The 115,343-nt window shown below is 62.4% G+C and carries 103 protein-coding genes and 3 tRNA genes; 64 read left to right on the top strand and 42 right to left on the bottom strand.

Going from position 1 to position 115,343, the window contains the following annotated elements; translation table 11 throughout:
- Positions 1 to 266: 266 nt before the first annotated feature.
- From rplI to ACMT3I_RS11275, 6 genes are all read right to left on the bottom strand, one after another.
- A complete protein-coding gene (gene rplI, locus ACMT3I_RS11300; RefSeq protein ID WP_414804588.1) occupies positions 267 to 716 on the bottom strand; it encodes a 50S ribosomal protein L9 in 450 nt (149 codons plus the stop codon).
- Positions 717 to 727: 11 nt separating this feature from the next.
- On the bottom strand, positions 728 to 991 hold the full coding sequence (rpsR, locus tag ACMT3I_RS11295; RefSeq protein ID WP_035835236.1) for a 30S ribosomal protein S18: 264 nt from the start codon (positions 989 to 991) through the stop codon (positions 728 to 730).
- Between the two features lie 50 nt (positions 992 to 1,041).
- Positions 1,042 to 1,542: a single-stranded DNA-binding protein gene (locus tag ACMT3I_RS11290; protein WP_414804587.1), complete on the bottom strand. Its 501-nt coding sequence runs from the start codon at positions 1,540 to 1,542 to the stop codon at positions 1,042 to 1,044.
- A 3-nt stretch (positions 1,543 to 1,545) separates the two neighbouring features.
- Positions 1,546 to 1,977: a 30S ribosomal protein S6 gene (gene rpsF / locus ACMT3I_RS11285; RefSeq protein WP_414804586.1), complete on the bottom strand. Its 432-nt coding sequence runs from the start codon at positions 1,975 to 1,977 to the stop codon at positions 1,546 to 1,548.
- A 339-nt stretch (positions 1,978 to 2,316) separates the two neighbouring features.
- Entirely contained in the window at positions 2,317 to 3,300 is a 984-nt protein-coding gene (locus ACMT3I_RS11280; RefSeq protein ID WP_414804585.1) for a hypothetical protein, read from the bottom strand.
- Between the two features lie 288 nt (positions 3,301 to 3,588).
- A complete protein-coding gene (locus tag ACMT3I_RS11275; RefSeq protein WP_414804584.1) occupies positions 3,589 to 5,028 on the bottom strand; it encodes a CCA tRNA nucleotidyltransferase in 1,440 nt (479 codons plus the stop codon).
- Positions 5,029 to 5,110: 82 nt separating this feature from the next.
- Here ACMT3I_RS11275 and ACMT3I_RS11270 point away from each other — a divergent pair, with 82 nt between their 5' ends.
- The 6 genes from ACMT3I_RS11270 to ACMT3I_RS11245 all read left to right on the top strand — a co-directional run bounded on the left by ACMT3I_RS11270 (position 5,111) and on the right by ACMT3I_RS11245 (position 13,255).
- Positions 5,111 to 7,579: a DUF6049 family protein gene (locus tag ACMT3I_RS11270; RefSeq protein ID WP_414804583.1), complete on the top strand. Its 2,469-nt coding sequence runs from the start codon at positions 5,111 to 5,113 to the stop codon at positions 7,577 to 7,579.
- On the top strand, positions 7,572 to 9,191 hold the full coding sequence (gene murJ / locus ACMT3I_RS11265) for a murein biosynthesis integral membrane protein MurJ (protein WP_414804582.1): 1,620 nt from the start codon (positions 7,572 to 7,574) through the stop codon (positions 9,189 to 9,191). Before ACMT3I_RS11270 ends, murJ begins: the two co-directional genes overlap by 8 nt.
- A gap of 148 nt (positions 9,192 to 9,339) precedes the next feature.
- On the top strand, positions 9,340 to 10,314 hold the full coding sequence (trxB, locus tag ACMT3I_RS11260; protein ID WP_414804581.1) for a thioredoxin-disulfide reductase: 975 nt from the start codon (positions 9,340 to 9,342) through the stop codon (positions 10,312 to 10,314).
- 10 nt (positions 10,315 to 10,324) lie between these two features.
- Positions 10,325 to 10,648, top strand: coding sequence for a thioredoxin (gene trxA / locus ACMT3I_RS11255; RefSeq protein ID WP_414804580.1), 324 nt, complete (start codon positions 10,325 to 10,327; stop codon positions 10,646 to 10,648).
- 137 nt (positions 10,649 to 10,785) lie between these two features.
- Complete coding sequence (locus ACMT3I_RS11250) at positions 10,786 to 12,138, top strand: PLP-dependent aminotransferase family protein (RefSeq protein ID WP_414804579.1); 1,353 nt, start codon at positions 10,786 to 10,788, stop codon at positions 12,136 to 12,138.
- A 40-nt stretch (positions 12,139 to 12,178) separates the two neighbouring features.
- The gene (locus ACMT3I_RS11245; RefSeq protein WP_414804578.1) at positions 12,179 to 13,255 is read left to right on the top strand and encodes a D-alanine--D-alanine ligase family protein; all 1,077 of its coding nucleotides are present in this window, start codon (positions 12,179 to 12,181) and stop codon (positions 13,253 to 13,255) included.
- Positions 13,256 to 17,511: 4,256 nt separating this feature from the next.
- Here the strand turns inward: ACMT3I_RS11245 and ACMT3I_RS11240 are convergent.
- The 8 genes from ACMT3I_RS11240 to rpmH form a co-directional block, all read right to left on the bottom strand.
- Positions 17,512 to 18,603 carry a ParB/RepB/Spo0J family partition protein gene (locus ACMT3I_RS11240; protein ID WP_414804577.1) on the bottom strand — a complete coding sequence of 364 codons (1,092 nt, stop codon included), beginning with the start codon at positions 18,601 to 18,603 and terminating at the stop codon, positions 17,512 to 17,514.
- Positions 18,603 to 19,559 (bottom strand): ParA family protein, encoded by a 957-nt coding sequence (locus tag ACMT3I_RS11235; RefSeq protein ID WP_414804824.1) that lies wholly within the window; start codon positions 19,557 to 19,559, stop codon positions 18,603 to 18,605. The genes ACMT3I_RS11240 and ACMT3I_RS11235 overlap by 1 nt, the downstream gene beginning before the upstream one ends.
- 156 nt (positions 19,560 to 19,715) lie before the next feature.
- Positions 19,716 to 20,345, bottom strand: a complete 630-nt coding sequence (rsmG, locus tag ACMT3I_RS11230; protein WP_414804576.1) for a 16S rRNA (guanine(527)-N(7))-methyltransferase RsmG — start codon at positions 20,343 to 20,345, stop codon at positions 19,716 to 19,718.
- A gap of 14 nt (positions 20,346 to 20,359) precedes the next feature.
- Complete coding sequence (locus ACMT3I_RS11225) at positions 20,360 to 20,848, bottom strand: protein jag (protein WP_414804823.1); 489 nt, start codon at positions 20,846 to 20,848, stop codon at positions 20,360 to 20,362.
- A 114-nt stretch (positions 20,849 to 20,962) separates the two neighbouring features.
- On the bottom strand, positions 20,963 to 21,934 hold the full coding sequence (gene yidC / locus ACMT3I_RS11220; protein WP_414804575.1) for a membrane protein insertase YidC: 972 nt from the start codon (positions 21,932 to 21,934) through the stop codon (positions 20,963 to 20,965).
- Between the two features lie 8 nt (positions 21,935 to 21,942).
- A complete protein-coding gene (yidD, locus tag ACMT3I_RS11215; protein WP_414804574.1) occupies positions 21,943 to 22,254 on the bottom strand; it encodes a membrane protein insertion efficiency factor YidD in 312 nt (103 codons plus the stop codon).
- A complete protein-coding gene (gene rnpA / locus ACMT3I_RS11210) occupies positions 22,251 to 22,607 on the bottom strand; it encodes a ribonuclease P protein component (protein ID WP_414804573.1) in 357 nt (118 codons plus the stop codon). Before rnpA ends, yidD begins: the two co-directional genes overlap by 4 nt.
- 8 nt (positions 22,608 to 22,615) lie before the next feature.
- On the bottom strand, positions 22,616 to 22,753 hold the full coding sequence (gene rpmH / locus ACMT3I_RS11205; protein ID WP_010204566.1) for a 50S ribosomal protein L34: 138 nt from the start codon (positions 22,751 to 22,753) through the stop codon (positions 22,616 to 22,618).
- Positions 22,754 to 23,084: 331 nt separating this feature from the next.
- Between rpmH and dnaA the strand changes: the two genes are divergently transcribed.
- From dnaA to ACMT3I_RS11155, 10 genes are all read left to right on the top strand, one after another.
- Positions 23,085 to 24,503 (top strand): chromosomal replication initiator protein DnaA, encoded by a 1,419-nt coding sequence (gene dnaA / locus ACMT3I_RS11200; protein WP_414804572.1) that lies wholly within the window; start codon positions 23,085 to 23,087, stop codon positions 24,501 to 24,503.
- Between the two features lie 362 nt (positions 24,504 to 24,865).
- On the top strand, positions 24,866 to 26,014 hold the full coding sequence (gene dnaN / locus ACMT3I_RS11195; protein ID WP_414804571.1) for a DNA polymerase III subunit beta: 1,149 nt from the start codon (positions 24,866 to 24,868) through the stop codon (positions 26,012 to 26,014).
- A 30-nt stretch (positions 26,015 to 26,044) separates the two neighbouring features.
- Positions 26,045 to 26,932, top strand: coding sequence for a phosphogluconate dehydrogenase (NAD(+)-dependent, decarboxylating) (gnd, locus tag ACMT3I_RS11190; protein WP_414804570.1), 888 nt, complete (start codon positions 26,045 to 26,047; stop codon positions 26,930 to 26,932).
- A 22-nt stretch (positions 26,933 to 26,954) separates the two neighbouring features.
- Positions 26,955 to 28,115 (top strand): DNA replication/repair protein RecF, encoded by a 1,161-nt coding sequence (gene recF, locus ACMT3I_RS11185; protein WP_414804569.1) that lies wholly within the window; start codon positions 26,955 to 26,957, stop codon positions 28,113 to 28,115.
- A 142-nt stretch (positions 28,116 to 28,257) separates the two neighbouring features.
- Positions 28,258 to 28,713, top strand: a complete 456-nt coding sequence (locus tag ACMT3I_RS11180; RefSeq protein WP_414804822.1) for a DUF721 domain-containing protein — start codon at positions 28,258 to 28,260, stop codon at positions 28,711 to 28,713.
- Between the two features lie 122 nt (positions 28,714 to 28,835).
- The gene (gene gyrB / locus ACMT3I_RS11175) at positions 28,836 to 30,815 is read left to right on the top strand and encodes a DNA topoisomerase (ATP-hydrolyzing) subunit B (RefSeq protein ID WP_414804568.1); all 1,980 of its coding nucleotides are present in this window, start codon (positions 28,836 to 28,838) and stop codon (positions 30,813 to 30,815) included.
- 124 nt (positions 30,816 to 30,939) lie between these two features.
- Positions 30,940 to 33,432 (top strand): DNA gyrase subunit A, encoded by a 2,493-nt coding sequence (gene gyrA / locus ACMT3I_RS11170; protein WP_414804821.1) that lies wholly within the window; start codon positions 30,940 to 30,942, stop codon positions 33,430 to 33,432.
- On the top strand, positions 33,425 to 33,829 hold the full coding sequence (locus ACMT3I_RS11165) for a DUF3566 domain-containing protein (protein WP_414804567.1): 405 nt from the start codon (positions 33,425 to 33,427) through the stop codon (positions 33,827 to 33,829). Before gyrA ends, ACMT3I_RS11165 begins: the two co-directional genes overlap by 8 nt.
- Before the next feature lie 67 nt (positions 33,830 to 33,896).
- Positions 33,897 to 33,970: transfer RNA gene (locus ACMT3I_RS11160), tRNA-Ile, on the top strand.
- Between the two features lie 39 nt (positions 33,971 to 34,009).
- Positions 34,010 to 34,082 (top strand) — tRNA-Ala (locus tag ACMT3I_RS11155).
- 605 nt (positions 34,083 to 34,687) lie between these two features.
- Here ACMT3I_RS11155 and ACMT3I_RS11150 read toward each other — a convergent pair.
- A complete protein-coding gene (locus ACMT3I_RS11150; protein WP_414804566.1) occupies positions 34,688 to 35,230 on the bottom strand; it encodes a hypothetical protein in 543 nt (180 codons plus the stop codon).
- A gap of 176 nt (positions 35,231 to 35,406) precedes the next feature.
- On the opposite strand from ACMT3I_RS11150, the gene ACMT3I_RS11145 reads away from it, so the two are divergent.
- Complete coding sequence (locus tag ACMT3I_RS11145; protein ID WP_414804565.1) at positions 35,407 to 35,946, top strand: peptidylprolyl isomerase; 540 nt, start codon at positions 35,407 to 35,409, stop codon at positions 35,944 to 35,946.
- 12 nt (positions 35,947 to 35,958) lie between these two features.
- A complete protein-coding gene (locus tag ACMT3I_RS11140; protein ID WP_414804564.1) occupies positions 35,959 to 36,807 on the top strand; it encodes a rhomboid family intramembrane serine protease in 849 nt (282 codons plus the stop codon).
- A gap of 121 nt (positions 36,808 to 36,928) precedes the next feature.
- On the opposite strand, the gene ACMT3I_RS11135 is transcribed toward ACMT3I_RS11140, so the two are convergent.
- On the bottom strand, positions 36,929 to 37,174 hold the full coding sequence (locus tag ACMT3I_RS11135; RefSeq protein WP_414804563.1) for a cell division protein CrgA: 246 nt from the start codon (positions 37,172 to 37,174) through the stop codon (positions 36,929 to 36,931).
- 133 nt (positions 37,175 to 37,307) lie between these two features.
- Here ACMT3I_RS11135 and ACMT3I_RS11130 point away from each other — a divergent pair, with 133 nt between their 5' ends.
- From ACMT3I_RS11130 to ACMT3I_RS11120, 3 genes are read left to right on the top strand one after another with little or no spacing between them, the layout of a single operon-like run.
- Positions 37,308 to 38,123 (top strand): class E sortase, encoded by an 816-nt coding sequence (locus ACMT3I_RS11130; protein ID WP_414804562.1) that lies wholly within the window; start codon positions 37,308 to 37,310, stop codon positions 38,121 to 38,123.
- A gap of 9 nt (positions 38,124 to 38,132) precedes the next feature.
- Entirely contained in the window at positions 38,133 to 38,294 is a 162-nt protein-coding gene (locus tag ACMT3I_RS11125; protein ID WP_414804561.1) for a hypothetical protein, read from the top strand.
- A complete protein-coding gene (locus ACMT3I_RS11120) occupies positions 38,291 to 38,932 on the top strand; it encodes an anthranilate synthase component II (protein WP_414804560.1) in 642 nt (213 codons plus the stop codon). The genes ACMT3I_RS11125 and ACMT3I_RS11120 overlap by 4 nt, the downstream gene beginning before the upstream one ends.
- Positions 38,933 to 38,951: 19 nt before the next feature.
- Here the strand turns inward: ACMT3I_RS11120 and pknB are convergent, their stop codons facing one another.
- The 7 genes from pknB to ACMT3I_RS11085 form a co-directional block, all read right to left on the bottom strand.
- Positions 38,952 to 40,649, bottom strand: coding sequence for a Stk1 family PASTA domain-containing Ser/Thr kinase (pknB, locus tag ACMT3I_RS11115; protein ID WP_414804559.1), 1,698 nt, complete (start codon positions 40,647 to 40,649; stop codon positions 38,952 to 38,954).
- Positions 40,650 to 40,734: 85 nt separating this feature from the next.
- Positions 40,735 to 42,444, bottom strand: coding sequence for a serine/threonine-protein kinase (locus tag ACMT3I_RS11110; protein WP_414804558.1), 1,710 nt, complete (start codon positions 42,442 to 42,444; stop codon positions 40,735 to 40,737).
- A complete protein-coding gene (locus tag ACMT3I_RS11105) occupies positions 42,441 to 43,892 on the bottom strand; it encodes a peptidoglycan D,D-transpeptidase FtsI family protein (RefSeq protein ID WP_414804820.1) in 1,452 nt (483 codons plus the stop codon). Before ACMT3I_RS11105 ends, ACMT3I_RS11110 begins: the two co-directional genes overlap by 4 nt.
- Positions 43,892 to 45,298, bottom strand: coding sequence for an FtsW/RodA/SpoVE family cell cycle protein (locus ACMT3I_RS11100; RefSeq protein WP_414804819.1), 1,407 nt, complete (start codon positions 45,296 to 45,298; stop codon positions 43,892 to 43,894). The genes ACMT3I_RS11105 and ACMT3I_RS11100 overlap by 1 nt, the downstream gene beginning before the upstream one ends.
- Positions 45,282 to 46,511, bottom strand: coding sequence for a PP2C family protein-serine/threonine phosphatase (locus tag ACMT3I_RS11095; protein ID WP_414804557.1), 1,230 nt, complete (start codon positions 46,509 to 46,511; stop codon positions 45,282 to 45,284). Before ACMT3I_RS11095 ends, ACMT3I_RS11100 begins: the two co-directional genes overlap by 17 nt.
- Positions 46,512 to 46,515: 4 nt before the next feature.
- On the bottom strand, positions 46,516 to 47,118 hold the full coding sequence (locus ACMT3I_RS11090) for an FHA domain-containing protein (RefSeq protein WP_414804556.1): 603 nt from the start codon (positions 47,116 to 47,118) through the stop codon (positions 46,516 to 46,518).
- On the bottom strand, positions 47,115 to 47,864 hold the full coding sequence (locus ACMT3I_RS11085) for an FhaA domain-containing protein (RefSeq protein WP_414804555.1): 750 nt from the start codon (positions 47,862 to 47,864) through the stop codon (positions 47,115 to 47,117). Before ACMT3I_RS11085 ends, ACMT3I_RS11090 begins: the two co-directional genes overlap by 4 nt.
- 239 nt (positions 47,865 to 48,103) lie before the next feature.
- Between ACMT3I_RS11085 and ACMT3I_RS11080 the strand changes: the two genes are divergently transcribed.
- Positions 48,104 to 48,187: transfer RNA gene (locus tag ACMT3I_RS11080), tRNA-Leu, on the top strand.
- A gap of 852 nt (positions 48,188 to 49,039) precedes the next feature.
- On the opposite strand, the gene ACMT3I_RS11075 is transcribed toward ACMT3I_RS11080, so the two are convergent.
- On the bottom strand, positions 49,040 to 50,521 hold the full coding sequence (locus ACMT3I_RS11075) for a SulP family inorganic anion transporter (protein WP_414804554.1): 1,482 nt from the start codon (positions 50,519 to 50,521) through the stop codon (positions 49,040 to 49,042).
- A 10-nt stretch (positions 50,522 to 50,531) separates the two neighbouring features.
- Positions 50,532 to 51,182: a ScbR family autoregulator-binding transcription factor gene (locus ACMT3I_RS11070; RefSeq protein ID WP_414804553.1), complete on the bottom strand. Its 651-nt coding sequence runs from the start codon at positions 51,180 to 51,182 to the stop codon at positions 50,532 to 50,534.
- Positions 51,183 to 51,601: 419 nt separating this feature from the next.
- On the opposite strand from ACMT3I_RS11070, the gene ACMT3I_RS11065 reads away from it, so the two are divergent.
- Positions 51,602 to 52,012 (top strand): NUDIX hydrolase, encoded by a 411-nt coding sequence (locus tag ACMT3I_RS11065; protein ID WP_414804552.1) that lies wholly within the window; start codon positions 51,602 to 51,604, stop codon positions 52,010 to 52,012.
- On the opposite strand, the gene ACMT3I_RS11060 is transcribed toward ACMT3I_RS11065, so the two are convergent.
- Positions 51,996 to 53,003: a LacI family DNA-binding transcriptional regulator gene (locus ACMT3I_RS11060; RefSeq protein ID WP_414804551.1), complete on the bottom strand. Its 1,008-nt coding sequence runs from the start codon at positions 53,001 to 53,003 to the stop codon at positions 51,996 to 51,998. The two genes, ACMT3I_RS11065 and ACMT3I_RS11060, sit on opposite strands and share 17 nt — an antisense overlap.
- A 273-nt stretch (positions 53,004 to 53,276) precedes the next feature.
- Between ACMT3I_RS11060 and araB the strand changes: the two genes are divergently transcribed.
- From araB to ACMT3I_RS11020, 8 genes are all read left to right on the top strand, one after another.
- Entirely contained in the window at positions 53,277 to 54,983 is a 1,707-nt protein-coding gene (araB, locus tag ACMT3I_RS11055; protein ID WP_414804818.1) for a ribulokinase, read from the top strand.
- Positions 54,980 to 55,690, top strand: coding sequence for an L-ribulose-5-phosphate 4-epimerase (locus tag ACMT3I_RS11050; RefSeq protein ID WP_414804550.1), 711 nt, complete (start codon positions 54,980 to 54,982; stop codon positions 55,688 to 55,690). The genes araB and ACMT3I_RS11050 overlap by 4 nt, the downstream gene beginning before the upstream one ends.
- The gene (gene araA, locus ACMT3I_RS11045) at positions 55,690 to 57,207 is read left to right on the top strand and encodes an L-arabinose isomerase (RefSeq protein WP_414804549.1); all 1,518 of its coding nucleotides are present in this window, start codon (positions 55,690 to 55,692) and stop codon (positions 57,205 to 57,207) included. Before ACMT3I_RS11050 ends, araA begins: the two co-directional genes overlap by 1 nt.
- 188 nt (positions 57,208 to 57,395) lie before the next feature.
- Positions 57,396 to 58,409: a LacI family DNA-binding transcriptional regulator gene (locus ACMT3I_RS11040; protein WP_414804548.1), complete on the top strand. Its 1,014-nt coding sequence runs from the start codon at positions 57,396 to 57,398 to the stop codon at positions 58,407 to 58,409.
- A gap of 308 nt (positions 58,410 to 58,717) precedes the next feature.
- Positions 58,718 to 60,052, top strand: coding sequence for an ABC transporter substrate-binding protein (locus ACMT3I_RS11035; RefSeq protein ID WP_414804547.1), 1,335 nt, complete (start codon positions 58,718 to 58,720; stop codon positions 60,050 to 60,052).
- An 83-nt stretch (positions 60,053 to 60,135) separates the two neighbouring features.
- Complete coding sequence (locus tag ACMT3I_RS11030) at positions 60,136 to 61,086, top strand: carbohydrate ABC transporter permease (protein ID WP_414804546.1); 951 nt, start codon at positions 60,136 to 60,138, stop codon at positions 61,084 to 61,086.
- Entirely contained in the window at positions 61,086 to 62,042 is a 957-nt protein-coding gene (locus ACMT3I_RS11025) for a carbohydrate ABC transporter permease (RefSeq protein ID WP_414804545.1), read from the top strand. Before ACMT3I_RS11030 ends, ACMT3I_RS11025 begins: the two co-directional genes overlap by 1 nt.
- A 53-nt stretch (positions 62,043 to 62,095) precedes the next feature.
- Positions 62,096 to 63,607 carry an alpha-N-arabinofuranosidase gene (locus tag ACMT3I_RS11020; protein WP_414804544.1) on the top strand — a complete coding sequence of 504 codons (1,512 nt, stop codon included), beginning with the start codon at positions 62,096 to 62,098 and terminating at the stop codon, positions 63,605 to 63,607.
- Between the two features lie 109 nt (positions 63,608 to 63,716).
- Here the strand turns inward: ACMT3I_RS11020 and ACMT3I_RS11015 are convergent, their stop codons facing one another.
- Positions 63,717 to 64,730: a DUF2804 domain-containing protein gene (locus ACMT3I_RS11015; RefSeq protein WP_414804543.1), complete on the bottom strand. Its 1,014-nt coding sequence runs from the start codon at positions 64,728 to 64,730 to the stop codon at positions 63,717 to 63,719.
- Positions 64,731 to 64,826: 96 nt separating this feature from the next.
- Between ACMT3I_RS11015 and ACMT3I_RS11010 the strand changes: the two genes are divergently transcribed.
- The 4 genes from ACMT3I_RS11010 to ACMT3I_RS10995 are packed head-to-tail and all read left to right on the top strand — an operon-like array spanning position 64,827 to position 68,631.
- A complete protein-coding gene (locus ACMT3I_RS11010) occupies positions 64,827 to 65,993 on the top strand; it encodes an ROK family protein (protein WP_414804542.1) in 1,167 nt (388 codons plus the stop codon).
- 7 nt (positions 65,994 to 66,000) lie between these two features.
- Positions 66,001 to 67,275: a 6-phospho-beta-glucosidase gene (locus ACMT3I_RS11005; protein ID WP_414804541.1), complete on the top strand. Its 1,275-nt coding sequence runs from the start codon at positions 66,001 to 66,003 to the stop codon at positions 67,273 to 67,275.
- 29 nt (positions 67,276 to 67,304) lie between these two features.
- Positions 67,305 to 68,279 carry an N-acetylglucosamine kinase gene (locus tag ACMT3I_RS11000; protein ID WP_414804540.1) on the top strand — a complete coding sequence of 325 codons (975 nt, stop codon included), beginning with the start codon at positions 67,305 to 67,307 and terminating at the stop codon, positions 68,277 to 68,279.
- Between the two features lie 43 nt (positions 68,280 to 68,322).
- A complete protein-coding gene (locus tag ACMT3I_RS10995) occupies positions 68,323 to 68,631 on the top strand; it encodes a hypothetical protein (protein WP_414804539.1) in 309 nt (102 codons plus the stop codon).
- Positions 68,632 to 68,716: 85 nt separating this feature from the next.
- Here the strand turns inward: ACMT3I_RS10995 and ACMT3I_RS10990 are convergent, their stop codons facing one another.
- From ACMT3I_RS10990 to ACMT3I_RS10980, 3 genes are all read right to left on the bottom strand, one after another.
- Positions 68,717 to 69,385 carry an HAD hydrolase-like protein gene (locus tag ACMT3I_RS10990; RefSeq protein WP_414804538.1) on the bottom strand — a complete coding sequence of 223 codons (669 nt, stop codon included), beginning with the start codon at positions 69,383 to 69,385 and terminating at the stop codon, positions 68,717 to 68,719.
- Between the two features lie 79 nt (positions 69,386 to 69,464).
- Complete coding sequence (gene nucS / locus ACMT3I_RS10985) at positions 69,465 to 70,160, bottom strand: endonuclease NucS (protein ID WP_414804537.1); 696 nt, start codon at positions 70,158 to 70,160, stop codon at positions 69,465 to 69,467.
- 59 nt (positions 70,161 to 70,219) lie between these two features.
- On the bottom strand, positions 70,220 to 71,524 hold the full coding sequence (locus ACMT3I_RS10980; RefSeq protein ID WP_414804536.1) for an MFS transporter: 1,305 nt from the start codon (positions 71,522 to 71,524) through the stop codon (positions 70,220 to 70,222).
- 105 nt (positions 71,525 to 71,629) lie between these two features.
- On the opposite strand from ACMT3I_RS10980, the gene ACMT3I_RS10975 reads away from it, so the two are divergent.
- Positions 71,630 to 72,706, top strand: a complete 1,077-nt coding sequence (locus ACMT3I_RS10975) for a LacI family DNA-binding transcriptional regulator (RefSeq protein WP_414804535.1) — start codon at positions 71,630 to 71,632, stop codon at positions 72,704 to 72,706.
- Between the two features lie 90 nt (positions 72,707 to 72,796).
- Here the strand turns inward: ACMT3I_RS10975 and ACMT3I_RS10970 are convergent, their stop codons facing one another.
- Both ACMT3I_RS10970 and ACMT3I_RS10965 read right to left on the bottom strand, forming a co-directional pair.
- Complete coding sequence (locus ACMT3I_RS10970) at positions 72,797 to 74,128, bottom strand: MATE family efflux transporter (protein ID WP_414804817.1); 1,332 nt, start codon at positions 74,126 to 74,128, stop codon at positions 72,797 to 72,799.
- A 61-nt stretch (positions 74,129 to 74,189) separates the two neighbouring features.
- Complete coding sequence (locus ACMT3I_RS10965; protein WP_414804534.1) at positions 74,190 to 74,585, bottom strand: YccF domain-containing protein; 396 nt, start codon at positions 74,583 to 74,585, stop codon at positions 74,190 to 74,192.
- 97 nt (positions 74,586 to 74,682) lie between these two features.
- Here ACMT3I_RS10965 and ACMT3I_RS10960 point away from each other — a divergent pair, with 97 nt between their 5' ends.
- Together ACMT3I_RS10960 and ACMT3I_RS10955 are read left to right on the top strand one after the other, a co-directional pair.
- Positions 74,683 to 76,647 carry a M13 family metallopeptidase gene (locus ACMT3I_RS10960; protein WP_414804533.1) on the top strand — a complete coding sequence of 655 codons (1,965 nt, stop codon included), beginning with the start codon at positions 74,683 to 74,685 and terminating at the stop codon, positions 76,645 to 76,647.
- A gap of 127 nt (positions 76,648 to 76,774) precedes the next feature.
- On the top strand, positions 76,775 to 77,689 hold the full coding sequence (locus tag ACMT3I_RS10955; protein ID WP_414804532.1) for a serine hydrolase: 915 nt from the start codon (positions 76,775 to 76,777) through the stop codon (positions 77,687 to 77,689).
- On the opposite strand, the gene ACMT3I_RS10950 is transcribed toward ACMT3I_RS10955, so the two are convergent.
- Entirely contained in the window at positions 77,686 to 78,384 is a 699-nt protein-coding gene (locus ACMT3I_RS10950) for a TetR/AcrR family transcriptional regulator (protein ID WP_414804531.1), read from the bottom strand. The genes ACMT3I_RS10955 and ACMT3I_RS10950 overlap by 4 nt on opposite strands.
- A 244-nt stretch (positions 78,385 to 78,628) precedes the next feature.
- Here ACMT3I_RS10950 and ACMT3I_RS10945 point away from each other — a divergent pair, with 244 nt between their 5' ends.
- The 5 genes from ACMT3I_RS10945 (at position 78,629) to ACMT3I_RS10925 (ending at position 85,572) form a co-directional block, all read left to right on the top strand.
- The gene (locus tag ACMT3I_RS10945) at positions 78,629 to 80,287 is read left to right on the top strand and encodes an amidohydrolase (RefSeq protein WP_414804530.1); all 1,659 of its coding nucleotides are present in this window, start codon (positions 78,629 to 78,631) and stop codon (positions 80,285 to 80,287) included.
- 48 nt (positions 80,288 to 80,335) lie between these two features.
- A complete protein-coding gene (locus ACMT3I_RS10940) occupies positions 80,336 to 81,997 on the top strand; it encodes an ABC transporter substrate-binding protein (RefSeq protein ID WP_414804529.1) in 1,662 nt (553 codons plus the stop codon).
- A gap of 94 nt (positions 81,998 to 82,091) precedes the next feature.
- Positions 82,092 to 83,042, top strand: a complete 951-nt coding sequence (locus ACMT3I_RS10935; RefSeq protein ID WP_414804528.1) for an ABC transporter permease — start codon at positions 82,092 to 82,094, stop codon at positions 83,040 to 83,042.
- Positions 83,039 to 83,899, top strand: a complete 861-nt coding sequence (locus ACMT3I_RS10930; protein WP_414804527.1) for an ABC transporter permease — start codon at positions 83,039 to 83,041, stop codon at positions 83,897 to 83,899. The genes ACMT3I_RS10935 and ACMT3I_RS10930 overlap by 4 nt, the downstream gene beginning before the upstream one ends.
- A complete protein-coding gene (locus tag ACMT3I_RS10925) occupies positions 83,896 to 85,572 on the top strand; it encodes a dipeptide ABC transporter ATP-binding protein (RefSeq protein ID WP_414804526.1) in 1,677 nt (558 codons plus the stop codon). The genes ACMT3I_RS10930 and ACMT3I_RS10925 overlap by 4 nt, the downstream gene beginning before the upstream one ends.
- Here the strand turns inward: ACMT3I_RS10925 and ACMT3I_RS10920 are convergent.
- Together ACMT3I_RS10920 and ACMT3I_RS10915 are read right to left on the bottom strand one after the other, a co-directional pair.
- Positions 85,544 to 86,590, bottom strand: coding sequence for a zinc-dependent alcohol dehydrogenase family protein (locus ACMT3I_RS10920; RefSeq protein WP_414804525.1), 1,047 nt, complete (start codon positions 86,588 to 86,590; stop codon positions 85,544 to 85,546). The genes ACMT3I_RS10925 and ACMT3I_RS10920 overlap by 29 nt on opposite strands.
- Before the next feature lie 106 nt (positions 86,591 to 86,696).
- Positions 86,697 to 88,379 carry a DUF222 domain-containing protein gene (locus tag ACMT3I_RS10915; RefSeq protein WP_414804524.1) on the bottom strand — a complete coding sequence of 561 codons (1,683 nt, stop codon included), beginning with the start codon at positions 88,377 to 88,379 and terminating at the stop codon, positions 86,697 to 86,699.
- Between the two features lie 148 nt (positions 88,380 to 88,527).
- Here ACMT3I_RS10915 and ACMT3I_RS10910 point away from each other — a divergent pair, with 148 nt between their 5' ends.
- From ACMT3I_RS10910 to ACMT3I_RS10890, 5 genes are all read left to right on the top strand, one after another.
- Positions 88,528 to 88,986, top strand: a complete 459-nt coding sequence (locus ACMT3I_RS10910; RefSeq protein WP_414804523.1) for a Fur family transcriptional regulator — start codon at positions 88,528 to 88,530, stop codon at positions 88,984 to 88,986.
- 186 nt (positions 88,987 to 89,172) lie between these two features.
- Positions 89,173 to 90,336, top strand: coding sequence for a FecCD family ABC transporter permease (locus tag ACMT3I_RS10905; RefSeq protein WP_414804522.1), 1,164 nt, complete (start codon positions 89,173 to 89,175; stop codon positions 90,334 to 90,336).
- A gap of 26 nt (positions 90,337 to 90,362) precedes the next feature.
- Positions 90,363 to 91,403, top strand: coding sequence for an ABC transporter substrate-binding protein (locus ACMT3I_RS10900; protein WP_414804521.1), 1,041 nt, complete (start codon positions 90,363 to 90,365; stop codon positions 91,401 to 91,403).
- Positions 91,400 to 92,194: an ABC transporter ATP-binding protein gene (locus ACMT3I_RS10895; protein WP_414804520.1), complete on the top strand. Its 795-nt coding sequence runs from the start codon at positions 91,400 to 91,402 to the stop codon at positions 92,192 to 92,194. The genes ACMT3I_RS10900 and ACMT3I_RS10895 overlap by 4 nt, the downstream gene beginning before the upstream one ends.
- Positions 92,191 to 92,406 carry a hypothetical protein gene (locus tag ACMT3I_RS10890; protein ID WP_414804519.1) on the top strand — a complete coding sequence of 72 codons (216 nt, stop codon included), beginning with the start codon at positions 92,191 to 92,193 and terminating at the stop codon, positions 92,404 to 92,406. The genes ACMT3I_RS10895 and ACMT3I_RS10890 overlap by 4 nt, the downstream gene beginning before the upstream one ends.
- A gap of 2 nt (positions 92,407 to 92,408) precedes the next feature.
- Here the strand turns inward: ACMT3I_RS10890 and ACMT3I_RS10885 are convergent, their stop codons facing one another.
- Positions 92,409 to 93,062 carry a GNAT family N-acetyltransferase gene (locus ACMT3I_RS10885; RefSeq protein ID WP_414804518.1) on the bottom strand — a complete coding sequence of 218 codons (654 nt, stop codon included), beginning with the start codon at positions 93,060 to 93,062 and terminating at the stop codon, positions 92,409 to 92,411.
- Positions 93,059 to 94,522 carry a glutamyl-tRNA reductase gene (locus ACMT3I_RS10880; RefSeq protein ID WP_414804517.1) on the bottom strand — a complete coding sequence of 488 codons (1,464 nt, stop codon included), beginning with the start codon at positions 94,520 to 94,522 and terminating at the stop codon, positions 93,059 to 93,061. Before ACMT3I_RS10880 ends, ACMT3I_RS10885 begins: the two co-directional genes overlap by 4 nt.
- Positions 94,523 to 94,583: 61 nt before the next feature.
- On the opposite strand from ACMT3I_RS10880, the gene hemE reads away from it, so the two are divergent.
- From hemE to ACMT3I_RS10820, 12 genes are all read left to right on the top strand, one after another.
- Positions 94,584 to 95,750, top strand: coding sequence for a uroporphyrinogen decarboxylase (gene hemE / locus ACMT3I_RS10875; protein ID WP_414804516.1), 1,167 nt, complete (start codon positions 94,584 to 94,586; stop codon positions 95,748 to 95,750).
- Positions 95,747 to 97,288: a protoporphyrinogen/coproporphyrinogen oxidase gene (locus ACMT3I_RS10870; RefSeq protein WP_414804515.1), complete on the top strand. Its 1,542-nt coding sequence runs from the start codon at positions 95,747 to 95,749 to the stop codon at positions 97,286 to 97,288. Before hemE ends, ACMT3I_RS10870 begins: the two co-directional genes overlap by 4 nt.
- Before the next feature lie 128 nt (positions 97,289 to 97,416).
- Entirely contained in the window at positions 97,417 to 97,923 is a 507-nt protein-coding gene (locus ACMT3I_RS10865; protein ID WP_414804514.1) for a hypothetical protein, read from the top strand.
- A 53-nt stretch (positions 97,924 to 97,976) separates the two neighbouring features.
- Positions 97,977 to 98,393: a phage holin family protein gene (locus ACMT3I_RS10860; protein ID WP_414804513.1), complete on the top strand. Its 417-nt coding sequence runs from the start codon at positions 97,977 to 97,979 to the stop codon at positions 98,391 to 98,393.
- A complete protein-coding gene (locus ACMT3I_RS10855; protein WP_414804512.1) occupies positions 98,383 to 98,790 on the top strand; it encodes a DUF3618 domain-containing protein in 408 nt (135 codons plus the stop codon). The genes ACMT3I_RS10860 and ACMT3I_RS10855 overlap by 11 nt, the downstream gene beginning before the upstream one ends.
- Before the next feature lie 88 nt (positions 98,791 to 98,878).
- A complete protein-coding gene (hemQ, locus tag ACMT3I_RS10850; protein ID WP_414804511.1) occupies positions 98,879 to 99,637 on the top strand; it encodes a hydrogen peroxide-dependent heme synthase in 759 nt (252 codons plus the stop codon).
- Positions 99,637 to 100,752 carry a ferrochelatase gene (locus ACMT3I_RS10845; protein ID WP_414804510.1) on the top strand — a complete coding sequence of 372 codons (1,116 nt, stop codon included), beginning with the start codon at positions 99,637 to 99,639 and terminating at the stop codon, positions 100,750 to 100,752. The genes hemQ and ACMT3I_RS10845 overlap by 1 nt, the downstream gene beginning before the upstream one ends.
- Positions 100,749 to 101,711, top strand: coding sequence for a hydroxymethylbilane synthase (gene hemC / locus ACMT3I_RS10840; protein ID WP_414804509.1), 963 nt, complete (start codon positions 100,749 to 100,751; stop codon positions 101,709 to 101,711). Before ACMT3I_RS10845 ends, hemC begins: the two co-directional genes overlap by 4 nt.
- Positions 101,708 to 102,487 carry a uroporphyrinogen-III synthase gene (locus ACMT3I_RS10835; RefSeq protein ID WP_414804508.1) on the top strand — a complete coding sequence of 260 codons (780 nt, stop codon included), beginning with the start codon at positions 101,708 to 101,710 and terminating at the stop codon, positions 102,485 to 102,487. The genes hemC and ACMT3I_RS10835 overlap by 4 nt, the downstream gene beginning before the upstream one ends.
- Positions 102,488 to 102,503: 16 nt before the next feature.
- Positions 102,504 to 103,493, top strand: a complete 990-nt coding sequence (gene hemB, locus ACMT3I_RS10830) for a porphobilinogen synthase (protein WP_414804507.1) — start codon at positions 102,504 to 102,506, stop codon at positions 103,491 to 103,493.
- Complete coding sequence (hemL, locus tag ACMT3I_RS10825) at positions 103,490 to 104,812, top strand: glutamate-1-semialdehyde 2,1-aminomutase (RefSeq protein WP_414804506.1); 1,323 nt, start codon at positions 103,490 to 103,492, stop codon at positions 104,810 to 104,812. Before hemB ends, hemL begins: the two co-directional genes overlap by 4 nt.
- A 93-nt stretch (positions 104,813 to 104,905) precedes the next feature.
- Positions 104,906 to 105,358, top strand: coding sequence for a hypothetical protein (locus ACMT3I_RS10820; RefSeq protein WP_414804505.1), 453 nt, complete (start codon positions 104,906 to 104,908; stop codon positions 105,356 to 105,358).
- A gap of 19 nt (positions 105,359 to 105,377) precedes the next feature.
- On the opposite strand, the gene ACMT3I_RS10815 is transcribed toward ACMT3I_RS10820, so the two are convergent.
- Positions 105,378 to 106,394, bottom strand: a complete 1,017-nt coding sequence (locus ACMT3I_RS10815; protein WP_414804504.1) for an MDR family oxidoreductase — start codon at positions 106,392 to 106,394, stop codon at positions 105,378 to 105,380.
- 376 nt (positions 106,395 to 106,770) lie between these two features.
- Between ACMT3I_RS10815 and ACMT3I_RS10810 the strand changes: the two genes are divergently transcribed.
- Positions 106,771 to 107,850, top strand: a complete 1,080-nt coding sequence (locus ACMT3I_RS10810; protein WP_414804503.1) for a S1C family serine protease — start codon at positions 106,771 to 106,773, stop codon at positions 107,848 to 107,850.
- Positions 107,851 to 107,865: 15 nt separating this feature from the next.
- Here the strand turns inward: ACMT3I_RS10810 and ACMT3I_RS10805 are convergent, their stop codons facing one another.
- From ACMT3I_RS10805 to ACMT3I_RS10795, 3 genes are read right to left on the bottom strand one after another with little or no spacing between them, the layout of a single operon-like run.
- A complete protein-coding gene (locus ACMT3I_RS10805) occupies positions 107,866 to 108,696 on the bottom strand; it encodes an ABC transporter permease (RefSeq protein WP_414804502.1) in 831 nt (276 codons plus the stop codon).
- Positions 108,693 to 109,595, bottom strand: coding sequence for an ABC transporter ATP-binding protein (locus ACMT3I_RS10800; protein ID WP_414804501.1), 903 nt, complete (start codon positions 109,593 to 109,595; stop codon positions 108,693 to 108,695). Before ACMT3I_RS10800 ends, ACMT3I_RS10805 begins: the two co-directional genes overlap by 4 nt.
- 29 nt (positions 109,596 to 109,624) lie before the next feature.
- Entirely contained in the window at positions 109,625 to 110,875 is a 1,251-nt protein-coding gene (locus tag ACMT3I_RS10795) for a cysteine desulfurase-like protein (RefSeq protein ID WP_414804500.1), read from the bottom strand.
- Between the two features lie 54 nt (positions 110,876 to 110,929).
- On the opposite strand from ACMT3I_RS10795, the gene ACMT3I_RS10790 reads away from it, so the two are divergent.
- Positions 110,930 to 112,348 (top strand): LssY C-terminal domain-containing protein, encoded by a 1,419-nt coding sequence (locus tag ACMT3I_RS10790; protein WP_414804499.1) that lies wholly within the window; start codon positions 110,930 to 110,932, stop codon positions 112,346 to 112,348.
- Positions 112,349 to 112,432: 84 nt separating this feature from the next.
- Here the strand turns inward: ACMT3I_RS10790 and ACMT3I_RS10785 are convergent, their stop codons facing one another.
- Positions 112,433 to 113,353, bottom strand: coding sequence for a rhodanese-related sulfurtransferase (locus tag ACMT3I_RS10785; RefSeq protein WP_414804498.1), 921 nt, complete (start codon positions 113,351 to 113,353; stop codon positions 112,433 to 112,435).
- A gap of 84 nt (positions 113,354 to 113,437) precedes the next feature.
- On the opposite strand from ACMT3I_RS10785, the gene ACMT3I_RS10780 reads away from it, so the two are divergent.
- Both ACMT3I_RS10780 and ACMT3I_RS10775 read left to right on the top strand, forming a co-directional pair.
- Complete coding sequence (locus ACMT3I_RS10780; RefSeq protein ID WP_414804497.1) at positions 113,438 to 113,986, top strand: YbhB/YbcL family Raf kinase inhibitor-like protein; 549 nt, start codon at positions 113,438 to 113,440, stop codon at positions 113,984 to 113,986.
- 122 nt (positions 113,987 to 114,108) lie between these two features.
- A complete protein-coding gene (locus ACMT3I_RS10775; RefSeq protein WP_414804496.1) occupies positions 114,109 to 115,116 on the top strand; it encodes an alpha/beta hydrolase in 1,008 nt (335 codons plus the stop codon).
- The last annotated feature ends 227 nt before the right edge of the window (positions 115,117 to 115,343 follow it).

Here is a 115,343-nt window from a genome sequence, read left to right as displayed (position 1 = left end):
TGAGTTGTGCACAACCTGTGCACTCACCTGTGGATAGAAAAGTTTCTTTTGAACATTTATGCGGCTTGATCAGCATATTTAAGTTTCCACAGCTGTGTGGAAAAAGAAACTTCAAGACTGTGTTGAGTGTTGCCGCCCTGCGGTGATACCTGTGTACAAACCTGTGCACGAAGTGGCATTTTCAGGCCTTTAAAGAGGTGTAGCGGCGGGGGCCTTTGAGGGGCACCCTTTGCAGGGCCAGCCGCTACACCACTCATGCAACCGCCTTACTTGGCGGAAACCACCTGAAGGGTGATCGTTGCACTGAGCTCGTCACGGAGGCGAACAGTCGCCTCGTGCTCGCCGATGAGCTTGATCGGGCTGAGCTCGATCTTGCGCTTGTCAATCGTTCCGAGGCCGGCTGCAGCTACTGCGTCAGCGACATCGGTGGTCTTGACGGAGCCGAAGAGGCGTCCGCCAGCACCGGTCTTGACGACCAGCTTGACCTTGGTGTTCTCGAGGGCAGCCTTGAGCGCCTGCGCCTCTTCGAGGGTTGCGTGTTCGCGAGCCGCGCGAGCGGCCTTGATCTGTTCGATCTGCTTCTCGCCACCGCGGGTCCAGGTCACAGCAAAGCCCTGGGGAACCAGGAAGTTGCGTGCGTAACCGTTCTTGACGTCAACGACGTCACCAGGTGCGCCGAGGCCAGAGACCTCGTGCGTCAGAATGAGTTTCGACATGTCAGGGCTCCTTACCGGCCTGAGCCAGCGTAGGGCAGCAAGGCCATTTCGCGAGCGTTCTTTACGGCACGGGCGATGAGGCGCTGCTCCTGGACGGAGACGCCAGTGATGCGACGGGCGCGGATCTTTCCACGCTCGGAGATGAACTTGCGGAGGGTGGGGACATCCTTGTAATCGATGACACCGACCCGGATCGACTTCGCGGGAGCGGCGTTCTTGCCACCCTTGGCTCCGCGGAGTGGCTTGCGGCGGTCGCCGCTGCTCTTTCCAGCCATGATTTCCTTTGCTTTCTTAAGTGTTTTTTCAGCCAGCGGCTAAGCGCGGCTTAGAAGGGGGTCTCGTCGCTGAAGTTGCCAGGGGTATTCCAGACATCTCCGCCGGTTGCGGCGGGTGCGCTGGCTGCCCATGGCTCGTCGCCGCCACCAGCGGCAGGGGCGCCGCCTCGTGGACCTGACGATGACGACTGCGCGCGAGTGAGCGAAGCGGTTGCGTAGCGCAGGCTGGGGCCGATCTCATCGATCTCGAGCTCCATGCTTGTGCGCTTCTCACCTTCCTTCGTCTCGTACGAACGCTGCTTGAGACGCCCGGTAGCGATAACGCGGGAACCCTTGGTCAGTGAACCGGCAACGTGCTCAGCGAATTCACGCCAAACGCTCGCGCGCAGGAACAGTGCCTCGCCATCTTTCCACTCGTTTGCTGCGCGATCGAAATTGCGCGGAGTGGATGCGATGGTGAAGTTAGCAACTGCCAGCCCGTTCTGCGTGTAACGCAGCTCCGGATCGCTGGTGAGGTTGCCCACCACGGTAATTACGGTCTCGCCAGCCATGGGCTACTTGTCGCTTGCCTTGTCGGCGGCGGCAGGCTCGGCGTCTGCCGAAGCAGGCTTTGCAGCTGCAGCGGCAACCTTAGGGTTGGCAGCCTTGCGGGCGGCCTTCTCTTCGGCGAGCTTCGCGGCGACTGCAACCTGTGCAATGGCTTCTTCAGCACGCAGCACCTTGGTGCGCATGACTGCTTCAGAAAGCTTCAGCTGGCGGTCGAGCTCGACCGTAGCGTCAGAATTTGCGGTGAAATCGACGACGGCGTAGATGCCCTCTGACTTCTTGTTGATCTCGTATGCGAGACGGCGGCGACCCCAAACGTCAACCTTGTCAATGGTTCCGCCATCGTTACGAATAACGTTGAGGAACTTGTCAAGGCTGGGAGCTACGGTGCGCTCATCGATCTCGGGATCGAGGATAACCATCAACTCGTACTGATGCATGACTAACCCACCTCCTTCGGACTAAAACGGCTGCAGACTTTCTGCAACAGGAGGGTTGTGCATGTGCCGTAAGCGGAGGCCGGGGATTCCGGCACGCAGACAACCTGCCAAGCGTAGCCGATGAAGCTGGATGCCGCCACTCAGGTTCTGCCTGCGCACGTTCTGGCGTTGCACCGTCGATGGTGCAGATTCGCCGAGAGTCGCCATTCCGACCGAGAGTCGCCATTCCGAACGAGAGTCGCCGTTGCAGCAGCGACTCTCGGCGCAAACGGCGACTCTCGACAGCGCGAGACACTCGTCTCGGCACTCGGCCCCGCGAAACCCCAGACGGCAGCGCATCTAACGCGGGCGAAGTCCGGCGCGCAGAAGGACAGCTCGAAGCTCTTCCTTGCGCAGCGCTGTGCCCCACACCCACCGGACGAAGCTGTGATTGGTATTCGCCCGCAAGCGGTCCTCCCGAACCTTCTCCGCGACGACCACCTCGGCTGCAGTCCGTCCTTTGAGGAACTCGGTGCGCGTGTACTTCACCTCCCCATCGAATTCACCAATCAGCCGCAGGGTGCGAACACCCTGCTTCTGCAGCCACCGAAAGTCCACAATGTCTTCAGCACCCTCCGGGCTGACAAAGTGAACCTGAAGCTCAGGCGCGGGGAAGCCGCACAAATAGATCTGTCCGCGGCTGAGAGACTCTCCCGGTGAAGCCGAGCGATTGTCGCTGAACTCGATGGCCAGGCGCGCGGATCGGGCGCCACGACTCGCCCCCAAACTCATAACGCGCTCAAGCAGAACTTCGCGCTCGGCCCCTGGCCTCAGCGTTCTGTTCAACAGCTCCAGCTCAGGTTTTGTGCCGGCATCGAGAGAAGCGACCGCAGACAGAAAGGATGTCGAGCGTGCAAGGTCGACGAGAGTTCGGGCCAGTGAGGTGACGAGCATCCCGTCAATCTCAACGATGTCGGCATCGACGAGGCGGTCATGGTGAATCGTGACCCCGTTTTTTGAGTGCAGCCCGCCGCGTCCGGCCGCCAGCAGATGAACCGCCTGCGGCCACTGCCCGATGATCGGCAAACCCCAGATCACCGCTGCAGAGTAGTGGGAGAAAATCGGCAACGAGGCGCGGGTGGCGGCAACGGCGCGCATCCGAAGCAAATAGTGGTCCCGATCATTCACGGAGGCCCAGCCACCGCCACCGACAAACACCCCGCGGCGCACCTTGACGGCCTCACCGGATGCGACAGCTCGACTGAGCGAGCGGCCGTCCTTACCGACCATGGCGAGGTCGCGCGTGAATTGGAACGGGCGCCATCCTGGACTCTCTGCTGTCATTGCCCAAGACTTCGGCAGACGGCGAGCAGATGCGCCGACCCAACTCGATCGGTGCAGAACTCGTGGCGCGCTGTCCCCTGGGGGAGTCGGCCTAGCTCGATATGCGGGCGCGTGTCCCAGGCGTGATGACGCGAGTGTCGCCGTTCCGACCCACAGTCGCCGCTACAACAGCGACACTCGGCGCAAACGGCGACTCTCGCGAGAACCGATCATTCAGGCTGGAAAATGCACCGTTGGCTCGCCCATTTCAGGCGGCAAACGGCGACTCTCGACGCAGTGCGGGTCGGGTCAGCTCGATGCGGCGTCGCGCGCAGCCCACCAGGCCAGCAGGCGCTTCGTGGCTTCCTCTTCGCCGAGGGGACCGTCGTCGAGGCGCTGCTCCAGAAGGTAACGGTAGGCCTCGCCGACCTCTGGTCCGGGTCGCACGCCCAGGATGGCCATGATCTGTTCGCCGTCGAGGTCGGGGCGCACTGACGCCATCTCCTCCTGCTCGGCGAGCTCGGCGATCCGCTGCTCGAGGTCGTCGTAGGCAAAGCCCAATCGATCGGCCTTGCGTTTGTTGCGCGTGGTGACATCCGCTCGCGTCAGGATGTGTAACCGCTCAAGCTGGTCACCGGCATCCCGCACATAACGACGCACGGCCGAATCCGTCCAGGCGCCCTCGGTGTAACCGAAGAAACGCAGGTGCAGTTCGATGAGCCGCGTGACAGCATTGATCGTCTCGTTGTCGAAGCGCAGCGCCTTCAGGCGACGCTTCGCCAGCTTGGAGCCCACCACATCGTGGTGATAGAAACTGACGACGCCACCCGGCTCAAGCTTGCGCGTCGCGGGTTTTCCGATGTCGTGGAAGAGGGCGGCCACACGCAGGATGAGGTCGGGGCTGTCCAACTTGCCGCGTGACTTCTCGTAATCGATGGCCTGCTCGAGCACGGTGAGGCTGTGCTGGTAGACGTCCTTGTGGTGGTGGTGCTCATCAACCTCGAGGCGCAGCGCGGGAATCTCGGGCAGCACGATGTCGGCCAGGCCTGACTCGACGAGCAGCTCGATGCCCGCACGCGGGGAGTCGGATTTCAACAGTTTCGAGATCTCTTCGTTGACACGCTCAATCGAGATGTTGCGGATGCGATCGGCCATGGCGTCCATCGCGACAGCAGTGTCGAGATCAAGCGTGAAACCCAGTTGAGAGGTGAAGCGGGCCGCGCGCATCATGCGCAGTGGGTCGTCGCCGAACGAGACCTCCGGGGTCGTCGGGGTGCGCAGGGTCTTCGCGATCAAGTCATCGATTCCGCCTGACGGATCGACGAGAGTCATTTCGGGCAGGCGCAGCGCGAGAGCGTTGACCGTGAAGTCACGACGAATCAGGTCGTCTTCCAGGCTGGTGCCGAAGACGACATCGGGCTTACGGGTCTCGCCGTCGTAACTGTCCGCGCGATAAGTCGTGATTTCAACCGTCTCGCCGGCGATCTTCGCACCGATGGTTCCGAATGCCCGGCCGATGTCCCAGTGCGCATCAGAGATGGGCTTGACGATCGCCAGGATCTGATCGGGGGTGGCATCCGTCGTGAAATCGAGGTCGTTGATCGGCCTGTCGAGGAACGCATCCCTGACGGGACCCCCAACGAGCGCCAACTCATGGCCGGCATCCGAAAATGCGTTCGCCAGACGGGAAACGGTGGGGGAGGCAGCCAGGTCGCCCAGTCGCGCGAGGGCTGCCGCGACGCTCTGCATGATCCCCATGTTAGTTGCTGCGCGGCACGGCTGGCGGCCGTGCGCAGGCTTCTCACTGGGTACACACCATAGAATCTCCTGCATGGTGGACGAGTCAATTCCTGCGCGTCGGCCTGCACTCTCTTTGTTTGCACGCCGCCGCGCCCGACCCTCGTCGCCCCCTCGTTCAGTGAAGTCGGCCGGCCTGAAGCTGGCCGCAATGCTGTCTCTCGCCTTAGTTACTCCGGCGCTCGGTCTGATTCCGAGTTCGGCAGCGACAGACCTTGCGGCAACGGCCACCAGTGGAGTGGCGACGACAACGGGCGACGGACCGATCACTCTCGACCTCGCCCCGGCAAGTTCACCCATCGTGCGGCCGGGCCAGGACCTCCAGGTCATCGCCACGGTCACCAATGCGGGAGCGGAGGCAATTGCCGCGGGAAGCGTCGATGTCTATCTCGCCAGCCGCGCACTGACAACACAGTCAGCCCTCGACGCCTGGCTCGATGCCGACAGCTCAGACTCCGTGAGCGACTTGCTCGTCAGCACACCCCTCACCTCGAGCATCCTGCCCGGAAACACGGCGACGCTGGCGATCACTGTGCCGACAGCCGAGCTCGGGCTCACCGAACTGAACGCCTGGGGGGCGCGCGGAATAGCCGCCAAGCTCACCGGTGACTCCACCACAACCGCAGAGGGCCGAAGCACCTTCGTCTGGTACCCGGCTGAGTCGGTTACACCGATTGACTTCTCCATCGTGATGCCCATCACCACTCCGGCCGGCAGCGTTGGAATCATCCCGGCAACCGCCCTGGAGACCTATACCGGTCCCAACGGCCTGCTCACCCGCCAGCTCGACGGCGTGATCAACACCTCGGTAACCCTGGGCATCGACCCCATGATCATTGCGTCGATCCGCATCCTCGGCAGTGAGGCTCCGGCATCCGCTCTCGCCTGGCTCGACCGCCTCGCACACGCGACGAACGAAACATTCCCGCTCAGCTATGCGGATGCCGACATCGCGCTCGAGGCGCAGACCAGCGGCTCCCTGCACGGCCCGCTCTCCTTCGCCCAGGCGCTCGATCCCGCAGCATTCGTCACGCCACCTCCGGCTATTTCGCCTGAATCAGACTCGCCGATTTCCACCCCTCAGAGCCTCGGCGCGCGAGGACTGGGCAGCCAGAGCCAGCTGCCATCATCGCTGCTCGCCGAGTCATCGGCGACACCCACCCCTACGCCGACTCCCGCACCGACCGAACCGGCAACCGACGAACCAACGCTCCCTACAACTGAAGACCTGTTGGCGTGGAGCTACAGCTCCACAAGTATCGGTTGGCCCGCTGCGGACAGCGTTTCTACTGCTGATCTGCCTGTTTTCGCGGCCAGCGGCCTCACCACCACGATTCTGTCCGAGTCACAGGTGACACGCCCCGACTCGTCAACAACGCCATCCCCGACCGTAACCACCGAAGGTGGTGTCGGCATTGTTGCAGCCGATGCCCTCTCCGCGGCGATCAATCGCGCCGTCATGGCAACGACAGACGAAGACTGGCACGCTGGCATTGCAGAGGCGGCGTCGCAGTTGGCCGTCGCCGCGGCCAACCAGTCGGGAAGCACGCAGAGCATCGTCGCAGCGCTCGACCGTGGCTGGCCTCCCACGGCGACCAGGCTGAACCAGACAATCACTACCCTTACGTCCATGCCGTGGCAGGCATCCGTTTCGCTCATGCAGGCCAGCACCGCCGCGGTTGGCTCGGATGCCACTTTCAAGAGCAAGTCAGAGGATGAGACCCGTGTCGAGCTGGGGTCACGCCTGAACGCCAGCGAAGTCACCCTCACCGATTTCTCCACAGCGATCGCTGACCCGTTGGCACTGACGGCACCGGAGCGACTGTCGCTGCTGGCCCTGTTTGCCACGTCATGGATCGATGACCAGAGCGCCTGGGTCGATGCCGTCGGCGTCAACCTGACCGCCGCCCAGAGTGTACTCAACTCGGTCGTCGTGACAACCAAGGGGCCGATCAATGTCTTCGCGTCACAGGTTGACATCCCGATCACGCTGACCAATGAATTCGATCAAAACGTCACTGTGCGCCTGAACCTGCAGCCGACGAACGCGCGCCTGGTCGTCGGTGACGATGTCGAAGAAACGATCGAGGCAAATTCGGCCCGCACAATCAGGATTCCGGTCAGCGCCAAGGTCGGAAACGGCGCGGTTACCCTGCGCGCCACCGTCTACTCACCGACCGGCGTGCAGGTGGGCGAGCCCGCGCTGATCGACGTCAATGTGCAGGCGGAGTGGGAGGGCGTCGGTGCAATCATCTTCGCCGTCGCCGTCATCCTGTTCTTCGGTTTTGGCGTGTGGCGCAACATCTCCGGCCGCCGCAAGCGTCACGATTCGCCGGATGATGCCTCGGATGCCACGGATGCCCTCGCGACAGACGCGCCTGAACCTGCCAAGACGGTTACGGCCGATGCTCCCTCACGCGCTGACGACTCGACGACCAGCAAGGACACCCCGGTGACTGATGACCCAACAACCTCCAACCCAACGGGCGACACGCGTGAGTAAGCCAAGCAGCATCGGTCGGGCGAGTGTCTTCCTGGCGTCAGGCACAATCGTCTCCCGCGTCCTCGGGTTCATCAAGGTCATCGTGCTTGCCGGTGCGATCGGTCTCGTCGGCGCTGGTGCCGATACGTTCGCCGTCGCCAACCAACTGCCGAACCAGGTCTATGTGATCATCGCCGGCGGAGTGCTGAGCGCCGTGTTGGTTCCGCAAATCGTGCGTTCTGCCCTGCACAAGGATGGGGGAGCGGGATATATCAATAAGTTGATGACAGTCGCGCTCGTCATCCTGGGTGTGACGACGGTAATTGCCACGTTGCTCGCACCGGCCCTCACCAGGCTGGTGGCGTCCCCTGAGCTTTCAGAAGACAAGCTGTCGCTCGCGATCGCATTCGCGTACTGGTGCCTGCCCCAGATCTTCTTCTACGGGCTCTACACGGTGCTTGGCGAGGTGCTGAACGCACGCAAGTCGTTCGGGCCGTCGACCTGGGTACCTGTCCTTAATAACGTAGTTTCCATCGCCGGCATCATTGTTTTTGTCGTCCTCTTCGGGGCAGACCCCGACGGCCTCAATGGCGCAACCTCGTACAGCCCCGCAATGATTGCGGTCTTGGCCGGGAGCGCGACGCTGGGTGTCGCCGTTCAAGCCCTTGCGCTGTTCTTCTTCTGGAAGCGCATCGGGCTCAAGTACCGCCCGGACTTCGCGTGGCGCGGCGTCGGACTCGGCACTGCGGGAAAGATGGCGAGCTGGACGTTCGGCATGCTCATCCTCACCACCATTGCCGGCGTCGTCGAAACACGAATCGTGACACGCGCCTCCGGTGATGACGCTTCGGCCGCCGTACTCGGTACCGCCTGGCTGATTTTCATGCTGCCCCACTCGGTGATCACCGTCTCTGTCGCCACCGCATACTTCACGCGCATGAGCGAACATGCATCACTCGGCAAGATCTCTCTCGTTCGCGACGATGCCTCGTCGGCCATCCGGGGAACCAGCCTGCTCATCGTGCTCGCATCTGCTGTGATCGCCGTATGTGCCTATCCGTTCGCTCGGGTGTTCGTGCAGTCGTTCAACCAGGTGCAGAGCGTCGGAAACGTGATCCTGGCGTACATCCTCGGACTCGTGGCCTTCTGCGTGCTGTTTGTGATCCAGCGCACGTTCTATGCGCTCGGCGACACCAAAACACCGTTCTACTTCACCCTGTTCCAGGTGACCCTGGTGATCATCGGTGTCATCGGCTGCTCATTCCTCCCTCTCGAATGGATCGCTGCAGGCATTGCACTGGTTGTGACGATTGCGGGGATCGCGCAGGCAATCCTCGCCGCGTTCCTGCTCCGCGGCAGGATCGGGCGGATCGATGGCAAGCGCATCCTGCGCAGCCTCACCAAGTACTTCGCCGCCGCCATCATCCCCGTCGCCCTCGGGATCTGGCTCCTCATCTTGCTGGGTGGAACCGTCGCAGGTGGCTTCGCCGTCTCGGGTCGACTCGAGGCGATCGCCTCGATGGTGATCATCGGCTCTGTGATGGCCGTTTTGTACTTCGGCCTCCTGGTTCTGATGCGTACGGACGAGCTCAAGGGCTTCACAGGCCCGCTGCTGGCCCGCATCCGCCGCTAGACCCATCCGGACTGACGTCGGCTCCGAACAACCTGTGAGGGCAATCTGGTGCCCAGTCAGCGCGGAATACCATCCGATTAGGATGTGTTGTACCGGGCAGTGGGATGAGCAGACGCTCATCTCGCCCACGATTTCAAGGAGAGTGCGCGTGCGCCAAGTCATCATCATCGGCTCCGGGCCTGCGGGTTACACGGCGGCGATTTACGCTGCGCGTGCCAACCTCAAGCCTCTGGTGATCGCCAGCTCGGTTGAAGCCGGCGGTGAGCTGATGAACACCACGGATGTCGAGAACTTCCCCGGTTTCCCGGAAGGCGTTCAGGGCCCAGAGCTCATGACAAAGATGCAGGAACAGGCTGAGCGGTTCGGCACTGAAGTTGTCTACGACGATGTCACGCACGTCGACCTCGACGGCCCCGTCAAGTCGGTCACACTGGGTTCCGGCGAGAAGCACGAAGCTCTCGCCGTCATCTTCGCGACGGGTTCCGCATACCGCAAGCTCGGCCTTGACGACGAAGAGCGTCTGTCTGGCCGCGGTGTCTCGTGGTGCGCTACCTGCGACGGTTTCTTCTTCAAGGAGAAGGTCATCGCTGTCGTCGGTGGAGGAGACTCCGCCATGGAAGAGGCGACATTCCTCACGCGCTTCGCCAGCAAGGTTTATGTGATTCACCGCAAGGACACCCTTCGCGCGTCGAAGATCATGCAGGATCGTGCATTCGCAAACGAGAAGATCGAGTTCATCTGGAACGCTGAAGTCGCCGGCATCACCGGTGAAGAAGCTGTTGAGGGCCTCCTGCTCCGCGACACAGTTTCGGGCGAAGAAACCGCACTTGAGATCGGTGGACTGTTCGTGGCGATCGGAAACGACCCGCGCACCCACCTCGTGCACGGCAAGCTCGACCTGACCAGCGACGGCACGATCGCCGTTGACGGCCGCTCGTCCAAGACCAGCCTGGCCGGCGTCTTCGCCGCTGGCGATGTCATCGACCCGCACTACCGTCAGGCCGTCACCGCCGCAGCCTCTGGAACCGTCGCTGCACTGGATGCCGAGCACTATCTGGCATCCCTCCCTCAAGACCTGCTGGCCTCGGCCAGTGACTCAGAACTCGCAACTGTTACCAACTAAGGAGATTTACATGACCGCTCGTGCCGTCACCGACGCAACTTTCGACCAGGAAGTCATCAACAACGAGAAGACAGTATTGGTCGACTTCTGGGCCGAGTGGTGTGGCCCCTGCCGCGCCGTCAGCCCCATCCTTGACCAGATTGCCACCGAGCACGCCGACAAGATTGACATCGTCAAGCTGAACGTCGACGACAACCCGGCACTGGCCGCAAAGTACCAGATCACCTCCATCCCCGCGATGAAGGTGTTCCAGAAGGGCGAGGTCGTCAAGACCGTTATCGGCGCAAAGCCGAAGCCTGCTCTCGAAGCCGACCTGGCCGCCTACCTCGTGTAGCCGACCGGTTCTTAGGAAACCCCGTCCGGCGCAAGCCGGGCGGGGTTTTTTGCACCCCAATCGGCCCAGCCGACTACGGGGGACAGGCAGCATGCCGACAAGGAATAGCATTGAACCCTCACCAGAACGGAAGTGAAGTGACAGAACAGGGCGCCCCTCAGGCCGGAACCAACCTCGACCAGGCCGGAACCAACCTCGACCCGTGGTATCACCACTACGCCGAACGAGCCGGGGGCCTGCGTGCCTCAGAGGTACGAGCGCTGTTCGCAGTTGCCTCGCGCCCCGAGGTGGTCTCGCTTGCCGGTGGCATGCCATACGTCGCGGCCCTCCCACAGGATCTCGTCATCAACGCGATGGATCGCGTCATGGTCGAGCAGGGTGCCGTTGCGCTCCAATATGGCTCTGGTCAGGGAGTTCCTGCTCTTCGCGAGCAAATTCTTGAGGTCATGGCGCTCGAGGGAATCCGAGCGAACGCCGATGACATCGTCGTGACCACGGGCTCACAGCATGCGCTGGAACTCGTGAGCAAGCTCTTCCTCGACCCCGGAGACGTCGTACTCTCGGAGGGGCCGAGCTACGTCACCGCGATGGTGATCTTCAAGTCATACCAGGCCGAGGTCGAGCACGTCCCCATGGACGAGCACGGCCTCATCCCCGAAGCACTTCGTGAGCGCATCGCCAGCCTCAAGGCTGCGGGCAAGACGATGAAGTTCCTCTATACGATCCCCAGCTTCCACAACCCGGCCGGCGTGACGCTCAGCTGGGAGAGGCGTCTGGAGATCCTCGAGATCGCCAAGGCGAACGACATCCTGGTGCTCGAAGACAACCCGTACGGGCTGCTCTATTTCGACCAGCCGGCACCGGATGCCATGCGCTCGGTCGAGCAGGACGGCGTCGTGTACCTTGGCACCTTCTCCAAGACCCTCGCGCCCGGATTCCGGGTCGGTTGGGCGCTGGCACCCCACGCCATCCGAGAGAAACTGGTGCTCGCGAACGAAGCGGCGGTGCTGTCTCCCAGCTCGTTCAGCCAGTTGGTTATCTCTGAGTATCTTTCCACTGCTGATTGGAAGGGTCAGATCAATACCTTCCGCGGCGTGTACCACGAGCGCAAGAACGCCATGCTTTCTGCACTCGATGAGTATCTTCCCGAGCTCAGCTGGACTAACCCCAACGGCGGTTTCTACGTCTGGGTCACCCTGCCTGAACAGCTCGATTCAAAGGCTATGCTGCCGCGCGCGGTCAAGGAACTCGTGGCGTATACGCCAGGTACCGCCTTCTTCGCCGATGGAGACGGGCGCCAGAACATGCGCCTCTCGTTCTGTTATCCCACTCCAGAGAACATTCGCGTCGGCATCCGTCGTCTGGCGACTGTGATTCGTGGTGAGCTGGATCTGCTCGACACCTTCGCCGGAACTTTCACCGATACCGGTGTGCTCAGTTCGATCGAAGATCGCCGTCGCTTCAGCGCCCCGCCGCCCAACATCTCCTAACCGGTCCCTGACCCTTTCAGAGCAAGGAATAACCCTGAATATGAGCGAGTTCACAGCTCTCAACATTGTTGTACTGGCCGGCGGAATCTCCCACGAGCGCGATATTTCAATGCGCTCGGGTCGCCGTGTCTCCGATGCCCTGACCGGACTCGGACACCGCGTGACAATCGTCGATCCCGACGCGTCGCTGCTCGGTTATCTGGCCACAGAGCGACCGGACGTCATTTGGCCTGCCCTCCATGGAGCCAGCGGCGAGGATGGCGCATTGCGCAGCCTGCTCGCGACCACCGGCATCCCGTTCGTCGGCTCAGAGGGAGCAGACGCGCACCTTGCCTGGGCGAAGCCCACTGCAAAAGAGCTCGTTCGTCGCGCAGGATTCGCCACACCGAATTGGATCGCTCTCTCCAAGGAGACGTTCCGGGATTTGGGTGCGGTCAATGTGCTGGCGAATGTAGTTGCCGCTCTTGGCTCCGAACTCGTCGTCAAGCCAGCCGAGGGTGGCTCGGCCCAGGGCGTAACTATCGTCGAGACGGCAGCGGCCCTGCCACGCGCGATGGTGGATGCCTTCACCTACTCAGACACCGCACTCATCGAACAGCGCGTGGTGGGCACTGAGGTGGCCGTAGCGGTCATTGACACGGGGGAGGGGCCCATCGCCCTGCCGGCCGTCGAGATCGTCCCGCTCAGTGGCGTCTACAGCTTCGAGGCGCGATACAATGCCGGGGAGACGCAGTTCTACGCTCCGGCCCGCATTTCGCCCGCGGTCGCCGAACAGGTCGCACAGACCGCTGTTGCAATCCACAGCCTGCTTGGCTTGCGGCACATCTCACGAGTCGATCTCATCGTTGATGGAGAAGGCACTCCGTGGTTCCTCGAAGCGAACGTGCTTCCGGGCCTCACTGAGACATCGTTGGTTCCCCTCGCGATCGAGGCCTCCAGCCAGACCCTGGGTGACGTGTACTCGGCGTTGGCCTTCGCTGCGATTAACGGTGGTGACACAGAGGAACGCCGCACGGCCGGATTCGCCGCAGATATCGCCGACGACGTGCAGGTCAAGCCGTCCGGGCGTGCCGAGCCTGTGGAGCCGGTCGGGCCGGTCGGGCCGACGGAAAGCTAGTCTCGGCGCCCCACTTTCTTCGCTAGCTTTCTTCACCACCTTTCTTCACCAGGCGCTCTTCACCAGACACTCCTCGCTCGCCAGGCCTCCGGCTCGGCAAGCGGGGAGTGTCTGCGTTGGGCCTTCCGGTCCGAATCTCTGGACTTCTTCTTCACCTGGTCGGTGCCTGTGTCAGTTCGTGCTGAGGCAAGAGGACTCCCTCCGTTGAACATCGCGGTTGCCCCGTGGACCCCAGCCAGGTACTGGAGTCATCGGGCTTCGCGGGACTCCTTTGTTTCACGTGAAACATTGTCGTGCGAGAAACCTGGCTTCGCCTGGATCGATCCTAAGCAGTGCGCCACAGGGCTACACACTGCATTGACTGCGCAAGTCGCAGGAGAAGCGCGCCTGACGCGCCTCCCCGGCCGCATGCAGCGGATGAGCGACGAGACGCGCAGCGGGCAGCGCCACGCCACGGGGCTCGGGGCTTCGAGGCTTCGGCGCTGCGGACTCTTGCTGCATACGGATGCGAGCCGCTTGCATGATCTCGGCTCGCGCCGGGGGGGGTGCATGCACTGCCTCGAGGCCGGCGCGGCGATCGAACGAGGTCCTCGATCTCCGCCGGGATGCTTCGGCTCTACTTTCGCAACTCGTGCGCTGTAGTTGAGCTGGTGTGCCCCGTAGTTGAGCTGGTCGGTGAACGCCCTGCCCGATGGAACTCGTGAGCCTGAGTGCACAGGCGCTGCGCTTGATACCGCGACGGAGCCAACCATGAGCGAAATCGGCGCCGCCGCCCCTCAATACGGAACGATCGATAGGCCAATCGACGACGTTGCGCCGACGCCCGATACCTTCACCCTCGACTGGTGCTTCGGTGGTTGAGGGTTGTCCTGTACTCCTGTCCTCCAGTCGCCGGGGGAGTGCGTGCGAAAGCGGGTCCGAGCGGATGCTTGGTGATGCACCTCGCACGACCAGCCCCTGCAGCCTCATATTCACACCTGCACTAACGCTGATTGAAAAGCCGATGCTGATCCCGCCCGGACTCCAGTGCAGCCCGCGGCCGAACCGGACCCACCTTCGCCGTCGATGCCTAACCCTCGTCGCACGGTCGAGTCCGCTGCCGTCTTTCAGTGCACGCGTTGCACGCATTGCCGAAAGCCGCCTCGTGCCGGACACAGGGGAGTGGTGATGTTTCACGTGAAACGTCCCGAGCGCGTTCCGCCGAGCTGGGTATTGGCCACGCCAAACAGCGCGGTCCCGCGTGCGCTGATCGATGGAATGTGAGTGCAGCAAGTGACCGAATCAATGTCTGCAGGCAAACGAATAGGGATGTCCTCTCCTTGGAGCCGAGGCTCCCCCGCCCAGCTCCACCGTGATTCATTGCTCGGGCCTCGCCTCAGAATTCGAGAGCGCACCCACACCCGCGCCGCCGTCACTCGCATCAGCGCCGGAACGTATGAGCACGCTCTCTTCCTGCCTGGCCGGGTGGCTGGGTGCTTGGCTGGCTAGCTGGCTGGCCCACCTGCCGCGTCCCTCGCTCTCAACTCTCGGATTCGTCATCGCTCAGATTGGTCATCGCTCAGATTGGTCATGTCCCGGATTGGTCACCTCTCCTGGTTGATCACCCCGCCGACGGGCCGCCTGAGCGGTCGTTGTCTGACTGGGCGACCCAAGGTCCTGCCCTACGTCTTGGTGGCTTCGCTAGCCGCCTTTTCGCCTGCCGCTCCAGACACCTAATGTGCGCCTTCCCTGTCCCCGAATCCCGTTCGTCACATTGTTCGCCCTCATGCCTTCAAGCAGGGAGTGGATGGCCACAGGAGTCGACGTGCTCGAGCACGGCCACTGAGATGCACCTCGGAAACCTTCCCCCCACTGATAGACGTGGACGAAAGAAAACGCGACGTTTCACGTGAAACACTGTGCACTTCTGTCCACGCTGTTGCGGCACTTGCTGACCTAGAAACCAAAGAGCTGGCATTTCATATCGGGATGCCCGAGTCGGCCAGGTGCCGCCGGCACGGTGCCCATTCACCACCCCATCACTGACCGAAGGAGCGCCTGCGGGCGCTGAGACATCCAGGCTTTCAGGCGTTCAGGCAACCTGGCCTCTTGGCCTCCTGCCTTCGGATATCCAGGCGTCCAGGCGTCCATGCGTCCAGGCATCCATATAGCCCGCCGCGAGTCCGAGCGCAACGGATCACTCCTCCAGCCGTCGGACCCCTAAATCGACGAATCGCAGGGCGCAATTCGATGTTGAACCACCACCGCCATCCATGTGGGCTACGCGTCAATGGGTGCAATCGATGCACCCATTGCGCCAGTTCCGATCGCCGCCAAGCGCCGGTATACGCAGCTAGATGGGGCAGCAGAGTGGGCAGATCGGAGTGCCGAGTGGTCATCAGCAGAGACAAATTCTGGCCCGCAGCGCAACCAGGTCCAGCAGGTGCCGGCGCCTGAGAGGGCGATGGTTTCACGTGAAACATCAGTCGAATGCCCGCCAGAACGATCATTCATCTTTGCGTATAGCGGCCGCTAATGGCGCCAAACGATGAAGGACCGTTCGGGGGAGCGGACGTCCGGGACCCCATTTCGAGCTCCATCAACGCCCACAGCGCTCAAAGAGTTCCGCGAACTAGAAGACGTCAGACGCACTCGTGGAGCCCTGCTCGGAGCCCCCTGGAGCGTGAATGCCCCGGTTCCCAGCGCAGCGATCGGCGTCAAAATTTGCGGTGGGGGAGTGACCGAACTGCGCGCGCTGCGGGGTGACCGGGCCGGCTTTACGCGTGTTGGCAACGCCGCTACGGCGAGCTTCACCACGGCTAAAGGAGCCACGCGATCAATCCAAATCGACGCCATTCGACGCGTGCAACTCGTGCCACCTACAACACGTCCGCGCTCAAAAACGCGAAGATCTGTACCGCCAGAACCCTTTCGGCCGCTCGGATTCTCGTGCCAACCTCATAAATTGCAGATGAATGTTGACGCCAAATGACCAGCCGAACCGCACCAAAAACTGCACGGTTTCACGTGAAACATCACATCTAAATGCGCTCGAAAGCCTTCCGACTCGGCACTCAATTGGGCACATTCCGGAGCTCCTGGCGCTGCAAAAAGGGCAGATTCATCTTCCGCAACCACCTCCGGTTGAGGCCATCTCAGCGCCAAATAGGAAAAGAATTGTTCATCTGGAGCAGCTCGGCGCCCCCCAATAACTTGGCCCGATAACGTTGGAAATCGATACAGAGGAGGTGAACGACGAGACCGTTCGAAGGCGATCAGGTTGAGACCACCGCAACGGTAGGGCCGAGACCCCCGATCCGGCTGCAACCAATTCATCGAATCTGTGCCCGCCACGTCAGTCGAATGACGAAGAATTAGGCTCGCGACGTCGCACGTTAAATGTCAAAACGTGGTGGAGGTGGCGGGGGCGCAAGCGAAACGGCCTCCGCGAATCGGGACAGACCTGCAAGTCGAAGCGCCTATGACCACGAGAATTCACCGGCCCCGAGAGCGAAGATGCCGTTACGAATAGGTCCAACAATGACCAATGAGACTGCCAGAGGCGCGCACATTCCGACGGCTGAAACCCAGTCCGCGCCGCGACCAACTGTTCTCCAACCATCGGGGGAGGGGTGCATATGGCCGAATTAAGCTCCATGAGCGTCCCGTTCGACTACACCACGAAATGCAAGAAGATCCGAACGCGATTAGTTTCACGTGAAACTTTGCCGAAAACATCAATTTCGATTCGCTGAGAAGCATCCTAAGCCCGATTACCGTTCTCCGGATTTTCCATTTTCGAGCCGATTTTCGTGCAAAATCAGTCCGTTTGGGGCAAGCGGGGAGAATTTGAGTCAAATTGCCGAGTGACGCCAATCATGAAAACGCGCGGCGCCCGGCGGCTGCCGAGATACCACGATGATGCCCAAGACTTGGAATGGTCGGCACCTACGACGTAAAACGCAGAGGCCACATGCATGCCGCGCGACGCCCCGCATCGATCGCGGCTCAGCCCGAACACACGGTCAGTTGCAACATGTCGCGAGACAAACATGTAGCCGGCAGAACCAGAGCTGGCCAGAGCATGAACATGAGCGCGCACACTCTCACCGAACCACGCGTCGGACCGGCGACCTTCAAACTGGTCTGCAGGCAGCTTCGCCGCCCGACAGACAATCCCTGTCGGCCTTAACCGACTGAAGCCCACCGCAACGGTGGGCTTCAGTACTTGAATTAGACGTCTCTCTACGCGCCCCCAAGCGCCACAGACAGCGGCACTACTTGTTGGCGTTGAAGTCCAACTGGCCGAGTTCGGTGAGAATACGATTCAGGTCGCCCATGGTCGCGAAATCCACTGTGATCTGGCCTTTTCGTGCACCAAGTTTGATCTTCACGCGGGTGTCGAGGCGGTCACCGAGGCTGTCGGCGAGCTCATCGAGCTGACCCTGGCGCTTTCCGGGGGCTGCCTTGGCCACAGGCGCCTTCGGAGCCGCAGTCGCTGCAGCTTCAGCAGCGCGCACCGAGAGATCTTCGTTCACAATCTTGTCGGCCAGGCGCAGCATGCCCTCTGGATCGCCGACCGAGAGGATGGCGCGGGCGTGACCGGCGCTCAAAACCCCGGAGGCAACGCGCAGCTGCACGGCAGACGGAAGCTTCAGAAGACGAATCGTGTTGGTGATCTGCGGGCGCGAACGACCGATTTTCAGCGCCAGTTCGTCCTGGGTGATACCGAAGTCAGAAAGAAGCTGCTGGTAGGCGGATGCCTCTTCAAGCGGGTTGAGCTGTGCGCGGTGCAGGTTCTCGAGGAGCGCATCGCGCAGCATGTCGACATCCGCTGTATCCCGAACGACGGCCGGAATCGTCGACAGTCCGACCTGACGGGTCGCGCGGAGGCGACGCTCACCCATGACGAGCTCGAATTTGCCGTGCAGAGACGGGTGTGGACGCACGACGATCGGCTGCAGCACACCGATTTCACGGATGCTGTGAACCAACTCGGCCAGATCGGACTCGTCGAAGACGGTTCGAGGCTGCTGGGCGTTCGGAATGATGTCGCGGGGATCGAGGTGTGCGAGCCAGGCACCGGGAACATCGAGCAGGTCTTCCTGCTCAGCGCCCAGAGTGTTCACCATCGATGATGGCGGCAGAGGAGCAGCCGTCGCCCCACGGGGTGCTGGCGCGGTTACCGACGCCACAGAAGGCACGGATCGACGGCCATTCGAGGCCGGGGGAGTGGCCTTGGTAGTAGTTGAGGCACTTCCGGCTTCGGACCGAGGAAAGAATACGTCGACGGGACGGGCCGGCTTGACCTCGTCCTGCATGGGGATGAGCGCACCAATCCCGCGCCCGAGGCCAGTCCGCTTTGCCATTAGAGCTGTACTCCTGTCCGTGGTGCGCCACGACGAGCAATTTCGGCTGCCGCTTCGAGGTAGGAGAGGGATCCTGCCGAGTTGAGGTCGTAGCTCACGACGCTCTGCCCATAGCTGGGAGCCTCAGAAACGCGCACGGAACGCGGAATCAGGGTGTCGAGCACCTGGTTCGGGAAGTGGTCCCGCACATCCTGAGCTACCTGGTTCGCCAGATTGGTTCGGCCGTCATACATGGTCAGCAGAATAGTCGAAACGCGCAGCTCGGGGTTGAGGTGCTTCTCAATCAGCTCAATATTCTTGAGCAACTGACTCAGGCCCTCGAGCGCGTAGTACTCGCACTGGATGGGGATCAGCACCTCGCGCGCAGCGACGAAAGCGTTGATCGTCAGCAGGCCAAGCGACGGCGGGCAGTCGATGAACACGTAGTGGTACGGGTCATCCATCTCGCGGAGGTACACGTCGAGTGCACGGCGAAGACGCTGTTCGCGCGCCACGAGTGAGACCAGTTCGATCTCGGCGCCGGCCAGGTGAATCGTGGCGGGAACGCAGTAGAGCGCGCCGAATTCAGGACTCTTCTGCACAACATCGGCGAGAGGAACGTCGTTCACGATCACGTCGTAGACGCTCGCTGTGTCTGAACGGTGCTCAACACCAAGCGCGGTCGACGCGTTGCCCTGTGGGTCAAGGTCGATGACGAGAACGCGAGCACCCTGACGGGCAAGTGCAGCGGCCAGGTTGACGGCCGTCGTCGTCTTGCCGACGCCACCCTTCTGGTTCGAGACCGTCATGACACGGGTCGTTGAGGGTTTGGGCAGCTGCTCAGACGCGATTGCCTGGCGCCTGCGCGTCAATTCCGCAATCTCCCTGGCAAGGGGAGTGGATCCGTCGAATCCAGATTCTGTCTGGAGGTGCTGGTCTTCACCAGGATGCTTCACGTGAAACCTTTGCGTCTGGATGCGGATGTGGTGGGTCGACTCCATGGAGTGCACTCATATCGGGTGCAAGTATGAAGCGTCACCGTACTTCTGGGGGATAAAACTGAACTGCTCGTACTACGTCAGAAGAGAACCCGGCACCCAGTGCCGCAGTACCGAAAATTCGAAACGTGCAGACTAATCCACTGTAGCCCTAATGACCCGTGTGACGTCCTGCAGCACACCCTCGCCGAGGGTAAGAAGCTCGACACCCACCAGGTGGTACTTGCGGATTGCCTTTGCCGCAGCCTCAATCTCGGCCGGAGCGTTAGCACCCTTCATCAGGATGAGCTCCCCACCGTATTTGAGCAGCGGAACGGTCAGGGGGATCAGCGTCTTGAACGCACTCACGGCGCGGGCGGTGACCTGGTCGAGGGGCGCATCAAGCTTGATCTCTTCAGCGCGGGCACGCTTCACGACAACATTGGTCAGTCCCAGTGCCGACACCTGGTCATTCAGCCACGCGACGCGGCGCTCCATCGGCTCGATCAGGATGAACGACACGTCGGGGCGAGCGATTGCCAGCACGAGACCCGGCAGGCCTGCGCCCGAGCCCACGTCGCCGACAAGCCCCGGACGAAGCAGCGGCGCCATGATTGCACAGTTCAGGATGTGACGCGACCACAGCCGGGGGAGTTCAAGCGGCCCGATGAGCCCCAGTTCCTCGCCCTGCGCGGCCAGGTTGGCCGTGAATGCACGCGCAACGTCAATCTGAGCGCCGAAGATCTCGGCTGCGACTGCTGGTTCTACTTCTAATGTCTCGTTCAATGTTTCACGTGAAACTAGGACGCGGTGATAACCGTGTGGCGATCGCGGCCTTCGCCGCGCGATTCTGAAACGAAGCCGCGGCCCGAGACGAGGTCGTGCACGAGCTTGCGCTCGTACGAGGACATCGCCGGGAGCGATGCTTCGGTCGCTCCGGCTTCGATGCGCTCGACCGCTCGGTTGACGAGCGAGGCAAGCTCGGCCTGGCGTGCGTCACGAGATCCACCGATGTCGAGGATCAGGCGTGAGAAGCCGCCGGTCTTGTTCTGCACAGCCAGGCGCGTCAGCTCCTGCAGGGCGTTCACGGTGTCCGGCTTGGACAGCAAACGCAGATTTGCGGCATCCACGGCGTTGACCGACAGGTACGCGCGTCCATTACGAGCATCGATGTCGATGTCACCGTCAAGGTCGCAGATGTCGAGAAACTCCTCGATGTAGTCAGCGGCGATGTCACCCTCCTGCTCGAGCTGGTCGAGGGTGGGGGAGTCGGTTGCTGATGAAACCACCGTGTCGGAGGACGACTCCGAAACGAGCCCTGCAGAGAAGCCCGGGGCGACGACGGTGTCTACTTCGGTTGCGGTGTCAGTGGCGGTGCTATCGGTCACGATGGTTTCCCGTCTCTACTTCTTGGGTCCGGTTTGCTTCTTCGCACGGTTCTTGCTGACCGGCTGCTGACGCTGGGTGGTCTTGGGTGCTTCATCCACAACGATGATGTCGCCATCGGTTGCGATCAGCTTTCCCTTGCGGGCAAGGCGCTCTTCACGGGCCTTGGCCGCTTCACTGCCGGGGGTCGGCATGTTGCGGATGACCAGGAACTGCTGGCACATCGTCCAGATGTTCGTGGTGAGCCAGTAGAACATCACGCCGAGCGGGAAGGCCACACCAGAGAAGGCGAAGACCAGGGGGAGCAGGTACAACATAATGCGCTGCTGCTTGAACATGGGGCTCGCCTTGGTCTCAGGCGACATGTTCTTGGAGACGATCTGAAGCTGCGTGATGAACTGGGACGCGGTCATCAGGACGACCATGGTGGCCGCGAGGACCATCACCGAAGCGTTGAACGGCTGGCCGGCCGTCATGAGTGTCCACTGGGAAGCGAACGAATCGTGCAGCGGGGCGCCGAGGAACGTGGCGTTGCCGAAGCTCTCTGCGAGCGTGTCGTTGAGGGGGCCGACGCCGGCTTTGGCGTGCTGGGCATCGTTGAGTACAGAGAAGAGCGCGAAGAAGATCGGCATCTGCAGCAGGAGCGGGAGGCAGGAGCTCAGCGGGTTCGTTCCCGTGCGCTTGTACAGCTCCATGGTCTCGCGCGACATGGCCTCGCGAGAGAACTGATCCTTCTTGCCCTTGTACTTGTCCTGGATTTTCTTCAGCTGAGGGGCGACCTCGAGCATCTTGCGCTGGCTCTTGATCTGCTTGACGAAGATCGGGATGAGAGCGGCGCGAACCACCAGAACCAGTCCGACAATTGACAGGACCCAGGTGACACCGGCGGCTGAATCAAGGCCGGCGGTGGTGAACAGCCAGTGGAAGGCGACGAGCAGCAGTTCCACGGCCCATTTCAGCGGCCAGAGGATTGTACCGATGAGGTCCATACGTGGGGTCAGCCCTTTCCATGGCTTGGTGCAATAACAAAACCAAATCGCGTCACGGTGTAGCGACGCTTGCGCTTCTGGGGAACATCATCGATCCCGCCCTCTGCCCACGGATGGCACCTGGCCAGCCGACGGGCAGCCAAGGCAGAGCCAATCACAAGTCCGTGTTCTTGAACGGCTCCCAGAGCGTAGGCCGAACAAGAGGGGTAATACCGGCACACATCGCCGTACAGAGGAGAAATCACCGCGCGATACGCGCGAAGAACCAGGATTCCCGCATTGCGGGGCAGCAAGATGATGCTTGCCACAACCCGGTTCATGATTTCTTTCTGCTCAGACCGATGCTCCCTGCATTCAGAGCATCTGAGATCTCTGAATGCAGGGTAGCCCACGGAACCCCCTCGGAACCTGGCAACGCCCTGATGACGATGTCAGTTCCCGGCGGAACGAATGGCAGTAATTGAAAGCTCGCTGCTTTCATCCGACGTCGAACAACGTTGCGCACTACTGCGCCACCGATGTTCTTGGCCACGATGAAGCCGAATCGCGCAGGATTCCCGTCAGGGTTCTTCCTGAGATACGCGACGGTGTGGGGTCCGACTACTCGGTATCCCCGCCGAACGACAGCTTTATAGTCGTTCCCGCTCGTAATGCGATTCGATTTAGCGAGCACCAGCGCGCTTAGGCGGAGAGTTCGGTGCGTCCCTTACGACGACGTGCACCGAGGATTGCGCGGCCGGCACGGGTGCGCATGCGCAGACGGAAGCCGTGCACCTTGGCGCGACGACGGTTGTTCGGCTGGAAGGTTCTCTTGCTCATAGTTCAATCTCCACGTGTTTGATCTCTGCAGGCCAAAACGGGCGGCCGGAAAGAATTGGGGGTAGCCCTTGGGCTCAGGTCAACTGATTAAAACTACGGCTTTGTGAACCGTTGGTCAAACTCGCACAACCCAAACGACCGATTCTCCACAATAATGTCGCTATCACTGGCAATGACACGCGGTTAAAATTCGGGTGAATTTGGAGTGGCTAGGACTCATTGGTTACCGTGAACACCTAGTTATCCACAGGTAGGTGAATAAAAGCCTGAGAATTGGGCCTTTTTCCCCACAGGCGGTGGATAACTCTGTGAATAAGAAGGTGCAGGAAGCATGGCAGACGGCGAAATTCCGATCACTGAGACATGGCAGGCGGTCCTGACCACGCTCGAATCGGACGACAGCATCACTCCGATGCTGTATGGGTTCCTGAATCTGGTCGAGCCCAAGGGCATCGCAGCCGGCACCTTCTATCTGGAAGTACCCAACGAATTCACTGCGAGCATGCTCAACCAGCGGATGCGGGTGCCACTTCTCACGGCAATGACACAGCTGGACGAGTCAACAGCGGTCTCCAGTTTCTACGTCGTGGTGAATCCCGAACTGGAGCAGGACGCGCAGCGTCCGATCCAGGACGAGACGGCGATTCCCGACGTTGAGACGCCGGCAGCGCACCAGTCGGTGTTCGAGACAACTCAGACCGAACGTCCGCTGGATACTCGCCTGAATCCGAAGTACAACTTCGACAACTTCGTCATTGGCCAGTCAAACCGCTTTGCTCACGCGGCAGCGGTGGCAGTGGCCGAAGCGCCCGCGAAGGCGTACAACCCGCTCTTCGTCTATGGGTCGTCCGGCCTCGGCAAGACCCACCTGCTCCATGCGACAGGTCACTACGCCATGAGCCTGTACCCGGGCATCCGGGTTCGCTACGTCAGTAGCGAGGAATTCACCAACGACTTCATCAACTCGATCGCGAACAACCGTGGTTCCCTGTTCCAGCAGCGCTACCGCAACGTCGACATCTTGATGATCGACGACATCCAGTTCTTGCAGGGCAAGGCTGAGACCCAGGAAGCCTTCTTCCACACCTTCAACACACTGCACGACCACAACAAGCAGGTGGTCATCACGAGCGACCTGCCACCGAAGGCACTTACCGGCTTCGAAGACCGGATGCGCTCCCGCTTCGAGTGGGGCCTCATCACCGACGTGCAGGCTCCCGACCTCGAAACCCGCATCGCCATTCTTCGGAAGAAGGCGCAGAGCGAGAAGTTGCAGGTTCCTGACGACATCCTTGAGTTCATGGCGACCAAGGTGTCATCGAACATCCGCGAGCTCGAGGGCACCCTCATCAGGGTGACGGCGTTTGCCAGCCTCAACCGCACGCCGGTCGACATGAATCTGGTGCAGACGGTCCTCAAGGACCTCATCACGCTTGACGAAGACAACGTCATTGCGCCAGTCGACATCATCACCAACACCGCTGACTACTTCAAGCTCACTGTTGACGACCTCTACGGATCTTCCCGATCGCAGGCCGTCGCGACGGCTCGTCAGATCGCGATGTATCTGTGTCGTGAGCTCACCAACCTGTCACTGCCAAAAATCGGGCAGCTGTTCGGTAACCGCGATCACACCACGGTCATGTACGCCAACAAGAAGATCAGTGAGCTGATGAAAGAGCGTCGCTCGATCTACAACCAGGTGACTGAGCTCACAAACCGCATCAAGCAGAACCACCGGTACAAGTAGTTAAAAAATTTTGGATATTCACACTGTGGATAACTCTGTGGAAAGTCGTTGAATAACTTGCCATTGCCTGTAGAAACAACGATCTACCTGTGTACAACGTGAATTACAAAAATCTTCGCCTCAGAGCTGATCGATTAACGCTCACAGTCCGCCAACAGCCTCGGACCCCCTGAATCCCAATGATTTCGGACGGTTCGAAGAGTTATCCACAGTTTCCACACCGGTTAAGACCATTAACTATTAATTCTTGTTAGCCATCACCCGATAACCTTCACGGCCGGGCTGCCCCCGACCGGGGCCGGCTGACAAAGACGACTAGCATTGAGGCCACATCCATTGCCTCTATCGACAGGAGCGAATCCGTGAGATTTCAGGCCAACAGGGACGTCTTCAGTGAAGCCGTCTCTTTTGCGGTCAAGTTGCTTCCCCAGCGCACCACGCTGCCCATTTTGAGTGGGGTGCTGATCGAAGCGACAGAAACCGGCTTGATCTTGTCGTCTTTCGACTACGAGGTTTCAGCACAGACCGAGATCGCCGCTGATGTTGAAGAAACAGGCAAGGTTCTCGTGTCCGGCCGTCTGCTGGCCGAAATCGCCAGCCGGATGCCCAACGCACCTGTGCGCTTCGTCACCGACGAATCACGCATCACCGTCAGTTGTGGATCGGCCAGCTTCACACTGCTGTCGATGCCGGTTGAGGAATACCCGAGCATCCCGCAGGTGAGCACGCAGTCGGGACTCGTCCCGGCAGAAGACTTCGCCAATGCAGTCGCCCAGGTCGCCGTTGCCGCGTCACGCGACGACGTCACCCCGGTCATCACCGGTGTGCAGCTCGAAGTTTCAGAAAACAGCCTCGGACTCGTCGCCACCGACCGTTACCGAGTCGCCGTCCGTGAAATCAACTGGGACTCAGGCAGCAACGACAACACCGAGACGATGACGGCACTCGTGCCGGCTCGCACTCTGCAGGAAGTCGGCAAGACATTCGGCCACAGTGGGACGATCTCTGTCGCGATCACGAACACTGACGACCGCGAATTGATCGCCTTCACCGCCGACAAAAAGACGGTTACCTCGCTTCTGATCAAGGGCAATTTCCCGCCAGTCCGCCGACTGTTCCCCGAAACTGTCGACAACTACGCGGTGATGAACACCGCAGAGCTGATCGAGGCCACCCGCCGCGTACAGCTCGTGCTCGAACGCGAAGCAGCGCTTCGTTTCTCGTTCACCTCAGACGGACTCACACTCGAGGCGATCGGATCCGAGCAGGCGCAGGCCTCCGAAACGATCGACGCAATTCTTACCGGAACAGACACTGTCGTCTCTCTGAAACCACAGTTCCTGCTTGATGGATTGGGCGCGGTTCACTCCGAATTCGTGCGCATCTCGTTCACTAAGACCGAGAACCCCAACAAGCCGGGCCCTGTGCTCATCACGAGCCAGACATCTCGCGAGAGTGCGGGCGCCGACAGCTACAAGTACTTGCTGCAACCCAACCTCCTGCTGCGCTAGCGCACCACACCACCGGCACAAAGGAGCTTCATGCACATCGGTATCATCGGCCTCGGAAAAATGGGCGCGAACATGCGCACACGCCTGCGCAATGCAGGACTGACGGTCACCGGATACGACCGAAACCAGGATGTGGCTGACGTCGCCTCCGTTGACGAATTGATCGCAGCGATTCCATCGCCGCGACTGGTCTGGATCATGGTTCCGGCCGGAGCCATCACTGACTCTGTCGTGAACGAACTGGCTGAGAAGCTGGAAGAGGGCGACCTCGTCATTGACGGCGGCAACTCACGCTTCACCGAGGACTTCAAGCACGTTGAACTGCTTGCACCCAAGGGAATCAACTACATCGACGCCGGTGTTTCCGGTGGAGTCTGGGGCGTCACCAACGGCTACGGCCTGATGGTCGGCGGTAGCCAGGAGCAGGTCGAGCGCGCAATGCCCGTCTTCGACGCGCTGCGTCCTGAAGGCCCTCGCGAAGAAGGCTTCGTGCACGCAGGAGAAGTCGGCGCAGGCCACTACGCCAAGATGGTGCACAACGGCATCGAGTACGCCATGATGCAGGCATACGCCGAGGGCTACGAACTGCTCGAAAAGCGCAGCGACCTCATCAAGGACGTCCCCGGAATCTTCTCTGCCTGGCAGCGTGGAACCGTCGTGCGCTCCTGGCTGCTTGAGCTCATGGTTCTTGCCCTTAAGGAAGACCCGACGCTGGCCAACATCGAAGGCTACGTTGAAGACTCAGGTGAGGGACGCTGGACGATCGAAGAAGCCATCGACAACGCTGTTCCCGTTCCCACGATCGCTGCGTCGATCTTCGCGCGATTCGTTTCGCGCCAGGACGACTCTCCTGCCATGAAGGCTGTTGCTGCTCTCCGCAACCAGTTCGGCGGGCACGCGGTCAAGAAGGCAGACTGACACATCGTGTCTCTGATGAACCGTGCGAGTTAGTCACCTCTCCCTGGCGGATTTTCGTAATTACACGACCGCAGAGGTACCGTTTGCGGCCGGCCCCAATCTGGTGGTCGGCCGCAACGGCCAGGGTAAAACCAATCTGGTCGAAGCGCTCGGGTATCTGAGTACCCTGGGCTCGCATCGCGTTTCCAGCGACAAAGCGATGATCAGGGCTGGCGCTGAATCCGCAGTGATCAGGGCCAGGCTCGAATACAACGGCCGCGAGATCCTGGCCGAGGTTCAGATCAATCGCACCGGATTGAACCGTGCTCAGATCAACCGTTCAGCTATCAAGACGCGCGAACTTCCTCGATACTTCTCGAGCGTGTTGTTCGCACCTGAAGACCTGTCTCTGGTGCGCGGAGATCCGTCAGGACGCCGCCGTTTCCTCGACCAGTTGTTGGTGCTGCGCACGCCGCGGATCGCCGGAGTGCTTGCGGATTACGATCGAGTCCTCAAGCAGCGCAACACGCTGCTGAAGTCAGCCAGAGCAACGGGTGTCAAGGGAAAATCCCTGTCCACACTTGATATCTGGGATGAGCGACTCGTTGATCTCGGGTCTCAAATCATCGACGAACGCGCCGAACTCGTGCGTTTGTTGAGCGAGCCACTCCGTGCTGCGTACGAATCGGTCGCCGGCGAAGACCACGGCCCGAAGCTCGTCTCCTCGCTCAGTATCCTGGGTGCAGACGAGGACGATGAGGCACCCGAAGCGTCGGCACTCGCACCCGCGGCGATTCCGACAGCCGAGTTGTTCAGGACCGCACTTGCCTCATTGCGAGGCAAGGAGCTCGACCGGGGGATGACGCTGGCCGGCCCACACCGCGACGACCTCGTCTTCATGCTCAATTCGCTGCCGGCCAAGGGATATGCCAGCCACGGCGAATCCTGGTCGTTCGCACTCGCACTGAAACTGGCATCCGCTGAATTGCTTCGTCGGGATTCAATGAGCGGTGACCCTGTGCTCATCCTCGACGATGTCTTCGCCGAGCTCGACCAGACCAGGCGAGCACGACTAGCTGCTGCCGTCGGCGGTTTCGAACAGGTCTTGATCACGGCCGCCGTCTACGACGATGTTCCCGAAGCCCTGGCTGCGCACACCATCCATATCAAGGCCGGGCAGATCGTGGACGATCATCGTGTCTGACAACGACAACAAGCCACTGAATGCCAGTGATTCTGGATCTGGAGAGCCAGCGATCACCGGCGGTGACGCAGTCACAGCTGATGCAGATGACGCTGAATCTGCCGAGCCAGAAGTCGCAGGCACTGAGGCGTCACGCGTCTATCTGCGCTTCAAAGATGTCTTCGGTGACCCCAACGCCCGCCGGTCCCGCGCCAGGAAACGGCCTAAAACGGAGAACGCATCAAGCGTCCCGTTCGGCAAAGGCAGGGATCCACACGGGCTCGGCGACACCATCGCCTCGCTCACTATGCAGCTCGGCTGGAACTCGCCACTGGCGCAATCGTCGCTTCTGGATTCGTGGACCGAAATCGCAGGGGCCGAGACCGCGAAGCATTCAACTCCCGTCGGAATCGAAGACGGTGTATTGACTGTCCAGTGCGAATCAACAGCATGGGCGACACAGCTGCGGATGATGCGAGTCGACATCATGACGCACATCGCGACGCGATATCCGGACGCCGGGATTACATCAATCCGTTTTCAGGGACCCAACGCCCCTTCCTGGAAAAAGGGCCCCAGATCAATTCCAGGGCGGGGCCCGCGCGATACCTACGGGTAGCCGGGCAAAATCGGTCACCCTCGCAACGAAAGCGCGTCAGATCGGCGTTTATGGAGTGCTCTGGTCCCCATGTTTGGTAGACTTGAAAGGTCGCTTCAGCGGCAGAGGGAGTCCAATTTCATATGACAGTAGAGCCGAAGAATCCCGAGTCCAGGCACGAGTACGGCGCAGACGAAATTCAGGTTCTTGAGGGCCTAGAAGCCGTTCGCAAGCGACCGGGAATGTACATCGGTTCCACAGGACCGCGCGGTTTGCATCACTTGGTGTATGAGATTGTCGACAACTCAGTCGACGAGGCCCTCGCCGGGTACTGCGACACCATCGACATTCGTATTCTTGCCGACGGCGCGATTCGCGTCGAAGACAATGGTCGCGGTATCCCCGTTGACATCCACAAGGCAGAGGGCCGCTCGACGGTTGAGGTCGTTTTGACCGTGCTGCACGCCGGTGGAAAGTTCGGCGGCGGCGGTTATGCGGTCTCCGGTGGTCTGCACGGTGTCGGTAGCTCCGTGGTGAACGCACTGTCGACCCGGCTCGAGGTCGAGGTTCGTCGTCAGGGACACGTCTGGCGCCAGAGTTTCTCCCACGGTGTGCCGAACGCTCCGCTCGAAAAGGGCGAAGAGTCGGATGCCACGGGCACCACGATCACGTTCTGGCCGAGCCCGGACACCTTCGAAACCGTCGATTTCGACTACGAAACGCTGCGCGCCCGCTTCCAGCAGATGGCGTTCCTGAACAAGGGACTGCGCCTCACGCTCACCGACGAGCGCCCAGACCAGGCAGACGAAGAAGGCAACCCGGTCTCGAACTCGTTCATGTACGAGCAGGGACTCGTCGACTACGTCGAGTATCTCAACCGTGCCCGTAAGGCCGACCTCGTCAACGACGAGATCATTTCGTTCGAATCTGAAGACACCGAACGCAAGATCGCACTCGAGGTCGCCATGCAGTGGACGACGGCATACACCGAGAGCGTTCACACCTACGCGAACACCATCAACACCCACGAGGGTGGCACGCACGAAGAAGGTTTCCGTGCAGCGCTCACCACGCTGGTGAACAAATACGCGCGTGAAAAGGGCATCCTGAAAGAAAAGGATGACAACCTCTCCGGCGATGACGTGCGCGAGGGTTTGACCGCCGTCATCTCAATCAAGCTGGCTGAACCCCAGTTCGAAGGCCAGACCAAGACCAAGCTGGGCAACACCGAGGCCAAGGCATTCGTGCAGCGTGTCGCCGGTGACCAGCTCGCTGACTGGTTCGGCCGCAACCCCATCCAGGCCAAAGAGATCATCCGCAAGGCGCTGCAGGCAGCGACGGCCCGGATGGCAGCCCGCAAGGCTCGCGAGACCGCGCGCCGTAAGGGCCTGCTCGAGGGCGGCGGAATGCCGGGCAAGCTCAAGGACTGCCAGAGCAAAGACCCCGCGCTCTCTGAGATCTTCATCGTCGAGGGTGACTCGGCAGGCGGCTCGGCAGTTCAGGGACGAAACCCGGAGACCCAGGCAATCCTGCCGCTCCGCGGCAAGATCCTGAACGTCGAGAAGGCGCGCCTCGATCGTGCTTTGGCCAACGCCGAAGTGCAGGCAATGATTACCGCATTCGGTGCGGGTCTCGGTGAAGACTTCAACCCTGAAAAGGTGAGATATCACAAGATCGTGCTGATGGCCGATGCTGATGTCGACGGCCAGCACATCACGACACTGCTGCTCACACTGCTGTTCCGCTACATGCGCCCGCTGATCGACATGGGCTACGTGTACCTGGCACAGCCACCGCTGTTCAGGCTCAAGTGGTCGAACGCCCCGCACCAGTACGTGTACTCAGACCGGGAGCGCGACGCGCTGCTGGCCGATGGAGCTGCTGCAGGCAAGCGCATCCCCAAGGACAACGGCATCCAGCGTTACAAGGGTCTCGGCGAGATGGACTACAAGGAGCTGTGGGAAACCACGATGGCGCCCGAGTCCCGCACTCTGCTGCAGGTCACCCTTGACGACGCAGCAGCCGCAGATGAAATTTTCTCCACCCTGATGGGCGAAGACGTCGAATCCCGCCGTAACTTCATCCAAAAGAACGCGAAGGACGTGCGTTTCCTTGACATCTAACGACACCCCCACCGATAACTCGGGCGCTGAGAACACCGGCGCAGCGGCTTCGGCTTCAGACGAGACCACCACGGCTGAGGCGTCTGACGCAGCAGCCGCGGCTCACCTCGTCACTCACGGCAAGATCGACCAGGTCGACCTTCAGCTGGAGATGCAGCGGTCGTACCTCGACTACGCGATGAGCGTCATCGTCGGTCGCGCCCTGCCCGACGTACGTGACGGTCTCAAGCCGGTGCACCGCCGTGTGATCTACGCCATGTTCGATGGCGGCTACCGCCCAGACAAGGCGTTCTCCAAGTGCGCCCGCGTCGTCGGCGACGTGATGGGACAGTTCCACCCGCACGGTGACTCCTCGATCTACGACGCGCTGGTTCGCCTGGTTCAGCCGTGGAGCCTGCGTTACCCGCTCGCCCTCGGCCAGGGAAACTTCGGTTCCCCGGGCAACGACGGCGCTGCAGCACCGCGATACACCGAGACCAAGATGGCGCCACTTGCCCTTGAGATGGTGCGCGACATCGACGAAGACACCGTCGACTTCCAGGACAACTACGACGGACGCACGCTCGAGCCGACGGTTCTGCCTGCACGATTCCCGAACCTGCTGGTCAACGGCTCGGTCGGTATCGCTGTCGGTATGGCTACCAACATCCCGCCGCACAACCTGCGCGAGGTCGCCGCCGGAGCGCTCTGGTACCTCGAAAACCCCGACGCATCGCGCGAGGAATTGCTCGAAGCGCTCATCCAGCGCATCAAGGGACCCGACTTCCCGACCGGCGCGCAGATCCTGGGCACCAAGGGTATTCAGGATGCGTACCGTACCGGCCGCGGATCGATCACGATGCGTGCCGTCGTCAGCATCGAAGAGCTCCAGGGCCGTACCTGCCTGGTCATCACCGAGCTTCCGTACCAGGTCAACCCTGACAACCTGGCGATCAAGATCGCCGACCTCGTCAAGGACGCCAAGGTCACCGGCATCGCCGACATCCGCGACGAGACATCAGGTCGTACCGGCCAGCGCCTCGTCATCGTGCTCAAGCGTGATGCAGTGGCCAAGGTTGTACTGAACAACCTCTACAAGCACACCCCGCTGCAGGAGAACTTCGGCGCCAACATGCTGGCGATCGTAGACGGCATCCCGCGCACGCTGCCCCTCGACGGATTCATCTCCGCCTGGGTCACGCACCAGATCGACGTCATCGTGCGCCGCACCCAGTTCCGCCTGAACAAGGCAGAGGCTGATGCCCACATCCTGCGTGGTTACCTCAAGGCGCTCGACGCGCTCGACGAGGTCATTGCTCTCATCCGTCGTTCAGCCACGGTGGATGACGCCCGCGAGGGCCTGATGGAGCTGCTCGATGTCGACAAGCTGCAGGCGGATGCCATTCTCGCCATGCAGCTGCGTCGTCTGGCCGCCCTGGAACGCCAGAAGATCATCGATCAGGCCGCAGAGCTCGAGCGTCAGATCGCCGAATACAAGGCGATCCTGGCCAGCCCGGAGCGTCAGCGCACGATCGTCAGCGAAGAGCTCACCGAGATCACCGACAAGTACGGCGACGACCGTCGTACGGAGATCATGTTCGGCTTCGACGGCGACATGTCGATCGAAGACCTCATTCCTGAAGAAGAGATGGTCGTCACCGTCACACGCGGCGGCTACATCAAGCGCACCCGCAGCGACAATTACCGCAATCAGCACCGCGGTGGCAAGGGCGTCAAGGGCGCCCAGCTGCGTGCTGACGACGTCGTTGAGCACTTCTTCGTCACGACAACTCACCACTGGCTGCTGTTCTTCACGAACACCGGTCGCGTATATCGCGCCAAGGCTTACGAAGTGCAGGAGGCCGGCCGCGATGCCAAGGGCCAGCACGTCGCCAACCTGCTCGCTCTGCAGCCGGGTGAAGAGATCGCACAGATCCTCGACATCCGTGACTACGAAGTCGCCCAGTACCTGACGCTTGCGACCCGCGAGGGCCTGATCAAGAAGACTGCACTGAGCGAGTACGACACGAACCGCACAGGCGGCATCATCGCCATCAAGCTGCGCGAGGGCGACGAACTCGTCTCTGCGCTGCTCGTCGACGAAGACTCCGACCTGCTGCTCGTGTCGCGCAAGGGTATGTCGATCCGCTTCACCGCTACGGATGACTCACTGCGCCCCATGGGTCGCAGTACCTCTGGTGTCATCGGTATGCACTTCCGAGGCGACGACACCCTGCTTGACGCGTCAGTGGTCTCCGATGACGGATTCGTCTTCATCGTGACAGAGGGCGGCTATGCCAAGCGCACAGCCGCTGACCAGTACCGCCTGCAGAACCGTGGCGGACTGGGCATCAAGGTGGCGAAATTGAGTGAGGATCGGGGCGACCTGGTCGGTGCACTCATCGTCGATGAAGAGGACGAAGTCCTTGTGGTTCTTGCCAGTGGCAAGGTGGTACGCTCTGACGTCGCTGAAGTTCCAGCCAAGGGCCGGGACACCATGGGCGTAGTTTTCGCCAAGTTTGCGGACAGCGACAGAATCATCGCCATCGCGAAGAACACCGAACGTAATCTTGTTGTCGACGAACCTGACGACCAGCCGGAGAGCGAATCGGGGAAAGAAGAGTCAATAGATGAGTAGCGTCGCGGAAAAGCTCGCCAAGAAGTCCACGCGCAAGACCACCACGAAGCAGGTGCGCCTGAAACTGGTGTATATCGACTTCTGGTCGGCTGTGAAGCTGTCCTTCCTGGTAGCGATCTGCCTCGCTGTCGTGACTATTGTGGCGACCTTCCTCATCTTCACGGTGCTGAACCAGACCGGGATCTTCGAGAGCGTGAACAGCCTCTACACGTCGATCGCAGGTGAGACGTCGAACCTCAACACGATCCTGTCGATCGGTAACGTCATGGGCTTCGCTGTAGTTGTTGCTATCCTGAACACTGTGGTTGTTACGGCGCTCGGTGCTGTATTCGCATTGCTCTACAACCTCAGCGTCAAGGTGACCGGCGGGCTTCTCGTCGGCTTCACAAACAACTAAAAAAGAACTTCTCCCGGCTCGATTGGGAGATTTCGGCAGAGTCAGGTAGTCTCTAATCTGCTGAATCGGGGATATAGCTCAGGCGGTTAGAGCGCTTCGCTGATAACGAAGAGGTCCCAGGTTCAAGTCCTGGTATCCCCACGTATGGTTGGTTATAACGAAAGTTGTAAGTAGTCATTCGGGGCCTTAGCTCAATTGGTAGAGCGCCTGCTTTGCAAGCAGGAGGTCAGGAGTTCGATTCTCCTAGGCTCCACAGTAAGAAAAGAAGATCCTCACCCAGTCGGGTGGGGATCTTCTTCGTTAACGCGGGCATTCGGCCCTGGCGCGGGAAATTCATCTGGGCGCGCGATATTTCGCGCGCCCAGCGTAATTTTCCGCGCCCAGGCGGATAGGTGCCGCCGCGTTTCGTCTGTCCGGGGTCGTGCGGCATCGTTTGCGTCTGTCGCGCGTCTGTCGCGCGCCTGTCGTGCGCCGCCCAGCTGCCCGCTCGCGCCATTTGCTGCTCGAAACGTACGCCTGCGTGTTCTACGCGTCCTGCGAGCCACACGAGCCGGTACGCGCCCGCGAACCCGTCGACAGAGGAAGCAGCGCCAGCCCAGACATCCGTAAATTGTGTTCGCGTTCCAGGCGTCGCCGATTTTCGGTACTGCAGACGCGCGATCACGAGCGAAATTGGGCGACCCACGGGATGCGGACTCGCGAATGTGGGCGACACGCGGCGAGACGACGGCTGGAGAGCCGACGGCTGGAGAGCCGACGGCTGGAACTCACGCAGAAGGGTACGCAAAAGGGCCCGTGTCATGTCGACACGGGCCCTTTTGCGTGATGCGCACCTCGCGATGCGCATCCGTAGCTTGTCTAAGCCTCTGGGTTACCCGTCAGACCGTCGTTCTCGTCATCAGCGACCCACAACTCGTCATCGGCCCTGAACGTCTGCCAGACGGCGTACGCGACCCCCGCGGCAGCCGCGACACCGAGCCCGAGCGCAATGTAGGTGCCAACGCCTGCACCCTTCTTGGCCGGAGCAACGGGCTGCTGGATGTGCAGACGGTTCAGCGCTGCGCGGACACGGGTGTCCTTGGCGATGTCTCCGACGGAAAGTACGGTGCCGAGAGCGGTACCGACCCCGCTGCTGATGCCGGGGATGACATCGCTGACCAGACGACGCTTGGCGTCGCCGGCGAAGCTCTGGGTGGCCTGAACGCCGGGAAGGACATACTGCTCATATCCTTCGCGCACACGGGGGACCACTTCCTCGCGAGTGAGAACTCCAGCCTGACGGCCGGCTTCCCTGGCGATTGAATTTGCGTGGTCCAATACCGCCTGCTGGTTACTCCACAATTCGTCGGCGCTTTTGCGCAGGCGATTGAGTTCCTTACGGCGCTTACGTGACAGGCTCATCTGGACCCTCCATCGATGTCGTGTAGCGAATAACTTCCATCTTGCCACTGAATGCCTCGGTGGTTCCAAGCGAGTCGGCGCTTTACTGCACAGATGCACAGTTTGGGGATTGGTTGCATCCGAGGTGAGAGCTGGCATTCAGGATGCTGCACGGTCGCTGTGCAAGAATTATCGCTATGTCAAAGCACACTGCTGTCGCAACGCTCAACACGAGCCTCGGACCGATCAAGGTCAACCTCTACGGCAACCACGCCCCGAAGACTGTGAAGAACTTCGTTGGCCTGGCAACCGGTGAAATCGAGTGGAAGCACCCGGGCACCGGCGAGGTTTCGACCAAGCCGCTCTACGACGGAACGATCTTCCACCGCATCATCAAGGACTTCATGATCCAGGCCGGCGACCCGCTCGGCCAGGGCATCGGTGGCCCCGGCTACCAGTTCGACGATGAAATCAACCCAGAGCTCGACTTCACCCAGCCCTACGTGCTCGCCATGGCGAACGCCGGCATCCAGGGTGGACGCGGAACCAACGGTTCTCAGTTCTTCATCACTGTCGTTCCGACGACGTGGCTGCAGGGCAAGCACTCCATCTTCGGTGCGGTTGAAGACGAAGCATCGCGTGCAATCGTCGACCAGCTCGCCGCTGTTCCGACCGATGGCCGTGACCGTCCCCTCGAGGACGTCGTCATCGAAAGCATCACCGTCGAGCAGGTCTAGGTAGAACTCTCCATGACCCGGATGCCGGAACAATCGGCTAACTATTGCTACCGGCATCCGGATCGGCAGAGTTTCATCCTCTGCCAGCGCTGTGGGCGCACCATTTGTCCTGAGTGCCAGACTCAGGCGGCAGTCGGTGTCATTTGCCCCGAATGCATGAAAGAACAACGTCAGAACGCACCGCGCACGAAGCCGGCCGCCCTGACTCGCATCACGCGCATGGGCAATGACGGTTCTCCCGTCGTCACCTATTCGATCATCGCGCTCACGCTCGTGGTCTTCGTGCTCCAGCTCATCCCCGGCCTGAACGTCACTCAGCATCTGCTGTATGCCGGCGTCTACTCCGAGCCGGGTTACTTCGAGCCGTGGCGGATGCTGACCACCATGTTCGTGCACTCGACGAGCTTCATCTTCCACGTCGCGCTGAACATGTACACGCTATGGATCTTCGGACAGATCCTTGAGCGGATGCTCGGCCGCGGCCGATTCCTCACGCTGTACCTACTCAGCGGGCTCGCCGGGTCACTCGGCGTGCTGTTCCTGGCCGACCCGTTCACCCCGGTCGTCGGTGCTTCAGGCGCCATCTTCGGACTGATGGGCGCATTCCTGGTAATCCAGCGCCACCTCGGCGCGAGTGCGACCCAGCTGCTCGTGCTGGTCGGCATCAACCTGGTGATCGGCTTTGTGCCCGGACTGAACGTGGCCTGGCAGGCTCACGTCGGCGGCCTCATCGGCGGCGCCATCATCGGTCTCATCTTCGTGAAGACCAGGAAGCGCGAGCAGAAGAACCTGCAGATCGGGCTACTGGCCATCTTCGGTGCTGTGCTCGTCGGCCTCAGCTGCGTTCGACTCTTCGTCTAGTCCTGCCACTGGGCAGCTTTCCACAGAGTGTCGAGTTATCCACAGGAGTTTCCACACTGGGGATAATTACAGCCGTGTAATTGATGCGCGCAGGGATTTAATCCCTGATCAGACAGACTACCTAGCGCCAGCGCGTCGTCATCAGGAAGCCTACGAAGGCAATTCCGAATCCGACGAGGATGTTCCACGATCCCAGTGCTGGGACGGGGAGTGTTCCCTGGCTCACGTAGAAAACGATGATCCAGACGAGCCCGAGCAGCATGAAGCCGAACATCAGCGGCTTGAACCAAACGGGGTTCGGAACGTCTTCGTTCGAGCGAGTACCCTCGTCGCGGGCGGGCTTGGTGCGTGGTTTCGTACGGGCCATGCGTGAGATTCTACCGTCATCGTTCCTCTACACCCGGTGAGCCGGATACCAAACCCTGTTTTTGCGGCCTGCGCGGTGCCAGAACCCCTCGCTTCACGGCATTCGCTGCCCCGGCGCTGATTAGAATCGGAGCATGACCGCGACCTTCCCTGATTCAGGGGCCCCCGAGCAGGCCTCCAGGCGCGGTACTCGTCGATCCGGGAGGCGACGGCGGCCCCGAGTCACCATTGTCGGTGTCATCGGCGAACTTCTGATCACGGCCGGGGTACTGGTTCTCCTCTTCCTCGGCTGGCAGTTGTGGTGGAACGATCTGGTGACGGCGAACGCCCAGACCGATGCCGCAACCGAGATCAGCCAGCAGTGGATCAAGGCTGCACCAGTCGCTCCTGTCGAGCCGGTGTCCCCGGATCCCGTCGACTATGGCGAGCCGATCATTGCAGCACCGGCTGTCGATGGCGAAGCATTTGCAGTGCTCTATGTACCTCGATTCGGTACCGACTATCACCGCACTATCGCAGGCGGTACCGGAACGAGCGTGCTCAACAGCATGCGGCTCGGGGTCGGTCACTATCTCGATACGCAGATGCCGGGCGAAGTGGGCAACTTCGCCGTTGCGGCGCACCGCAGTGCCTACGGCGGCGCGCTGCATCTCATCAACGAACTTCAGCTCGGCGACTCCATCTATGTGCAGACCGCAGACGGCTACTACACATACACGTTCAGGGATCTGGAATACGTGCAGCCCACCCAGGTGGATGTCATCGCCGCGGTTCCCCACCAGCCGGGCGCCACCCCGACCGATCGCCTCATCACACTGACCAGCTGCAACCCGCTGTATTCAACCGCAGAGCGGATCATCGCGTACGGCGTTTTTGAAGGATGGCAGCCCCTGGAGGCCGGCCCGCCTGCTGAACTGGCCCCGATCATCGCAGCCCAGGCGCAGGACTAGGAGATTCTCATGTACGCAGCGTTGTGGCGTGTGCTCCCAGGGCCGATCTGGATTCGCATCTTGATCGTGCTTATTCTGGTTGCAGCAGTTCTCTTCGTTCTTGATCTCTGGGTGTTCCCCTGGGTCGATTCGATCATCAACAATCAGGAAGCGACGGTGGGCGGTCAATGACACGCATCCTTGTCATCGACAACTACGACAGTTTCGTCTATACCCTCAACGGGTATTTGATGGAGCTCGGCGCTGAGACCGAAGTACTCCGCAACGACGCGTTCACTCCGGCAGAGGCTGCAGAGCGCCTCGCCGAGTTTGACGGTGTTCTTGTCTCACCCGGACCGGGAAAGCCGTCAGAGGCCGGTGTGTCGATCGCGATGGTCACAGCGGCACACGCATCCGGTACCCCGCTGTTCGGTGTCTGCCTGGGGCATCAGGCGATCGCTGAGGCGTTCGGTGCCACGGTCACCAATGCTGAAGAGCTCATGCACGGCAAGACCTCTCTGGTCACGCACGACGACAGCGCCTTCTATGAGGGTGTTCCGCAGCCGTTCACGGCCACGCGCTATCACTCGCTCGCCGTTGTGGATTCAACGGTACCCAGCGAGCTCATCGTTACATCACGCACCCAGGGCGGAGTGATCATGGGCCTCAGGCACGAGTCTTCGGCTATCTTCGGCGTGCAGTTCCACCCGGAGTCAGTGCTGACCGAAGCCGGTTACCGGATGCTGGGCAACTGGCTGGCGGTTACGGGTCTCGAGGGTGCGCAGGAGAAGGCCAAAACCCTGAACCCGCTGCTCAAGCTCAGCGCGTAACGCTCGGCAGCGCTGCGGCTTAGCCGCCGCAGTAGAAGAGCGTGACTACTGACTTCTGGGGCACGTCACCCGGTGCGGGCGACTGCTTGATAATCGGAGAACCAGGCTTCTCGTCGCAGGAGTAGTCAGCTTGAGGATCGGCCTCAAGCTGCAGGTTCGACGAACTGAGCAGATCGATGGCCGCGTTCAATGACTGGCCAGTCAGGTCGCTGAGGCTCACCAAACCACTCGAGATGACGAAATTGACGGTGCTTCCGGCGAACTCCGACGTCTGTGCTGCCGGGTCAGTCCTGATTACGACATCGGCCGGAATCGTCGCAGAGTTCTCTTTCGTCACAGAGCCAAGCTCGAGTCCGGCAGCTGAAACGGCGGCCTGGGCATCGGTCAGTGTCTGGTTGGTCACGTCGGGCACGTTGACGGGCACGGCACCGGTTGAGACCACGACCTTGATGACCTCCTGCGGCTGCACGATCGTGCCGGCAGCAGGATCGGTGCGAATGACCTGTCCCGATGGAATCGTCTCACTCGCTTCTTCAGCCTTGGTCGCAGCCAGATCGAGGTCGAGCAAGGCGTTCTGTGCTTCGTCGTATGTCTGGCCGGTGAGCGTGGGGATCTTGCGCGAGTTATCGGGCAGCTCGCTCGACGGGGCCAGAGAGTAGACCCAGAACATGACGGCGATCACAATGACGATCACGCTGACGATTCCGGCCCAGATCCAGATGACCGGAGGGCGGCGCTGGGTGCGCGTCATCGTCTGGTCTTCAGAGAGCTGCTTCAGCGCCAGTTCAGACGTCGAGACGGTAATGGGAGGTGCGCCGAACAGACCAGCTGCACCGTCATCGACTGTGCGGTGGATCGGGATCTGGCCGGCGCCGGCGATCTCGACATCCGTTCGGAATTCTGCAGCACTCTGATAACGCTGGAAGCGGTCCTTGGCCAGGGCACGAAGGACGACGGTATCAAGCGCAGGGGACACCTTGGGGTTGATCGAGCTGGGCTTGACCGGCTGCTCGCTGACGTGCTGGTATGCAACGGCCACGGGCGACTCGCCCCTGAACGGCGGACGACCGGCGAGCATCTCGAACAGCACAACGCCCGCCGAGTACAGGTCGGTACGAGCGTCGACCGATTCGCCCTTCGCCTGTTCCGGCGAGAAATATGATGCTGTACCGAGGATGGCGGTGGTCTGCGCCACCGTCGTCGATGAATCCGAGATCGCACGCGCGATACCGAAGTCCATCACCTTGACCTGGCCGGCCTTGGTGATCATGATGTTGCCTGGCTTGATGTCGCGGTGTACGACACCGGCTCGGTGGGAGTACTCGAGGGCAGTGAGTACGCCGTCGATGATTCGAACGGCCTCGGCCGACTCCAGTGGGCCTTCTTTGATGATGTCTTTCAGAAGGCGGCCATCGACGAACTCCATCACGATGAACGGCAACTGGGATTCATGCCCGTTGGCGTCTGTGACCGTCTCTTCGCCGGCGTCGAAGACGCGAACGATCGTAGGATGCGCCATCCTGGCTGCTGCCTGCGCCTCCTGGCGGAAACGGGTGCGGAATGCAGGATCGGTCGCCAGCGACGACTTGAGGAGCTTGATCGCAACCGTACGGCCGAGGCGGGAGTCGGTTCCGACGTGAACGTCGGACATTCCTCCGCGACCGATCAATGCGCCTACACGGTATCGACCCGCAATGAGGCGGCCATCTTCAGTCAATGCGAAACTCCACTCTCACGAACTACCCGGCCAATCGTAACCCGAGGCCTCCCGCAGTGCAGCGGGAGGCCTCGTAGGTGCGGGGCTAGGGCGTTGTTGCCTTCACGACGGTCACACTCAGCGTTGGCGAGTACCCAGATTCGATCTGGCCGCAGAAGTAGCGGTACGACACTGTGAAATCGCCGGTTCCGGCGGTTACTGTTGCGGACGTCACATCGGCTGCCGTGGGGTTTGGTGCCTGGACTGCAGCGCCGTTTCCGGTAGCTGAGACTTCATAGCCAGACAGGGTCTGGCCACTGGGGCACGACTGTGCCGACCAGGACACGGTGACGGGGCTGCCTGAGGTGATCGGGTCTGGTGTGACCTGTGTGGGAGGCGACGACGGCGACGACGGTGTGACGACGTCTCCGTAGACAGTCACGGTGATGGTCTCACCGATTTTGACAGCGCCCGTGGGGTTGACCGCGTAGACCTTGTCGACGTCATCCGGGGTCGTTGCCGCGTTACCGCTCTGCACATTCGCAACGAGCTGCATGCCTTCGAGCTTCGCCCTGGCATCGGCACTTGACAGCCCAATGAACTCGCTCTGGGTAACCTCGACGCGTTCAGGCGTCGGCGTTGTTGTCGGAGTGGGTGCAGCAGACGTCGGAGCGGGTGGCTGTGGTGTCGTCGGCGGTGCCGAGGTCGTCGTCTTGGTGGGTTCAGGTGTAGACGGCTGGTTGAAGAGTGCGATGAGCGTACCGACGAGCACGAGGGCAAGTAGAGCGATCAGGGCGATCAGCGGCCAGGTCCACGGGCTGCGCTTCTTCTTTTTCGCGTCAGCATCGGCTGCCGCAGCCTCTGCACGCGTCGTCGGGGTCGTCGTCGGGAACAGCGCAGTCGCCTGGTCGTCGCCGGCGCTCGGCATGAGCTGTGTTGCAGCTGTTGCCGTGATGCCTGCCAGAACTGCCGGTACTGCTGCGGCCGCTGCGGCGACATCCCCACGTCGGAGTGCCGTCGCGGCGCGAGCCAGGTGCGCGGCGGATGCCGGACGATCTGCCGGGTTCTTGGCGATACACGCGAAGACCAGGTTGCGGACGGGTTCGGACACGGTGGCGGGCAGATCAGGAGCAATCTCGTTGATCTGCGCCATCGCAATGGCGACCTGGGACTCGCCCGTGAACGGACGGCGACCAGCAAGGGCTTCGTACGCAACGATGCCGAGCGAGTAGATGTCGGTGGTCGGCGACGCGGGGTGACCGCTTGCCTGTTCCGGTGAGAGGTACTGGACAGTGCCCATCACCTGACCGGTTGCGGTCAGCGGAACCTGGTCTGCGATACGCGCGATGCCGAAGTCGGTGATCTTGACGCGACCGTCAGGCGTGATGAGCAGGTTGCCAGGCTTGATGTCGCGGTGCACGAGGCCGGCAGCGTGCGCGGCGTGCAGGGCGGCAGCCGTCTGCGCAACGATGTCGAGGACCTTGTCGGTGGGCAGCACGTGCTCACGCTCAAGGACAGTCGAGAGTGCTTCGCCAGGAACGAGCTCCATCACCAGGAATGCGCTGCCGTCTTCTTCTCCGTAGTCAAAGACGTTGGCGATGCCCTCGTGGTTCACAAGTGCTGCGTGCCGTGCTTCCGCGCGGAATCGCTCAAGGAACCCGGGGTCACCGAGATACTCGTCCTTCAGGATCTTGATGGCGACCGTACGACCGATGACGAGGTCTGTGGCTTGCCACACCTCGCCCATCCCGCCGATGGCAATCCGGGACTTGAGTTCGTATCGTCCCCCGAAGGTGAGCCCTGCTGTGGGTCTCATTTATTCAGCACCGCCTCTAGTACCTGCTTTGCGATTGGTGCGGCAAGAAGGTTGCCGTACCCCGTTTGACCAAGTCCCCCGCCATTTTCTACGAGAACCGTGATCGCGTATTGCGGATCGTTTGCCGGGGCAAATCCTGTGAACCACAGAGTGTAGGGATCCTCAGATCCGTTCTCCGCTGTGCCCGTTTTTCCGGCAACATCGACCCCGTCTATTCTTGCATTGGTCGCGGCCCCACTATTGACTCCATTGACCATCATTTGGGTCATTGTTGCAGCGGTTTCAGGGCTGATCACCTGCCGAAATTCCTTCGCTTCGAAGGTCTGGATCGGAGTGAGGTTCGGGGCGGTGATCGCGTCGACCAGATTTGGCTGCATGAGCTTGCCGCCATTGGCGATCGCGGCAGAGACCATGGCCATCTGGAGCGGCGTCGCTGTGACTTCGAACTGACCGAAGGATGACAGTGCCGTTTCGGCTTCGTTGAGTCCGCTAGGGAACACGCTCTTCGAGACGTCGAGCGGAATCGAGTAGTCAGTGTTGAAACCGAACTTCTCGGCCATCTCGCGAATGGCGTCCTGACCGAGAGCGAGTCCCAGTTCGGCCATCGGGATGTTGCACGAAAGCTTGAGAGCCGTGGCGATGGTGACTGTATCGCCACCGCCGCAGTTACCGCCCTCGGTATTGCGGATGTAGGTGTCGGTGCCGGGGAGCTGGAAGGTGAGGGGATTCGGGAATGTCGATTCCGGCGTGTACTGGCCTGAATCGAGCGCCGCAGCCACGACGACGAGCTTGAACACAGAACCGGGAGGGTTCAGTTCGTTGATCGCTCGGTTGATGAGGGGGCTCGTCGGATCGTCGACCAGGGCGTCGTAGGTGTCGTTGACCGCTGTCGTGTCGTGAACGGCGAGCAGGTTCGGGTCGTAGCTCGGCTTCGACACCATGGCCAGCACACGCCCGGTCTTCGGTTCGGTCACGATCACCGCGCCGGTCTTGTCGCCGAGGGCATCCCAGGCCGCCTGCTGCGCAACGGGATCGATGGTGGTCTCAACCGCAGCACCGGCCGGCTGCTGGCCGGTGACGATGGAATTCAGCTGGTCGAAGAACTGCGAGTTCGACGTGCCACTGAGCTCACTGTTCAGCGCCTGCTCGAGTCCGGTCGGTGCACCGTTGACCGGGATGAACCCGGTGACAGGGGCATACAGCGGCCCGTTGCTGTACACGCGCTGGAACTTGTAGTCGTCGTCAACGGGCACCGACTGGGCGATCGGCTGGCCGGCCACCAAGATCGGCCCACGCTCGACCGAATAGCTGGCGAGCAGCGTGCGCTGGTTGCGGGCATCCGCTGCCAGATTGTCGGCCTGTAAAACCTGAATGATCGTCGTCGACGACAGCAGGGCCAGGAACATGATCAGGACGAAGATGCTGATCCGCTTGAGTTCGCGATTCATCACACCACCAGCCTTGGTTGATTACGCACCGTGTCTGACAGGCGCAGAAGTAGAGCCGCGATAATCCAGTTCGCGACAAGGGAAGAACCACCGGCCGCAAGGAACGGCGTGGTGAGACCGGTGAGGGGAATGACGCGGGTGACGCCACCGATGACGATGAAGCACTGCAGCGCGACAACGAACGAGAGACCGACGCCGAGGAGCTTGCCGAAGTCATCCTGACCGGCGAAGCCGATGCGGAATCCGCGAGCGACGAACAGCATGTAGAGCGCGAGGATGGCGAACAGGCCGGCCAGGCCGAGCTCCTCACCGAGACTGGCGATGATGTAGTCGCTCTGGGGGACAGGCGTGATGTCTGGCCGACCCTGTCCGAGTCCGGTTCCGAGTAGCCCGCCGTTGGCCAGGCCGAAGATGCCCTGTACGAGCTGGTAGCTACCGCCAGAGGCATCATAGACATCCGGATTGAACGCGTCGAGCCAGTTGGCGAAGCGACCGTGCACGTAGTCGAGGGTCTGGCTGGCAATCACTGCACCGCCGATGAAGAGCGCCATGCCGAGTACGACCCAGCTCACCCGGCCGGTTGCAAGGTAGAGCATGACCAGGAACAGGCCGAAATATAGCAGCGCTGTACCGAGGTCGCGCTGGAAGATGATGACCGACATTGACAGTGCCCAGATGACGAGGATCGGGCCGAGGTCGCGCAGGCGTGGGAAACGCATGCCCAGGAACTTCTTACCGACCATCGACAGACTGTCGCGATTGCGCACCAGATAGCCGGCAAAGAAGATCGCCAGCGCAATCTTCGCGATTTCGCCGGGCTGGAACGTCGCGAAGTCGCCGATACCGATCCAGACCCTGGCACCGCTGACCTCGCGTCCGAGCCCCGGAACGAGGGGAAGCAGGAGCAGAACGACAGCAACGAGGCCGAAAATGTAGGTGTATCTGAAGAGTACGCGGTGGTTGCGCACGATCACCATGACAGCGATCGCGCACATTATGGCGATCGCGCTCCAGACGATCTGGCGCACAGAGGCGCTTGCCCAGCCCGACTCGTTGTTGGCGATATCGATGCGGTAGATCATTGCGATGCCGATGCCGTTGAGCACCGTGGCGATCGGCAGAATGAATGGATCGGCGTTGGGTGCGACGAATCGCATGGCGATGTGCAGGGCGAGCACGAGCACAGAGAGGCCCGCGCCCAGCAGCACGAGCTGGGTGTCGATGTAGCCCAGTGCGCCCAGCTGCACCAGGATGACGGCAGCAGCGTTGATGAGGCAGGCGACGATCAGGAGCAGAAGCTCAAGGTTGCGCAGCTTCTGCGGAATGCGGATGCGCCTCACCTTGCCCGTCGATGACGAGGCCTTGGGCGAGGTGTTCGTTGCTGAACTACTACTCGGTTTGGGCATCACGGAGCCGATCGACTATCACCTGAGCATCTTCAAGTGAGGGGGCGTTGATGGTGTTCTCAACCTGTTGGCGGTCGTACACACGGAGGTCGGAGACTGACACGTCGGTCTTCTCGTAGACGCTTGACAGCTTGATGGGTCCGAGGTCTTGTTGCACGCCACGGTATATGACGACTGAATTGCCCTCGACCCCAACGAAATAGCGGGTTTGGGTCCATTGGTAGCCCAGGATGGCGCCGCCGACGATGGCGACGACAAGCAGGATGATTGCCACCAGCCAAGACACCTTGCGCCGCTTGGCACGCCTGGCGTCTTCTTCGATGAGCTCAGAGAGGTAGTCCTGTGAGTCGGGCTCGAAGTGGGATTCACGCACTGGGTGCAGGCGCAGGGCCGGCAGGCGGAGCGGACGATTACGCGCCGGCTCTTCACCAAAGGCCAGCGGTGCGGCAGCAGAGCCGACGATTGCCGGTGTTTCGTGGCGCGAGGCACCAGACCCGATGTCGACGACGACGATGGTGACATTGTCGGGGGCGCCGGCATCCAGGCTCTCTTTGATGAGGCGTTCGGCGACCTGTCTGGCCGGTAGGCCACTCAAGAGGGCATTGGCGATGGCCGTATTGGAGACGACACCGCTGAGGCCGTCTGAACAGATCAGCCAGCGATCGCCCTCATGAGTGGCGAGGATCGAGGTGTCGATCTCGGGAGAGGATTCGACATCACCGAGCACGCGCATGAGCACCGAACGTCGGGGGTGAACGGCGGCCTCCTGCTCGGTGATGCGTCCGCTGTCAACGAGGCGCTGCACGAATGTGTGGTCTGTGGTGATCTGCGAGAGTTCGCCATCGCGCAGCAGATAGATGCGGGAATCGCCGATGTGGGCGATTGCGACCTGGTCATCGAGTACAACGAGGGCGCTGACCGTCGTGCCCATTCCGGTGAGCTCTGAGTGCTCGAACACGGTATCGGCGAGTTGAGAATTGGCCGCGATCAGTGCGGCCTGTAGGGCGAACTCGGCATCCTGAGCTGACTGATACGGGTGGTCAGCCTCCATGACGCGCTTGGTGGTGATGGCGGAGGCGATATCGCCGCCAGCGTGACCGCCCATGCCGTCTGCCACGACGAACAGGAAGTGTCCTGCGTATCCGGAGTCCTGATTGTTGGAACGAACCTTGCCAACATTGGAGACGGCTGCGCTCTGACTAACGGTCGCCATGCACCTACCGCCGCAGCTCGAAGCTCGTTGCGCCGATTTTTACCGGCGTATTGAGTGGCACCGGCGTCGGAACGGCTACCCGGACACCATTGAGGAAGGTGCCATTCGTCGAGTCGAGGTCCTGAATCATCCACTCGCCATTCCACAGCATGAGCCTGGCGTGATGAGTGGATGTGTAATCGTCGCGGATGACCAGACTCGAGTCACTTGACCGGCCGATAGTGATCGAATCCGAGCCGAGCGGAAACTCTGTTCCTGCCTTCGGGCCGGAGGTGATGACGAGACGGGTGGAATTCTGGGTATTCGCGCGGCTGGGGGCGCTCGGTGCGCTGGGTGTATGGGACGAGGCGATCGCTTCGGTGGGCAGATCTGCGGCAGGAGTGCGCGCCATTGCGGGCGCCACCGGGGCGACGTACGCGGGTGCCGGGTTGGTGGGGAACGCCGCTGGGGCTGGAGCCGGCGCCGGGGCGGCATCCGTTTCGAGCTTGCGGACGCGTTGGCCGAACAAGTCACTGCGGAGCGCGTAGACGATGCCGAAGATGAAGAGCCACAGCACCAGCAGGAAGCCGAGGCGGAGCACCAGGAGGGTGAGCTCGCTTACGTTCATGAGGCAGGCCCCCAGAATCCGCCGATGTCGTTGCGGCCGGCGGAACCCGTCGACCCGTTGTCGAGTGGGGGAGCCGACGGTGTCGCCTGCGGGACGACACGGAACACGATCGAGGTGCGACCGATGCTGATGACGGATTCGGGTTCGAGTACAGCTTGCTTTACCGGCGCTCCGTTGAGCTTGGAACCGTTGGTCGAACCGAGGTCGCGCACTTGGGCGCGAGATCCGTCCCAAATGATTTCGACGTGGCGACGCGAGGTGCCGGTGTCGGCGACGGTGATGTCTGCATCACTGCCACGCCCGATCACCGTGCGTGACCCAGTGAGTGGATATCGCTTGCCCGCGATGTCGACGACAGGGGTCCAGGCGACGGATCCGGAGACGCTGCTCGAATCGATCAGGACCATGCCTTCGGAGAGCCCGGGGTCTTCGGTCAGCGTGATGCTGACGGGGCCGGCGAACTGATAGCGCTGGGTGGCAGCGTGTTGCTGCACGAGCGTCGTCAATTCGTCGACAAGTGTGTGGCCGAGGCTGGCCATCCGCTTGAAGTCAGCTGTCGCCATCCGCACGGAAAAGCGATTGGGCGCGAGGATGCGGTCGCGGGAAACGACCGCGGCTTTGGTGTCGAGTTCTCTGCGCAAAGCGGATGTGATTTCCACCGGCTGCAAGCCCGACTTAAAGGTCTTGGCGAAAGCGCCGTTGACGGCGCGCTCCAAGCCCTTTTCAAAGTTATCCAGTATGCCCACAGGTCTCCCGATCCGGTCCGTTTGGCTATGAGCATGTTACTTGCCTCTGGTGATAAGTCGCCGAGGGTCCCTCAAAGTGTGAATTGTTATCCTATGGGGTGGGAGCCGAGTGCCGCTGATCGACGAGTAATTCGTGCCCTGTTCGGGGGGTTTATTGATGCCGGCTCCGGAGGCTCACCAGTATCGAGTCTGGCTCAGTTCGCGAAGTGCTCCCGCAAGGTGTTAGCATTTCAAAGTTCGCGCGAGTGGCGGAATTGGCAGACGCGCTGGCTTCAGGTGCCAGTGCTCGAAAGGGCGTGGGGGTTCAAGTCCCCCCTCGCGCACGCGAATGAAATGAGCTGGGGCCAACCAGCTCAACAGAGAAAGGCCCCCGAGAAATCGGGGGCCTTTTGTGTTTCCGGCACAACTTCGCTTGTTGGCTGGTGAAACGCGTCACGACGCGCGGGCACTGCATTCGCGGGCGCTGCGCTCCCTGTCATAGAACTGAGCTAGCCCCGTGAGACTGCGCTCGCTCCGTGAGACTGCGCTCGCTCCGTGAGGCTGCGCTCGCTTCAATAGGGAGGAGCAATCGAGCTCAGTCGACCTCTCAGAACCAGGGGAGTGATCGCCCCGGCTTAGCGTGACCATCCTTGTTGTTCAGTGCCGCAGCCGAAAGACGCTCAGTTTCCACACTGTGGAAACTCCTGTTAATAACTACACCCGTGTAGTTCGATGCCGCTGAATCAGACACCTGTTCGAATTAACGTCGCGGGTCGCTTTAATCCGACTCGAATAACACTGCTGTAGTTATCCACAATCTGTGCACAGGCTGTGGATAACTCTGTTTTTGGGGGTGTGGAAAAGTTTTGGCCACTGAGCAGGGAAAAGAATTCTATTAACAGCCTTTTCCACAGGAGTTAACACAGCTTCTGCACACGCTTATGCACAGTAATTGACTCACGATCAATGTCGGCCACGGTTTTGCACACCAAGGTGGTGCTCCAGCTAACCGCCTTGTTCGGTTACTTCTGGTCGATTCGGCCAGAGTTTCGACTGCGCCGAACCAGTTATGCAGCCACGATGCGGCGGGCGTGGGGTTGTACAGGGGGCGCGCGATATTCCGCGCGCCCCCTTGCTTTGAGCGCGCCATCCGTTTACATGAAGAGAAGTATCACGAACGTCATTACTCAGTACAACTAGTCGCCCAGTGCACCGCTCAGGCGGCTGTGCAGGTCGGTGCTGCGCGGGTCAAGGCCGGCAAAGGTCACCGTCGTGCCGTGCGCCTCATATTTATTTGTCACCGAGTCGAGCACGGCGACAGTCGAGGCATCCCAGATCTGGGCCTGGCTGAAATCGACGGTGACGACGGCGGGATCCTCCGCATATGAAAACTGCTCGACCAGATCGTTGCTACTGCCGAAGAAGAGCGGTCCGTGCACCAGGTACGACACGGCGCTGCCGTCATCGTCCAGCGTGCGATCGACGCGCACGACGTGGGCGACCCGGCGGGCGAAGAGGATCATTGCCAGCACCGTGCCCGCAACCACGCCGATCGCCAGGTTGTGCGTGACGACGACGAGGAGCACTGTCGTGGCCATGACGAGAGTCTCTGAAAGCGGCATCCGCTTGAGGGTGGACGGCATCACGCTATGCCAGTTGATGGTCTTGAGCGCGACGATCATCATCACGGCAGCAAGGGCCACCATCGGAATCAGCTCCATCACGCTGCTGAGCGCGGTGACCAGGATTAGCAGGAACAGCCCGGCAACAAAGGTGGAGATGCGGGTGCGTGCCCGACCGAGCTTCACGTTGACCACTGTCTGACCGATCATCGCGCAACCGGCGATGCCGCCGTAGAAGCCGGCCGCGATGTTCGCGATACCGAGCGCCCAGGACTCCCTGGACTTCGACGACCGGGTTTCGGTGATGTCGTCGACGAGCTTCGCAGTGAGCAGCGTCTCCATCAGCCCGACGAATGCCACGCTCACTGCAGTGGGCCAGATCAGACTCAGGGTGTCGAGGTTGAGCGGCACCAGCAGCTCGGTAAATCCGGGCAATCCGCCCGAGATCACTCCCTGGTCACCGACCGTCGGTATTTGCAGGTGCGCGACGACCGAAATGACTGTCACGGCGACGATCGCGACCAGGGGTGCAGGGACTGCGGTCGTGATTCGGGGGAGCACCAGCACGATCACGACGGTGAGCGCGAAGAGCGGGTAGACCAGCCACGGCACATCGAGCAGATGCGGAACCTGGGCGACAAAGATCAGGATGCCGAGTGAGTTGACGAATCCGATCATCACTGACCGCGGGATAAAGCGCATCAGGCGGGCGAATCCACCGAGGCCGAACGCGACCTGGATGAGACCGGCGAGTACCACGGTCGGCAGCAAGTACTCAACGCCATGTTCCTTGACGAGCGGGCCGATGACGAGCGCGACGGCACCAGCCGCTGCCGTGATCATTGCGGGTCGGCCGCCGAGGAACGACATGGTGATGGCGAGTACTACCGATGCGATCAGGCTGACGCGCGGGTCGACGCCGGCGATCACCGAAAAGGAGATGACCTCCGGAATGAGCGCGAGGGTGGTGACGATGCCGGCCAGCACCTCGATGCTCAGCAGGCGCGGGTTCCGAAGTGTTGCCCATACAGTGGGCGCGGGGGGAGCGAGAGTCACTCGCACAACTCTAAGACTGCTGCGGCAGGTCTCGTCGCAGTTTGGCTGACAGCTGCAGGTAGTCATTCAGCCGTTCGCGCCTGACAAGTGTCGGTAGCAGGAGCATCCACATCTCCTCGACCCGCTGGTAGAGGTCGCTACGTCCTTCGCGAACCTCGGAAACAAGCTGCACGCCAGTGAAAGCCGGAATGATGAAGCGGGACGCGGCGACGATGTCTGTGGAGTCCGGGACGTCACCGGCCTGCGCGGCAATCCGTAACTGGGCATCTGCGGCCTTGATCCAATCGCGATACGGCTCGACGACCGGGCTAGACAGGTTGGACGACTCCATCGTCAAGCGGATACCGGCCTGCACGATGGGGTCGGTCCTCAGGAGGTAGGCAAACCGGTACGTCATCTCCAGGAGTGCAGGAAGGCCGGCGATCCCGTCGATCGAGACATCATCGACGAGAGTCATCGCGGCGTCGTGCTGTGCGGCGATGACGGCATGCGCCATGTGTTCCTTGGACTTGAAGTGAAAGTACAGGGCGCCCTTGGTGACTCCGGCCGCCTCGGCCACGTTCTCCTGCGAGGTGCCGCCGTAACCGCGCGAACGAAAGAGGCTCGCGGCCGCAGTGATGATCGCTGCCCTGGTCTCATGGGCGCGTAGCTGAGTGGGCATGATCCTCCTCGGTCACGTCGATGTCGCAACTGATGTTTTCGACGGCGCGGATGCCAGCCGTCTGGTCGATTCCCGGTGTTCAGATTAGCCCCGTAAATCGAGAAGTTTTGGGGAACACGCCGCGTGAAGACGGGGTACCCACGGTAGAACCGCCAGTCCAGCAGAACGCGTGACGCGGCGTGTCGGCGGACGGAAAGACAGCCGTATCGGGGGCGTGATCCCCCGATCGCGCCCCCAGGATACAGCTTCGTTCCACCCCAATTGATCCCCGAATAAGAACATACCAGATGGTATTTTTACCAACGTGAACATGTCCCTATTTGCATGACTGCAGTAAAACACTACACGACGGTGCGTTTTCGGATGTGGCGGTGGCCGGGACATTCGTTGCATTCAGGTGGCACCGCTAGCGTTGAATCATGTCCACTCAGACCTTGACCATCGCCGGTGTGTGTTTCCAGGATGCGACGTCACGGTTGCTCACCGTGCGGAAGCGCGGTTCACACAAATTTCAGCTGCCGGGCGGAAAACTCGATGCCGGCGAGAGCCCGCTGGCCGCAGCGCTCCGCGAAGTCGCTGAAGAAATACTTGTTGAGCTTCGTTCAGAGGATCTCACCCTGCTCGGCAGCTGGAGCGCGCCCGCAGCAAATGAAGCGAACACGCGCATCAACGCAACCGTGTTCGTGAGCGGCCTGATCGTGGCCCCGGTGGCATCGGCTGAGATCGAAGAATTACAGTGGGTCGACCTGGCCGACAACCCGCAGGGCAGCGAACACTTTGCGCCGCTGCTGCGCACGCATGTGTTCGGTGCGCTCAGAGCGCGGGTCTGATTTCGACGGGAGCGGTCGACTCCCGCTCAACCAGCGTGAACGGGACGGTGATCTCGCGCGCCGCGATCACATCATCCCTGGCTGAAATGCGTTCCATCAGCATGTCGACGGCCAATGCCGCGATCTGTTCGCGGCCAGGGCTGATCGTGGTGAGTGCCGGCACAGAATAGCGGGATTCATCGAGGTCATCAAAGCCGATGACCGAGACATCCTGCGGCACCCGGATGTCATTTTGGGCGAGTGCGCGAATGGCGCCGAGTGCTAGCGAGTCGTTAAAGCACACGATGCCGTCGAACTCGACACCCTCGTCGATCAGGGATTGGGTGGCGGCAGCGCCGTCGAAACGAGTCCAGTTGTCGGCTCGGCGCACCAGCGCCTGGTCCAATACCAATCCACCGCCGGAGAGTGCGTGCTGGTAGCCGAGCAGGCGCAGGCTCGCTGTGCCTGCATCCTCGTCTGGCCGGGCGCCGATCGCGGCGATACGCGTTCGACCCAGCGCAAGGAGGTGGTCGGTGGCGGCCTGGATCGCCTCGGTATTGCGCATCGTCACATGGTCGACGGGGGTTGTCTCGTCGCTGTCTTCCGTGGGCGATGAGGTGATCTGCGCGAAGAGGCCGGTGTCTTCCTGGCCGGGGCCGAGCACGCTGAACAGTACGCCGTCGACGAGCTGGGCTTTGGTCGCGCGCTGCGTGTTGCGTGATTGCTCGATGAGTACCGATACGCCATTGCGGTCGGCGGCGTCGATGACCGCCTCCGCCAGCTCGGAGAAGTAGGGGTTGCGAAGCGTGGGGACGACGAGTCCGATGACCCCGGTTCGTCCCGAACGGAGGTTGCGCGCGTTGAGGTTGGGGCGGTAGTTCAACTGCGTGATCGCGTCGAGCACTCGCTGCTTGGTTTCGGGGCGAATGTGGGGATAGTCGTGGATCACGTTCGAGACTGTCTTGATCGACACTCCTGCGAGTGTCGCGACATCTGAGAGCTTTGCGGCCATGGGGCTCCTCCTTCCTCTTCGTTCGACTCTAGCTGCCCTGTATCGCGCGTATTTCCGCTGGAAACCCTCCGGGGGAGCGGATGCGTGTTGAATTCACCCGAACGGGCTGGTACATTTCTACAACGTTGTAGAAAGCATAAACTCACCCGGACGGCCGCATGGCTGAACTGGCCAGACAAAGGAGTCCACACCGTGAGCCTCGGCAATCCTTCTTCCTCGGGATCGGCATCCTCAGCGTCCGCCGACGCGCGGGCATTCGCTGACACCTATGTCATCGGTGTCGACTATGGAACTCTTTCCGGTCGCGCCGTTGTCGTTCGGGTTTCAGACGGTGCCGAACTCGGATCTGCGGTGTTCGACTACCCGCACGCCGTCATGGACACCACGCTGGCTGCCGGCCCCGCTGCGGAATCTGGTTCACCGATCCCGCTCGCTCCGGATTGGGCCCTGCAGGTTCCGGCCGACTATGTCGACGTGCTCAAGCACGCTGTGCCTGCCGCCATCAAGAACGCCGGAATCGCTGCAGCCCAGGTGATCGGCATCGGCACCGACTTCACCGCCTGCACCATGGTGCCGACGCTGGCTGACGGCACGCCCCTGAACGCGGTGGCAGCCTTCGCCGATCGCCCGCACGCCTACGTGAAGCTGTGGAAGCACCACGCCGCGCAGTCGCACGCCGACCGCATCAACGACCTCGCGTTCGAGCGCGGCGAGAGCTGGCTGCCCCGTTATGGCGGACTCATCTCGAGCGAATGGGAATTCGCGAAGGGCCTCCAGCTACTCGAAGAGGACCCTGAGCTCTACAACACGATGGACCACTGGGTCGAGGCCGCTGACTGGATCGTCTGGCAGCTGACCGGGCGCTACGTACGTAACGCCTGCACTGCCGGATATAAGGGCATCTGGCAGGACGGCCAGTACCCGTCGAGCGAGTTCCTCGCCGCGCTCAACCCTGACTTCGCTGGATTCGTCAGCGACAAGGTCGAACACGAGATCGGCCAGCTGGGCTCATCTGCTGGCACACTCAGTGCAGAGGCCGCGGCATGGACCGGACTGACCGAAGGCATCCACGTGGCAGTCGGAAACGTCGACGCCCACGTCACCGCTCCGGCCGCCCAGGCCGTCGAACCGGGTCAGATGGTGGCGATCATGGGCACGAGCACCTGCCACGTGATGAACTCAGACCGCCTCGCCGAGGTTCCTGGCATGTGCGGTGTGGTCGACGGTGGCATCGTTTCAGGCCTGTACGGCTATGAAGCGGGCCAGTCAGGTGTCGGCGACATCTTCGCCTGGTACGTGAAGAACCAAGTACCTGCGCGCTACTTCGAGGCCGCGGAGGCCGCGGGTACCAGCATCCACCAGCACCTAACCAACCTCGCATACGAGCACCCGGTCGGAGCTCACGGCCTCGTCACGCTCGACTGGCAGAGCGGCAACCGCTCTGTGCTCGTCGACCACGAGCTCTCCGGCGTCGTGGTCGGCACCACGCTGACCACTCGCGCCGAGGAGATCTACCGGGCGCTGCTTGAAGCTACGGCGTTTGGCACCCGCACGATCATCGAAACGTTCAACGAGTCAGACGTGCCCGTCACCGAGTTCATCGTTGCCGGTGGCCTGCTCAAGAACCCGCAGCTCATGCAAACCTACTCAGACGTGCTCCGGATGCCGATCTCAACGATCGCCAGCGACCAGGGCCCTGCCCTCGGTTCTGCGATCCATGCTGCCGTCGCGGCCGGGGCATACGCCGACGTGCGTGAGGCCGGAATCGCTATGGGCAAAGTCAACCGTGGCGTCTATATTCCGAATCCGGAATCTGCTGACGCGTACGACAAGCTTTACGCGGAGTACCAGCTGCTGCACGACTACTTCGGCCGCGGAAGCAACGACGTGATGCACCGCCTCAAGGCTCTCAAGCGCGAAGTGATTGCGGCGTCGGCGCTGACTGCTGCCGACGATCACACAGAGGTTCTGGCCGTATGACCACCTTTGATTCAGGGACCGAAGCCGCTATCGCGCAGGTGCGCAGTGACGTCGCCAAGCTGCATGCCGAGCTGACGCGCAATGGTCTTGTCGTGTGGACCGGCGGCAACGTCTCCGGCCGGGTTCCTGGCGCTGATCTTTTCGTGATCAAGCCCTCTGGTGTCAGTTACGACGATCTGGCGCCCGAGAATATGATCCTCTGCGACCTCGACGGCAACGTCATCCCGGGCACTCCGGGCGCTGAGCGTTCTCCGTCGAGCGACACTGCAGCTCACGCATACGTGTACCGGAATATGCCAGAGGTCGGCGGTGTCGTGCACACGCACTCCACTTATGCGACGGCGTGGGCTGCACGTGCAGAGCCGATCCCGTGCGTAATTACGGCGATGGCTGATGAGTTCGGCGGGGAGATCCCGGTCGGGCAGTTCGCGATCATCGGCGATGACTCGATCGGTCGCGGAATCGTCGAGGCGCTGACGGGTCACCGTTCCCGTGCGGTGCTGATGCAGAACCACGGCCCGTTCACGATCGGCAAGGACGCCAAGGACGCGGTCAAGGCTGCAGTCATGGTCGAGGATGTCGCTCGCACGGTACACATCGCCAGGCAGGGCGGCGAGCTGGTGCCGTTGCCCCAGGCTGCCATCGACTCACTTTTCGATCGTTACCAGAACGTCTACGGACAAGCACCCCAAGGAGCACTGAAGTAATGCCTTCACTCACCTCAACCCTTGACCACTATGAGGTCTGGTTTCTGACCGGAAGCCAGAACCTCTATGGTGAGGAAACTCTGCGCCAGGTCGCCGAGCAGTCGCAGCAGATTGCCGACACGCTCGACTCGGCCGGCAACATCCCGGTAAAGATCGTTTGGAAGCCGGTGCTCAAGGACTCCGACTCGATCCGTCGTCTCGCCCTCGAGGTGAACGCTGCAGACAACGTGATCGGCGTGATCGCCTGGATGCACACCTTCTCTCCGGCGAAGATGTGGATCTCAGGCCTCGATGCCCTCACCAAGCCGCTGCTGCACCTACACACGCAGGCCAACGTCGAGCTGCCGTGGTCAGAGATCGACTTCGACTTTATGAACCTCAACCAGGCAGCCCACGGCGACCGCGAGTTCGGGTACATCCAGACGCGCCTCGGCGTTGTGCGCAAGACTGTCGTCGGCCACGCTACCAACCCGGCCGTCGCTGGCCAGATCGCGACCTGGCAGCGCGCTGCAGCCGGCTGGGCAGCATCCCGTTCACTCAAGCTCGCTCGCTTCGGCGACAACATGCGTTATGTGGCCGTCACGGAGGGTGACAAGACCGAGGCAGAACTGCGCTTCGGCGTACAGGTGAACACCTGGGGAGTCAACGAGCTGGCGGATGCCGTGCATGCGGCAACCGATGCACAGATCAGTGCGCTCGTGGCCGAGTACGAAGAGCTCTACGACGTCGTCCCCGAGCTGCGCAAGGGCGGAGAGCGCCACGAGTCACTGCGCTACGGCGCCGCCATTGAGATCGGGCTGCGTACGTTCCTTGAAGAGGGCGGCTTCGGCGCATTCACCACCAGCTTCGAAGATCTGGGCTCACTCCGTCAGCTGCCCGGCCTCGCCGTGCAGCGGTTGATGGCCGAGGGCTACGGCTTCGGCGCTGAGGGCGACTGGAAGACGGCAATCCTGGTGCGCGTTGCCAATGTGATGGGTTCTGGCCTACCGGGCGGCGCCTCCCTGATGGAGGACTACACCTACGACCTCACGCCGGGCAACGAGCTCATCCTCGGTGCGCACATGCTCGAAGTGAGCCCGTCGCTAACCACGGCTAAGCCGACGCTTGAAATCCACCCCCTCGGTATCGGCGGCAAGGAAGACCCCGTTCGGCTGGTGTTCAACGCGGATGCCGGCCCCGCCGTCGTCGTCGCGCTCTCCGACATGCGTGACCGGTTCCGCCTGGTCGCCAACGTCGTCGAGGTTGTCGAACCGACTGCGCCGCTTCCGAACCTGCCTGTCGGTCGCGCCGTGTGGAAGCCGGCTCCCGACTTCGCGACATCCGCTGCAGCCTGGCTCACTGCTGGTGCCGCACACCACACGGTGATGTCGACAGCCGTCGGTATCGAGGTCTTCCAGGACTTCGCTGAGATCGCGCGCACCGAGCTGCTCGTGATCGACGAGAACACCGAGCTGCGCGAGTTCTCGCGTGAGGTGCGCTGGAACCAGGCCTACTACCGTCTCGCACAGGGTCTGTAGAACGCGGTGACCCAGTCGTCACCGCAGTCAGTTCGGATGGCCGCGTGGCCCTACAGCGCCACGCGACCATCGATCCGGCCTGAGCAGTTCCGGTCCACAGAGGTTGTATGGTCGGGTGAACGCCGCGCCGATTGAGGTCGGCGGTTGAGCGACAGCGATGAAGCATGAAACAGGTAGGGGACAGGCGCGTGGCAGCCACCGTTCATGACGTTGCGCGGGTGGCCGGGGTCTCGATCAAGACAGTCTCGAACGTCATCCACGAGTTTCCGCACGTGCGGCCGACGACCAGGGCCAAGGTCCTGGCGGCCATCGAGCAGCTTGGCTATCGGCCGAACCTCTCTGCACGTAGTCTCAGGTCGGGTCGCACCGGCGTCATTGGTCTCATCGTGCCTGAGTTGCGCCTGAGTTATTTTGCTGAGTTGACGGATGCCGTCATCAAGGCCGCCGAGCGTCACGGGCAGGTCGTGCTTGTCGAGCAGACGAACGGCGACCGTGCGCGCGAACTTGAGGCCTTGAACAGTCCTCGGGTGAAGTTCTCAGACGGCGTGCTGTTCAGTCCACTCGGCATGGGGGTCGATGATGTGGCCGCACTCAACGTGTCGTATCCGCTCGTGCTGCTCGGTGAACGGATCTTCGGCGGGCCTGTTGATCACGTGACCATGCAGAACGTGCAGGCCGCCCGCACCGCAACGGAACATCTCATCGCCCAGGGGCGTCGACGCATTGCTGTTGTCGGGGCGCACGAGGGCGAAGTGATCGGATCGGCCGGGTTACGTCTGGCGGGCTATACCGAGGCGCTGGCGGCCTCCGGTATCGAGTTCGACCCTGCACTGATCGCCTATACGACCCTCTGGCACCGGGCGAACGGCGCGACGGCGATGCGCGAGTTTCTGGCCACCGGCGTGCAGTTCGATGCAGTCTTCGCGCTCAATGACACGCTAGCGCTCGGTGCGATGCGCGTGCTTCAAGAGTCGGGAATGCGGATCCCGGAAGATGTGGCGGTGATCGGATTCGACGACCTCGATGAGGCCAGATACACGCTCCCTGCCCTGTCGACGGTTGATCCAGGGCGTACGGAGATCGCAGAAACTGCTGTGCGGGTTCTCCTTGAACGCATCACCGGGGCGGCAAAAGACCAGCCCCCGCGTGAGTTTCTGGCCGAATACTCTGTCGTCGTGCGCGAATCATCCGCGTTGGCCTGAACCGCCTCGACGGAGTTTCTTGGGTTCGCTTGACAGGATGCGAATCCATCTGCAAAATGTGATTACAACGTTTACTTTACAACGTTGTAAAAGAGGATGAAATCTGATGCGACCGCGAGGTCGATCGGGCTCTGACCGAATCGAGGAGGATTCGCAACATGCAACCGACACGCACGGTTTCGCTCTCTTCCTCGTCTCCGGTGCCTCACGCCGCTCTCTCACTGCCGCATCCCGGCTGAGTGAATTCCTATCCGCAATCGCATTCAGACAACGGTGTCCACATCACCGCGAGAGGAAAAAGTACCAACATGAAGTCCAAGATCATCGCAGCTGCAGGCGTCGTCGCCGTTGCAGCCGCAGCGCTCACCGGCTGCGCTACAGGCGGCTCGTCAGAGGCAGCATCCTGCACCAACAAGATTGTCAACGCCGACGCCAAGCAGGTCACGGTGTGGGCCTGGTACCCCGAGTTCGAGCAGGTCGTCGACCTGTTCAACAACACCCACGACGACGTGCAGGTCTGCTGGACCAACGCCGGCCAGGGCAACGACGAATACACCAAATTCTCGACGACGATTGAAGCCGGCTCCGGCGCCGCAGACGTCATCCAGCTGGAGAACGAGGTGATCTCGAGCTTCAGCATCCGCAAGGCTCTGGCCGACATCTCTGAATACGGCGCTGCAGACGTGAAGGACAACTACACAGAGGGTGCCTGGAAGGACGTATCCAGCGGCGACTCCGTCTACGCGATTCCGGTCGACAGTGGCCCCATGGGCATGCTGTACCGCAAGGACATCTTCGACGCCAACGGCATCGCGGTTCCGACGACGTGGGCAGAGTTCGCCACTGCAGCAGCACAGCTCAAGAGCTCGGCTTCTGGCGGCGTTCTCGTCAACTACCCGACCAACGGTCGCGCATTCAACCAGGCGCTGTTCGCACAGGCTGGCTCGACGCCGTACATCTACGACAACTCCAAGCCCACCGAGGTGAGCATCGACGTGAACGACGACGCGTCGAAGAGCGTTCTCGCCTACTGGGACGGCCTGATCAAGGACGACCTCGTCACGACGGATGACGCCTTCACCGCTGACTACAACACCAGCCTCGTTGACGGCACATACGCCGTGTACCTCGCTGCAGCCTGGGGCCCCGGCTACCTGCAGGGTCTCTCCGATGCAGATGCAGACGCCGAATGGCGCGTCGCACCGCTGCCGCAGTGGGACGCCTCGGCTCCGGTTCAGGCCAACTGGGGTGGCTCGAGCTTTGCCGTGACCAGCCAGGCCAAGGATGCCGAAGCTGCAGCAATCGTCGCCAAGGAGATCTTTGGTACCGAAGACGCCTGGAAGATCGGCGTTGAGAAGAGCGGTCTGTTCCCGACATACAAGCCGGTTCTCGACTCTGACTACTTCGCCAACCTGGAGTACCCGTTCTTCGGCGGACAGCAGATTAACAAGGACGTCTTCCTGAACGCCGCAGCCGGCTACTCCGGCTTCACGTTCAGCCCGTTCCAGAACTACGCATTCGATCAGCTGACCGAAGAGCAGTACGCCATGGTCCAGGGCGAGAAGGACTCAGCGACGGCACTCGATGACCTGCAGGAGAGCCTCGTGAAGTACGCGACGGAGCAGGGCTTCACCGTCAAGTAGCTCGAACCATGGGTGCCCGGTTCGTCAGCCATCATTCCGATGGGCCGGGCACCGTTTTACCTTTCAGAGCAGAAAGAACATTAATGACCAGTCACACACTGCAGGCAGCGAAGCCCCGCATCGCCCGCCGCGCTGCCGGCACCAGCGGCGGAAGCAGGATCGACCTGAAGCGTCAGCGCTGGGGTTGGCTCTTCGTCGGCCCGTTCGCACTCGTCTTCCTCTGCTTCCTCATCATTCCGCTGGGTTACGCGTTCTGGATGAGCCTGCAGACCTCGACTCTGGCCACCGGTACACAGTTCACCTGGTTCGCCAACTACGTCAAGGCATTCACCGACCCGATCTTCCTTGAGGGTCTTGGCCGGGTGGCCTCGTTCGCGTTCATCATGATCCCGGCGCAGATGCTCGTCGCCCTGATCGCAGCACTCGTGCTCGACAACCTCACGACGGTGCTGTCGAAGTTCTCTCGCCTGATGATCTTTGTGCCCTACTCGATCCCCGTGGTCATCGGCGCACTCATGTGGGGCTTCCTGTACAGCCCGCGCTTTGGACCGGCGGCAGACCTCTTCTCGCTCGTCGGCCTCACCGCCCCCGACTTTCTCAGTCAGAGCGCGATCTTCGGCAGCCTCGTCAACATCGTGACCTGGCAGTGGGCCGGCTACTACATGATCATCATCTACTCGGCGCTTCGCGGTATCGATCCCTCTATCTATGAGGCAGCCCGTATCGACGGCGCAAACGGATGGCAGACAGCCACCCGCATCAAGGTGCCAATGATCAGTTCATCCATGGTCATGGTGCTGATCTTCGCCCTCATCGGAACGCTGCAGTTCTTCACAGAGCCGCAGGTGCTCCGCAGCATCGCCCAGGGCGCGATCCCCGTGTCGTACACGCCAAACATGTACGCGTACACCCTCGCGTTCTCATACAGCCAGTTCAACTACGCGTCTGCGATCGCATTCTCGCTCGGCATCGTGGTGTTCATCGGCTCGTTCATCTTCCTCTTCCTCACGCGCAAGCAGAGCGGACTCAAGTAATGGCGCTCACAACCTCGGCCCCGGCTCCGACAGCTTCTGACACGTCGACGATCACTCCAGCTGGCCGCATCCGCTCAGGACGCGGTGGAAAATCGACCCAGGGGCGCAATGGCGGACGTCGCATCGGCTCGCATGTGCTGCTGATCATCCTGGTGATCTACTTCATCACGCCGCTGTGGTGGCTCATCGTGGCCAGCACCAAGAGCAACTCCGGACTCTTCTCCGGCAGCGGCGGAGCTCTCTGGTTCGACGACAACTTCGCCTTCTTCGATAATGTCGCGGGGCTGTTCAGCCACCAGAGCGGCATCTACTGGCGCTGGCTCGGCAACTCGTTCCTCTACGCGTTCGCCGGTGGCCTCGGCGCCACCATCCTGTCTGTGATGGCCGGATACGGATTTGCCAAGTACCGCTTCCGTGGTCGCAGTGCATTTTTCACCGTGCTGCTCGGCTCAGTCATGGTTCCGCTCACCGCACTCGTGATCCCGACCTTCATGCTGCTCAGCCAGTTCGGCCTGATCAACACGATCTGGGCGGTCATCCTGCCCTCCCTGCTCAGCCCGTTCGGCGTCTACCTGATGCGGGTGTACACGCAAGATGCCGTTCCGGACGAAATGCTCGACGCCGCCAGGGTCGATGGTGCTGGCGAGATCCGCATCTTCTTCCAGGTCGCGCTGCCGCTACTGCGCCCGGCCCTAGTCACTGTGCTGCTGCTCTCCGTCGTCGGCACCTGGAACAACTTCTTCCTGCCACTGGCCGTGTTGAGCGACCCGAACCTGCTGCCTGTCACCCTCGGGCTGAACCGCTGGACGGCTCTCTCCAACGCCGGTTCAGGTGGCGAGCAGGTTTGGAACCTCATCACTACCGGATCATTCATCTCGATCCTGCCGCTGGTGCTCTCCTTCCTTTTCCTGCAGCGCTATTGGCAGGGCGGACTCTCGCTCGGAAGCATCAAATAGCTGCAGTTTCACGCTTATATTCCCTCAATCGAATACAAACCAGAAAGTTCACTATGCCTACCGCACGCCTCACTATCGACCCGCACTTCACGGTCGGTGCAATTAACCGCCGCCTGTTCGGATCGTTCGTCGAGCACCTCGGACGCTGCGTCTATGACGGCATCTACGAGCCGGGCCACGCCAGCGCTGACAGCGAGGGCTTTCGTCAGGATGTCATCGACCTGGTCAAGGAGCTCGGCGTCTCAGCCATCCGTTACCCGGGAGGTAACTTCGTCTCCGGCTTCCGCTGGGAAGACAGCGTCGGTCCCAAGGAAGAGCGTCCGCGTCGTCTCGATCTGGCCTGGCACTCGACTGAGACCAACGAGGTCGGCCTGCACGAGTTCTCGTCTTGGCTCGACAAGGTCGACAGCGAGCTGATGCTGGCCGTGAACCTCGGTACCCGAGGAACTCTTGAAGCACTCGACCTGCTGGAGTACAGCAACATCCGCTCAGGCACCGCCCTGGCCGACCAGCGGGTGGCCAACGGCAAAACCGATGCCTTCGGCGTGAAAATGTGGTGCCTCGGGAACGAGATGGACGGCCCGTGGCAGCTCGGACACCGTTCGGCAGACGACTACGGCAAAATCGCGTCGCAGACGGCCAAGGCGATGCGTCAGGTTGATCCGTCGCTCGAACTCGTTGTCTGCGGCTCCTCGAGCGCGCACATGCCGACCTTCGGAGAGTGGGAGCGTGTCGTGCTCACCCACACGTACGACGATGTCGACTACATCTCGTGCCACGCGTACTACGAGGAGAAGAACGGCGACCTGGGCAGCTTCCTCGCCTCGGCCGTCGATATGGACCACTTCATCGAGTCGGTCGTCGCAACGGCAGATCACGTGAAGGCCGTCAACGGCAGCGACAAGACGATCAACATCTCGTTCGACGAGTGGAACGTCTGGTACCTCGACCGTTATCACCAGGTCGACAAGATCGAAGGCGTCGACAACTGGCCGATCGCTCCGCGCCTGCTTGAAGACATCTACTCGGTCGCCGATGCAGTCGTCTTCGGAAACCTGATGATCTCGCTGCTCAAGCACGCCGACCGCGTTACCAGCGCGTCACTTGCCCAGCTCGTCAACGTGATCGCCCCGATCATGACAGAGCCGAACGGCCTGGCCTGGCGCCAGACCACCTTCTTCCCGTTCGCGCTCACCTCGCGCCTGGCCCAGGGCACTGCGTTGAGCGTCAGGCTCGAGTCAGACACCTACACAACCGAGGTCTATGGCGAGGCGACAATCGTTGACGCCGTTGCCACCCACGACGCAGACACTGGCAAGACCGCGGTGTTCCTCGTGAACCGCAGCCAGGACGAAGCAACGACGGTCACGATCGACATTTCTGCGCTCGGGGCTGTAGCGGTGCTCGACGCCCAGACCCTGTCTGATTCGGATGTCTACGCGAAGAACACGCTGGACGACCCGGAGCGCGTCGGCATGCAGGTCAATGAGTCAGCGGTTGTCGGCGACGGCAGCATCACGGTGACGCTGCCAGCCGTGTCGTGGACCGCGATCGAACTCGGTTAGTCGTCCACTTCTCCAGAACCCGTCTTCTGCTCACGCGACTATGTAGTCACGCGAGTGGATGGCGGGTTCTGTCGTGGGTGTTGCTGGTTTCTCGAACCTACTGTGTTGGTTACCATCTGTTCTCGACGTGCTCGGCCCAGCCGATAAGTCCGTCGACTGTCACGACGGTGCCGTCGCCGAGGGTGACGGTGCCCGCGTAGTGCCCGAAGCACTGTCGGGTCTTCGACGCGATGATCACGGCGTTGGTTTCTGCCGCCCGCTCGTAGAACGGGGTGAACGTGACATCCACTCTTTCGCCGATGATGCGCCACGGCTTCATAAAATCGGTCTGGTCGTATTCCCAGTCGAGCTCTTCGCTGATCTTGTGCAGGGTGCCGTCGATCACGATCGAGTTCTCTGTTGAGCCGGTGCCATCTGTCCACTTGCCGCCGAGCTGGAGTCCGATGACCTGACCATCGATCTCGCCGGAACCTGCGCCCCAGTTCCAGGTCATTGAGTACGGCCAGCGTCCGCGGCCGTGGTCGAGTACCGCCCAGGACTCCATGAGAGGCACGTCGTACTCCGTGCCGTCGACGGTGATGTTGCCGTCGACGCGCAGGGCGACATCCTTCACCGTGTACTGGAACAGGCGCCACGACCACGGAACGACAACGCCAAGCGCTTCATGGTTGCGCGGCCGGTGAGCGATGAGGTCGAGGGAAACGCGATCGGTCTTCGCACGCAGGTGGGTGCCGCCGTCGACCTCTTCGATGTCGATCGACAGGTCTTTGTTGCGCACGGTGGCAGGGCCACTGCGCAGTGTGCCGGGGAGGTGGACCCCGCGAGACAGCGGTCCGAGTACGACCCGATCGATCTCGACTCCCGTTGCCCTGTCGTAGACCCACAGTTCAGCGAGGGTGGCGTAGTCGAGCGTCGACGCCGTGATGCCGATGAGGTGCGTCGGCGTGACGATGCCCCAGTACTCCCAGCGCTTGTTGCGACCCCAGCCGAACATGCCGCGACCGATCTGGTCGGTGTTGTGCCAGCGGTGACGGGACCAGCCGACGGCGATCTTGTTCAGCCGTCCAGATCCCAGGCTGAGGTCAACCGGAGCGATGATCTCGTGTTCGACGACGTTCTGCATCTTCACACCTTATGGCCGATGTAACGATTTGGTTTCTAAGGTAAGGGCGGCATTTCGCCCCTTACTGTAAAGAAACTTTCCTGTTAGGTTCGCTGCATGACGATAGTCCAGGGCACGCCATCGTGGCTTCGCGCCACGAATGACCGCACAGCACTGTCTTTGCTGCTTGAGCATGGCTCGCTCACCCGTAATCGCATCGGTGAGCTGTCTGGTTTGTCCAAGCCCACGGCATCGCACATGGTGTCCAGGCTCGAAGGTGCCGGACTGATCCATACGGTCGGCGAAGTGTCCGGCGGTCGTGGTCCCAACGCGGCAAGCTACAGCGTTCGCCTGGACCGGGTTCTTGGCGTGGCTATCGACATCAGCGGGTTGACGATCCGCTCGACGGTGGTGGATGCTGCCGGTCGCGAGTACCAAGTCGTCGAACGCACACTGTCTGCGTCGGCCAAAGTGCGCTCGGCGATCAGCGATGTGCGCGGGGCTATCGCCGCTGCCTGCGAGGCGAGCAACACCGATCCTGACGCTGTTGTGCTGGTGTGCATCGGGGTTCAGGCCTCGATCGACCCGCGCACCGACGAATTGAGCTTCACCGAGGCGCTGCCAGGGTGGCCGCGCAAGGGAGTGCTCCAGCTGCTTGAAGACGACCTGGGTTGCGCCGTGATCATCGACAACGACGTGAATCTGGCGGCCGTGGCCGAGCGTCACCGTGGACACGGTGTTTCCGCACCCGGATTCGCGCTGCTCTGGATGGGTGCCGGCCTCGGGTTGGCTGTCGACCTCGGTGGCACCGTGCACCGCGGTGCTGCAGGCGGCGCGGGTGAGATTGGCTACCTCCCCGTCCCGAAGGCGGCAACCGCACTGGATCCAGACGCCGACGATCTGCAGGACCTCATCGGCGGCCCTGCCGTCGTGCGACTTGCGCGGGATACCGGGCTGCGCGCGCGAAGCTACCCGGCAATGCTCGACCAGATTGAAACCGCTGATTCGCGCGATGCGCTGCTTGTTGCCCTGGCCCCGCGTATCGCGCTGGGCGTCATCCCGGTTCTCGCAGTTCTCGATCCGGAGATCGTTGTTCTCGGTGGTCCGACAGGGGCCGTGGGCGGTGACCGCCTCGCCGAACTGGTGCAGGCGCAGGTCAAGAGTGCCTCACGCTGGTCGCCGCGCATCGTGACCTCTGGGGTCCGTAAAAATCCAGTGCTGTCTGGCGCGCGCGACGTGCTGACGACAGAAGTGCGCAACACCCTCCTCGGCATCGCAAGATAGGTGGCTCATGAAACTCAGCATTATCGGTGGCGGATCGACATACACTCCCGAACTCATCGATGGCTTCGCGAGGCTTTCCTCGTCGCTGCCGATTGAGGAACTCTGGCTGGTCGACACCGATCCAGCCAGGCTGGCGCTCGTTGCAGGCATGGCACAACGGATGTTCGCGGCGGCCGGACACCCGGGCCGCGTCATCCCGACCCTCGACCTGGTCGCAGGGGTCTCCGATGCGGATGCTGTGCTCATTCAGCTGCGCATCGGCGGCCAGGCGGCCAGGCACGGCGACGAGACGTTCCCGCACGCGGTGTGCTGTATCGGCCAGGAGACCACGGGTCCAGGCGGGTTCGCCAAGGCGCTGCGGACGGTGCCTGTCGTGCTGAGCGTCGCCGAGACCATACGTACGCACGCTAAACCCGACGCCTGGATCATCGACTTCACCAATCCAGTCGGCATTGTGACGCGCGCCCTGCTGAACGAGGGTCATCGTGCCGTCGGCCTCTGCAATGTGGCCATCGGCTTCCAGCGCAAGTTCGCGAACCTGCTGGGCGTCGATCACCGCGCGATACGTCTCGACCACGTCGGCCTCAACCATCTCAGTTGGGAGCGTGGGGTCTGGCTGCGCGACGTCTCTGGCGCATCCAGGGACGTGCTCCCTGAGCTGATCGGAACGCATCTGACCGAGCTCGCAGAGGAGATCGAGCTGCCACCGCACCTTATATCTCTTCTCGGGAATGTGCCGTCGTACTACCTGCGCTACTTCTACGCGCACGATGAGGTTCTGCGAGAGCAGGGGAGTGGACCGAGCCGTGCACAGGCGGTTCTCGAGGTGGAACAGGCGCTACTCGATATATATGCAGATACCAGCATGAATACAAAACCCGACCTGCTGAGCAAGCGAGGAGGCGCGTTCTACTCCGAGGCCGCCGTCGATTTGATCGCGTCGCTCACGAGCGATCGGGGCGATGTGCAAGTCGTCAACCTGCGCAACAACGGCTCGTTGCCGTTCCTCCCTGACGATCACGTCATTGAGGTCTCGGCGACTGTCGGCGCCCACGGCGTCCAAGCGCTGCCGATCGCCCCGCTCGATGACGACATACGGGGTCTCATCTCGCAGGTAGCCGGCTATGAGCGGCTCGCGCTTGATGCGGCGATTCACGGCGGGCGTGACAGGGTGCTGCGGGCGATGATGGCGCATCCGCTTGTCTTGCAATTCGATCGCGCAGAGAAATTGACCGACCTGCTGCTGGCCGAGAACAGCCAGCACCTGGCGTGGGCTCGCTGATGGGCGCGGCGGGGGAGCAGGCGTGGCCTATGGACGCTCCCAGCGACGGGATCGTGATCGCCGTCGACGGCGGCGGCTCCAAGACCGACGTCTGGGCGCTTGATCCCGACGGCACAGTTGTGGCGACAGCCAGGGGCGTCGGGTCGAACCCCCAACTGAGCGGGGTGCAGCCGGTCGTCGAGTTGATCGACCGTCTCATCCGGCAGGTGAGTGAGCAGGCCGGTCACCGTCCGGTCCTGCAGACCGCCTTGTATCTGTCAGGTTTGGACCTCCCGATCGAGATCGAGACGTTCACTTCGGCCATTGCATCCCGCAGCTGGGCGATCGGAGCGACGGGGCGACGGGCGATCGTCGACAACGATCTCTTTGCGCTGCTGCGGGTCGGCACCGATTCGCCCGATGCCATCGCGCTGATCTGTGGCACCGGCATCAACTGCATCGGTATCAGGGCAGACGGCGAGCAGGTGCGGTTCGCTGCTCTGGGGATGACGTCGGGCGATTGGGGCGGCGGCTGGTTTCTGGGTGAGCAGGCACTCTGGCATGCGGCCAGGGCGGTTGATGGTCGGGGACCCAGCACCGTACTGGTCGAGACGGTGCCTCAGGTTTTCGGGCTTGCTTCGATCACCGAGGTGACGGAGGCGCTGCACTTCGATCGCTTGCCCTCACGTGCCCTGGCGCAGCTGAGTCCCACCCTGTTCGCCGCCGCCCACGCGGGGGATGCTGTCGCGCAGGGTGTGATCGAGCGTCAGGCCGACGAGATCGTACTCATGGTCACGACCGCACTTCGCCGCCTCGACCTGCTGAAAATGGCTGTTCCCGTGGTGCTCGGCGGCGGAGTGATCGCTGCCGACGATGAGCTGTTACTCGGTTCGATAGAAGCCGGGCTTGCCGAGGTGGCGCCCCGCGCCCGACTCACCGTGGTGACGACCGCGCCAATCAATGGTGCTGCGATGCTGGCACTGGAGAGCGTCGGGGCGCACGCGGCGGCGCTAGCTTTCGTTTGACCGACCCGCTGCCGCTACTATGACACGGTACGCAGGGAGACGGATGTCACGCATGGAACCAGAGTTCGAAAAGGTGTTGGCTACGCTGGCGAGACGGCGCGCTCGTGAGCTCTCATCCGGCCGCCCCACCGAGGCTGAGCTATCGCTCGCTCGCCTGGTCGTGCTGCGAGACCTGCGCGACGCCGTCGTCAAGGAAGAGTTGCCTCGTGCCACACGGGCCGCTCGTCTACAGGGCATCCAGTTCAAGGCGCTGCAGGCTGCGCTCGGACACGCGTCACCCACGACTATTCAGATGTGGGCGAAGATGGCCGATGAGCTGCCCGCTGACCCTGAGCCCCCGCTGTCTGACTAATACGCAGATAAGCCGCCCACTTTGCTAGTGCGAGTGAACGCTGACTAGCGAAAATGGGCGACTCATCGTCGCGTTGCTGGTGTGACTAGCCGAGAAGAAGCTTGCCGAGCTGGTCAGCCGAGTGCACAACAGCCGTGGCTGCTGAAGCCTCGGCGGGGGAGCCATAGCCCCACTCGACCAGGATGGCGGGCACGCCGTTGGCGGCTGCACCTTCTGCGTCGTAAATGCGGTCGCCGACCATGACAGGGGCGCTGAGATCGGTGCCGATTGCTTCGAGGCGACGGAGGGCTTCTGCAACGATGTCGACCTTGGCACTGCGGGTCTCGTCTTCTGAGGCTCCAACGATGACCGTGAAGTACTTGGCCAGGTCGAAGTGTTCAAGAATGCGGATGGCGTTCAGCTCAGGCTTGCTCGTGGCCAGCGCCAGCGGGATGCCCGCCTCGTGAATGCGCTCGAGCAGACCGGCGACACCCGGGTACACAGCGGTATCGAGCGACGCGTTGCCCGAATAGATGGAGCGGTAGACCTTGACGGCTTCCGACGCTTCATCGGGATTCATGCCCGCGTACTCGCGGAACGCGGCGATCAAGGGAGGGCCGACGTACGCCATCAGCTCCGACAGTGGCGGAACGGGGCGACCGAGGGTCGTAAAGGTGTTGGAGAGGGAGTCTGTGATTCCGGGTGCTGAGTCCGTAATCGTTCCATCGAGGTCAAAGAGGATGGCACTCCATGTGCGGGTCAAAGTGGGATTCACTCGCCCAATATTAGGTGTCAAGCCTGTGCAAGCGCATGCATTTCCCTTGGCTGCACCTGAATGGGGGCAGCCGGTAGTCCTAAAACAGGCGGGAATGCGTGTCGTCGAGTCCGCGCATTGCGTCGTAATCCAGCACCAGGCAACGGATGCCGCGATCTTCGGCCAACGTGCGAGCCTGCGGCTTGATTTCCTGGGCTGCGAATACACCCTGAACCGGTGCGAGGTGCGGATCGCGGTTCATCAGCTCGAGGTAACGCGTGAGCTGCTCGACTCCGTCGATGTCGCCCCTGCGCTTGAGTTCAACGGCCACGGCGCCGCCTGAGGCATCCCGTGCCAGGATGTCGACCGGCCCGATTGCGGTCATATACTCGCGGCGCACCAGGGTGTGGCCGTCGCCGAGAAGGTCGATGTTGTCGGCAAGCAGCTTCTGCAGGTGGGCTTCGACGCCGTCCTTGATGAGTCCGGGGTCGATACCGAGTTCATGGGCCGAGTCGTGCTGCACGTCATAGAGGCTGACGACCAGCTGGTCGGCGGTCTTGTGATGGGTGACCGTCCAGATCGCCGTGATGCCGGCATCCGTCTGATCGGCATCCGGCTTCTCCTCGACGAGCGAGCAGGGCGGGCTCATCCAGTTCAGCGGCTTATACGAACCGCCGTCAGAGTGGATGAGGATGCTGCCGTCGGACTTGAGCATGAGCAGCCGCGTCGCGAGCGGAAGGTGCGCATTGAGGCGACCGGCATAGTCAACAGAACATTTAGCAATTACAAGGCGCACCCGTCGATCTTAACCGAGCGAAGCTGACGTTATGACCGCTCGCGAGTTTCGCCCTGCCCCTACCGGCGAACCCGCTCGCGGGCTGCCGGAGCAGCCAGGCCGGCGAGCACCATCAGGATCATGATCGCGAACAGGGCGTTCAGGATGCCGAATGCTTCGCCGAGCAGCCCAAGCAGGGGCGGGCCGACGAGGAATGCGCAGTAGCCGATGATGGCGACGGCACTCACTCGAGCGGCTGCACGCTTCGGGTCATCGGCGGCTGCCGACATCCCGACGGGGAACCCGAGCGAGGCGCCAACGCCCCAGAGCACTGTGCCGACATAGAGCACGAGGTCGTTGGGAGCCAGGATGAACATGCCGAGTCCGACGACGCCCATGACGGCGCAGGCGCGCAGCACCAGCACGCGTCCGAAACGGTCGAGAATGGGTCCGCCGATTACACGGCCCGTGGTCATTGCGACAGCGAACACACCGAATACGATCGCGCCGTTAGTCGGGCTGAAGCCGTGACCGTCAACGGCAGCCAGGGCGATCCAGTCGTTTGCCGATCCCTCAGCGAATGACATGCCAAGCACGACAACGCCGATCAGGATCAGGCGCATGTCTGCCCAGACCGAGAGATTCTCGCGCAGGCGGTCACGCCAGGACGGGCGATCGGCGACCGGCACGTGTGGGTCGGCATCCCCCAGGTCACTGCGGAGCGGAATGAACCGCACGGCGATGATCGCACCGATGAGAACGAGCACGGCCATGCCGATCAGGTGCCACACGACATCGACCCCCAGAGCGGATGCCCCGGCACCGATGAGGGCGCCGATCACTGTGCCGAAGCTGAAGCAGGCATGCATCAGCGGCATCAGGGTCTTGCCGATCTCGCGTTCGGCCGCCGCGCCTTCGACATTCATCATCACGTCGACCGAGCCCATGCCGAAACCGACAAGGGCCAAGCCGATGAAGGCGCCGGGGAACGACTCGAACACCGACGCACTCACGCCGACGGCAACAAGGCCGAGTGCGGTGGTTCCGATGCTGGTCACCATGCCGTTGCGGGCACCGAGCCTGGCGAGCATCCAGGCGGCGGCGAGCAGGCCGAGCACGGAGCCGGCCGAGAGGCCGAAGATCAGCAGACCCACCTCTGCAGTGTTCAGCTGCAGGCTGTCGCGCACCGCCGGGACCCGAGAGACCCAGCTGGCGACACAGAGTCCGCTGAGCAGGAAGATCGCGAAGACTGCATTTCGCCAGTTCAGGAGTTCGCGACGAGTGGTGATTGACCCAGCATTGACTGCGGTGGACGACGCTGCGCCTGATCCCGATGTGGAGGTCGGGAGCGAAGGGTTCCCGGTGGGCGGTGTCGGCTGTGACATGGCGAGGATCCTGAAGTGTTGAGGTGACCGAAGGGCAGTCGAATCGATTCGATCGAATCGATTCGACTAAGATATCCGACAACGCGTCTCACCGCAAGGAGAGTTATGACCAAAAACGTGACCGATCGCCCGACGCTTGCCGCTGTCGCGCGCCGTGCCGGGGTATCCTCCTCGACTGCTTCGCTGGCGTTCAGTGGTTCCGGCCCCGTGTCTGAGGCGACTCGCGCCCGAGTTCTCGCTGCTGCATCCGAGCTCGACTACGCCGGTCCAGACCCGCGGGCACAGTCACTGCGGCGAGGTCGTTCCGGCATCGTCGGTGTCATCGTCGACGAGCGCGTGCGGGATGCCTTCCGCGACCCGGTGAAGATCGCGATGCTCGACGGCCTCGCCGAGGGCATCGGGCCGCTCAAAGCCGGCCTGTTGCTGCTGACCGATACTGATGACGATGACGATGCAGTGAGCATTGAAAGTGCGCCGATGGATGCCATCGTGCTCTTTGGCTGTAGCCCGCGACTGGGCAGCGCGGTCGAGGCGCTTCGTCGTCGTGGCATCCCGATCGTCGTCATCGAGGGCGATGCCGGTGCTGATATCGCGACCATCTCGCTCGACAACAGGGAGGCGACCCGAGTTGCCGCCCGACACCTGGCCGAGCTCGGGCATCAGACAATCGGCATCGTGACGTTGCCACTTGAGGCATCGAGGGAGCGTGGCTGGCTGACTCCGGAACGTGAGACCGAGTGCACCTCGCCGACGGCATCCGATCGGATTGCCGGCGTGCGCGACGTCTTCCCTGAGGTCCAGGGTGTCAGTGCGGCCAATAGCTCGATCGAGGAGGGACTCGCCGCCGGACGCCTGCTGCTGGCCGGCCGAGCCGATTCCACTGATCGTCCGACGGCGATCATCGCGCAAAGCGACCTGCTGGCTGCCGGCGTCATCCGTGCGGCGGAAGAGGCGGGGCTGGCGGTTCCGGAAGACCTCAGCGTCGTGGGCTTCGACGGCGTGCGTGTCGACGGTCTCGCGCCCTATGACCTCACCACCCTCGTGCAGCCGGCTGCCGCCAAGGGCAGGGCTGCGGGCGAGGCACTCATCCACATGCTGGCTGGCGACCCCGCGACCCCTGTCTGCTTCACGAGCGAGTTCCACTTGGGAAACACGACATCCTCGCCCCGTGGCAAGCGCTAATTTCCCCCGCGAGATCGGAGTTGTGGTTGTTCTGAGCGCGTTATAACGACCACAACTCCGATCTCGCGTGCTGGGGGCGGGCACAGCAGATCAGCGGATGCCGGTTACAAGCCAGGCGGTTGAGCGCGCACGCAGTCCGAGGGTCACCGCACGGGCACCGAGGTAGCCGAACATGAACGCAAGCATGAGCAGGGCCAGTCCGCGGGATCCACCGGGGGACCACAGCACGATCGCCACCGCGAATGGGACAAAGACCGCGAAGTTCACCAGACCGGTTAGCGCGAGATAACGGGCATCGCCGGCACCGATGAGCACGCCGTCGAGCACAAAGACCACGCCACCGAGCGGTACCGAGAGCCCGAGAACGATCAGTGACGGCTGGATGATGGCGAGAACATCCGGTGCCGTCGTGAACAGAGCGCCGAGCACCCCGCTCGTTACGATCACGATGAGACCGAGCCCTGCCCCACAGAGCACGCCCCATTCAAGGGTGCGACGGAGCACTGCTCGCACGCTCTCCACGTCGCTGGCACCGAGGCTGCGACCGACAAGGGCCTGCGCGGCGATCGCCAGTGCGTCAAGCGCGAAGGCCAGGGTAGCGAACAGCGTCATCACGATCTGGAAGGCGGCCAGCTCCGGGGATCCCAGGCTCGTCGCGGCGAAGACAGCAAGCAACATCGCCGCCCGCAGGCTCACCGTACGCAGGAACAACCAGCCACCGGATGCCGCGCCCAGCATCATTCCTGCCCGGTGCGGCCTGAGTGGCGCTCCGGCTTTACGCGCATGCCGCACGACGACGACGACGTAAACCAGCACCATGCCCCACTGGGCGAAGACTGTACCGAGGGCGGATCCGGCGATGCCGAGGCCCAGACCGTAGATGAACCAGAAGTTCAGCAGGATGTTCACCCCGAAGCCGAATCCGGCTACATACAGGGGAGTCCTGGTGTCTTGCAGTCCGCGCAACAGCCCGGTCGCGGCGAAGACGAGGAGCATTGCCGGGATGCCGAACATCGAAATTCCGAGGTAGGTCGCCGCCTGCTCCGTCACGGCATCCGTTGCCCCGAACGCTCCGACCAGAACCGGCGTGCTGAACCAGCCGGCGGCAGCGAGCACGATGCCGAGGGCAGCGGCGAGCCACAATCCGTCGATGCCGACCGAGACCGCACGCTTCTCGTCACCGGCTCCGAGCCACCGCGCGACCGCGGGTGTCGTCGTATATGCCAAAAACACCATTAGCCCGATGATGGTTTGCAGCACCGCACTGGCCAGGCCCAGTCCGGCCAGCGGTGTCTCACCGAGGTGGCCGATCATGGCGGAATCCGCAAGCAGAAAAAGGGGTTCAGCGATCAGCGCGCCGAGGGCCGGGACTGCCAGCCGCAGGATGTCGCGATCGATGGGTTGTCTGCTGAAGAGTCTGATGCGTTGATTCTACTTTTGCCGGGTGGTCGATATTTGGTAGCGGATGCCGGAATCAGCGGCCTTAGTGCGCGAACTCCATCGGGTTGCTCGTGTCGACGATTTCCTTGCCGAGCGGCATCAGCGCGATCGGCACCATCTTGAAGTTCGCGATTCCCAGCGGGATCCCGATGATCGTGATGCACAGGGCGATACCGCTCACGATGTGCTCGAGCGCGATCCAGATTCCGGCGACGATCACCCAGATGACGTTGCCCAGGAACGAGAAGACGCCGGCATCCGGCTTGTCGACGACGCGGCGCCCGAACGGCCAGAGCGCATAGAAGCCGATGCGGAATGACGCGATCCCGAAGGGAATCGTGACGATCAGGATGCAGCAGATAATTCCGGCGAGCATGTAACTAAGAAACAGCCAGAAGCCAGACAGCACCAACCAGATGATGTTCAAAACAGTGTTCATGGTGGTGCCAGCTAACCATAGGCACCCGCAGGCCGGACAGCCCGCCAGACCGACCTCCACACAGCCGGCCAGCGCCACCACGGAATAGGCTGGTCATATGACTGACGCGCCCCTCGCATCCGGAATCAACTCGGCCGACTTCGACCCGAACGTTCGTCCGCAGGACGACCTGTACCGCCATGTGAATGGCCCCTGGATTGAACGCACCGAGATCCCGGCCGACAAGTCACGCTGGGGCTCGTTCTCTGAGCTCGCCGAAGAAGCTGAGAAGGCAGTGCGCGACATCATCGTCGAGTCGCAGGGTGCTGAGCCGGGCACAGAGCAGCGCAAGGTTGGCGACCTTTACGCCAGCTTCCTTGACGAAGAACGCATCGAAAAGCTGGGCAAGGCGCCACTCGCCGCCGACCTGGCCATGATCGATGGCATCACCTCGATTCCCGCATTCCTCACCACGCTTGGCCGCCTCGAGCGCGCCGGCGTGCCAGGAGCATTCGGTCTCTACGTCGACAACGACCCGGGAGACCCTGAGCGCTACCTCGTTTTCGTGAGCCAGTCAGGGCTCGGGCTGCCCGACGAGTCGTACTACCACGACGAAAAGTTCGATTCGGTTCGCGATGCATACCGCCAGTACGTTGAGCGGATGTTCGGCCTCGCCGGTTTCTCGGACGCCGCGGCCCACGCGAGGCGCGTCTTCGACCTCGAGACTGAGCTTGCCGGTCATCACTGGGACAAGGTGGCATCCCGCGACAGCGAGAAGACCTACAACCTGAAGACCTGGGGCCAGCTGGCTGCACTCGCTGCCGGCGCCGATCTGGACCTCTGGCTGAATGGCCTCGACGCGCCTGCGTCTGCATTCAGCGAGGTCGTCGTTCGCCAGCCCAGCTTCATCACCGGCCTGGCAGCCCTGTTGACCGAGCCCCGCCTCAACGCTTGGCGCGACTGGCTGCGCTGGCAGGTCATCCGCTCATCGGCGTCGTACCTGTCGACCGATTTCGTCGAGGCAAACTTCGACTTCTACGGCCGGACGCTCAGCGGAACCCCGCAGATTCGCGACCGCTGGAAGCGCGCTGTCTCGTTCGTCGAAGGCGGCATGGGTGAGGCGGTCGGCAAGGTTTACGTCGAGCGTTACTTCAAGCCGGCGGCCAAGGAGAGCATGGACGTGCTTGTCGACCACCTGGTCGAGGCCTACCGCCAGAGCATCGCCGGGCTCGAGTGGATGACAGCCGAGACCCGCGAGAGCGCCCTCGAGAAGCTTGAAAAGTTCACGCCCAAGATCGGTTACCCGGTGAAGTGGCGCGACTACTCAAGCATGTCGATCACTCCGGACGACCTCATCGCGAACGTGCGCGCAACGAGCGAGTTCGAATTCCAGCGTGAGCTCGGCAAGATCGGCAAGCCGCTCGACCGCGATGAGTGGTTCATGACCCCGCAGACGATCAACGCGTACTACAACCCCGGTTTCAACGAGATCGTGTTCCCCGCCGCTATCCTGCAGTACCCCTTCTTTGACGAGAACAGGGATGCCGCGGCCAACTACGGCGCGATCGGTGCGGTGATCGGGCACGAGATTGGCCACGGCTTCGACGATCAGGGTTCGAAGTACGACGGCGACGGCCGTTTGCGTGACTGGTGGACCGAGGCGGACCGCGCGGCATTCGACGAGCGCACCGCGTCGCTCATCGAGCAGTACGACGCTCTCTCTCCTGCCCAGATTCCCGACCACCATGTCAACGGAGCACTGACCATCGGTGAGAACATCGGTGACCTCGGCGGGCTGTCGATCGCATGGAAGGCGTACCTCCTCTCGCTGAAAGGCGAGGAGCCGCCGGTTATCGACGGTCTCACCGGTGCAGAGCGATTCTTCCTCTCCTGGGCGCAGGCCTGGCAGATGAAGCTGCGCGATGAAGAGGCGATTCGCCTGCTGGCCATCGACCCGCACTCCCCGAACGAATTCCGGTGCAACCAGATCGTGCGCAACATCGACTCGTTCTACGAGACGTACAACGTGACGCCCGACGACGCTCTGTGGCTCGACCCTGCCAAACGCGTCACCATTTGGTAAAAGATTGCGATGATCCCCGCACTGGGGGACGACTCTGACTCTGGGTGAGTTAGGGTGATTTGGGGGCCAAATCACGCCCGAAATCACCCTATTTTGTACCTAATTCTGTACCCAGTAGAAGGACCCGTTGACAGAGGTCACTCCAGCCCAGGAATCGTCGCGACGAGCGCGCCACTCGACTGAACACGCAGGCCGTCACAAAGGCCCTGTCGCCAGCGAGAACTTCGCTCGCGGCTTCGAAGCGCTCGGCGAACTTGCGATGAATGGCGTGCAGGTCTCTGCGCGCGCCACCGACCTGACCACAGGCCGGGTGCTGCTGTCCGTCGACGATCACGTTGTCATGCCCACCGCGAGCATCGGCAAGGTCCTGCTGCTTATCGAGGTCGCCGCCAGACTGCGTGACGCCGACTTCGGCGCGTACACGATCCTTGATCGCACAGCAGCGGATGCCGTCGGCGACTCCGGTGTCTGGCAACACATGCAGGCCCCCTCGCTTCCCGTTGCAGACCTGGCTGCCCTCGTGGGCTCATCGAGCGACAACCTGGCAACGAACGTGCTCATCCGTGCAGTCGGCCTTGAGGCAGTGCGTTCGCGTGCAGAGGCGATCGGGCTGACCCAGACCGCATTGCTCGACCTGGTGCGCGACAAGCGCGGGCCTGACGATGCGCCCCAGCTCTCGGTTGGAAGCGCGAAAGAGCTCACCTGGCTGTTCACCTCACTGGCCCGCGGTGAGATCGTGGATGCCGACGCCAGCGAACGGGTGCTCGCCTGGCTGTCGCTGAACACCGACCTCTCGATGGTGGCCAGCGCGTTTGGCCTCGATCCCCTGGCTCACCGCGAAAGCGATCACGGCATCCTGCTGGTCAACAAGACCGGTTCGGATTCCGGAGTACGCAGCGAGGTCGGCGTCTTGCGCGGTCCTCGAGCCGGCGTTGTCTACGCGGTGTCGATGTCGTTTGCAGACACCACGCTCGCCTCACGCCTGGCGGTGCTCGACGGCATGCGTGCCATCGGCCTCGACCTGCTGGAGTACGTGCACTAAGGCGCTGTAGCGAGCTTTCCCGCGCTCTCGGCCGCATCGAGTAGCGCGTTGATTCCGAGCAGGTAGATGTCGCGATCCTGCAGTGCGGTCAGTTCTGTGCGCAGCTCGTCGATGTGAGGGTGTGACCGTGCCGTTACTGCCAGTGGTCGACCGACCCAGGGCAGCGCCTCGTCTGACGTGACTGATTTCGACAGGCTGTGCTCCCGGGCGATGCCCGAGGCGTATGAGATGACATAGCTCGCCAGCGACGCATAGTGGCGCACGAGATCGTCACCGGTGAGGCCGCTCTGCGACACCGCGTCGAGCATGAACTCAATCGAGTCGAGTTCTGCAGGACCGTCGGTACTCAGCACGATGGCTTCGAGTCCGATTGCGGGGTAGGTGACGAACGCGTCGAGAGTGGAGTTTGCCAGCTGGAGCACTCGTTCGCGCCACTGTTCACGCGGAGCTGTAACGCCGCTCAGGCCGATTGCCAGGAGGTGATCGAGCAGCGCCTGCATCAGGCTTTCCTTGTTGCGGAAGTGTCGGTAGATCGCTGTCGGGTCTGTGCCGAGCATCGTACCCAGTTCGCGCACGGTGACCGTCGTCGTTCCCGGTTTGGCGGCGATGCGCAGCCCTGCCTCAATGATCGTCTCGCGATCGAGGCGCGTCTTCTCCTGGACTTCGGTGCCCTGCGTCGCTTCGGTGCCAACCATCAGATTCGTGGCCTTTCTGGGGGAGATGAACTCACGTTAGTAGAACACATTCCATGCGGAGCATGTGTCTGCGACTGCGGTGTCGCGGGCGTGATCAGGATCGACGTCCCCGATGCGCCTGTTTGTTTCGCCCGTGTAACGGCTGCACATCAGTGTAGTCAGCAGCGTTGACATCGTCGTTGATCGCTCGCTAGTGTCACTCATTACCATTCGAATGCAACGTCGCCACGAACTAGGAGCTCAAGTGTCAGAAACAGCTGACCTCGTTTACCGAGGTGGATCGATCTTCACGTCTCTTTCAGATGTGCCTGAGCAGCTGGCTGTCGCCGTGAACAACGGTGTGATCGTCGCAGTCGTCGCTGAAACCGACATCGACGCGCTGATCGGTCCCGATACCGAGGTTGTCGACCTCGACGGCGCATTGCTTGTCTCTGGATTTCAAGATGCCCATATCCACCCCGTAATGGGCGGCATCGAGCTGCTGCAGTGCAACCTCACCGAGGCGACGAGTGGTGAGGATACGCTCGCCACGATCGCCGAATTCGCTGCGGCGAACCCCGACGCAGAGTGGATCCTCGGCGGTGGATGGTCAATGGACCACTTCCCCGGCGGCACGCCGACCAGACAGCAACTCGACGCGATAGTTCCCGACAGGCCCGTTATTCTCAGCAACCGTGATCACCACGGTGCCTGGGTGAATACGAAGGCCCTTGAACTCGCCGGTCTCGATGCGAGTACCCCTGATCCGGCGGACGGCCGGATTGAGCGCGAAAGCGACGGTTACCCCGCAGGAACCCTGCATGAGGGGGCTGTCGACCTGGTTCTCAGCGTGCGGCCTCCAGTCTCGGACGCGCTTGCATACGCCGGCCTCCTCAGGGCACAGGCCGAACTTTTCGCTCTCGGCGTCACCGGCTGGCAGGATGCCATGATCGGCAGTGCAATCGGTATGCCTGACCTGCTTCAGGCCTATCGGCACGCTATCGACGACAACGCTCTGGGCGCCCACGTCGTTGGCGCCCAGTGGTGGGAGCGTACGCAGGGAATCGAGCAGGTCGAAGAGATGATCGCTCGCCGCGATTCCCTGGCTGAGACTGTTTCGCCCGATGCGTTGTCGCTCGGCACTGTAAAGATCATGGTCGATGGCGTTGCCGAGAACTTCACCGCAGCGATGAACGAGCCGTACAAAGACGCCCACGGTCATCACACCGACAACTCCGGTCTCTCGTTCATTGATCCCGAACTATTGAAGACGTATGTCACGGCACTTGATGCCGCCGGTTTCCAGGTGCACTTCCATGCTTTGGGTGACCGTGCCGTCCGAGAAGCGCTCGATGCCATCGAAGCCGCTCGCACTGCAAACGGTCCGAATGACAACCGCCACCACCTGGCGCACATCCAGGTGGTCGATGAAGCCGACGCGGCCAGATTCGCCCCACTCGACACGATCGCGAATATGCAGTCGCTGTGGGCCTGCCATGAAGCGCAGCTCGACGAGCTCACGCTGCCGTTCCTGGCTGACGGAGCCGAGTCCCGCCAATATCCATTCGGTGAGCTGAAGGAGCGTGGCGCCCGACTGGCAGCCGGCAGTGACTGGCCCGTTTCCAGTGCGAACCCGATCGACGCCATCCACATCGCCGTCAACCGGATCGCGCCTGACTATCCCGCCGAACCCCTGGGTGCGCCACACCAGCGCCTCGACCTGGCAACAGCGCTCACCGCATACACGGCGGGCAGCGCCTACGTGAACCACCGTGAACACGACACCGGTGCAATCACTCCCGGCCATTTGGCCAACCTCGTCGTGCTCGAGCCGAACCCGTTCGAACTCGCCCCCGATGCCATCCACACCACCAAGGTCGCATCGACCTGGGTACGCGGGGCGCAGGTTTACCGCTCGGCGTAAGTCAGGCACCACCACCTCACAGCGAATCACTTACCCCGGGAGGGATCCATGTCACCCACCGCACCATCCCGCACTCGACGTACGTCTCATCATGTTCTCGCGGCGTCGGCAGTCGTCATCGCCGCTTCGCTCGCCCTCAGTGGATGCACGGCGCCCAAGGACGGCGGCAACACCGCTGCCCCCGACATGGAACTAACGGGGCTCACTCCGGCGCCATCAGGGGACATCGACTCCTTCACGTGGTCGTCATACGCCGAGCCATATTCCCTCGACTACGCCTACGCGTTCGACTACGCCGACAACCAGGTGCTCAGCAATATTTGCGAGTCCCTGCTGCGTTGGAACGCCGACCTGACCACGTCGCCCGGTTTGGCAGAGAGCTTCTCGAACCCCACTCCGACAACGTGGGTGTACGACATCCGTTCCGGCGTCACGTTCCACGATGGCACCCCGCTCACCGCAGCGGATGTCGTCGCCTCACTCAGCCGCCACCTCGACCCGGCAGTCGGGTCGTTTTGGTACTCCGTCTACCAGAACGTGACGACAATCGAGCAAACCGGCGACATGCAGGTCACCGTCACCACGTCGATTCCCGACTCCCAGTTCAACCAGGCCATGGCCTCGTCACCCGGCGTCGTCGAATCGGCAGCAACCCTGGCTGCGGCCGGCACCGAATATGGAAACTCGTCAACGGGCGTCAACTGCACCGGACCGTTCAGCTTCGGCAGCTGGCAGGCCGGAGAGTCGATTACCCTCGAGCGATACGACGACTACTGGGACACCGACCTCACGGCTAAGTCTGGCGAGGTGAAGTTCGTGTTTCTCACCGACCCGAACGCCCGCATCAACGCGTTCAAGTCTGGCGAGGTCGACGGCGGCTGGATGGTGCCATCGAACGGCATCGCACAGCTCTCATCGTCGGGCGCAGGCAAGATGTACTTCGGCACCAACTCCGCGGTGTCTGACCTTGTTGTCAGCGACCTGACCGGCACGTTGGCCGATGTTCGGGTGCGCCAGGCGCTGTTGATGGCTATCGATCGCAATGGCCTCGTTTCGGCAGCCGAGCAGGGCTACGCAACTCCGACGGATGCCATGACAACCGAATCAGTGTGGGTCGGCGTCGATCAGGCGACGGTCGACAGCGCGTTCGGCGATCTGAAGGACTACCCGTACGACCTCGATGCAGCGAAGAAGCTCATCGATGAAGCCGGGGTTTCAGGCCAGGAACTCGTGATCGCCACGGCTCCCATCGCGGCGAACTTCAGCGTCATTGCGCAGGCCACTGCCGCTGCTGCGACGGCGATCGGCCTCAAGCCGACAATCCAGACGCTCACGCCCAACAAGTACACCACTCTGTTCTCCGACCCGAGTGCCCGCGAAGGCATCGACCTTTTCTATACGTCCTGGTACCTGTCGACCGCGGATCCGCTTGAAATGTACGGAGTCCTGCGAACAGGAGAGTTCAGCAACTATGGCGGCTGGTCCAACCCGGAATTCGACGAGATCGTGACCAACGCCGTCGGTATCGCTGATCCGGCAGAGCGCGCAGCCGAGAGCGCGAAGGCGCAGGCGATCGCCAACCAGGAACTGCCATGGCTTCCGCTCTACGAAGCGCCGACGGTGCTCTGGCTCGGCAAGAACATCACCGGTGTTGCCCCGTCGATCAACTTCTTGTATTACCCCTGGGCGGCAACAATTGGTGCAAGCTAACCGCAGTGCGGCTGGCCAGGTCGGCGTAGCAACCGACCCGGCCAGCACCACTTCCGCTGTGCGGCAGCCTCGTCAGACGGGCCGCGCAGCGCGAGTGCTGATTCTGATCGCAAAAAAACTCGCCACCCTGCTGCTGACGGTGTTTGCCGCGTCGCTGCTGGTGTTCTTCTCGCGCTCACTGGTGCCGGGGGATCCCCTGAGCTTCCTTCTTCGTGGACGCAAGCCGAGCCCGGAGGCCGTCGCAGAAGTGACGGCCCAGTTCGGGCTCGACAAGCCGCTCTATCAGCAGTACATCGACTGGGTTGCCGGCCTGCTTCACGGCGATCTCGGTCGGTCGCTGCAGTATCGGCAGGATGTCACGACAGTGCTCGCCGATCGCGCGCCTGTCACGTTCGGCCTGGTCGCCATGGCCGGCTTGCTCATCGCAGTTATCGGCCTGACCGCCGGCATCATCGCGGCTCTCAACCGCGGACGGGTCGCCGATCGGGCGATCGTCATCGCCATGACAGGTCTTGGTGCTGTCCCGTCGTTCGTCGGCGCTATCGTGCTGATCGCCGTGTTCGCCGTGCAGTTGGGCTGGTTTCCCTCCTTCGGCAGTGGTGAGGGATTCTGGGATGGCATTTATCACCTGATCCTGCCGGCAATCGCCCTCGCCCTGGCATTCGTTGCGCTTGTGGGTCGAGTGACCAGGTCGTCAATGCTCGACCAACTCGAGAGGGAGCACGTTGAAGTCGCTACGAGTCGCGGGATGACCCGCGCCAGCACCATCCGTCGTCACGTCTTGCGCAACGCACTCGGCCCCATCCTCACGGTCAGCGGCGTCCTCGTCGCCGGCCTGCTGGTGTCCAGCTCGATCATCGAGCAGGCGTTCGGCCTGGCCGGAATCGGGTCGTTGCTCGTTGAATCGGTCGACAGGCTCGACTTCCCCGTCGTGCAGGCCATCGTGCTGCTTATCGTGGTGATCTTCGTCGTCGTGAATACCGTCGTCGATCTACTCGGGCCGCTCATCGACCCGCGTATCGCAGCAGGGGCAGGTGCCCGATGAGCGCGCCATCCATGCCCGTGACAGTGCTGAAGTCACTGCGCATGCCGCGGATGAACGTGCTGTTCACGATCAGCCTCGCGATCGTCGCCATCATGGTTATTGCTGCAGTCGGGGCGCCGTGGCTTGCGCCGTACGATCCTGATTTCGTCGATCTGAGCAACGTGCTTGCCGGTCCCAGTGCCGCGCACTGGCTGGGAACCGATGCACTCGGCCGCGACACTCTGAGCCGGATGATGTTCGGTGCTCGCACCTCGTTGCTCGGCCCGCTGCTTGTCGTGCTTGTCTCGACGGTGCTCGGCATCCTGCTCGGTCTGCTCGCCGGTTGGCGCGGTGGCTGGATCGACTCGGTTCTCGCGCGCATCTTCGACCTGCTGTTCGCATTTCCTGCCCTGCTGCTGGCGATTCTCGCTGTCGCGCTCTTCGGTAAGGGACTCGCAGCGCCGGTTGCGGCGATGAGCATCGCATACGCGCCGTTCGTTGCGCGTCTGGTGCGCTCGCTCGTCATCACTGAGCGGTCGCGCCCGTATGTGTCTGCGTACCGGGTACAGGGTTTCGCCGGCGGCTGGATCGCGCTTCGTCGCGTGCTGCCGAACGTGATGCCGACTGTCGGCGCGCAGTCGACGCTCAACTTCGGCTATGTGTTGGCCGACCTCGCAGCGCTGTCGTTCATCGGCCTCGGTGTGCAAGCCCCGACTGCCGACTGGGGCGCAATGATCAACGAGAGCCGCGGGGCACTGATGAGTGGGCAGATTCTGCCCGCGGTGGTTCCCGCGGTGGCTGTTGTGCTCGTCGTCATCGCCGTCAACATCATCGGAGAAGAACTCTCCGACCGGATCGGAGGGCAGCTTCCATCATGAGCTTGCTGTCAATAACCGACCTCAGCCTCACGCTGACGACGGGTACCCAGGCCACGCTGCTTGATCAGGTGAGCCTCTATGTTGATGAGGGTGAGACCGTCGGTCTCGTCGGCGAGTCAGGATCAGGCAAGTCGCTCACGGCCAGGGCGGCACTCGGGCTGTTGCCGACCAGAGCCGTCACGACGGGTTCAGTGCTGCTCGACGGCACTGAGGTGCTGAAATGCAGTTCGTCTGAGATTCTCTCCCTGCGCCGGACGACCGCTTCGATGGTGTTTCAGGACCCGCGCTCCGGCATTAACCCGATCCGTAAGATCGGTGATTACCTCACCGAATCGCTGCGCCTCACTCACGGCTGGACGAAGGCTGCAGCGGATGCCAGGGCACTCGAACTGTTGCGTTCGGTCGGCTTGCCGCGCCCGGAGGCACACCTGAACCAGTATCCGCACGAACTGTCGGGCGGCATGCTGCAGCGCGTGATGATCGCTGGTGCGCTGTCGACATCACCGCGATTGTTGATCTGTGATGAGCCGACGACGGCGCTCGACGTCACCACCCAGGCCGAGATCATCGGTGTGCTCACCGACCAGCAGGCCAAGCGCGGCATGGGAATGCTGTTCATCACCCACGACCTCAACCTGGCGTCAGCGCTCTGCGATCGCGTCTATGTGCTGAATGCCGGGCAGGTTGTTGAACAAGGTGGTGTACGCGAGGTCTTCACCAATCCGCAGGCCGAGTACACCCGGCAGCTCGTGGCGGCGACGCCGAGCATCGTGGTGACGGATGCCACCGCGCGAGGGAGCCGGGCTGCGGTCGCAGTCGCCCGAGATGCCCCGGCGTCGGAAACTCCATCGCAGGGCTCACCCATGCTCGAAGCTCGGGACCTGTCGAAGACATACATGGTGAAAGGTGCACCGATCAGGGCGGTTGCCGCCGTCTCGTTCGCCGTTGCCCGGGGCGATGCCCTGGCCGTCGTCGGAGAGTCGGGTTCGGGAAAATCGACGCTGGCGCGCATGGTCGTCGGGCTGGAGCGGCCGGATGCCGGCCAGATCCTGGTCGACGGTACCGAGCGACCCATTGCTGCTCGCAACAAGGAGGAGCGGCTGGCGATGGCGAGGGCCGTGCAGATCGTGTTCCAGGATCCGTATCTCTCACTCGACCCCCGCATCACTGCCGGGGGCGCAGTGGAAGACGCCCTGCGACTGCACTCATCGCTGTCGCACGCCGAAGCGCGATCCGCTGTGCTCACGCTGTTCGATCAGGTTGGGCTTGCCGAGAAGCACGCCCAAGCCAGACCGCGTACGCTCTCGGGAGGGCAGCGCCAGCGGGTCGCGATCGCCAGGGCACTTGCCGTGTCACCCGACGTGCTCGTGCTCGACGAAGCAACCAGCGCACTCGACGTATCGGTGCAGGCCCAGGTGCTCGATGTCGTGGATGCAATTCGGCGCGAGCGTGGGCTCACGCTGCTGTTCGTCAGTCACGACCTGGCCGTCGTACGCCGAGTCTGCGAGACGACCCTGGTGATGCGCCGCGGTGAAGTCGTCGAATCCGGCCGGACGTGCGACCTGCTCGAGCGGCCGCAGCATCCGTATACCCGGTTGCTGATCGACTCGATCCCACGCCCTGACTGGGAGCTCGGGGATGGTCCTAAAACGGAGCAACCTCAATCAGCGTGACGCCCGCCGTTGATGTAGCCACCGACATCTCAGCCAGCGCAGCCGGTGCCTGCTCGAGCGAGATGCGCCGGCTAATGATCCGCTCGGGGTGCAACCGGCCAGACTCGACGAGGGCTAGCAGCTCGGGGTAAGCGGATGCCGGCATACCGTGACTGCCGAGGATCGCGAGCTCATTTGCGATCACCCTGCCAAGTGGCATCCGCGGGTCGTGGGTAAGCAAGCCGATCTGCACGTGGCGACCTCTGGTTGCCAGTGAGCGGATGGCGATGTCGACGGTGTTCTCGCGGCCAAGGGCCTCGAGTGACACCTGGGCGCCACCGTCTGTCAGCTCGAATAGCTGGGTTACGACCTCGTCGTCGGTGAGGCTTCTCGAGTTGAGTGTGATCTCGGCTCCGGCGTCGGTTGCTGCGTCGAGGGCGTCCTGGCTGATATCGACGGCGACCACCCGTGCGCCGAGCGCGTGCCCGATCATCACGGCGCTCAGCCCCACTCCGCCGCAGCCGATCACCACGAGGGTCTCGCCCTTTTGCAGCTTCGCCTGGTGCACGAGCCCGCGATATGACGTGGCGAAGCGGCATCCGAGCAGTGCGGCGGCTCCGGCATCCATTTCCCATGGCACGCGGATGAGATTTACGTCGGCGTTGTGCAGCGCAACCAGTTCGGCGTATGAGCCCCAGTGGGTGAATCCAGGCTGGGTTTGATAGCGGCAGACCTGACCGTTGCCGCTGAGGCACTCGGGGCAGGCGCCGCAGGCGCACACGAATGGAACGGTGACCCGTTCGCCGACACTGAAGTGCTTGACCTCTGGACCGACCGAATCGATGACGCCGACCAATTCGTGCCCGGGAACATGCGGCAGGGTGATGTCGCTGTCGTGGCCCAGCCAGCCGTGCCAGTCGCTGCGGCAGAGGCCTGTTGCCTCGACTCGCACCACGACGCCGGCGGCACTCGGAACGGGATCCGCTACCTCCCGCACCTCAGGAACCACACCGAACTCATCGAAATAGACAGCGCGCATGCGTCAATGCTCTCCCAAATCTGGGGTTTTGGTGCCGTAACGGTGTGGCCGAGAACTGTGCATCTGAGTACCGTGCCGCTGATAACCGTCTCTGAAACTAGGCATTTTAGAACGGTGGATTCTCGGGCAGCGGTGCCGACGGGGTGTTGCGCCGGACGTAACCGGTGGGGGTGGTGACGGTGATGCTGCCGTCGGTGTCTCGCTCATATCGGACTTTTGTGAGGGTCTTCAGGCGGTGGTCCCGTGGGCAGAGCGGGATGAGGTTGTTTTCGTTGGTGAGGCCGTTGTCTCGTGCCCATTCCGCGAGGTGGTCAATGTCGGACGTTGCCGCGAGGCAGTCGCAGCCGGGTGTGCCGCAGGTGTCGTATTTCAGCGCGATCCATTCGCGTTGGGCTTGGGTAGGCCGGTAGCGGGTGCGGTCAAAGCTCAGGATTTCACCAGTGACTGGATCGGTCGCCACGCGACGGAAGGAGGGCGCGTCGAGGAAGAGTTGCGCTGCGGTGACGGGGTCGATCGGGCCGTAGCCCTGCAGGATCGCGGGTTGGCTGCGACGGCGCGTGTGATCGATGTGGTCCGGCGGGCGTAGATGGTCGGCTGCGCGTGCGTATTCCGGATGGTCGGGGTCGGGGTCGGGGTCGGGGTCTGGAATCGGTTGGTCGAGTTGGTCGAGTTGGTCTGATTGGTCTGATTGGTCTGATTGGCCGGTTTGGCCGCTCTGGTCGTCGGGGTTATTGAGGCCGAGGAGGCCGAGGATCGGGATGAAGACCAACGGTCGAACTTTCGCAGCCGTTGGGGTGCCATCACCGGCAAGCCAACCGACGACGAGGTCGACGCGGTGGTGATCGAGAGTGCGGTTGTCGGTGCATGCGACGCCGGCCTTCTTAGCGGTTGCTTTCGCGTTCTTTGATTCTCGTTTGGCTGTTGCGTCGTAGCGGGCTTTGATGCGGATGGCGTCGGCGGCACTCATGTAGGCGTGCAGCCAGGCCATACCGTCTTCGGCGGGCTCGATGATGACCTTGCGGTCGACCAGCGCGCGGGTGTGGCGCAGCTCGGCGGGTTCGGGCAGTAGCCGGTGCGCGAGGGTGCGGGCCTTCTTACGGAATGCTGCGGGGGAGATGTCGGGTGCGACGGCGGTGAGTTCGGTGTCGTACTGGCTGATCGCGGCCGGGTCGGTGATGCCATGGAGGAGCTCGGCCGCGGCGCGTGCTTGGGTGTATCCGGTGGCCCCTGACCGGAACAACTCCCACAGCTGCGGCAGGCTCTCGGCAAGGACATGAGCGTGGTACGCCTGATTGCGTACCTGGTCGGGGCTGATGTTCAGGCGCAGAGCCGCATCGCCGACGACACCCCGGGTGGCCATTTCAACAAAGTCGGGCTGCGCCATGCCGAACTCGGTCATATATACCCGCGGGTTCGCTTCAGCCAGATCGACGGCCAGAGCCAACGCCGTCACTTGGGCGGCCTGCGCACGATTCGCCTCGGTCTGCGCGGTGCCGGCGGCCTCGAGAGCGTCGCGAATCTGATCGCGAGCAGACACCGGTCTCTCAGAGATTGACGCGGAGGTACCGACCTCGTCGTGCTCCTCGGCTATCCACAACCTCAAGGATTCGTCAGAAACTTTCTCTACGAACTCGGCTGCCCAATCGCCATCGTGAAAAAAATCTGTCTGTCTGAACTCATCAGTTTTGGACTCGTTCAGCGAGAACTCGTTGAGTCTGAGTTCGTTCCATGTGAGCAGCGAACCGGCATCGGGGAGTGTATCCACCGGCAGTGCGACTACTTCGTCCATATCTTTAGTTTAGAACAAACGTTCGAGTATTACTAGAGCAATTGTCACTTATTTCCGCAGCTGTGGGCACCCCGGCGCCGCATCTAGCGCTCGCAGCAGCTCAAGGCCGCTACCCCAACTGACCCGCGAAAGTGGCAATACTAGGGAGATGAAGCCTGAACCAGCGGATGCGATCGCAACAGCGCTCGACCAGTTGCGCAGCCGCGGCGAGCGGATAACCGACGCCCGCAGGGCAGTTATCGAGACGCTCGCGCACCTCGGCGACCACCCGAGCGCTGAGCAGTTGAGCACCAGCGTGCAGGAGACGCACCCGAGCGTGCATCGCGCGACGATCTATCGCACGCTCGACACTCTCACCGCGCTCGGGGTTGCCACCCACGTGCATGTGAGCGGAGGGGCATCCGCCTACCACCTGGCGTCGTCGACACATCGAGATCACCTGCATGCCAGCTGCCTGGCGTGTGGGCGCATCGTCGATCTTCCCGGCGACCTACTCGACCCTGTCGTCAGCCGCTTGTCAAATGAAGGGCTCTTCTTGCTGGATCCTTCGATGGTTGCATTGGCTGGCACGTGCGAGGACTGTCTGGCGGTTCGTGCGCCCTCGTAGTCGGCAGGCAAAACCTCACTAAATAGCCGTATAGGCCCCGAACACGGCCACCGTCAACACGCCCAATGCGCAACTGTGAGCATCTGTCAAGGCGTTGTGCGACTTAGTCGCACATGCAACAGTGTCGCATGTGCGGATCTCCGCACTACGTGCATCAGGGGGACTTGTTCGTAGGGGGTATTTGTTGTGTCGTCAGCGACGAAATTCGATGGTTTATCAGGGCCTTCTCCCGAGGAGCCCGACCCGTCGGCGCCAACCAAAGCGGCCAAAGCGGCCAAAGCAACCACGCCTCCTGACGACTTGGGCCATGCCGCCCAGCGACGCACGACAACGATCTGGATCACCGGTCTCAGCCTCGGACTCGTCGCGACACTCGTGCTTGGCGTTGGCCTCGGCGCCGTCTCGATCGCACCGGCAACGGTCTTTCAGATCATCACCCACAACCTGTTCGGCACGCCAGGCGTACCCACCTGGACGGCTGCTGAAAACTCCATCGTCTGGCAGGTGCGGCTGCCGCGGGCATTGCTTGGTGCGGCAGTCGGGGCCGGCCTGGCCATCTGCGGAGTCGCCCTCCAGGCGATGGTTCGTAACATGCTCGCCGATCCGTATCTGCTCGGGGTCACCTCGGGTGCCTCGACGGGGGCGGCCGCCGCAATCCTGTTCGGCTTCGCAGCCGCGTTCGGTGAGAACGCACTGCCGATCAGTGCATTCCTCGGAGCACTGGGGGCGTCCATCGTCGTCTTCGTCGTGGCCAGGGCTGGAGGACGGGTCACCTCGCTTCGGCTGCTGATGGCCGGCGTCGCCGTGGGCTACGCCCTGTATGCGGCAACCAGCTTCCTTATCTTCGCGTCTGACTCCGCAGAGGGCTCACGCTCTGTGATGTTCTGGCTCCTCGGCACGCTTGGCCTGGCCAGGTGGTCGGTTCCACTCGCCATAGTGATCGTGATCGTGTGCGGGACCATCGCCTTGCTCACCCTGTGGAGCCGAAAACTCGACGCCCTCGCGATCGGCGACGAGACGGCACACACCCTCGGAGTCTCACCCAATCGATTTCGCATCCATCTACTCGTCGTGGTGTCGCTCTGCATCGGTGGTGTCGTCGCCGCCTCTGGCGGAATCGGGTTCGTCGGTCTTGTTATCCCGCACGTGGCACGCCGCTGCGTCGGAGCAGTGCACTCCAGGGTGGTGCCCGTATCCGCGCTCATCGGTGCGATCTTCCTGATCTGGGCCGACGTCGCGGCTCGCACAATCCTTCAGCCCCGCGAACTTCCGATCGGCATCATCACCGCGCTCGTCGGTGCACCGTTTCTGCTCATCCTCGTACGCAAGCTCTACTCGAACAACAATTGACGGCTATCACCAGCAAGGAGACACGCATGACGAACGTGACATTCAGCGGGATGAAAATCTTGGTTCCGGCTATCGCAATCGTGTTGTTGGCCAGCGGATGCTCGAGCGGCGGCTCAGCGGAAGCCGAAGGAGAGGGACTCGGCGAAGAGTCTGGGGCGTCAGTTGATGCGAACGGCAACACCGTCTATCCGCTGACCGTGCAGAACTGCGACGTCGACGTGACATTCGACGCAGCACCGGAGCGAGTGATCCTGCTTGAAAGCGCGCCCGTCACCATCCTGCATGGCCTTGGGGTGCTCGACGTGGTGACGCTGCGAGCCGGATTGTTTCCTCCCGCGTACTACGACGACGAGACCAATACGGCGATTGAGGCGATTCCCTCGCTCGGCAAGGATGTCGACGCAAGTGGGCACCTGCAGATCTCGCAGGAAGTCGTGATCGCCGAGCAGCCCGAGCTGGTGCTCGGCCTGCCTGACGGCATTACCAGGGAGGGTCTGGCCGATGTCGGAGTCTCAGCTCTGATCCAGCCGGTGTATTGCCCTGCGGGAGTGGGGAAGACTTCATTCGATTCTCTGTACGACCAGATCGAGAGCTACGGCCTGATCTTCGACCGCAATGCAGAGGCGGCCGAGATGATCGAGTCGCTTCAGGCTCGAGTGACTGATGCAAAAGCGGCTGTCGACCCGAGCGAGGGGCGCACTGCAGCGGTGCTTTACCCGACCATCGGCGGCGGCACGGGCTATGCGTACGGCAACACGAGCATGTCGCAGCCCCAGCTCGACGCCGCCGGATTCACCAATGTCTTCGCGGATGTCGACGAGCGCGTCTTCGAGGTCAGCCTGGAGGAATTGATCGCTCGCGATCCTGACGTGCTCGTTCTCCTGTACGGCGATGGAGATCCCGCGGACATCAAGGCGGCAGTGACAGCACTGCCCGGCGCAGATTCCCTCCGCGCCGTGGCCAACGATGACATCCTCGTGCAGCGGTTCAACTTCACAGAGCCGCCGACGCCGCTGTCAGTCACTGGTCTGGAAACGATCATCGACCGATTCGGGACAACACCGTGATCACGGCCGACGGCATCGCCTTTTCATACGGAAAGGTGCCGGTACTCACCGCAGCGAACGTCACTGCGACAGCGGGCGAAGTCGTCGGCCTGATCGGGCCCAACGGCTCTGGCAAGACCACCCTGCTTCGCACGTTGTATGCGTCGCTCAGCCCGAGCGCGGGCGAAGTCTCCCTCGACGGCACCCCGCTTGCTTCCCTCAACCAGAAGGCACTTGCCACTCGATTGTCGGTCGTGGTGCAGGAGGGCTCAGGCGAGATGCCCATGACAGTCGCAGAGACAGTGATGCTGGGGCGTTCTCCGCATCTGGGCACGTTCCAGCGACACAGCGAGAACGATTACCAGATCGCCGCAGAGGCATTGACGAAAGTCGGCACCAGGCACCTCGCCGACCGGGTGTTCTCCGGGTTGTCCGGCGGCGAGAAGCAGCGGGTACTCATTGCCAGGGCGCTGGCCCAGCAGGCAGACCACATCCTGCTCGATGAGCCGACGAACCATCTCGACATCCGCTATCAGCATGAGGTGCTGCAGCTGGTTCGGGCGCTGGGAGTGACGACGATCGTGGTGCTGCACGACCTCAACCTCGCAGCCAGGTACTGCGACACCGTGTTGTTGCTCGACGGGGGCCGCATCACCGCCAGCGGCACGCCAGACGAGGTGCTACGGCCCGAGATCCTCGAACCCGTTTACAAGATCGGCGTGCAGCGAGTGGTGACAGATGACAACAGCGTGCAGCTGCTGTTCAAGCCGCTGGCATTGAGCCGGCATATCCACCGAACAGTTTCGACGTGATCACCGCGCGCTACGTGCTGTGGACACTGCGTTCACCATCGGATGCCTTGGTCGACTGGCGACGCCAGCTTCGTCCCGGCGGAATCCTCGCGGTCATCGACAGCACCTGGTATCTACAAGGACTCCAGGCTGTCGACCCGGCAGGGGAGAGCGCCAGGCAGTCAGGCTTCCGCGAGCTCTATGGCGACGACGTGCTGGCGAACGCGACGTGAGGTCAGCTGGACACCGCACCGGGTGCGGTGCCTGTCGCAGTGCGAGTTGGGGCGGGTGAGCTCTCCCAATCACGCTTCAGGATGGCGTAGACCGCCAGGTCGCTCCACTCGCCCTTGAAGATCTCGCACTCGACGAAGTGAGCCTCCTGCCGCATGCCGAGGCTGCGGCAGAGGGCAACGGATGCCAGATTCCGCGGATCCAATCTGGCCATGACCCGGTGGGCACCGATCTCGCCGAATACCAGATCGAGCACTGCGCGAGCGGCTTCTGTTGCGTAACCCCTGCCCTGAGAATCGGGGTGGATCACCCACCCGATTTCGAGCTGAGCGTTTGCGCCACTGTCGAGGAACACGCTGATATCGCCGATTACACGACCGGGTTCGCCGGTCTCGTTGCCGAGCTCTACGGCCAGGATCATCGCATCCCGATCGTCTTCGAGACGGGTGAATTCGGCGCGCTTCAGCGTGTGCTCACGTGATTCGTCTCTGTCACGAAGCGGCCAGGGCAGGTAGCGCACTACCTCGGGGATCGACTGGTACGCAAAGACGTCGTCGGCGTCAGCCTCGGTCAGTGGGCGCAGCAGCAACCGTTCGGTGTGCAGCGGATGAGCGAGAAACGGGAGAGTGGTCAGACCGGTGGGTACTGCAGCGCTCATGACGCAGTTGTCTGCACATCGGTTGATGGGACGGCATCGATTTCAGCCGCTGGAAGCTCGACTGCAATGCCGAACAGCGCATTCAAGCCGCCGATGAATGCATCGTGGTCGCCGGCGCCGGCCAGTTCCCGTGAGCGAACCATCGGGGTGTGCAGCAGCACGCTGGCCAGGTGCCGCAGCGCCGATTCGGTGTGTTCGGTGTCGTCTCCGCGCTTGCGGGCGCGTTCGATCTCGGCATCCAGGATGTCGAACACGTGCGACCGCAACGCGACGACCGCAGGCGCGAGGCTTTGCTCTTTTGATACAGACGTGAACTTACGAGCGGCCAGCGTCACCAGCTTGCGTGCATCGCTTGTCGCGTTCAGCTCTTCGATGGGCGCGTGCAGACGAATCGTCTCGAGGTCGAGCAGCTCGATACCGTCGACCGCAACGACATCCGGATCAACGTTGCGGGGCAGGCCCAGGTCGATGATCAGCTGGCGACGGCCGGTGGTTTCGATGTCGGCAGGTGAACTATCCTGCTGCGCGGTCATCAGATCGGACGAGGCACTCAGCTCACTGACGGTGTTGATTGTGCTGACCGTGCCGGCATTGCCGGTGACGGGGCAGGTACGAACCTCAACGGGCTCGGCCACGATCGGAGCTGGAGCGACCAGTGCTCGACCGGCACGCAGCACATCGGCGGTAATGACGTGGTGCTCGACAGTTGTGCAGGTGACGATCAATTCGGCGTTGCCAACCGCGTGGCTGAAGTCGGCTTCGGCGACCGCCTCGATGTCGTGGCCGACGGCAAACTTCTCTGCCCGACCAGACGGGGAGTACACCCGCACGTTCGCAGCGCCGCGGTCGCGCAGCGCTGCCAGCGAAGCACCGGCGTAGCGACCCGTGCCGATCAGGAGCACCGGGAGGTTCGTCCAGTCATCGATACGGCTCTCGGCCAGTTCAAGCGACAGTCGAACGAGTGACCGGCCGACTGTGCCGATGCCCGTGCGGTTCTTGACGCCACGTGAGGTACGGGACGCCCGCTGGAACAACCGCTCGAGTTCGGGGCTGGTCGTGCCTGATTCGCGGGCCTGCTCGAGGGCGCGGCGCACCTGGCCGGCGATCTCGCCTTCGCCGACGACAACGGATTCGAGGCCGCTCGTCACAGAAAAAAGATGCTCTGGCACGCTGTTGCCGTGCACGAAATCAAGCGTGTTGCGCAGGATGTCTGCGTCGACACCCGTGCTTGCACTCACCGCGTCGATTGCGGCGTATACGGCCGGAAGCGGGGAGACCCCGAACGGCTCATCGAGGTCGAGATAGGCCTCGAAGCGGTTGCAGGTAGCGACGACAACGGCGCCGCTCAGCGCGTCGTGGCGCTCCAACATTCCACTCGCAGCGGTGGTGGCGCCCACAGAAAGTTTCTCCAGCACATCGAAGCTGGAGTTCTTGTGGCTGGCAGAAAGACAAATCAGCACTAATTGAGCATACGACCGTTCCCTGAATGTCGTTTGTCAGGCCCTCGTGCATCCTTCAGGGATGTTTGACAGAATTCAGGGCGTGAACCTCGACGCGCAACACCCACTTTCCGCCGGCCTGACTGCCGATTCCCGCTTGATCACCGCTTACCAGGGCTCCAGGCCAGACGTGACACCCGTCTGGTTCATGCGCCAGGCCGGTCGATCCCTCCCCGAATACCGCGAGCTGCGGGTCGGCACCCAGATGCTTGAGGCCTGCCTCACGCCGGAGCTGGCCAGCGAAATTACCCTGCAGCCGGTTCGTCGGCACGGCGTCGACGCCGGCATCTTCTTCAGCGACATCGTCGTTCCCCTCAAGCTCGTCGGTGTCGATGTCTCGATCGTCGCTGGCAAGGGCCCGGTGCTCGGCAAGGCAGTGCGTACCGCAGCGGATGTCGCAGAGCTCGTCGCGCTCGACCCGGCCGTTCTCGATGACGCGCTGGCTCCCATCCGCGAAGCTGTCACCCGCACGACTGACGAACTCGGCACCACCCCGCTGATCGGGTTTGCCGGTGCGCCGTTCACGCTCGCTGCCTACCTGGTCGAAGGTGGTCCCTCCAAGGACCACATCCACGCCCGCACCCTGATGCACTCCGACCCGGAGGCCTGGGCCGTGCTGATGGCCTGGACCGCAGAGGTCACAGGTAAGTTCCTCCGGGCGCAGATTTTGGCTGGTGCCAGTGCCGCCCAACTGTTCGACTCGTGGGCAGGCGCCCTGTCGCTCGATGACTACACGAAGTACGTCGCCCCGGCATCCGCCCTGGCCATCTCCCACGTGCAGGACCTGACATACGAGACCCGGTCAGCCGATCTGGCCGCCGACCCCGAGTCAGTGCGCAACAGCGTGCCGATCGTGCACTTCGGCGTCGGAACAAGCGAGCTCCTCAAGGCGATGCACGACATCGGTGCCGATGTCGTCGGCGTCGACTACCGCGTGCAGCTCGACGAGGCCAGCCGCCGCCTGGGCGGTAACGTCCCTGTGCAGGGCAACATCGACCCCGCGCTGCTCGCCGCGCCGTGGCCGGTGCTCGAAGCCCACGTGCTCGACGTGCTCGAGAAGGGCCGCACGGCTCCGTCACACGTGTTGAACCTCGGTCACGGTGTCCCGCCTGAAACAGATCCGGCTGTACTCACCCGTGTAGTCAACCTCGTGCACGACGCCTCAGCGGAACAGAACAGCGTTCGATGACTGATGTCATCGTTGTCGGCGGTGGCATCGCCGGACTGGTTGCTGCCCGACACTGCGCCCACCTCGGCCTGAGCGTCACGATTTACGAGGCGAGCGACACGGTGGGCGGCGCCGTCGCCAGCCACGAGGTGGCCGGTCTCACCCTCGACAGCGGTGCAGAGAGCTTTGCCGTACGTAAGGGGACCGTCGCTGATTTCATCGACGGCCTCCAGTTGACCCATGAGATCGTCGCGCCGAATCCCCAGGGAGCCTGGCTGTACCTGCCGCCGCTGAAGACGGGCGGAGCGCCGATGAGTGTGCCACTGCCAAAGACGGGAATCCTCGGTATTCCCGGCTCACCGTTGGCCGATGACGTGCGACGCGCTATCGGTTCTGCCGGTGCCTGGCGGGCCTGGCTCGATCGGATCAAGCCCGTGCTCACGATCGGCAGGGAACGCAGTCTCGGTGATCTCGTTGAGAAGCGGATGGGCACCAAGGTGCTCGAACGCCTGGTCGAGCCGGTGGCGGGTGGCGTTTATTCAGCCAGGGCGAAAGACCTGGAGATCGACATCGTCGCTCCCGGCCTGAACGGCGCGCTGACGACAGCTGGATCGCTGTCAGGAGCGGTGCTTTCGCTCCGTTCACAGGCGCCGGCGGGTGCCATGGTCGGCGGATTGCGCGGCGGCATGTCGAAGCTCATCGACGCTGTCCGGGCAGATCTGGCCAAGTACAACGTGACGATCGTGACCGGCGCGACGGTCACCGGCCTCACCCAGAACGTGGTCGAGAGCGAGAGCGAGAGCGAAGACGACGAGGCCACCTCGACGTGGTCGGTCACGTTCGAGCGTGACGTTGACGTTGACGTTGACGTTGACGCCCCAGCAGACACCGATGCAGAAGCTGATGCCACCCTCGCCGCCCCGATCGTTGAAACCGTCGAGACGCGCTTCGTCATCGTCGCGGCTCCCGGAGCCCAGGCGATCAGCCTGGTGCAGGGCGTGAGCCCCGAACTCGCCGCAGTTGCAGACCTCGACTGGCCGGATCCCGCGGCCGTCGAACTTGCCACTCTTGTGGTCAATGCGCCTGCTCTCGATTCACATCCGCGCGGAACAGGGGTTCTCGTTGCCGCGACTGCCCCTGGCGTCAGCGCGAAGGCACTCACGCACGTGAGCGCGAAGTGGGAGTGGGTGGCTGCTGCCGCCGGGCCAGGTCGCCACGTCATCCGACTCTCATACGGGAGGGCAGGCGAACCGAACCTCACAGACGCGCTGAGCGATGAGCAGTTCCAGGAGCTGGCGCTGCACGACGCGTCGCTGATTCTCGGCGTGACGCTTTCTGCGGATTCAGTGCAGGGATTCGCGCGCACCTCGTGGCGCAACGCGCTGTCGCCCGCGACTCTCGGAGCCAGGGAACGGGTCTCAGCCGTGCGCGAGGCGCTTGAGCCCATTCGGGGCCTCGAGCTGACCGGCGCCTGGTTGTCAGGCACGGGGCTGGCTGCAGTCATCCCAGATGCCGTTGACGCGGCTGGCCGAATTCGGCAGGCGTCCCTGGGGCTGTAGCGCCCTTCTGCATCGGCGTGTACCCAGTGTCATCCGCTATCTATAACCTCGGGTGACACTGGGCGCGCATTACATGCGCCTGGCGGGATACGCTGGGGGATACGTGAAACTCGGCGAATGGAGTCACAATGCGGGGAAAAATTCTTTTTGTTACCGGCGGCCTGGTCGGCTACGTGCTGGGCGCTCGCGCGGGACGCAAGCGTTATGACCAGATTGCAGCGGCGGCCAGCAACGTCTGGCACGCAGAGCCTGTGCAGCGACGGGTGAGCGAAGTGCGAGATTTCGCTCTCGACAAGATCGGCGACTCGCCCTCAACGTTGTTCGCAACGGGCAAGAAAATCGTTGCTTCGATGCAGAACTCAACCAAGTCGGGCGCCAAGGCGGCAGCGGCGAACGCAAAGTCTGCTCAGGCTAAGGCAGAGGCTGCAGCCAAGGCTGCTGCGGATGCCGTGGACGAAGCAGCAACAGCAGCAGCAGAGGCGGCCAAGGCCACGGCTGAGCATGCCAAGGCGACCCAGACGAAGACCGAGGCGCCGAAGAAGCCAACGGCGAAACCTGCGCTTCCGGTCGGCGACAAGTCCTCTACCGACGACAAGTCCTCTACCGACGACAAGTCTTCTACCGACGACAAGTAACGCGGTTCAACGAACACGCAGTTCAACGCACACGACAGCGGGGAGCCAGTTCTGTGACTGACAACAGTTTCAACCCAAAGACCAAGAAGCCGATCGGCACGTTGATTTCGGAATTGCCGGGTCAGCTCAGCGCGCTTGTGCACGCCGAGATCGACGCATTCAAAGCCGAGATGACGGGCAAGGCCAAGAACTTCGGCGTCGGCATCGGCCTTTTCGTCGTTGCCGCTGTCTTGCTCTTCTTTGCGACGGGCGTCTTCATCGCTCTCGCGGTGATCGCTATCGCCCTTGCGCTTCCGCTCTGGCTCTCTGCGCTCATCGTCGCGGTCGCGTTACTCCTGATCGCAGTCGTGCTCGCACTCATCGGCGTGAACAGGGTCAAGGCTGCAACTGCGAAGGATCCAGACGGAGTCGGTGCGAGCATTCGTCACGACGTCGATGCACTCAAGGGGGTTGGCGACTATGAGCACTGAGTCAGAACAGCAGCAGAAGGCCCGCAAGGCCGCTGAGAAGATGGCGAATGTCGCAGCGCACACCGCTGCCCAGACCAGGTCTAACGTCAAGGCCGTGCACCCGAATGACGAGCCCGACAAGACGGCGGGCAAAGAGGAATCTCAGCCGCACCGTTCCAAGGCCGAGCTTCGCCAAACCGCGCAGGCAGCCAGAGCAGAGCTCGCAAGCACCCTCGACGCCATCGAGTACAAGCTCAACGTTCCCAAGCAGGTGAAACTCAAGACGCGTCGAGCCAACGACAAGATGAAGCGTCTCGGCACAGAGAATCCTCCAGCGCTGATGGCCATCGCCCTCGGTGCCGCTGCCGTGGTCGGCACAGCCGTGTGGCTGGGAGTCAGGGCCCTGCAGAATCGCTGATGCGTTAGTCTGCGCCCAGTCGCCTCTCGTTTCCGCGGCATTCTGACTCGTTTTTGGCTCTGGTCGCAAAGCAGTGGAGACTAGAGGCATGACTCACCCGGCTGCCGGAGAGGCAGTAGACAGCACCCAGGCCACATCTCCCTCAGAATCCGTCGAACACGAACCCGTCGCGTCACCGCAGGGGTTCACTTTGTTCGCAGTTCTGCGACGAGATCCAAGCAACCCTGACGACCTTGACGGTCGCGACGTCGAGCACGCCGTGAACGAACTGGACGACGTCGTTGCCCTTGTTGAGAAGGAGGGCGTGACGGTTCGCGGCTTCTATGACGTGTCAGGCCTTCGTGCCGACGCGGATGTCATGATCTGGACCCACGCCGACGACGCAGAGACGCTGCAGTGGGCGCATCGCGAACTCCGCCGCACTCGACTGCTCAAGAGCCTGCTCCCCACCTGGAACGCCATGGGTGTGCACCGCGATGCCGAGTTCAACAAGAGCCACGTACCCGGCTTCCTGCGCGGCGTCGAGCCGAAGGGCTGGATGACGGTCTACCCGTTCGTGCGCAGCTACGAGTGGTACCTGCTGCCCGAGGCTGAGCGCAGCAAGATGCTCGCCGACCACGGTCGCAAGGGCGCGGCATTCCGCGGTGCGATCGCCAACACTGTCTCGGCATTCGCCCTCGGTGACTACGAATGGTTGCTTCCCATCGAATCCGATGAGCTCACAGAGCTCGTTGACCTGATGCGTGAGCTGCGCGCGACCGATGCCCGCATGCACGTGCGTGAAGAAGTCCCGTTCTACACCGGACGACGAATTACCCTGGCTGAACTCGTGGAGGTCCTGCAGTAATGGCGAAGTACGACGCAATTCTCCTCGCCGGATTCGGCGGACCGGAGGGCCAGGACGACGTCATCCCGTTCCTCCGCAACGTGACGCGCGGTCGAGGAATCCCCGAGGAGCGCCTCGAAGAGGTCGCCCACCACTACCGCCACTTCGGCGGTGTCAGCCCGATCAACAATCAGAACCGAGCCCTCAAGGCCGCACTCGAGGCGGAGCTCGCCTTCCGCGGCGTCGACTTGCCCGTCATCTGGGGAAACCGCAACTGGGCCCCGTACCTGACCGATGTCGTCGCCGAGGCCCACGAGAACGGCCAGGACCGCCTGATCGCGATTGCGACAAGCGCGTATAGCTCGTACTCCAGTTGCCGCCAGTACCGCGAAGATTTCGCAGAAGCGATCATCAAGCCGGGTCTCGCCCGCGTCGTGCACATCGACAAGGTGCGCCAGTTCTTCGATCACCCCGGTTTCGTGCTGCCTTTCATCGAAGGCGTGCGCCAGGGCCTGGCCGATGTCGAAGCTGCAAACCCCGGCATCAACCTGTACACCGAGGTCGAGGTGCTGTTCGCCACGCACTCGATCCCGATGACGGATGCCGCCAAGAGCGGACCCGCAGAGCGCGGCTTCGGTGAGGGTGGCGCGTACGCCGCCCAGCACAATGCCGTCGCGGAGGTCGTTGTGGCCGCTGCGGCTCCCGCCGACTCCTCAGAGGCCCTCAGCTGGCAGCTGGTGTACCAGTCACGCAGCGGACCACCCAGCATGCCCTGGCTCGAGCCCGACATCAACGACGCCATCGCCGAACTGCCGGCCCGCGGCATCCGTGCTGTCGTCATCGTGCCCCTCGGCTTCGTCAGTGACCACATGGAGGTGCTCTGGGACCTCGACAACGAGGCCATGGAGACCGCCAAGGAGCACGGCCTGTTCTCGGTACGCGTTCCGACGCCGGGCACCAATCCGGCGTACGTCAGCGGCCTTGTCGACCTGGTGATGGAACGCGTCAACGACACCCCCGTCGACGAACGGCCTGCACTGACCGAGCTCGGTCCCTGGTACGACGTATGCCGTCCCGGATGTTGCGAGAACGTTCGCCTCGGCTTCAAGCCGGCGCTGGCAGGAGAAGCACCGTGAGTTCCAAGAAGAGCGTGATCAGGGTCGGTACGCGCGGCAGCGCGCTGGCCATGGCTCAGACGACGGCGATCGCCAACCGCCTCGGCGCGGCTGCTGGTGTCGAGATTGAGATCATCCCGATCACGACCCACGGCGACACCTCACGCGATTCACTGGCGAGCCTCGGCGGCACCGGTGTGTTCGCCAGCGCCCTCCGCGAAGCGCTGCTGGCCGATGAGTGCGACGTCATCGTGCACTCGCTCAAAGACCTGCCGACGATCGCTCAGCCTGGCCTCCGCATCGGCGCGACCCCGAAACGCGCCGACGCTCGCGACGTAGTGTGCGCTCGTGACCAACTCACGCTTGACTCGCTGCCTGACGGCGCCAGGGTCGGAACAGGTTCTCCGCGCAGGGCAGCTCAGTTGCGAGCCAGACGACCGGAGCTCGAGGTCGTCGACATCAGGGGCAACGTCGACACCCGTCTTGCTTTCGTGACTGACGGTGAACTGGATGCTGTCATCCTGGCCGCCGCCGGGCTCGGACGGCTGGGTCGACTCGATGCAGTTGCAACCGAATACCTCGAACTGTCTGAGTGGCCGACGGCTCCCGGACAGGGATCGCTGGCACTCGAAGTGCGCGACGGCTCGTTGGACCGTCAGCTCGCCGGTGCGCTGAACGCGATCAACCACGTCACGACCCAGGTCACGACACTGGCGGAACGCCACGTTCTTGCCATGCTCGAAGCCGGCTGTGCCGCACCGATCGGTGCAACCGCAGTCATTGACGACCTCGTGTTCCTGACGGCGACGGTTTACAGCCCTGACGGCACTGCGCAGATCACCAGCTCACACGCCGCAACGCCCGAATCACACTCGCCCAACCACCTGATGGACGCGGCCGAAGAGATCGCAGAGCGTGTCGCGGCCGAGCTCCTGGCGGGCGGCGCGGCCAAACTCGCACCACTGGGAGCGACATCGTGACGACCAAACCAGATCAGCCGAAGCCGCTGGCCGGCTGGCGTGTTCTCGTTCCCCGCGGTGGCCCCTGGGGCGATCAGGTAGCGGCCAATCTTCGGTCGAAGGGTGCGCAGCCCATCGTCGCGCCCATGATCAACTTCGCGCCGACCGACGATGCAGCCGCCCTCGAGGCGGCGCTTGAGCGTCTGGCTGCCGGCGAATTCGACTGGATCACCGTCACCAGTGCGACGACCGTCGACGTGCTCTCTTCGCACCGTGCAGTCATCCCCGCCAGCACCCGCGTCGCGGCCGTCGGCGAGACGACGGCCGCCGCCTTGACCGCAGCCGGATATTCGGTCGACATCGTGCCGTCTGAAGATAATTCGGCACGCGGCCTGCTTGAGATTTGGGAGGCCGCCACGAACGGCGTCATCCCGCTCAAGGTATTGGCGCTGCGCAGCGAGATCGCCAAGCCCCTCCTCACCGAGGGACTGCGCCGAATCGGCCACGACGTCGAATCGGTCGTCGCGTACCGCACCATCGGTGTTCCTGTCAGTGACAAGGTTGCCGCGGATGTCGCTGCTGGACTCGTGCAGGCGGTCCTGGTGACCTCCGGAAGCGTTGCCCAACAGGTGCAGGAACAGCTTGGTCCGATTCCCGGCGGCACCCTGGTCGCCTGCATCGGACCACAGACAGCCAAGGATGCCGCCGCTATCGGTCTCGACGTCGACGTCATCGCCGCCGAGCGCACAGCAGAGTCACTGATCGACGCCCTCGTTGAGGTTGCGGCGACTCGCTGAGACGTAGGCTTGTCAGGTGACTACACCCATCATTCGGCCGCGTCGCCTGCGCGCCACACCCGCGCTCCGCCGTCTGGCCAGCGAAACCCACCTGCACCCCTCCCAGCTTGTCCTCCCGCTTTTCGTGCGAGAGGGCATCGACAAAGCTGTTCCGATCGTGTCGATGCCTGGAGTCATGCAGCACAGCATCGACAGCGCGAAGCGTGCGGTGGCCGAAGCGGCCGAGGCCGGTATCGGTGGCGTCATGCTGTTCGGCGTTCCTACGGTCCGCGATGCGATCGGCTCTGGTGCCACTGATCCTCGCGGCATCCTCAATGTTGCAACGCGTGCGCTCGTCGATGAAGTGGGCGACGCGCTTGTCGTGCAGACCGATCTCTGCCTCGACGAGTTCACCGATCATGGTCACTGCGGGGTGCTCGCCGTCGATGGCAGCGTCGACAACGACGCAACCCTCATCCGCTACAACGACATGGCTCTGGCCCAGGCCGCGGCCGGTTCACAACTGCTCGGCTTGAGCGGGATGATGGATGGCCAGGTCGCGGCAGTCAGGGAGACCCTTGACGCCGCCGGCTACGAAGACACCGCCCTGCTCGCATACTCGGCCAAGTACGCCTCCGCGTTCTACGGCCCGTTCAGGGATGCCGTGGAATCGACTCTCGAGGGCGATCGACGTACGTACCAGCTCAACCCAGGCAACCGCAGAGAAGGCGTCCGTGAGGCCGAGATCGATATTGCAGAGGGCGCTGATGTCGTGATGGTCAAGCCGGCAGGCGTGTACCTCGACGTGCTCTCTGACGTCGCCGCGATGAGCAGCGTTCCGGTCTGGGCATATCAAGTCTCAGGCGAATACGCCATGATCGAGGCCGCCGCAGCCCAGGGCTGGATCGACCGCAAGCGCTCGATCGAAGAGTCGGTGCTCAGCATCCGCCGTGCTGGTGCCGACGCAGTGCTCACATACTGGGCCACAGAACTTGCAACTTGGATGAATGAGGAAACCGCACGATGACCCACAATGACGAGCTTTTCGACCGCGCCCAGCAGTCGATCCCCGGTGGCGTGAACTCGCCTGTGCGTGCATTCCGTTCGGTCGGTGGCACGCCGCTGTTCATCGTGTCGGCCACAGGCCCATACGTCACCGATTCCGACGGACGCGAATACGTCGACCTCGTTAGCTCCTGGGGTCCTGCGATCCTCGGCCACGCGCACCCTGAGGTCGTCAAGGCCGTGCAGGATGCCGCAGCTCGCGGCCTCTCATTCGGCGCCTCGACGCCGTCTGAGACAGTACTTGCCGAACTGGTCAAGGAGCGCGTGAGTGCCGTCGAGAAGGTGCGCCTGGTGTCAACGGGAACCGAAGCCACCATGACGGCCATCCGTCTCGCCCGTGGCTACACCGGGCGTGACCTGCTGGTGAAGTTCGCTGGTCACTACCACGGCCACTCCGACGGCCTGTTGGCTGAGGCAGGTTCTGGTCTGGCCACGCTGGCCATGCCAGGCTCTGCCGGAGTGACGGCAGCAACTGCAGCGCAGACTCTCGTGCTGCCGTACAACGACCTTGATGCAGTGCGCGAGGCATTTGCCGCCCACCCAGGTCGCATCGCCGCCGTCATCACCGAAGCCGCAGCAGCCAACATGGGAATCGTTGCGCCGGATGCCGGCTTTAACGCTGCACTGGCCGACATCGTTCACGAAAACGGCGCGCTGCTCATTCTCGACGAGGTACTCACCGGATTCCGGGTGAACCGCGCGGGTTACTGGGGACTCCAGCACGCCGCTGGTGAGCGCTACCAGCCCGACCTCATGACGTTCGGCAAGGTCATCGGCGGCGGACTCCCCGTTGCAGCGCTCGGTGGCCGGGCAGAAGTGATGGACTACCTCGCGCCGCTCGGGCCGGTTTATCAGGCAGGCACCCTGTCCGGAAACCCCGTCGCCGTTGCCGCCGGAATTGCCACACTCGAGGCTGCGGGACCGTCGGTTTACGACCGCCTCGACGCCAACGCCGACATCATCTCAGAGGCCGTCTCTGCCGCTTTCGATGCCGAGGGTGTCGAGCACAGCGTGCAGCGTGCAGGTAACCTGTTCAGCTTCGTCTTCGGCGCAACTGCCGCGCTTCGGGCGCCGCGCACCTACGACGAGGTCGCTGCACAGGAGACTTTCAGGTACGCGCCGTTCTTCCACTCGATGCTCAGCTCAGGCGTCTCGCTGCCGCCCTCGGTATTCGAGGCCTGGTTCGTGTCTGCTGCTCATGACGACGCGGCTATCGACCGGATCCTCGAGGCTCTTCCAGCGGCTGCGCGTGCCGCGGCATCCGCTGGGGCGACCGACTGATCAGGCGCGTGTGAGACATACGCAGAGTAGGTAGTTACGGCTTTGTGAGGTTCGGATAAACCGATTCGCAGGATGACCGGGCAAACTAGAAGCATGGCTTCTCTTCGTGTGCATCCGGATCGTCTTGAGATCAGTTTGTCGACGGCGGAGAAATCGCTCTCGCTGCGTCGCGAAGACATCATCGTGCAGCGCGACAACATCAGGTCGATCGCAATCACTGACGACCCGTGGATCTGGATCCGTGGCATCAGGGCGCCTGGAACGATAATTCCGCTGGTACTTGCCGTCGGCACCTGGAAGTTTCACGGTGGCAAAGATTTCGTGGCGATCAAGAGTAAGCGTCAGGCAGTAGTGATCGATCTGATCGATGAAGAGTACTCGCGGGTGATCCTCACCACGAAGCACGCTCCCGAGCTCATCGCATCGCTCAAGTTGATTGATTCCCAGGCCGGTGCGAATACAGAATCGGATTCTGACGCTGAGGTTGACGCGGGCGAGACAGTTGACGCCGAGACAGCTGACGCAGAGACTGACGACAGCAAGTAACTAACTCTGTTGTTCGCTCCTACGCGTTCACATCGACCACTGTGCGCCCATGCAGTGAACCGGCCAGGATGTCGTGGGCAGCCGAGAGCGAACCCTCCAGCCCGATGACGGTGGTCAGGTCGTCGAGCAGCGTGCGGTCAAGGTCGGACTCCAGCCTGGCCCAGGCCTGCTCCCGGAGCGCCAGCGGGGCATGGACGGAGTTGATACCGGCCAGGTTCACCCCGCGCAGGATGAACGGCATCACGCTCGTCGGCAGGTCGGAGCCTTGCGCAAGCCCGCAACTGGCAACTGTGCCGCCGTAGTTCGTCTGAGCGAGCACATTGGCCAGTGTCACGCTGCCCACCGAGTCGATGGCACCGGCCCAGCGCTCTGTCTGCAGCGGCTTGCCCAGCGTCTCGCCGAGGCTGGCCCGTTCGACCAACCCCACGGCGCCGAGCGAGCGGAGGTAGTCACCGAGCTCATCGGTCCTGCCTGTGGAGGCGTGCACGCGATATCCGTTTGCTGCCAACAGTGCGATGGCGATCGAACCGACGCCGCCGGCGGCCCCGGAGACCAGGATGTCGCCAGAGTCGGGGGTGAGCCCTCCGCGTTCAAGCGCGAGCACCGACAACATCGCCGTGAATCCGGCAGTGCCAATGGCTGCAGCCTGTTGCGCGCTCAATCCAGCTGGTAGCGGGACGAGCGAATCGCCGTCGACCCGCACCAATTCAGCGAGTCCACCGTGATGGGTCTCCCCGAGCCCTGCACCGTTCAGGATGACACGGTCCCCGGTTTTCCAGCGCGGATCACTGCTAGCCGTGATCTGACCGACCGCGTCGATGCCTGCGATCAATGGCCAGGTTCGCACCACACCAGGGCGTCCCGAAATCGCCAGTCCATCCTTGAAATTAATGCTGGAGTAGTCCACAGCGATCGTCACAGAGCCAGGCATCAGGGCGTCGACGTCCATCGTCGTCAGGCGTGATCGTACGTCGTCGCCGGTGGCATCAGCTGACTTTTCAACGACGATGGCCCTGAATTTCGATGAATCACTCATGCTCCCAGCATATGGAAGTGGAGCATTACCGGCAGTTTCTTGTTTGCTACGACGGGGTGGCGTACGTTGCACGTAAGTGATGCGTGACAATCAACTTCGTGGGGATGAGGCTGACATGGATTCAGAGCAGGACAAATCAACCGGAGGCCAGCCGGGACCTGAGACCCCGCAGCCGCCCGCCGTTCCACCGGTTTCACAGCCGGTGGATCCACCGGTTTCAGAGACAGCGCCTCAGCAAACCTCCCAGCCGATGTTTCCCCCTGCGGAAACGCCACCTCCAGTAACGCCGCCGCCAGCGACACCGCCACCCTCGGCGCCGGGGGCTGCTTCTCCGCCGCCATCAGGGCCTAGAAAGTCTGACTCCAAGACCTGGATCGTGCTGGCATCCGCTTTGGTACTTGGACTTGTCGGCGGGCTGATCGGTGGATTTGCCGGTGGATTCGCCGGTGAGCGAAGCGACTCGTCAAGCAGCAGTGAAAGCACTGGCTCATCGACGTCCGGACCGTCAGGTGACCTGTCCCAGATCGTCTGCGATGCGACGATGGTCGCAGATTCTGTCTTGCCCACGATCGTCACCATTTCGGTAGAGAGCAGCAGCGGCAGCGGTGTCGGCAGCGGATCGATCATTCGTGAAGACGGGTACATCCTCACGAACAACCACGTGATTTCAGCCGCGGCGACAGAGGGTTCCATCACCGTGCTGTTCAGCAACGGCGAGTCAGAGGCGGCCACGCTTGTTGGGCGCGCCCCGAAGGCCGACATCGCAGTTCTGAAGGTCGACGCAAGCGCCACGCTTCCGGCAATCGAGATCGGTGACTCAGAGTCACTCGTCGTCGGCCAGCCCGTCGTGGCACTCGGCGCACCGCTCGGCCTCGCCAGCACAGTGACAACCGGAATCGTCAGCGCGCTGGGTCGTGATGTGACTGTGCCGAGCGACGACGATCAGCTTGCGCTGCTGGCCGGTGCGATCCAGACTGATGCCGCGATCAATCCCGGAAACTCGGGCGGTGCTCTCGTTGACTGCTCCGGTGCGCAGATTGGCGTCAACACGGCAATCGCGACGGTCGGGAGCTCTGAAGCCAGCGGTAACGTCGGAATCGGATTCGCCGTACCGATGAGTCTCGCTCAATCGATTGTCGACCAACTCATCGAGAACGGCACAGTCGCTTACCCATACATGGGGATTGGCGTGGTGCTGATCTCGGCTGACGCCGCTGAGAAGTTCGACACCCCACAGGGACTGTTCGTCGACACCGTCACCGCCGGTAGCCCAGCCGCCGAAGCCGGTTTGCAGGAGGGCGACATCATCACCGAACTCGATGGCCAGCCGGCGACAACACTCACAGTGCTCACCCGCATCCAATTGACCAAGAAGGTGGGCGACGTCGTCTCGGTCACCTACCTGCGTGATGGCACTGAAGCCACAACCGATGTGACGCTCGGCACGGAGCCGTAACCCCGCACGGACTGCCTAGGTGACGTCCTTCTTCCAGCTGGTGAAGTAGCCGGCCACCGTCGCGACGACTGCATACGCGAGCAGGACGAGACCGCCCTGCCACCACTCAAGAACAGCGGATGCCGGACTCGCGATGGTGAAGAAGCTGGCGCCGACGAGTGCGTCGGATGCAGCTCCTGGCAAGAACTTGCCGATGTTGGCTGTGACCTCGATGAACGATGACGCGAGACGCAGCAGGGGTTCGACGAACTGGGTGAATGCCAGCACGATCACGATCGATGCCACCTGGCTCGGAACGAGCACGCCGAGGCCGACGCCGATAGCCGCCCAGAGTGCCATGGCTAGGATTGAGCGTCCGGCCAGCGCCCAAGTGTCAAGATCACCGAGTGCAGGATCGACATCGAAGGAATTGAGGACGATCGCCCCGACACCCATCGAGGCCAGGAGGCCGACAACGCCGAGACCTGCTCCGACAATGAGCATCGAGACCGTCTTCGCCCCGAGCACGTTGACGCGGCGCGGGTTGGCCAGGAACGTCGGTGTCAACGTCTGGTGGCGGAACTCTCCCGTCGTTGCCAGAGCTCCGAGGAGCACGGGGAACACGTATCCCACCGATGACGCGAAGCTGTAGATCAGGGAGGGAAGGTTATCGAGCTCTGGTGCGGCGCTCGCCCCACCGCCAGCAGTCGGCGTGATCGCACCGCTCTGGATGCCGCCGAACAGCCAGGAGAGACCGCCGGCCAGGAGAGCGATGTAGAGAAAGAGCACGAGAGAGAGGATCCACCACATGCGCGTAGTGAACAGCTTCGCAAACTCGGAGTTGATGGCGCGGATGAAGGTTGTCACAGTGAGTCGCCTCCGCCCACGAGAGAGAGGAATGATTCTTCAAGCCCCGATTTTTGTCTGTGCAGCACGCTGAGTTCTACCCCGGCGGCAAAAGCGATGTGTCCGATCCGGCCGGTGTCAGACTCGGCGGCGAGCACACCCGTGCGGCCGATGGAGTACGGGATGCCGGCATCCGCCAGCGCAGTTGTGAGTGCCTCACGATTCGGCGAATCAACGATGACCTGCGGTGCGGTGTCGGTGTCGAGGCTGGAGAGCGGGCCGCGGTGTACGAGCTTGCCCTTGGCGATGATGATCACGTCGTCAACGCTCTGCTGCACCTCGGAGAGCAGGTGCGAGCTCACGAGAACCGTGCGTCCCTCGGCAGCCATGGTGCGCAGGAACCCGCGGATCCACTTGATGCCCTCTGGATCGAGGCCGTTGATCGGCTCGTCGAGCACAAGCACTCCGGGGTCACCGAGCATCGTGTATGCCAGGCCAAGACGCTGGCGCATGCCGAGCGAGTATCCGCCGACCCTGCGGGTGCCGTAGTCGGCGAGGCCGACGGTCTGCAGCACCTCTGCGATGCGGCTGAGTGGGATCCCTGCGGCCCTGGCATAGATGCCGAGGTGGTCGTTGGCCGTGCGACCCGGGTGGAAGCTCGCAGCCTCGAGAGCAGCGCCCACCATCGAGAGCGGCTTTGGCAGGTCGTGATAGCGCACGCCGTCGAAGGTCGCGGTGCCGGCGGTCGGTGCGACCAGGCCGAGCAGCATCCGGAGCGTTGTCGTCTTGCCTGCGCCGTTGGGGCCCAGGAAGCCGGTGACCCGGCCGGGTTCGACCCTGAACGAGAGATCGTCGACTGCTGCGACGTGGCCAAACCGCTTGGTGATGTTATGGAACTCGATGACCGCGCCCGTTGGCATCCAAAACCCCTCTTCGATTCGCGCCTAGCCTATTGCCCTCCGGTGATGAACGCTGAGAGGCCAGACAGTAACCTGTCGATTTCACCGACGGTGTTGTACGGAGCAAGCCCGATGCGCAGGGCGCCCCGCTCTCCGAGACCAAGCGCGATCGATGCTTCGAGGGCGTAGAACGAGCTGGCTCCGGCCGCGATGTCGCGGGAGGCGAGGAACCGGGCGAGCTCCTGAGAATCGATACCGTCGAACTCGACGAGCAGCGTCGGAGTGCGATCGGCGGCTCGAGAGTAGACGATCGCGCCTGGCAGCTTGGCGACTCCGGAATCGAGGATGGAACGCAACAGGTTCTCATGCTCATCGAGCTCGGCAGACGAGGCGACCAGCCGTTCGCGCCGGGAGCGCGGGTCGGCATAACCGAGCCCGGCCGCGTCGACGCCGGTGTCCCCGCTGTTGCCCAGGGTGGCCAGAAAATCGACGGCTGCGGTCACGCCCGCCATGATCTCGTACGGCAGGGTGCCGAATTCAAAGCGCTCAGGCACCGCATCCGTCGACGGTTTCAGCTTGTCGGGGTGGAGTAGCGAGAGCACCTCGGGATCCGCGGCGAGCACTCCACAGTGCGGGCCGAGAAACTTGTACGGCGAGCAGACGAAGAAGTCGGCGCCGAGGGCTGTGACATCAACCGAGGTGTGAGCCGTGTAGTGCACGCCGTCGACGTAGACCAGTGCGCCCACCGCGTGCGCTAGGTCGGCGATCTCGCGCACCGGCGGTTTGGTTCCGATCAGGTTGGATGCCGCGGTGACGGCGACCACCCGGGTGCGCTCGCTGAGTACCTCGGCGATCGCAGACGCCGGCAGTTCGCCGGTTGTCGGATCGAACTCGGCCCAGCGCACTGTCGCGCCGACCTGGGCAGCAGCCTGTACCCAGGGCCTGATGTTGGAGTCATGGTCGAGTCGCGTGACGACGATCTCGTCGCCGGGACCCCAGGTCTTGGACAGGTGCCGCGCGAAGTCATAGGTCAGTTGAGTGGCGCTTCGACCGTAGACGATGCCGCGCGGGTCTGCCCCGAGCAGGTCGGCCATCGCAGCCCTGAACTGCCCGACGGCTTCATCGGCGTTCAGCTCGGAGCGCACGCCCTGGCCGCGGTTGGACAGCGGCCCGGTGAGCGTGTTCGAGATGGCATGGCCGACAAGCAGGGGGGTCTGGGTGCCGCCAGGCCCGTCGAAGTGCGCAATTCCGCTGGCCAGAGACGGAAAATGAGACCTGATGTTTTCGACGTCGTAACTCATCCCTGAATCAAAGCACATCGCCGCACTGGACTGGTCGGCGAATAACATGGGGAGATGCCCGAGGTTCCAGAGCTGCCAGCCAAGGTCACGGCCTGGCCTGGAACCGTCTCGGCCAACACCATGCTCGACTGGTTCTTTTTTGTCTTCGGCGGTCTGGCATCCGTGTGGCTTGCCGTGCTCGTCTTCGATGAGAGCTTCGCCTGGGGGTGGGGTGCGATCGCGGTTGGCATCGTCTTTTGGCTGCTGCTTGCCTACCTCGTGCTGCCGCGGTTGCACCGAATACTCACCGGCATTTATGTTCCCGATTACTTTATCGGGCGCACACGCACCAGCGATGGACTGCTCGGTGACCCGGTCAACCTGGCGGTCGACGGCGATGAGGCGCAGATTCACCGGGCGATGCTCGCTGCGGGCTGGACGCGGGCAGACAAACTGACGTTTCGAACGAGCTGGAAGATCGTGATGTCGACGGTGCTGCGCCGCAGCTATGACGAGGCGCCGGTGAGCCCGCTCTACCTTTTTGGTCGGCAGCAGGATTTCGCGTACCAGCAGGAGGTTCTGAACAATCCGGCGAAGCGTCACCATGTGCGGTTCTGGAAGTGCCCTGACGGATGGTTGTTGCCCGGCGGGCACCGTGTGGGCTGGTTGGCCGCCGGCACGTTCGACAAGTCGGTGGGCTTCTCTCTGTTCACCCTGCAGGTCACGCACAAGATCGATGCCAACACCGACATCGAGCGCGATCACATCGTCGACACCCTGCTCTCGGCCGGGATCGGGGTGCAGGCGAAGGTCATCAGCGATTTCTCTACCGGATATCACTCGCGAAATGGCGGTGGCGACAGCATCCAGACGGATGGAGACCTGCCGATCATTGATCTCACTCACGTGCCGGTGCCGGTGCCGGTGCCGGTGCCAGGGTCTGGGGCGTCCGGGTCTGGGGCGTCGCGGTCTGGGGCGTTGAGGTCTGCTGGGTCTGAGTTGGTGTCGTCTGGGGTCGGTTCCGCGGATGCGACACGAATCCCACGGCCATCCGCTATCGTCGTCGGGTCGACCCTGATCGCGGCGCGTGCCCTATCGGGCTTGTTCGTCATCGTCGCTGTGCTCGTGGATTGGGAGACGTTCCTGCACGCGATTGTGCTTGAGGACCTCGATGGCGAAGCGCTCAGCAGGGCGCAGGCCAACAGTGTGCTCGGGGTGCTGCTCGGCCTGTACGGGCTGGTGCTCCTGCTCTATATGCTGCTTGGTTTCCTGGTGTGGAGGGGGCATAACTGGGCCAGGGTCGTTGCCATGGCGGGTGCGACGTTCAGCATTGTGCTGTCGTATCTCGATTATGCGAACAACGGCCAGGCCATCACGCTGCGTACGACGCTCGCGAGCCTGGCTCTCGACATCCTGATCCTCCTTGCGCTGTCGAGCACGGTTGCCAGGCGGTATGCGCGGCGTCCCAGAGCTCGCCCTCGATTCCGCACCTGAGCGAGGCCCAGCCCCCGATCACATCTCCGCCGCCGCGGGAGGAACTCGGGCTACAGCGGGGCTACAGCGGGGCTACAGCGGGGCTTACGCCGGCGCGGGTATTGATTCGTCAGCGTGCGTTGCGCAGGCCGGCGGCTCAGCGTCCACGCACTCTGGGCACACGACGAGCTGTTCGCGGCACGACAGGTCGCGGCAATTGAGCATGTTCTTGGTCGAGGTGCCGCAGACGGTGCAGGTGCCGATGATCGCCGTGTGGTCACTGAAGTCAACCGACATCCGCTGGTCGAAGACGTAGAGCGAACCGTCCCACAGGCCGTCGTCGCCGAAGGTTTCGCCGTAGCGAACCACTCCACCGTCGAGCTGGTAGACCTCGCCGAAACCGCGGGACTTCATCAGGCCGCTGAGCACCTCACAGCGGATGCCGCCGGTGCAGTAGGTGACGACAGGCTTGTCCTTGAGGTGGTCGTACTTGCCGCTGTCGAGTTCGGCGACGAAGTCGCGGGTCGTCGCCACATCGGGAACGATGGCGTTCTTGAACTTGCCGATCTCAGCCTCGAAGGCATTGCGCCCGTCGAAGAAGACCACGTCGTCGCCGCGCTCTGCGACGAGTTCGTGCAGTTCGGCCGGTGCAAGCTTGGTGCCGCCGTCGATGACACCCGCGGCATCCACCTGCAGTTCGCCCGGGGCGCCGAAGCTGACGATCTCGTCACGCACCTTCACCACGAGGCGGGGGAAGTCGAGGCTCTGGCCGTCGTCGTCGAGACCGGTGCCCTCGCTCCACTTGAAGTCGATGTCTTTGAATGGCGCGTAGTCGCGGGTTTTGCGCAGGTACCGCTTGAGAGCGGCCATGTCGCCGCCGACGGTGCCGTTCAGGCCATCCTTCGAGATGAGGATGCGCCCGCGGATGCCGAGGCCCTCGCACAGGTCGCGCTGCCACAGCCGAATCGCTTCGGGGTCGGCGAGCGGAGTGAACACGTAATAGAGGAGGACCTTCGGAATAGCCACTGCCATATTTTAGGCGGCGCAGCTGGGGCTTGTACGTGAGTCGGTCACGGGGCCACTCTGGGCAGGACGAGGAGAGGCATCGCTATGACTCAGACCGGTTCGCAGAACGATCCACTTGCCCGATTCGGCGAGGTGCCTTTGTTCACGCTGACAAGCACCGACATGCGTGACGGACAGCCCCTGGCGCGTGCGCAGTATGGAGCAGGGGCCGGCGGGCACAGCGTGTCTCCACAGCTTGAATGGTCGGGCTTTCCGGCCGAGACGCGCAGTTTCGCGGTCACCGCGTACGATCCGGATGCCCCGACGGGCTCGGGATTTTGGCACTGGGCGGTGTGTAACCTGCCGGTGTCCGTCACGTCTCTTGCGGCCGGGGCAGGCGCCCTCGGCAGTCGGCTGCTGCCGCCCGAAGCCCTGATGCTGCCAAACGAGGCGCGTCAGCCGGAGTTCGTCGGCGCCAGTCCACCGGAGGGAACCGGCGTGCACCGCTACCAGTTCATCGTGCACGCGGTCGACGTGCCATCGCTGACGCTCGATCCTGAGTCGACACCGGCCACCCTGGGATTCAACCTCCACTTCCACGTACTCGGTCGCGCAATCATCGAGGCCACTGGCGTCTATGGCGGTGCTGGTTAGAAGCAGCAGTCACGGGGGGATGCCGTCGGCGCCACAATAGGCAGAAGCAGAGTCGATGCACAGGTTGTGCAATGCATGCTCCCAGCGCTGTCTCGGATGCTCGACCTAGAGTAAATCTCAATATGACCACCGTTTTTGATATCGACACACCCCTGACCCAACCCGCAGCAACACCGCCTCGGTCAACGCCGCTCACCAGGGTTCCCGTCTGGATGTGGCGCGCACTGATGGGCGCACTGGCCAAAGGTGAACATCAGCGTTTCAACTCGGTTCCGGTCGATTCAGTCGACTACTACTTTGATATCGACTACGCCGGTGATGGTTCGAAGGCTCACAAGCTCGATGTCATCGTGCCGAGAGATGCTGATGAGCAGCTCCCCGTCTATGTGTATTTCCACGGCGGAGGCTGGACCTCCGGCGACAAGGCGCCGTTGACCAAATACTGCGCAGTGCAAGCGGCGGAGGGCGACATGATCGTGATCAACGCCAACTACCGGCTGGCTCCCAAATACCGTGCAGCGCACATGCTCGAGGACGGCAATGCTGTGCTCGATTGGGCTGCGCGGCACGCCGCTGAATTCGGCGGCGACGCCTCTCGCATCGTGCTCGGTGGCGACTCGGCCGGTGGCCACATTGCCGCGCTGCTCACGGCATCCGCGTACAACCCCGAGCTGGCCGAGCACCACGGCATCACGCCGGCGGTTCATTCCAGCAGCTTGCGCGGCCTGGTGCAGCACTGCAGCCTGCCCGACTTCTCTGTGATGTTCGATCGCGGATTCGTGCTGGGCTTGAACTTCTTACGGATGCTGCTTCCTGAGCGTTGCAACGGCGCGGTCCTGCGTGCAGGCGCCCGTTTCATCTCTCCGATCGATTGGCTCGACAACGGCTTTCCGCCGGTGTTCGTGACAACGTCGGAGCGCGACTTCTTCTACGGCGCAAACCTCAACTTCATGACAGCCCTCAAGCGCAGGCGAATTCCCGTCGAAGCGCTGGTCTACGGGCGCAAGAACCCCAACGCCAAGCACACCTGGCAGCAGGATGCCAAGCATCCCGAATCGCGTGAGGTCTACCGCCGCCTCAGCCACTTCGTTGCGAAGGTCGCTGGCGTCAAGCAGCCCATCTCGGCATAGAGGGCGCTGCCGCGTAGGGTATAGCGGGCGCTGCCACGCAGTAGGACCATCGCGGTCGAGTCGGCTGGCGTCCCACCCCTGGTCCTGGCGCGGGAAAACGCCCCTGGCGCGCGACATATCGCGCGCCAGGGGCGTTTCTGCGCGCCCAGCTGAACGGGATGTGGAAATTCGCCCACGAAGCGGCCGCCGTCGCACCGCCCGCCCGCAATCGCATCCGCCCGCCCGCC

The sequence above is a fragment of the Leifsonia sp. A12D58 genome (assembly GCF_047530025.1).
Classification (GTDB): domain Bacteria; phylum Actinomycetota; class Actinomycetes; order Actinomycetales; family Microbacteriaceae; genus Cryobacterium.
Note: the sequence above shows the minus strand (reverse complement) of the source record. Positions and strands in the feature narration are given on the sequence as shown.

Excerpts from the sequence above, each read along its gene's own strand:
- ACMT3I_RS10900 (WP_414804521.1), top strand. The coding sequence starts at position 90,363 with ATGACGAACGTGACATTCAGCGGGATGAAAATCTTGGTTCCGGCTATC.
- ACMT3I_RS11035 (WP_414804547.1), top strand. The coding sequence starts at position 58,718 with ATGAAGTCCAAGATCATCGCAGCTGCAGGCGTCGTCGCCGTTGCAGCC.
- ACMT3I_RS11005 (WP_414804541.1), top strand. The coding sequence starts at position 66,001 with ATGAAACTCAGCATTATCGGTGGCGGATCGACATACACTCCCGAACTC.
- ACMT3I_RS10925 (WP_414804526.1), top strand. The coding sequence starts at position 83,896 with ATGAGCTTGCTGTCAATAACCGACCTCAGCCTCACGCTGACGACGGGT.
- ACMT3I_RS11135 (WP_414804563.1), bottom strand. The coding sequence starts at position 37,174 with ATGGCCCGTACGAAACCACGCACCAAGCCCGCCCGCGACGAGGGTACT.
- ACMT3I_RS11275 (WP_414804584.1), bottom strand. The coding sequence starts at position 5,028 with ATGCAGAGCGTCGCGGCAGCCCTCGCGCGACTGGGCGACCTGGCTGCC.
- ACMT3I_RS11010 (WP_414804542.1), top strand. The coding sequence starts at position 64,827 with ATGACGATAGTCCAGGGCACGCCATCGTGGCTTCGCGCCACGAATGAC.
- araA (WP_414804549.1), top strand. The coding sequence starts at position 55,690 with ATGCCTTCACTCACCTCAACCCTTGACCACTATGAGGTCTGGTTTCTG.
- ACMT3I_RS11140 (WP_414804564.1), top strand. The coding sequence starts at position 35,959 with ATGACCCGGATGCCGGAACAATCGGCTAACTATTGCTACCGGCATCCG.
- yidC (WP_414804575.1), bottom strand. The coding sequence starts at position 21,934 with ATGGACCTCATCGGTACAATCCTCTGGCCGCTGAAATGGGCCGTGGAA.
- ACMT3I_RS10910 (WP_414804523.1), top strand. The coding sequence starts at position 88,528 with ATGAAGCCTGAACCAGCGGATGCGATCGCAACAGCGCTCGACCAGTTG.
- ACMT3I_RS10980 (WP_414804536.1), bottom strand. The coding sequence starts at position 71,524 with ATGTCACAGCCGACACCGCCCACCGGGAACCCTTCGCTCCCGACCTCC.
- ACMT3I_RS10995 (WP_414804539.1), top strand. The coding sequence starts at position 68,323 with ATGTCACGCATGGAACCAGAGTTCGAAAAGGTGTTGGCTACGCTGGCG.
- ACMT3I_RS11130 (WP_414804562.1), top strand. The coding sequence starts at position 37,308 with ATGACCGCGACCTTCCCTGATTCAGGGGCCCCCGAGCAGGCCTCCAGG.
- hemQ (WP_414804511.1), top strand. The coding sequence starts at position 98,879 with ATGACTCACCCGGCTGCCGGAGAGGCAGTAGACAGCACCCAGGCCACA.
- trxA (WP_414804580.1), top strand. The coding sequence starts at position 10,325 with ATGACCGCTCGTGCCGTCACCGACGCAACTTTCGACCAGGAAGTCATC.
- ACMT3I_RS10820 (WP_414804505.1), top strand. The coding sequence starts at position 104,906 with ATGGCTTCTCTTCGTGTGCATCCGGATCGTCTTGAGATCAGTTTGTCG.
- ACMT3I_RS10915 (WP_414804524.1), bottom strand. The coding sequence starts at position 88,379 with ATGGACGAAGTAGTCGCACTGCCGGTGGATACACTCCCCGATGCCGGT.
- ACMT3I_RS11245 (WP_414804578.1), top strand. The coding sequence starts at position 12,179 with ATGAGCGAGTTCACAGCTCTCAACATTGTTGTACTGGCCGGCGGAATC.
- ACMT3I_RS10975 (WP_414804535.1), top strand. The coding sequence starts at position 71,630 with ATGACCAAAAACGTGACCGATCGCCCGACGCTTGCCGCTGTCGCGCGC.
- ACMT3I_RS10815 (WP_414804504.1), bottom strand. The coding sequence starts at position 106,394 with ATGAGTGATTCATCGAAATTCAGGGCCATCGTCGTTGAAAAGTCAGCT.
- ACMT3I_RS11070 (WP_414804553.1), bottom strand. The coding sequence starts at position 51,182 with ATGCCCACTCAGCTACGCGCCCATGAGACCAGGGCAGCGATCATCACT.
- ACMT3I_RS11095 (WP_414804557.1), bottom strand. The coding sequence starts at position 46,511 with ATGGCGACCGTTAGTCAGAGCGCAGCCGTCTCCAATGTTGGCAAGGTT.
- ACMT3I_RS11060 (WP_414804551.1), bottom strand. The coding sequence starts at position 53,003 with ATGGCCGCAAAGCTCTCAGATGTCGCGACACTCGCAGGAGTGTCGATC.
- ACMT3I_RS10950 (WP_414804531.1), bottom strand. The coding sequence starts at position 78,384 with ATGGTTGGCACCGAAGCGACGCAGGGCACCGAAGTCCAGGAGAAGACG.
- ACMT3I_RS11145 (WP_414804565.1), top strand. The coding sequence starts at position 35,407 with ATGTCAAAGCACACTGCTGTCGCAACGCTCAACACGAGCCTCGGACCG.
- ACMT3I_RS10800 (WP_414804501.1), bottom strand. The coding sequence starts at position 109,595 with ATGCCAACGGGCGCGGTCATCGAGTTCCATAACATCACCAAGCGGTTT.
- ACMT3I_RS11025 (WP_414804545.1), top strand. The coding sequence starts at position 61,086 with ATGGCGCTCACAACCTCGGCCCCGGCTCCGACAGCTTCTGACACGTCG.
- ACMT3I_RS11000 (WP_414804540.1), top strand. The coding sequence starts at position 67,305 with ATGGACGCTCCCAGCGACGGGATCGTGATCGCCGTCGACGGCGGCGGC.
- ACMT3I_RS10855 (WP_414804512.1), top strand. The coding sequence starts at position 98,383 with ATGAGCACTGAGTCAGAACAGCAGCAGAAGGCCCGCAAGGCCGCTGAG.
- ACMT3I_RS11065 (WP_414804552.1), top strand. The coding sequence starts at position 51,602 with ATGTCCACTCAGACCTTGACCATCGCCGGTGTGTGTTTCCAGGATGCG.
- ACMT3I_RS11165 (WP_414804567.1), top strand. The coding sequence starts at position 33,425 with ATGAGTAGCGTCGCGGAAAAGCTCGCCAAGAAGTCCACGCGCAAGACC.
- ACMT3I_RS10795 (WP_414804500.1), bottom strand. The coding sequence starts at position 110,875 with ATGAGTTACGACGTCGAAAACATCAGGTCTCATTTTCCGTCTCTGGCC.
- dnaA (WP_414804572.1), top strand. The coding sequence starts at position 23,085 with ATGGCAGACGGCGAAATTCCGATCACTGAGACATGGCAGGCGGTCCTG.
- ACMT3I_RS11270 (WP_414804583.1), top strand. The coding sequence starts at position 5,111 with ATGGTGGACGAGTCAATTCCTGCGCGTCGGCCTGCACTCTCTTTGTTT.
- ACMT3I_RS11020 (WP_414804544.1), top strand. The coding sequence starts at position 62,096 with ATGCCTACCGCACGCCTCACTATCGACCCGCACTTCACGGTCGGTGCA.
- ACMT3I_RS10885 (WP_414804518.1), bottom strand. The coding sequence starts at position 93,062 with ATGAGCGCTGCAGTACCCACCGGTCTGACCACTCTCCCGTTTCTCGCT.
- ACMT3I_RS10930 (WP_414804527.1), top strand. The coding sequence starts at position 83,039 with ATGAGCGCGCCATCCATGCCCGTGACAGTGCTGAAGTCACTGCGCATG.
- ACMT3I_RS11290 (WP_414804587.1), bottom strand. The coding sequence starts at position 1,542 with ATGGCTGGCGAGACCGTAATTACCGTGGTGGGCAACCTCACCAGCGAT.
- ACMT3I_RS11100 (WP_414804819.1), bottom strand. The coding sequence starts at position 45,298 with ATGCCCAAACCGAGTAGTAGTTCAGCAACGAACACCTCGCCCAAGGCC.
- ACMT3I_RS10870 (WP_414804515.1), top strand. The coding sequence starts at position 95,747 with ATGACTGATGTCATCGTTGTCGGCGGTGGCATCGCCGGACTGGTTGCT.
- ACMT3I_RS11280 (WP_414804585.1), bottom strand. The coding sequence starts at position 3,300 with ATGACAGCAGAGAGTCCAGGATGGCGCCCGTTCCAATTCACGCGCGAC.
- ACMT3I_RS10780 (WP_414804497.1), top strand. The coding sequence starts at position 113,438 with ATGACTCAGACCGGTTCGCAGAACGATCCACTTGCCCGATTCGGCGAG.
- ACMT3I_RS11090 (WP_414804556.1), bottom strand. The coding sequence starts at position 47,118 with ATGAACGTAAGCGAGCTCACCCTCCTGGTGCTCCGCCTCGGCTTCCTG.
- hemE (WP_414804516.1), top strand. The coding sequence starts at position 94,584 with ATGTTTGACAGAATTCAGGGCGTGAACCTCGACGCGCAACACCCACTT.
- ACMT3I_RS10775 (WP_414804496.1), top strand. The coding sequence starts at position 114,109 with ATGACCACCGTTTTTGATATCGACACACCCCTGACCCAACCCGCAGCA.
- ACMT3I_RS10940 (WP_414804529.1), top strand. The coding sequence starts at position 80,336 with ATGTCACCCACCGCACCATCCCGCACTCGACGTACGTCTCATCATGTT.
- ACMT3I_RS10845 (WP_414804510.1), top strand. The coding sequence starts at position 99,637 with ATGGCGAAGTACGACGCAATTCTCCTCGCCGGATTCGGCGGACCGGAG.
- ACMT3I_RS11125 (WP_414804561.1), top strand. The coding sequence starts at position 38,133 with ATGTACGCAGCGTTGTGGCGTGTGCTCCCAGGGCCGATCTGGATTCGC.
- ACMT3I_RS11150 (WP_414804566.1), bottom strand. The coding sequence starts at position 35,230 with ATGAGCCTGTCACGTAAGCGCCGTAAGGAACTCAATCGCCTGCGCAAA.
- hemL (WP_414804506.1), top strand. The coding sequence starts at position 103,490 with ATGACCCACAATGACGAGCTTTTCGACCGCGCCCAGCAGTCGATCCCC.
- rplI (WP_414804588.1), bottom strand. The coding sequence starts at position 716 with ATGTCGAAACTCATTCTGACGCACGAGGTCTCTGGCCTCGGCGCACCT.
- ACMT3I_RS11015 (WP_414804543.1), bottom strand. The coding sequence starts at position 64,730 with ATGCAGAACGTCGTCGAACACGAGATCATCGCTCCGGTTGACCTCAGC.
- rpsF (WP_414804586.1), bottom strand. The coding sequence starts at position 1,977 with ATGCATCAGTACGAGTTGATGGTTATCCTCGATCCCGAGATCGATGAG.
- rpsR (WP_035835236.1), bottom strand. The coding sequence starts at position 991 with ATGGCTGGAAAGAGCAGCGGCGACCGCCGCAAGCCACTCCGCGGAGCC.
- ACMT3I_RS11120 (WP_414804560.1), top strand. The coding sequence starts at position 38,291 with ATGACACGCATCCTTGTCATCGACAACTACGACAGTTTCGTCTATACC.
- rpmH (WP_010204566.1), bottom strand. The coding sequence starts at position 22,753 with ATGAGCAAGAGAACCTTCCAGCCGAACAACCGTCGTCGCGCCAAGGTG.
- ACMT3I_RS11050 (WP_414804550.1), top strand. The coding sequence starts at position 54,980 with ATGACCACCTTTGATTCAGGGACCGAAGCCGCTATCGCGCAGGTGCGC.
- gnd (WP_414804570.1), top strand. The coding sequence starts at position 26,045 with ATGCACATCGGTATCATCGGCCTCGGAAAAATGGGCGCGAACATGCGC.
- gyrB (WP_414804568.1), top strand. The coding sequence starts at position 28,836 with ATGACAGTAGAGCCGAAGAATCCCGAGTCCAGGCACGAGTACGGCGCA.
- ACMT3I_RS10965 (WP_414804534.1), bottom strand. The coding sequence starts at position 74,585 with ATGAACACTGTTTTGAACATCATCTGGTTGGTGCTGTCTGGCTTCTGG.
- ACMT3I_RS11105 (WP_414804820.1), bottom strand. The coding sequence starts at position 43,892 with ATGAATCGCGAACTCAAGCGGATCAGCATCTTCGTCCTGATCATGTTC.
- ACMT3I_RS10790 (WP_414804499.1), top strand. The coding sequence starts at position 110,930 with ATGCCCGAGGTTCCAGAGCTGCCAGCCAAGGTCACGGCCTGGCCTGGA.
- ACMT3I_RS11030 (WP_414804546.1), top strand. The coding sequence starts at position 60,136 with ATGACCAGTCACACACTGCAGGCAGCGAAGCCCCGCATCGCCCGCCGC.
- ACMT3I_RS10960 (WP_414804533.1), top strand. The coding sequence starts at position 74,683 with ATGACTGACGCGCCCCTCGCATCCGGAATCAACTCGGCCGACTTCGAC.
- ACMT3I_RS11110 (WP_414804558.1), bottom strand. The coding sequence starts at position 42,444 with ATGAGACCCACAGCAGGGCTCACCTTCGGGGGACGATACGAACTCAAG.
- ACMT3I_RS11240 (WP_414804577.1), bottom strand. The coding sequence starts at position 18,603 with ATGGCAAAGCGGACTGGCCTCGGGCGCGGGATTGGTGCGCTCATCCCC.
- ACMT3I_RS10920 (WP_414804525.1), bottom strand. The coding sequence starts at position 86,590 with ATGCGCGCTGTCTATTTCGATGAGTTCGGTGTGGTTCCTGAGGTGCGG.
- ACMT3I_RS10865 (WP_414804514.1), top strand. The coding sequence starts at position 97,417 with ATGCGGGGAAAAATTCTTTTTGTTACCGGCGGCCTGGTCGGCTACGTG.
- yidD (WP_414804574.1), bottom strand. The coding sequence starts at position 22,254 with ATGAACCGGGTTGTGGCAAGCATCATCTTGCTGCCCCGCAATGCGGGA.